The following is a 101,497-nucleotide window of genomic DNA, read 5'->3' on the forward strand; positions in this document are numbered from 1 at the left end:
GTGCTGAGCACGACCTTGCCGCCGGTGGCCTCGGCGATCCGGATGTCGCCGCTTGCGGTGGTGATCTCGGCGGGGCCGCCCAGCCGGCCGACCTCGACGTCGCCGTCGGTCGCGGTGAGGCGGAGGCTTGCGGTCTCCTCCAGCTTGATCTGGCTGTACGCGCCGTCGAAGACGACGTCGCCGAGGCGGCCGACGGTCCGCAGCTCGGCGCTGGCCGTCTTCGCCTCGACGCGGGAGCCGGCGGGCAGCTGGACCGTCACCTCGATGGATCCGGACGGGCCGAAGTACTGGTTCTTCTCCGCGAGAGTCTCGATCCGCAGGACGCCGTCGGCGTAGTCGACCGTGGTCTGCTCCGCCGCCTTCACGTCACGGCTCTTTGCGGCGTTGGCCGGCCGGACCTCGACGGTGGTGTCGGCCCGGTCGGCGGCGATGAACTGAACGCGCCCGGCGGGGATGTCCAGGATGGTGGCGATCGGGGCGAGGGTGTCGAAGTTCTGCATGATGTGCTCCTTGTGCGGCGTTGTTCGCTCTATGGCCTCCACGATCGCCGACCGCTCTGATACCGGGCTGTCGCCGTCCTGACACCGCCACTGACATACGGCGGGAAGTAGCCAGCCGAGCCCCCCTCCGTTCCAGCCCTTTGCTTAGCCTATCGAATTTCGATAGATTCCCATCGTAACTCGATGGAAGGATGGACCATGGGAAAGCTGACAGTGCATGCGCTGCGCGCCGTGCTCGCGGTGGTGCTCGCCGGCACCGTGTTCGTACAGGCATTGATGGTGTGGACGTTGGTCAGCGGGAACGACCCGGAGGACGGGTCGCTCCCGCTGGCCCCGCTGCGCCTGATCACGATCCTGGGCATGGTGTCGGTCCAGGTCACCCTGGTCTGCGTATGGCGGCTGGTGACGATGGTGCGACGCGGAACCGTGTTCTCCCACGCCGCCTTCCGGTACGTGGACGGTGTGATCGGCGCGATCGTGGCGGCTGCCCTCGTGTGGTTCGCGGTCACGATCCTCAACGCGCCGGGCCAGCGGGACGACCCGGGCGTCACCGTCATCATGGGCGGGATTGGCGTGGCCATCCTGGGGGTCGCGCTCATCGTGCTCGTGCTGCGGGCGCTGCTCGCCCAGGCCGTCGCGCGCGACGCCGAAGCGGCGCAGATGCAGGCCGAGTTGGACGAGATGATCTGATGCCGATCGTCGTCGACATCGACGTGATGCTCGCCAAGCGGAAGATGGCCGTGGGCGACCTCGCAGACCGCATAGGGATCACGCCCGCCAACCTGGCGGTACTCAAGAACGGCCGCGCCAAGGCGGTGCGCTTCACGACGCTCGCCGCCCTCTGCGAGGTGCTCGAGTGCCAGCCGGGCGACCTGCTGCGCTGGGAGGCCGAGGACCCCGCGGGCGGATGACGTGCCCCAGGGCGGGCGTGAAAACGCCTGGATGCGCTACCCCTGCTCGCCCAGGCCCGCGCCGTCCTGGCCGCAGCCGTCACCGCCGACCGGGCGGCTGGAGCCACCTGGGATGAGATCGCCGCAGTTCTGGATGTCAGCGCTGACACCGCTGCACGCCGCTATCGCGCCTGAACAAGGCGACCTGATCGAGACGCGATCCTGGGTGACTGGTTCCTGACCGCTGCCTGGCACGCGCTGTCGTCGCTCGCCGCCACCAACCCCGTGGGTCCGCCTCCTGCCCCTCAGCGGAGGGTATGCGCACGTCCCGGTGCGCCTGGTCGATGTCGCCACCGCCGACATCCTGGTCATGAAGGCCACCGCCCGGATGCTCAGTTGAAGTAGAAGTTGGTTTGCGTCGGGCGGTCCGGACAGGAACGGCACTCGAAGACGTACAGGTCGCCTCCGTATCCCAACTCCAAGCCATGCGGCCTCTGCACAGCTTCGCCCCCTTCGGAGTACCAGGACGGGACGCTGTTGTCGTCGAGCCGGTCCTCCACCGGAAGCCAGGTCCGCGCGGACTCCCCGTCGTACTCATCGCTGTGCACGCTCAGGAGATGCTCGACGGGTCCTCCGCACCTCTCGCAGGAATGGTCGCTTGTCGCGGCGATCAGGTTGTAAGGGTAGCCGCCGACCTTGGTCCCAGGAGCCACACTGAGGTGGTAGTGGTACTTCCACCCGGTGGTCTCCTCCAGCCTGTCCAGCCGGCCATCGATCACGCGGCCCACGTCCTTCGGCAGCTCGAATCCGTGGGGGTACTCCGTCACCTGCTCCGGATGCACCACACAAGGCACGGGAACCTGACCCTCCGGAGCGTCGGCGCACTCGGGGGGTGTGGCGAGTACGTGGCGGACGTCGGCCGCATTTCTCCAGAACACCCGGACCAGGGGATAGCGCTCCTCGCCTCCCGGTCCATGGTAGAACGGGCACCACAGCACCTGGAACAGGTCGCTGCCCGGCGGGAACGGCACACCGGGCGCGTCTGATGCGTAGAGCTGCACGATCGGCACCATGGGCACCACGGCCGCGTGGCGATATTTTTCGAGGTCCTTGTTCTTTAAGTAGTCCTCGGTGTAATGCTCCTCGGCGCACGACGGCCAGGGCTCATCGGCCGGCCACCGTAACGGTCCCCCGAAGGAACTGCCCTCGTAGACGGGTACTCCCGTACGCGGATGCAGCCGAAGCGCCCGCCTGCCGAGCGGCTTCAGCTCGGGAAACAGCTCCTCTACCGCAACCGGCCGGGGCGGGGTATGACGAGCCATCCACATCTCCAATCACGCTGCCTACAAGACGCATGGACTCTACTGTCCAGGTCCGACAACGCCCGCCCAGCCAGCCCGTTCACGCGGATCGATCAAGCCTTGCACCACCGGCGCCTCGTGAGTGGATAGGTTGTCGCCGACGAGATGTGGACCGCCAGGCCCGGTTCGGCCTGACGATCCATCTCGCCCAGAGATTCCTCAAGATCAAAAGTTCAGCAACACCCTCTGAGCTTGTTCTTTATCCTCCGGATTGTTGTGCTGAGCAGGGGTTTGATCGTTTCGCGGACAGCGAGACGGCCTTGAGTGATCATGTGCGGTGTCGAGTCGCTACTGATCACTACAAGGCCGTGAGGGTGATTCTGCTGAACGATGCCGTCTGTGTCGAGTCCTCCAGGCAGTTGTCCCGGTTCCGGAACGACGTCCACGCCTGCCTCAAAGCGCGAGCCGATGCGTTGTTCGAGCTGGCTGATGCGCTGTTGTGCGAGCCGGGACCGGTGCGCTCGCCGGTAGATCTGACCTTGTCGCCGGAGTACCGGCGCGGGCATGGCGCCTTATACGGCGCGCTCAACCGCGGCCGGATTGACGTGGCACAGCTCCGTGAGGTGCTGGCCGGGCTGCCGTTGCCGCGCTGGCCGGACGGGCGGATCGTGCTGGCGGTGGATGTGTCGCCGTGGCTGCGCTCGGACGCGCCTTGCTCGGCCGAGCGGCTGTTCTGTCACGTGTACGGCCGGGCCAAGAGCGCCTCGCAGTTCATCCCGGGCTGGCCCTACTCCTTCGTCGCGGCGCTTGGAGATGGGCCGCACCTCGTGGACGTCCCCGCTGGACGTGGTGCGGCTGGGGCCAGCCGACGACGCCACCGCCGTCACCGCCAACCAGCTCCGCGGCGTCATTGAGCGACTGATCACCGCCGGTCAATGGCGCACCGGGGACCCGGACGTGCTGATCGTGACCGATGCCGGCTACGACATCCCACGCCTGGCCTACGTCCTGCGCGACCTGCCCGTCGAACTGCTGGGCCGGATCCGCTCCGATCGGGTGATGCGCCGCCCGGCACCCTCACGCGAGGAGTTCCTGCGAGCCCACCCCCGCGGTGGACGCCCGCCCAAGCACGGCGGGGAGTTCGCCCTGGCCGACCAGGCCACCTGGCCCGAGCCCGCGGTGAGCACGCTCACCGACACCACCCACTACGGCAAGGCCGAAACCCGCGCCTGGGACCGGATCCACCCCCGGCTCACCCACCGCGCCGCCTGGCTCGACCACGAGGGTGCGCTGCCGCTCATCGAGGGCACCCTGATCCGCCTGAAGGTCGAGCACCTGCCCGGCAACCGTGACGCTCCGCCAGTCTGGCTCTGGTCCTCCAAGACCGGAGCCACCAGCACCGACGTGGATCGATGCTGGCAGGCGTTCCTGCGCAGATTCGACCTGGAACACACCTATCGCTTCTGGAAGCAAACCCTCGGCTGGACCCGGCCCAAGCTTCGCGCCACCCAGGCAGCCGACCGCTGGACCTGGCTGCTCGTCATTGCCCACACTCAGCTACGCCTCGGCCGCTACCTGATCGAGGACCTGCGCCACCCCTGGGAGAGACCCGTCCCGCGCGGCCAGCTCACACCCGCCCGCGTCCGGCGCGGGTTTCGGAACCTCCGCCCGCTCCTCGCCCAACCGGCCAGCGCACCCAAACCCTCCAGACCCGGCCCGGGGCGCCCACCCGGCATCCCCAACCGCCGGCCCGCGCCCCACTACGACGTCGGCAAGACCGTCAAACGCGGCCGCACCCTCGCAGCACTCCAACAATCCGGACGATGAAGCACAAGTTGGGCGTGTGAACATCCCGGCGCAGCCGAGGCGATCTCGTGCTCGGCCGCGCCGACGTGCCTGTGAGGTAGCGATCAGTCGGTCCGGCCGTCGGGATCGGACCTCGTTCCCGTGTCGAACCTCGCCGTCACAGGAGCCGCGCTCCAGTCGCTCACCTCATCGCCCCTGTCGACGCGCAGCAGCCGCGCCTGCATGGATTCCATCAACTGGTCGGCGCCGGGCAGGAACTCCGGACCGTTGACGAAGTGCATGACGGCCCCGACGACGTCCTGTCTGTCGTCCTCGTCGAGGTCCTCGGCGTCGAACGGCCTCCAGCCCGTCGCGGTGGCCGCCGCGAGAAGGCGAGCCGGGTCGTGGACGTGCACCTCCAGCAGGCTGATCGTGCGTACGACCGGCCCTGGGAAGGCGTCGAGGCGGGCATCACCCGGTGTGCGGCTCTCAAGGTCGCCACCGAGGCCGGCCGAGTCGCCGCGACCCCGCCTCAGGGACTCCCACGTGGCGGCCAGCTCGGGGGCGTCGGCCCAGGTCCCGTTCACGACATCGACCAGCGTACGACGGAAGGAGGCGGCGGGCGCGTCGGGCAGAGCCGCTGCGATCCGCTCCGACTCAGCGCCGGCGGCGGGGCCCAGGCCGTGCTCCAGTACCGAGGAGAGAAGGTAGGCGGCGTGCTGAGCGAGGGCGGGATCGGTGCAGGTCAGTACGGCATGCAGGGTCGCGGGCTGGCCGGAGCGCTCAACGAGGGCGTACACCCTGCTCTTGGCGCGGGTGTGCTCGCAGTGGAAGGCGCGAGGGACGGCAGAGCTCATGACGGGTTCTCCATCAACGTGAGGTACGTGGAAAACCGCTGGTGGGCGCGGTACGACCATGCCCCCTGACGGAAAAGTCCTGCCCGCTGGTGCTGCTGGTACGGCCAACTGCCCGGTTCGGTGTTCGCATCGTACCGCCTGGGTGTTGTTTCGGGTGACTACGCGTTGACTGGACCACCCGGGGCCGAATCGGTCGCGAGGGTGGGCTCGTGCGGGTGAGCGCGTCGCTCAAACGAGTCGAACCACATGACCTCGCAACGGGGAGTTGAGCAGGTCGACCACCCCAAGGCGTTGTTCGTTGTCCAGACGAGCGCAACGGTCTGGTGGATAAAGAACAAGCTGAGGCGGAAGGACGATCCGGTCTGGGCGCTAGGCGCTGGGGGCTGAGCCGCGGGCCGGCGAGGTCAGAACCCCTGTTGGAGGGCTGGGTACTCGTCGCGGGCCTGTTCGACGGCGTCGGGGTGGCGCTGTGTTCTGCGAGGGAACGGTAGACGCCGGCGAGGGAACAGCCCCGGCAGCGCCCCCGAGGAAACCCTCATGATGCTCCACCGGATCTCGGCACTCGTGGCCCGCTGAGGAACTGATCCGCACGCTCGTGCTGCGATTCGGGGTCGAAGGCCCTCCTGGGTGCCGTGCCGAGCACTGGTGGTGGCGCGTCCATACCGCTTGTGCCACACTCACTGTTCTAGAACTCATTACATAGTTATAGAACGATTGGAGCATGGCATGCGACACGTGCTGCCGTGGCGTGAGCCAGTCCCGCCGGACGGGACGATGGGCGAGCCCCGAGCGCGGGGCCGATTCGGCGAGTACGGCGGACGGTACGCGCCAGAATCCCTGGTGGAGGCGTGCCGCGAGGTGGACGAGGCGTTCCGGGAGGCCTGGGCGGATCCGGGGTTCCGTGGCGCCCTGGCGCGGCTGCTCGCCGTGTACGCCGGGCGGCCGACCCCGCTCACACCGGCCGGGCGGCTGTCGGAGGCGCTGGGCGTGCAGCTGTACCTCAAGCGCGAGGATCTCACCCACACCGGATCCCACAAGATCAACAACGTGCTGGGCCAGGCCCTGCTGGCCACCCGGATGGGACGGCGCAGGCTGATCGCCGAGACGGGAGCGGGCCAGCACGGGGTGGCCACCGCGACCGCCGCCGCGCTGCTCGGGCTGGAGGCCACGGTGTTCATGGGCGAGCGCGACATCGAGCGGCAGGCGCTGAACGTCTTCCGGATGCGCATGCTGGGCGCCGAGGTGGTACCGGTGACCACGGGCAGCCGTACCCTCAAGGACGCGACCAGCGAGGCCATGCGGCACTGGGTGGGCGCGACCGGCGACTCCCACTACTGCATCGGCTCGGTCGTCGGGCCGGATCCGTACCCATGGATGGTCAGGGAGTTCCAGCGGGTCATCGGCGACGAGGCCCGCGGGCAGTGCGCCGCCGAGCTGCGGACCGGCGTTCCGGACTACGTGGTCGCGTGCGTCGGCGGCGGCTCCAACGCGGCCGGCACGTTCGCCGGATTCGCCGACACCCCGGCGCGCCTGGTCGGTGTCGAGGCGGAGGGCGGCGCCGGGGCGGCCCGCGGCCGGCTCGGCGTCCTGCACGGCTGCCGCTCGCTGTTCCTGCAGGACGACGACGGGCAGATCACCCAGGCGCACTCCCTCGCCGCCGGGCTCGACTACCCGGGAGTCGGCCCGGAGCACGCCCACCTCCGCGACCTGGGCCGGGCCCGCTACGTCACGGTGACCGACGACGAGGCGGTCGACGCGGCGGTACGGCTGGCGCGTACCGAAGGCATCCTCCCGGCGCTCGAATCGGCGCACGCCCTCGCCTGGGTGATCCGCGCGGCGGCCGGCGGCGATCTGCCCGCGGGATCGACGGTGCTGATGACGTTGTCCGGCCGGGGCGACAAGGACGTCTCAACCCTGAAGGAGCTGCTGTGACGAACCCCACCCTGGCCGCGGGCGCGGTCGAACGCCACCTGCGTGCCCGCCGGGACACCGGCCGCGGCCTGCTCATGCCGTACGTCACCGGGGGGATCACGCCCGGCTGGACGGACTACCTGCGGGCGTTCGCCGCCGCCGGGGCGGACGCGATCGAGGTCGGCCTGCCCTTCTCCGACCCCACACTGGACGGCGTCACCATCCAGCAGGCCAGCGGCACGGCACTGGCCCGGGGAACGACCACCCGCCGGATCCTCGCCGACCTGTCCGGCATGCCGGACGTGGGCGTGCCGCTGGTCGTCAGCACCTACTACAACCTGGTGCTGCACGACGGCCCAGAGGCGTTCTGCGCCGCGCTGCGCCTGGCCGGCGTCGGCGGCCTGATCGTGCCCGACCTGCCGGTGCACGAGGCGGACGAGCTGACGGACGTGGCCGCCGCCGCCGGGATCGAGGTGGCCCTGCTGGCGTCGCCGGCGACGCCGCAGCCGCGGCTGGCGGAGATCTCGTGTCGCAGCCGCGGATTCGTCTACGCGGTCTCGGTGATGGGCACCACCGGCGAGCGGGCCGCCCTCGCCGCTTCGGCGGCGGAGCTCACCGAGCGGGTCAGGCGCGTCACCGACCGGCCGGTCTTGCTAGGATTTGGCATTTCCACCCCGGACCAGGCACGCGAAGCCCGCCGGCACGCCGACGGCGTGGTGGTCGGCGCCGCGGTCATGCGGCGGGTGCTCGACGGGGCTGGGCCGGACGACCTGCGGGTCTTCCTCGCGACCCTGCGGCAAGCCCTCGACCAGGAGTGTGACCGACCACGATGACCTCCGACGCCGGGCACGAGGCGAGATACCGCGCCATCGCCGCCGACCTCGCCGCGAAGATCCGGTCAGGGCACTACGCCCCCGGTGCGGCCCTGCCGCCGCAACGAGAGCTGAGCGCCTCCTACGGGGTGACCCTCATGACGCTGCGCCAGGCGTTGCGGGAGCTCAGCGACCAGAGGCTGATCGTGCAGCAGCCCGGCAGGGGCACGTTCGTCGCCCCGCCCCACCTGGCGTACCAGCTCGACTCGCTCCGCAGCCTGGTCGACGACCTGCGCAAACAGGGCCACGACGTGCGCACCGTGGTGGCCGGGCGGGCGGTGCGCCGGGCTCCCGCCCGGATCGCCGCGGAGTTGCGGCTGCGTCCCGGCGACACCGCCCTGCGGCTGGAGCGGGTCCGCGAGTTCGCGGGACGTCCCGCCGTACACCAGGTGTCCTGGGTCCGCCGGCCGGTGGCCGACCAGATCCGCGACCGCGACTTCACCGCCGTCTCCCTCTACACGGCCCTCGCCGACGCGGGAGTGACGGTCGCGCGGGCGTCCGAGGTGGTCCGGCCCGGTCTGCTCGACCCCGCCGCGGCCCGCCACCTCCACGAGCCGCAGGGCAGCCCGGTGCTCGTCAGCAGCCGGATCACCTACACGCTCGACGCCACGCCCGTGGTGTCCGACCATGCCACCATCCTCGGCAGCATGATGGAGATCCGCACCGAACGCGCCGCGACCGGCCTCTCTCTCACCTGGGGTGCCACCAGCTGAGAGCCTGGGGGGCGCGGTCTGTCCCAGCGTGGCCACGCTGAGCACCTGATCAGCGGTGGCAACCCCAGCAGCGGCTGCCGGCCCTCGGCATCGTTCGCGGCCCGCCAGAGATTTTCTGCTCGGCGGACTGCTCACACATCTCCACCAACTCGCTGCGGCGGCCCATCAGCGCCAGGCCGAGCACGAGCGGCAGCCGGTCGCGCCGCCCGAGCGGGGTGGCCAGGTCGCAGGCGGCGACCATGGCGCGCAGGGCGTCGATGGTGATGGGCGGGGGCCTCGCGCCGGCTTCGGCTGCCGGCTTCGGCTGCCGGCTTCCGAGCGTCGGCGCTTGCAGGCGCGCGGCGCGAGGCGGGCGGACTCAGTGACGGGCCCCGTCAGGCGCCGCCTCCGGGAAGGGCGGCGCCTGAAGGAGCTCAGACCGAGTACCTACAGGTCAGCGCCTGACTGGCACCCTGGGCATAACCAAGGTAGGTGTAGGTGGGGTTGAAGTACGCGCACGCGGCGGAGGCGCTTCCGCTGCCGGTGTAGGTCATGCCGGAGCCGCCGGTGCTCCAGCGGTAGCAGCTCAGGCCGCCGTTGTAGAAGCCGATGGTGGAGGAGGCGTTGACCTTGGCGGAGCAGTAATCGCCGAGTGAGGTCGGACCGTAGGTCACCTCCACGACTGCCGCCTGCGCTGGTGCGGCGGAGATGGACAGCGCGCCGAGACAGGCGAGCAGGGCGGTGAGGAGGGCAGGGAGACGACGAGTCACGGGGACCTCCGGTAGTAAGGCGCCGAGCCGATGAGGTAGGGCGTCACGCGCAGCAGGAACCTGATGGAGCGGCGCGCACCGCGATAAGCAGCATTGATCGCAGTATTAAATAGGAAAGCTTCCTATGCAATAGTGGAGATCCGTGCGGCGTCCCTCACCACCCCCAGGTGCCGAGCCGCAGCACCACCCGCGTCCGCTCAGCGCTCGTCGACATGAGCTCGGCACCCTGGCCTTGGCGGAAGGCTCCGCGTCAGGCCGGGCCGAGGACGCAGAACTCGTTGCCCTCCGGGTCGGCGAGGACGACCCACGGAACGTCGCCCTGGCCCACATCGGCGGGCGTCGCGCCGAGCGCCTGCAGCCGGGCCACCTCCGCCGCTTGATCGTCACCGGGGTACGGCAGCAGGTCGAGATGGACGCGGTTCCACACGCCCTTCACGGGCGTGCGGAGGAACTCCAGGTACGGCCCGACACCCTTGGCGGAGCGCAGCCGCGCATGATCGTCGGTCACCTCGTGCAGGGTCCAGTCCGTGGCCTCGCCCCAGAACCGGGCCATGGCCCGCGGATCCGTACAGTCGACCACCACCGCGGCGATCGGCCCGGTGTCCTGGTAGATCTCCCGGGGCTCCAGGACACAGAACACGTTGCCCTCCGGGTCGGCAAGGACGACCCATGGGACGTCGCCCTGGCCCACATCGGCGGGCGTCGCACCGCGCGCCTGCAGGCGCGCGACCAGCTCCGCCTGATGGGCGGCAGAGGTGGTGGCGAGGTCGAGGTGCACGCGGTACTTCACCGTTTCGGGGTCCGGGACGGTGACGAGATCGACGTAGAAGGCGGCGGGGTCCGGCCAGGCGAAGCCCTCGGGTTGGAGGTTGGTCACGCCGGGTCCCTCGCTGGAGACCTCCCAGCCGAGCGCGTCCGCCCAGAACCGGCCAAGCGCCGAGTCGTCCCGAGCTTTGAAATTCACCTGAACAAGTCCCAGCGCCATGCCGCCCACCCTATGCCCGACGGATGAGCCGGGATGAACCATGCACCTTCGGCTCAACTGGCGGTGATGGGCAGCTCGGGGACTTCGCCGAGCTGCCCAATGCCTCCGGCGGACGCGGAGGCGGTGATTGGGAGCGGCCCAGGAAGGTGCCGTCCCCGGCCGTTGCTAGATCGCCGCCTTGTCCAGAATGGCGGCCACCTCATCGGCCCTGAACAGGAACCCCACGTGTGACGTGTCCAGGGTGTGCACGTCGTACGGGTTGCCGGGCGTCAGGGCGTCCGCTTCGGCGATCAGCCTGTCCTGCATGGCGACCGGGAGGGTTCGGTCGCCGGTGAGGCGGATGTAGGTGCGGGCGATCGTGCCCCAGGTGTCGGCGTAGACGCGGGCGTCGGCCGTCATCACCGCGATCGATTCGTCCGGCTGCAGGATGTTGAGGAAGGCCCGGAACTGTTCGTCGGTGACGTCCGCCAGGGTCGCGGCCTTCAGCGCGTTGAGCAGTTCCACGTCCGCAGTGCGGTAGTTGGCCCGGCCGACACCGAGCTGAGCGGGGTCGCCGACGTTGAACGCGTACAGCGGGCCCAACAGGTTGTCGGCGAACTCGGGCTCCTGCATGTACTCGATCGGGTTGGCGCGCTGCACGCACGACCAGGCGGAGATGTAGACGAGCCGATCCACCAGTTCGGGGACGGCGTTGCCCACACCGCTGATGGTCAAGCCGCCGAGACTGGCCGCCACCAGCACCACGGGCCCGTGCTCCGCAACGCGTTCGACCACGTCGACGACGGTGTCGACGTTGTGCTGCAGGGTGACCCCGGCCAGCGTGGACGGCTCGACTGCCCACGTGTCGAGGTCCTGGGGGGCCTGGTAGGCGACCGGGTACTGCGCGTCGAGGCCATGGCCCGGCAGATCGACGGCGAAGCTGCGGTGACCGAGCAACGCCAGCTCGCGTTGGACGGGAGCCCACATGAAAGAACTGGTGCCGGAGCCGTGGACCAGCACGAACGTAGGCGACGACGAGCGGTTGGAGTTGGATCTCATGAAGAACAGTCCGTTTCGATGGAAGGCATGGCGAACATGCCTGCGTTGCCGGAGACGGCGTGCGGCTGCCGGGTGAGAACGCGGCAGGACAACGCCGTGGAAATGAAGCCGGCGGTCGGCTGCGGGCGGAACCCGTGTGGTGCGCTGCTTGTGTCTACGGCACCTGGCTGCGGGATCGCCTCAACTGGCGCCGGTCGCTGGACGACCGGCGGGCAGACCGCTTCAGCTGTTGCGAAGACGGATGAACTTCTGGATCACGGCTGAGAGCGTATCAGGGTTCGGTACCAGCCGAAACAGGGAATCCATTGACCGCCAAGATCAAAAAGAGGTGGTGCGTGGTTGGGCTGTGCGGGGACGCATGATCAGCGCTGCCACGTAGTACGTGCACGGCCCGGAGCCCGCGTTGGCGTAGGCATGGGTGACGTCAGCGGCGAAGTAGGCCGAGTCTCCGGCGTTCAGGGTGACGGTTTCGTCGGCGATGGTCAGTCGCAGGGTGCCGGATTCGACGACGATGTACTCGTGGGAGCCCGGGGCGTAGGCCGGGAATCGGCCCGCGTCACAGTCGGTCGGCAGGGTGGTGCGGATCCATTCGAAGTTCACGCCGGGCACGACCGGTGTGAGGATCGTCCGTCGCCACCCTGCGGGCTCGTCGACGGTGTCCTGGTCGGCGGCGCGGCGCACGATGACGCGCCCGTTGTCCGGTTGGGCGACGACCTCGGCGAGTGGCACGCCGAGGCCGTCGGCGATGCGGGCGAGGACCACGATCGTGGGCGCCTTCTGTCCGCGCTCCACTGAGGACAGCATGCTCAGGCTCACGTCGGCTGCTTCGGCCAGTTGCTGAAGGGTCAGGCCCCGGTCGTGCCGCAGTGCCTGGATGTGTTGGCCCAATACCGCCAGATCCACCATTCCTCTATAATAGCAATAATTTTCGCTATAGAGAAATGGGCTCACGCATGGCAGTCCCCGACGCCGTCATTCGCCCTGCCGTTCCCGCAGATCTGCAGGCCGTGGCCGAGATCTTCGCGTACTACGTCTCGCACACGACGATCACCTTCGAACAGACCCCACCGGCGGTCGCCGAGTGGCAGCGACGGCTCGACGACCTGGCCGGCCAGGGCCTGCCCTTCCTGGTCGCCGAGCTCGACGGCGACGTGGCCGGGTACGCCTACGCCGGTCCATGGCGTCCCAAGCCGGCCTACCGGCACACCGTGGAGGACTCGATCTATCTCGCCCCGGACCAGAGGGGCCGAGGTCTGGGCGGCGCGCTGCTCGACGCGTTGTTGACCCGGTGCGCGCGGGCAGGCATGCGTCAGATGATCGCGGTCATCGCGGACACCGGAAGCCCCGCCTCCACCGCTCTGCACAAGCGTTTCGGCTTCGCCCATGCCGGCCGGCTGAACAGTGTCGGGTACAAGCACGGCCGCTGGATCGACACCACGCTCATGCAGCGGGCCCTGACCACAGACCACAACGGATGAGCCTGAAAGCGGGCAGTGATCAGGCACCCGGGCCCGCCTCCATCGGGCACGGTGAGCATCGCCTACGGTTCGCCCTCGTGGCCCTGTGCGTCACCGAGCTCACCAGTTCGGGGACCCTGTACTACGCGTTCCCCCTCGTATTGACCCGGCCGGTTCACGACACCGGTTGGCCGATGACGGCGGCCGCCACGTACCTGGTGCCAGCCGCGGAATCAGCACGACCACTGCCGCCGCCGCGCTGGGCCTGTGCGGCGCCGGGCCACTGCTCGGGCGTCTCGGTTATCCCACCCTGACCCGTAAGACGAGCGCCCTGACCCGTAAGACGAGCGCCCGTACCCGCACGACGGCCGTCCTCATCGCGGCGGCCGCCAGCATCGCCGCGCTCGCCGCGATCCCCGGGCCGGCACCGCTGCTTATCGCCGCGAGCACCACCGCGGGCGCCGTTCGCGGCACCTACACCCTGCTTCAGGCCACCGCCGTCAGTGACCGTTGGGGCATCCACCACTTCGCCACGCTCAACGCTCTCGCGACCGCCCCGGCCGCCCTCGCCGCCGCTGTCGCCCCAGCGGCCGGAGCTCTGCTCGCCGGCCAGATCGGCTATCCCGCCGCGTTCTCACTTCTGGCCGCCCGTAACTCTCGCCGGTGCCGCGCTGGCCGCCGGCGCCACAGCCAAGCTTCCGCGGCAGTAAGCAGGCGTCAGGTGCCGCGTCATGCAGGGGCGTTCTTGCTGGTGAGGCGGCGGGCGCCCTCCGCGCGGGCGCCGGGCGGTAGGTGGCCGGGGTGCCCGGCACACCAGGCGGGCCTTCACTGTCAGGCGGCGCCGGGCTGGTGCTGGGAGTGCTGAGCGGACCGTCCGTCGACCGCGTGGAGCGGCAGCGCCGTGAGCTGATGACGGGCGGTCCAAAAGAGCGTTTTGACACCTCTCATGGGTAACCGCTATCTATTGGCTAACCGTTAGGGGGTGGAATGCAGGACGCAGTGCTGGCGATGCTCGCCAAGGAGCCGTCGCACGGGTACGACTTGCACGCTCGGCTGCGGCGCAGCCTCGGCCCACTGGGCGAGTCGATGAACCGCGGTCAGATCTATGTGACGTTGGCCCGGTTGGAGCGGGCGGGGCTCGTCGTCTGTGAGCGGGCCGACGGCCTGCCCGAGCGGCCGGAGCGCAAGGTCTACGCGCTGACGCCGGCCGGGCAGGAACGGGTGACCGCCTGGCTGGCCGAGGTGGGCTGGCCGAAACCGGACCTGGCGGAGTTCCATCTCAAGCTCGCCGCTGCCGCCGCGGCCCGGCTGGCCGACCCGGTGGAGCTGGTGGCGGCGCAGCGCCGTGAGCTGCTGCGCCGCTTGCGTGAGGCGCAGCAGGCGGCGCTGGCCGAGCCGGCGGGGTCGGGCGCCGGCCTGCTGCTGGAAGGGGTCGTGCTGCGGTTGCAGGCGGACCTGCGCTGGCTGGATGCCTGTGAGCGGGCCTGGTCGAAGGCCGATGACGAAGTTGAGGGTGGATGAACGTGTCAAGCGCCGCGGTCCGGGCCTGCGGCCTGGTGAAGACGCACGGTCAGGGGCAGAGCCGGGTCCGCGCGGTGGACGAGGTCGACCTGGAGGTGCCTGAGGGGCAGACGCTGGCCGTCATGGGGCCCAGCGGCTGCGGGAAATCGACCCTGCTGCACCTGCTGGGCGGCCTGGAGCGGCCCACCGATGGAGAGGTGTGGGTGGCCGGGCGGCGTGTCGACACGCTGAGCGAGCGGGCTCTGGCGCGCATGCGGCGCCGATCGGTGGGGTTCATCTTCCAGGGCTTCCATCTGGTGGAGGAGCTGTCGGCGGCCGAGAACGTGGAGCTGCCCGCGCTGCTGGCCGGGCACTCGCCCCGCCAGGCCAGACGGCGCACGAGCCTGCTGCTGGAACGGGTCGGCCTCGCCGACCGTGCCCGGCACCTGCCGTCACAGCTGTCGGGCGGGCAGCGTCAGCGGGTCGCCGTCGCCCGCGCGCTGGTCAACGAACCGCTGGTCGTCCTGGCCGACGAGCCGACCGGCAACCTCGACACCACGGCGACCCTCGAGGTGCTGCGGATCTTCCAAGAGCTGCGTACGGCGGGACAGACGCTGGTGATCGTCACGCACGACGAGCGGGTCGCGGCCACCGCGGACCGGCTGGTCTCGATGCGCGACGGGATGTTCGTCGACGACACCCAGCTGGCCGGCTCCCCCACGCGCGGGCTCGGCGGGCTGATCGGGCTGGAGGGCTGAACGTCATGGGCTCCATCGTGCTCGTCGTCCGCCTCGTCCTGGCTGACGTCCGCCGGCACACGGCGCAGGCCGCGATGCTCCTGCTCGCGGTGACCGTGGCCACCGCCACGATGGCGCTGGGCCTGTCCCTGCGCGGCGTGAGCGACGCGCTGTACGAGCAGACCCGCGCGGCCACCGCCGGGCCGGACGTGGTGGCACTCTCCGGCGGCACGGACCCCGCCGTGACCTCGGCCCTGGCCTCGCTGGCGAAAGAGCCCGAAGTCATCGCCCACCATGGCCCCTATCGCATCGTCTACGCCGTCCTCACCACGCGCGATTCCACCTCGTCCCCGGTGGTGGTGCAAGGTTTCGGCGAGACGCCCGGCGCGGTCAACCGGCCGCTGCTGACCTCGGGCCAGTGGGTACGCTCCGGCGGCACGGTCCTCGAACGCGGCTTCGCCACCGCGCTGAACGTCAACGTCGGCGACCGCGTCACCATCGCCGGCCGATCGTACCCCGTCGTCGGGATCGCCGTGACCGCGGCCACTTCCATCTACCCCTGGGCGGAGCAGATCGGGCCGGGCGGCGGCCCCAGCGACTACAGCGGCCTGGCCTGGATGACCCGATCAGATGCCCGGGCCCTGGCGTCATCCCAAAAACTCCCGGCGACCATGGCCGTGGACCTCAAGCTGCGCGACCCAGCCACGGCGCAGGCCTTCCTGGACGCCCACCGCATCCCCACCCTCAGGGCGAACTTCCATACCTGGCAGTTCACGGCCGAGCAGGACATGGTCATCCTCAGGGACACCCAGCCGATCCTGGTCGTCGGCAGCTGGCTGCTCAGCTTCCTGGCCATCACCGGAGTGGCGGCACTGGCCGCGGGACGCGCCGTCGAGCAGACGCGCCGGGCCGGGCTGCTCAAGGCCGTCGGCGCCACCCCGGGGCTGATCGCCGCCGTCCTGCTCACCGAGTACCTGGCGTTGGCGCTGGCCGGTGACGCGCTGGGGCTGGTGATCGCCCACCTGACCGTGCCCGCCATCGCCAGCCCCACGGCCAGCCGGATCGGCGACGCGGTCGGACTGTCCGGCGCCACCGTTGCCGCGGCGACCGTCCTCGCCGTGGCGGTGGCGGTGCTGTCCACGCTGCGTCCCACGCTGCGGGCCATGCGTACGGCGACCGTCACGGCGCTGACCACCACCGCGCACCGGCCCCGTCACCGGCCCTGGCTCACCGCGCTGTCCGCGCTGCTGCCCACGCCGCTGCTGCTCGGGCTGCGGCTGACCGCCCGCCGGCCGGGCCGCGCCGTGCTGCAGGCGTGCTCCACCGCCACCACGGTGATCGCGATCGTCGCCCTGCTGACCCTCTACGCCCAGCCGGAGAGGGGCTACGGCCTGGACGGCTCCTCCGCCCTGCCCAACCTGCGCGGCGAGCACGACCGCCGGCTGATGCTCGCCGTCACCATCCTGCTGATCGCACTCGCCGTCGTGAACACCATCACGTTCACCTGGACCACTGCCATGGAGGCCCGGGCGAACATGGCCGTCGCACGTACGCTCGGCGCCACCCCCGGACAGATCACCGCGGGACTGTCCACCGCCCAGCTCCTGCCCAGCCTGCCCGGCGCCATCATCGGCGTCCCTCTCGGCAACGGCCTGCTCTCGCTCTTCGCCGCCAGGAATGCGGCGGAACCCCCCTCCTCCTGGATGCTCGGCGCCGTACTCGCGACCCTCCTGGTGACAGCGGCACTCACCGCCCTGCCCGCACGTCTGGCGGCCCGCCGGCCGGTGGCGCAGACCCTCAGCGCCGAAACAGCGTGACCGGCCCCGCTCAGCAGGCGCAGGCAGCAGCGGCGTTCAGCGGACCGGGTCCGCTGCAACCCCGCAGAGACCTCGATTCGATCGACGGAAAGGACCTGACGAAGTGGCATCTGACGCTGCCCGGCGATTCATGGCGGACACGGGGCAGCCCCGCGGGTGGGTGTCCCCCAGGACGGACCTGGTGACGGCGCTGCTCGGGATCTGGTTCGGGGTCGGACTGATGATCGATGCCTGGGCGCACAGCAACCTTGCGGAGCTGGAGACCTTCTTCACTCCCTGGCACGCGGTGTTCTACTCCGGGTTCGTCGTGGTCTCCGGCTGGATCATCCGGCAGGTGTGGCGCAACGTGCGCACCGGCCGGCTGGGGCCGGCGGCCGTCCCCACCGGTTACCTCGCCGGGCTGGTGGCGATCCCCGCGTTCGCCGCCTTCGGCTTCGCCGACATGATGTGGCACACCGTCCTCGGCATCGAGACGACCATCAACATCTTCTTCAGCCCGTCACACCTCGGCCTCGTCGTGACGATGATGCTCATCATCACGACTCCGCTGCGCTCGGCGTGGACCTCCCCCCATGTCGGCGCCCGGCCGTCGCTCGGCCGCCTGCTGCCTGCGCTGATCGGGCTCGCGTTCGCCACCACGCTGGTGTCGCTGTTCCTGTCGTACGGCGGCGCCTTGCAGTACCGGCCCCAGGCCATCGTCCAGGCGTTCTCCATGGCGCAGGACTCGGGCGCCGCGCCAGGGGGCGCCGGCCCGAGGCCTGTCGCCGTGGGCGCCGATCGGGTGGCCGTCGCGATGGTCGTCACCAACGTCGTCATGCTCGGTCCGGTGCTGCTCCTGGTGCGCCGCTGGCTGTTGCCGTTCGGTTCGGTGACCGTCATGTACACGGTCATGACGCTGATGCCGGGTGCCCAGACGGCGTTCCGCAACCTGCCGATCCTGCTGTCGTTCGTGGCCGCCGGGGTCGCGAGCGACCTGTTGATCCGCCGGCTGCGGCCGTCGGGTGAGCGGCGCGCCGCCTACTGGGCCTTCGCCGGGCTGTCCGCCTTCGCCACCTGGTCGCTGTACATCGGGGTCGCCTCGGCCACCGGCGGCGGCCTGCCCGCCGTGCCCGAGCTGTGGACCGGCGCGCCGGTCGTCGCCGGGCTGATCGGCCTGGCGCTCGGGGTGCTGTTCCTGCCCAACGCAGCCGCTGCCGAGCCGGTCGGCTGTGCTGGATGAGGCTACGCAACCTCATGCGCCGGCAGTCAGGACGCGAGGCGGTGGCAGTCCTGCTGGCGGGCGATGAGGTGGCGGTTGTGGACTACCGCGGTGCAGGTTCTTGCGGGTGCCGCGGTAGCGGGCGCGCCGGTCCCATGGGTGGACCCGGACCTGGCTATATCTGGTCCCCGTTCTCCGTCGCGTAGCCCACGCCGGGGTGGGGTCGTCGTCGTGGTGGCGTGCCGCCGCTGTCCGGGCGGTACTCGAAGTGCCACCACTCGTTGTCGTAGAGGCGGTAGAGGTCGTAGCGGGCGCCGTGTTCCTCGAGCCAGCGCGCGCCTTCGTGGGGGCGTACGTCCAGCGCGATGCCCTTGACGTGGCTGGATTCCGCCGCCGGTAGCACCAGCATGCGTGCCGAGGCCGGGGAGCCGGAGCGGCGCACCTCCTCGTCGAACATCCGTTGTTGGACGACGGGATCCCGGTATCCCGAGGTGAGGCCGATGAGCTGGCCGTGACGCCAGAACGCCTCGGTGCGCGCCGCGGTGAACGCCGCTCTGGCGCCGTCGGTGAGTCCGGTGAGGTCCTCGGCGGGGAATCGCATCTGTAACGCCCAGCGGCAGGCCAGTTCGCGGGCGCGGCCGGGATGGCGGACGAGCGCCGCGGGCAGGAGGAGAACGGCGAGCACCAGCGTGATCGCGGCGTACAGCCGGTCTCGGGGCCGAGGTGGGATGGTGCGTGGTTCGTTCATGACGAATACGATTGGCACCAGAATGTGCGCGCGTTGTCCGCCGCATGTCATGGTTCCTCGACAGCGGCCACCGTCGGTGCGACCGTGACACAACCATGACACGGCGCGAACGAGGCGGGGACACGGCTGGCCGACAGTGGATGGGGTTGGCCGACAGGCGAGTAACGGAGCGTGCTGTGATACGCGGCGGGTCGCGAGTGTTGTTGATCGAGGATGACCCGGCAGTGCGGGAGGGCCTTGAGCTGGCCCTGACCCGGCATGGGCACCGGGTGAGCGCGGTGGACTCCGGCGAGGAGGGGCTGGACCGGCTGCGTGCGAACCTTCCCGACGTCGTCGTGCTCGATCTGATGTTGCCTGGCATGGACGGGTTCGAGGTCTGCCGCCGCATCCGGGCCACCGGGGAAGTACCGATCATCATGCTGACCGCGCGCAGTGACGACATGGACGTGGTGGCCGGGTTGGAGGCCGGCGCCGACGACTACGTGGTCAAGCCGGTGCAGCCCAGGGTGCTCGAGGCACGCATTCGCGCGGTGCTCCGGCGGATCGGCCGGGACCAGGCGGAGCTGGAACGACACGGGGACCTGACCATCGATCGGGCCGGGCTGGTGGTTTCCCACCGCGGCGAGCCGGTCAGCCTCGCCCCGACCGAGCTGCGCCTGCTGCTCGAGCTCTCCGGCACGCCGGGCCGCGTGCACAGCCGCCAGCAGCTGCTGGAGTCTGTGTGGGAACACGGGTACTTCGGCGACTCGCGTCTCGTGGACGCGTGCGTGCAGCGGTTGCGCGCGAAGATCGAGGACGACTCGGCGGCGCCCGTCTACGTGCAGACGGTGCGTGGATTCGGGTACCGGTTCGGGCCGGTGTGAGCCGCCGGTGACACCTCGGCCGAGCCTGGGGCTGCGTGCCCGGCTGTTGTTCGCGTTCGCGCTGCTGTGTGTGGTCACCGCGACGGCGGTGTCCGGCGCGATGTACGTTCAGGCCCGCAACGAGATCCTGCAGCGGGCCCAGGATGGCGCGGTGCAGGCGCTGAAAAGCCGCGTGCAGACGACGCTCTTCCCGTTGCGGAGTGCGGCGCCGGGCCCGGATGAGCTCGGCGATATCGCCCGCGCCGTGGTCGACCAGTACAGCCTCGTGGTCGCCGTCTACCACGAGGAGTACTCGGTGGCCGGCGCGCTGGGGCGCCCGCCGGGGGGCAGGAGGCCGGGCGAGAACGCGCCGGCCCCGCCCGTCGCGCCGACCCCGACTGTCGCGGCGATTCCGCCGGAGCTGCGGCAGATGGTGGCCGACGGCGAGATCGGGTGGCAACGCATGGTGTGGCGGGGCGCGCCCTACCTGATCATCGGCACGCCGTTGCTGATCGACGGGCAGAACCGGACGACGCGGGTGTCCGGCATCGAGGTCTACGTCGCGCGCAGCCTGCTTCCCGAACAGCGCAGTATCGACGGGCTCGCCGCATCCGCCTGGCTCACCAGCGGGGCGGCCCTGGCGTTCGCGGTCGTCCTCGCGTTGCTGGCCACCCGTGGCGTGCTGGGCCCGGTGCGCGAGCTCGGCCGGGCGGCGCGCCTGCTGGGCGAGGGCGAGCTGCGGACCAGGATCGCGGTCACCGGCTCCGACGAGCTGGCCGACGTGGCACGCACGTTCAACAACACCGCCGCGGAGCTGGAACGGCACGTCGAGCAGCTGCGCGAGATGGAGGCCGACGCCCGCCGGTTCGTCGCCGACGTGTCCCACGAGCTGCGCACCCCGCTGGCCGCGCTCGCCGCGGTCGCCGACGTCCTCGACGAGGAGGCGGCCCAGCTGCCCGAGCCCGCCGGCAGGGCCGCCAGGCTGGTCAGCCAGGAGACGCTCAACCTCACCGGGCTGGTGAACGACCTCATCGAGATCAGCAGGTTCGACTCCGGCGTCGCGGCCCTCGCGCTGAACGAGGTCGACGTGGCCGAGCTGGTACGCGCGACCCTGCGCACCCGCGGCTGGTCGGACTCGGTCGACGTCGAGCTTCCCGCCGGGGTGACGGCCCGGCTGGACCCGCGCCGCGTGGACGTCATCCTCGCGAACCTGGTCGGCAACGCGCTGCGACACGGCGAGCCTCCCGTGTCGGTACGGCTTTCCGCCGATCCGCACGGGGTCACCCTCGAGGTCCGCGACCGCGGAACGGGATTGGACGACGCGGTGCTGCCGCGCGTGTTCGACCGGTTCTACAAGGCCAGCGCGGCCAGGGCCAGGTCCGAGGGCAGCGGCCTCGGCCTCGCGATCGCGCTGGAGAACGCCCGCCTGCACCGCGGCGACCTCACCGTCAGCAACGTCCCGGACGGCGGCGCCAGGTTCACACTGCGCCTGCCGCGCGATGCGGACGGAGGCCACGAGTGAGGGCCCGGCTCGCCCGGCCGGCGCTGGTCGCAGGCCTCGTCGCGCTGGTCGGCGTGGCCGGCTGCGGTGTGCAACCCAGCGGCGCCGTTTCCGCCGGCGTGCCGCCGAGCGGACTCGTCGCACCCACCTGGAAGATCACCCTCTATCTGGTGAAGGACGGCCGGCTCAGCACGGTGACGCGGCGGGCCGCTGGTGGACCGTCCCCGGCGAACGCGCTCATGCTGCTGGCGGCGGGACCCACGCCGAGCGAACAGGCGCAAGGCCTCACCACCGACGTCTCTCGCGATGCCGGCCCGTTCTCGGTCAGTACCCAACGGGTGGGCCGCCTGTCGGTGACCGTGTCCACTCCGGCCGGCGAGCTGTCGGCACTGGCCGTCGAGCAGATCGTCTGTACGGTCGACGCCGCGACGCCGGGACGCTCCGCCCAGGTCACCGTCGTCGGGGCCGGGCAGAGCGTCGGCCCCCGCACCTGCTCGCGGTAGCGACAGGCCGCCGGGTTGCGGCCGTGACACGACCATGACACGGCGCGTACGAGGTGAGGACACCGCTGGCCGACAGTGGAGGGCGTTCCAGCGATGTGATCACGAAAGGGAGAAGGCGTTGGCTGACGACGAAGGATGGGACAGGCGTTCGGTGTTGCGGGGTGCCGCGGTGCTGGCAGGCGCGGCCGCGACGGCGCCGCTGCTGGGCGGGGCGGGCACGGCGCTGGCCGCCGACGGTGACGCGGACGCGCTGTTCAAGGCCGGCAAGTTCGAGCAGGCCGCCCGCGCGTACGAGGAGATTCTGAAAGCGGACCCCAAGAACCTGCACGCGGCCCGACGGCGCGGCTACGTGGCGCTGCTGTCCAACCGGTTCCCCGACGCGGAGAAGTATCTCAAGCTTGCCCTCGCGCTGGCCCCCGACGACAAGGAGACCAACTCCTACCTGGGGGACTGCTACATCCGGCAGGACAAGCTCACCCAGTCCGCGCCGCACTGGAAGGCGGCCGGCGAGGACAGCTACGCCAAGTGGTTCGCGGCGGTCAGCGGCGAGGCGTACCAGGTCCACGGCGACTCCGCGCGGCTGCCGATCCAGCAGATGGACCCGATCCCGCTGGTGGAGGCCTCGGTCAACGGCGGGCCGGCCAAGCGCTTCATGTTCTACACCGGCGCCCCGAATCTGAGCCTGCGGGCGTCGGTGGCCAAGGAGGCCGGGCTGAACCCCGTCGCCAGCCAGGAGGTCGAATACGAGAACGGCACCATCTGGGCGTACTACGGCGTGCTGGACTCCCTCAAGCTGGGCGGCATCGAGCTGCGCAACGTCCCCGTGGGCTGGTCGTCGACGGAGTCGGGCGAGGACGTCGGCACCGACAGTGACGGCCTGATCGGCACGTGGGTCTTCTACCACCTGCTGACTACCTTCGACTACGCGGGCCGGTCGCTGATCCTGCGCCGCAGGACCGCCGAAGCGGCCAGGAAGGCGCGCGCGGGCGCCAAGGCCCTGCCGCTGTGGCTGGCCCGCGAGCAGTACCTGCACAGCGTGGGCAGCTTCACCGGCAGCGCCGGCTCCCGCACCGGGGTGGTGGGCGTGAACTTCGGCGGGACCAGCGAGATCGCCGCCGGCCTGCGCGGGAAGACAGGCGAGGAGCTGGGGATCCGCGCCGACTACGACCGCGAGATCGGCACCTTCGGCAGCAGCCACCCGGCCGTCGTCTACCCCTGCTACCCGAAGGAGATCCGCCTCGGCGACGCCGTCGCCAAGGAGGTCTACTGCTACACGAACCCGAACTCGGCGATCAACGTGGGCTGGCCCTTCGGGCCGGGGTTCGACACGATGGGCTGGTTCTCCCACTGCTTCTGGAAGCCCTACAACATCACTGTCGACTTCACCGACATGAAGCTCTACCTCGCCCGCGGCAAGGCCACCTGATCACCGCCCCGGGCCGAGCCAGGTCGTGAGGGCCGCCCGGAGCGCGTCCAGATCCGTCCGACCGCTCCGGGCCACCCAGGCGACGTACCCGTCGGGGCGGATGAGGACGGCCCCCTCGCCGGAGCGGGCACGGAGGAGGTCGATCGAACAACTGCGGCAGGGGCTGCGGCAGATCCTCTCCTATGGTCGCGCGTCGACGCTCGGCCCCTCGTTCTCGATCTTTAAGTCGGCCGGGACCGATGTGCTTGGCCTCCGGTATAGGACAAGATCGCCCGATGCGCCTTGCTCGCAAACGCCTCGCCCCGCTTTTCACCGGCGCTATCGGACTCGCCTCGCTTCTGACGCTCTTCGAGGTGAGCGCTCCCGGCCTGTCCTACTGGGCATTGCTGCTGGCGCTGTACTGGCTGGCGCCCGCCATCACCTGGTCCGCGCTGTTGGGTGAAGGCGCGCGGGGGCGGGCGCCCTGGATGTTCGTCCCACTCGTACTGGTGCTGGGCACCGTGCTGCTGGTCACGGTCGACGCGCCCCTGCGCATGCGCTTCGCCTGTTCGAGAACACCCCAGGATGTTGTTGATCACTCCGGCGGCGAACGAAAGAGCCCTGTCGTGACCGATATTTTCATCGTGTCCGTCAACGAGGTTGAAGGCCCGACCCTCCGCGGAAGAGTCCACCTCATCAATCCCGACATCCCGTTCGTCTCCCTGGAGGCCGGGTTTCCCTTGGCCCTGCTCGTGGACGCCTGGTTCCTCCTGGCCAACGGCTATCTGCGCAACGAAAGCCTCTGGGAAAGCCGAGGCCCCTTCTCTGTTGTGCGGGGCAAGGAAATCGTCACAAGCATGCGGCTGAAGGACGATTTCCAAGAGCTTTACGATCTCATGCACCGCAAGCGGGTATGGGGCAGCGATGCCGGCCCGGCGGAGTTCTATCGACGAGCCGCCGACATCATGATCTCCAATGACGCCAGCCCCATCCACAACGTGCCTGACTGGAGCGAGGTCGTGTCATTTGACGACCCGGACGAGCCCTGGGAGCCGGTACTGAGAGCTTGTAGGGATCCAGCCGGGATGGCCGAGGCCGCAGCGGCTTGCGCGGAGCCGGCCAGACCGAGGCCAGCGCCTTTCTCCACGGTGCGAAAGCCGACGCCGTGCTTGCTCTCAGTACAACGACTGGAGGGGGCGCCATGCTCGCGGTCATTGGCCAGACCACAGGAGCAAGGCTGATCAGCGAGTGGCTGGAACAGGCGCATCCCTACATACCGACCAGGGCCGCGAGCCGGGGGAGACCTGGTCGCTGCGCACTCGGCGCGCCATACTGATAGCCGAGGACGAGGATCTTCGAGGCCGTGCCCGCGCGAGCTACTACGAGCTGGAACGCCTGATCGCCGCCGCCATCGGCAAGGATGCCGGCCTGCCGCCCGACGCGCTGGCCCCGCGGCTGACCGCGTACACGGTGGTGGGCGGCCTGCGCGAGCTGTACATGACCCATGAGGCCGCCACCGAAGACCTGCTTCTCCTGGTCGACCGGGTGCTCTCCTTCGCCCGTGCGGGCCTGGCCGAGCTGGTGGCCGGTTGAGCCGGCCGCGTCCTGCGGCTGTCGCTCGCGGCCCTGCCCGGGAGCGAGGATGACTACGCCGGATAGGAGCAAGCGATGCGGACCCGACAAGGTGCCCGGACTGTGCTGCTGGATCAGGACGATCGGATTCTGATGATCCGGCACAGGTACGACGGCGTCATCGTCGTTCCCGGGTCTCCGGTCCGGGAGTTCTTCTGGGTGCCCCCAGGCGGGGGATTGAAGGAGGACGAAGACTTCCTTCAGGCCGCTCGTAGGGAGCTGCTGGAGGAGACCGGACTGACGGAGGTCGAGTGGGGGCCGTGCCTGTGGACTCTCGATGCGGACGTCCGGTGGGGTGGCGAACCCCTGCACATGCACGAGCGGTACTTCTTGGCGCGGGTGCGCGGCACGCAGACCATCACCCGCGCCTACCTGGAGCCGGGCGAGGAGCAGGGAGTCGTTGACCACCGATGGTGGTCCTTGGCTGAGCTTGTCGCAGCCGAGACCACAGAGACGCTGCGGCCTGTGGGGCTTTCGGAGCTGTTGGCCGATGTGCTGGCCGCAGGGGGACGTCCGCCAGGCGAGCCGCGTGCCCTGCGCATATAGGAGTCCTGTCCCCTGAACTACCCAGGATGAAGGCCGCTCCCGGATCGTGGAAGCGGCCTTTCTGGTTGCTGCATGACCCACCGAGCCGGCCAGATCCGTGATCATCGGCGCCGTGGAGACCGGCGGCCCCCATATCTCGGCCGGCTGCGGCTCCCACAAGGCGTTTGATGACGGGCCCGGCCCGCTCAATACCCGCTGCGGCGAGGGGCGGCGGTCGGGCGGCGGGAGAGGTTGGTCCGGCCCGTGGGCTTGAGGTCGCGCGCCGGGTGTTCGTGCCGGTGCGGCGATCGGGCCCGGTGGTCGGTGCCGGCCTGGTTGATCGAGGCGGGGAGCTTGATATGCATGCTTTCTCCTTGCGGTTCTAAGCCCTGGTGAGCCAGGTGACCTGGGCGCCGTTGTCGAAGGACTCGCGCCGGGCGGGGGTGAACAGGGTGGGGCGGAACTGTCCGGAGAACATGGGGATGCCCGTACCCGCCACCACGGGGTAGCTCTTGAGGATGATCTCGTCGATCTCCGGGAGCAGGGAGGCGGCGAGCTTGCCGCCGCCGCAGAGGTAGATGTCCATGCCGGTGTCCTCGGCCTTCAGCCGTCGGATGAGCTCGATCGGATCGCCCGTCTCCACCTGCACCGTCGGGTCGTCGATCGTCAGCGTGCTGGAGACGACGTACTGGCGCAGGTGGGAGTACGGGCTGGTGGTGGGGACGTCCAGGGCAGGCTCGTACGTGCCACGGCCCATCACCAGCGTGTCGAAGACCTTGTTGGGCACGCCCTCGAGGCCGACAAGCTTGCGGACGTGGGTGGGGAGCGTCTCGGGGTAGCGGGCGTTGATCCAGGCGGCCATCTGGTCCGACACGGGGTAGAAGTCGAACTCGGCGTTGGGGCCTGCGATGTAGCCGTCGAGTGAGACGCCGACGTAGTAGACAAGCTTCCGCATATCGATCAACTCCGTATGTAGTACTCTGGTTGGAGTGGTTTGAACGTAGTACTACAAATGGAGTGGTGTCAAGTGCGCAAGAATCCCGAGCGGCGGCAGGCGCTGATCGACGCGGCCATCGAGGTGCTGGCCAGAGAGGGGGCGCGGGGGCTGACCTTCCGGGCCGTCGATGCCGAGGCGGCCGTGCCCACGGGCACGGCCTCCAACTACTTCGCCAACCGCGACGACCTGTTCACCCAGGTCGGCGGACGCATCTATGAGCGGTTGCTGCCCGACGAGGCCACGATCGCCCGCAACCGGGAGGGCGTGCAGGACGAAACCCGCTATGCCGAGCTCATGCACGAACTGGTGGATCGGGTCTCCGCCTTCAACTCCGGCTACCTTGCCCTGCTCGAGCTCCGGCTGGAGTCCACCCGGCGCCCTGAACTGCGAGCCGTGCTGACCAAGCGCATCCGCGAGGACATCGACGCCAACATCGGCTACCACGCCACTTCAGGTCTGCCCGGCGACTCGACCTCGGTGGTGCTCCTCTACCTCGCGCTGAACTGGCTCATCGTGGAGCGGCTGACCCTGCCCGACATCTTCACCGAGCAAGAGATCCACGAGCTGGTGGACGCCGTCGTGCGAAGGTCGCTGAACACCTGACGCCGGGATCATTTTAAACAATGTGTTTAAAACGGGAAGTTGACATCGAATCGAGTGCTGCGGCATCGTGAGCCCCATGCCTGCGAATGTCGATCATCACCCCGATCCCTTCACTCCTCCGCATCCGGAGCAGGCGCGCGCGCAACGCGTGCACGCGTCCCTGTTCCGGATCGCCGAGCGGCACGCGGCCACCGATGAGCAGCGCGGCCGGCAGGCCCATGCGTCCGCCATCGGCCCGCACGAAGCCGTCAGGCTCGTGGCGTTCCTGCTCAGCGGAGCCGCACGGCTGGATGACGGCGAGCCGGAGGTCGATCACGCCGACATCACCGCGGCGTTGAGCCTCCTTCCGCTGGTACGCGGGGAGCTGGACGCGCTGGAGGTCGGCCTGCTTCAGATGGCGCGGGGCCGCGGCATGACCTGGCAGGAGATCGCGTTCGGGCTCGGGCTCGGCACCGCACAAGCTGCCAGGCAACGCCACGAACGCCTCGCGGACCGCGTCGAAGACCCGGAGTAGCACGCGCCAATGCGCTTGTTTCGCCAATGAAACTTTTGGAGTCCTACGTCGTGATTTCTGAGCTGATCTTCCGCCCCATCACCGGGCCAGAGGAGATGAACCTCTTCAACGCACTGCCGGGTCCCTACAACGACAGCCTCGCGGAAGATCTCCGGAACGGGCACTGCAGAGCCGACTGGATGTGGATGGCCCTGCGTAACGGTCGACCGGTGGCACGGGTCGGCTGGTGGTCTCGCAGCGGCACCAAGCCGGAAGTCCTGGAAACCCTCGACATCGACGACACCTGCGACGACCCGCTTCGGATCGATATCGGCGAGCATCTTCTGCGCACCGCCCTGGGCGAGCTCTTCCCGGCGGGCGCCCGTCCGCCCCAATACGTCCTCCAACCCGTCCCCGTGGACTGGAGAGACGACTCCAAGACCGGCCGCCGGACAAGGGACCGGATCGAGGTGGTGCGGCGTACCGGCGGCAAGGTGTTTGTCGAGAGGCTCCGCTATCGCTGGACGTCCGACGCACCGTTGCCCGCACCCAGAGGGCGACTCTCCTTCCGTCCGGTCAGGGACGAGGAGGAGGCCATCGTCCTTCTGACCGGCATCCTTCCAGGCACGCTCGATGCCTACAGCCAGGCCGACGTGGCCCGCTCCTCCATCCAGGACTACGCCCGTGTGCAGTACCACGAGGAGTTGCTGAGCTATCCCAGCCCGCGCGAATGGTGGCGGGTCGGCGTCCGCCCGGACGGCGAACCGGTGGGGATGGTCGTTCCGGCGCAGAGCCCGAACGGCTTCGTGATCGCCTATCTCGGGGTCACCGAGGGCCATCGTGGCCAGGGCTTTGTCCATGACCTGCTCGGCGAAGGAACCCGCCTGCTGGCCGCCCAGGGCGCCGAACGCGTCACCGCGGACACCGACCTGGGGAACGAGCCGATGGCCCGGGCCTTCGAGCATGCCGGGTACGACAACTTCGCCCGGCGCATCGACATGTGCTGGGACTGAAATGGCCCGCCGATGTCACTATCAGCGTAGATCCCAGTCATGACCGCGAAGCGTCACTGGAGTGCCAGGGATCAACTGATCAGGTCTCTGATCGCCTCGGTGACGGCATCGGGTTGACTCTCCGGCAGAAAGTGCCCACCCGGCAGCATCAGGGTGCGGACATCCGGCGCCCAGCCCTGCCAGACCGCCGAGGGGTCAAACGGCAGCACCATGTCGCCGGGGTCCTGCCAGATCGCCAGGGTAGGAGCCTTGATGCGCCGGCCGGCCTGCCGATCCTCGCTGTCGTGGGCCGCATCGACGAAGGCGCTGGCCCGGTAGTCCTGGCAAATGGCGTGGATCGTTTCCGGATCGCGCGTCGCGGCCAGGTATGCCTCACGGACCTCGGCGTCGAACGTGCCGGCCTCGGCCCAGGCATCGAGGAAGTAGCCGAAGAACGTGTCAGGGTCGGCGCCGATCATCCGTTCGGGCAGGTCGTTGAGCTGCGCGAGGAAATACAGGTGGAAGCCGAAGACGCCACCCACGCCCGCCAGCGACTCCCACATGTCGACGGTGGGAATGACGTCGATCACGCCGAGGTGATCGACGGTGTCCGGGTGATCCAACGCGGCGCGGAAGGCGACCAGCGCTCCACGGTCATGGCCGACCAGGCTGAAACGTTCGTGGCCAAGCTGTCGCATCAGCGCCACCATGGTCGCCGCAGTCACACGCTTGCCATATTGCTCGTGGCCACCCACCGGCTTGGCGCTGGCCCCGTAACCGGGCAGGTCGGGGCATATGACGCGGAAGCGGTCCGCCAGCGCCGGAGCGACATGCCGCCAGGCCAGATGAGTCTGTGGGAAGCCGTGAAGCAGCAGCAACGGCGGTCCCTCGCCGCCTGAAGCCACATGGAGGTCAAGATCGTTCACCCGGACCGTGCGTTCGTCGAAACCTGAGATCGTTGACGCCATCGGCCCAGACTGTCATGAGCAACCGACACTTTTCCGCCGGCCATGGCCGGCTGGTGGATCAATCACGTGGTTGGAGGTCTACCGGCGACTCTCGGTGGTTCCGAGTCCGGTTTCTCTACGGTCAGTCATCAATCCAGGGAAAGCCGTCGGGGTCAGCAGTGGAGCGGGCCTGAATCACCGCGTCGTCGTGTCCACGCACGTCACTGAGGGATGGGAATTTCTCGGGAAGCACCCGGAGCTTGGCCACCGGCTGGGCCGACGTCAGTTTGACCACCTGGCGCTGGCGGATTCCTCGTATCGGAGGTTGATGCTCGAACCCCTCGGCGGACAGGAGATAGACCGTTCCTTCGTGCCATGGGTCGAGGTCGAGTACGGGCCGGCTGATGGAGAAGTAGTAGCAGGTCTTGCCTGCCAAGTCGCTACATGAGTTCACCATCGACAGCGGATGATCGCGGTTGAGTATCGCGTAGAACATCGGCCAGATGCCGTCCGACGCGGCATAGACGGCTGTGCGATTGCCGAAGGCGTCGCTGTCGTAGGACCGGCGTGGATCGAAGCGCTCGATCGAGGGATTGTTCGAGCCGTGGAGAACGTATCCGGCTTGCTCGGCGACGTAGCAGAGGAACTGCCACTTCGGTGCGGCCAAGGTATAGGGAATGGGCTTGTCAGGCCCTTGGGCAACCGCATCGGCGAGTAACGAGGCGAATTCTGCCAGGGTCTTGTCGTCCGGGCTGAAGGGCGGCCGGGGCAGCCAATAGGAAGGAAGATCCACGACCTCAACCTATATACCGTCCTGCCCATATGAGTCCTTCGACCGAACCCTGCCGGAGATGCAATGAACAGAGCGGCAAGGCGAAAGCAGGAGAGAAGCGATGGTGACCGCGGCGGTGTAGGACGTTGCGGTCTTGTCGTAGCGGGTCGCCAGGCCGCGGAACTGCTTGAGCAGGTTGAAACAACGCTCCACCACGTTGCGGTTCCGGTAGATGTCGCGGTCGAAGACGGGCGGCCGTCCGCCGCGGCTGCCGCGCCGTAAGCGGCCGGCGATCTGGTCTGCCCGCTCGGAATGGTGTGGCCGATACCGCGTCGTCGCAAGTAGGCGCGGATGGCGCGGGAGCTGTAGCCCTTGCCGGCCACCACGTGGTCCGGGCGGGTGCGTGCCCGTCCAGGCCCCATGCGAGGGACCTGGACGGCGGCCAGCACCTCGGGCAGCCGGGTGCAGTCGTTGACGTTGCCGCCCGTGACGACAAAGACCAGCGGCCGGCCCTGCCCGTCGCACGCCAGGTGGATCTTGCTGGTCAGTCCACCTCGGGATCGTCCGAGGGCGTGATCCGCAGCCGTCCGGCCCCCCTTTTCGGGCCCCGGCCGCGTGCTGGCGCGATGCCGTTCAGCACCCGCCGGTCATCCTCTCGCGGACGGCCCATCCGCCCGGCCGGGAGTAACTCCCTGAGGATCTCCCACTCTTGGTCGGTCAGCTCATGACGGCGAATCACCAGGCCATGCTGCCGAACCCAAGATCTCTTTGAAGACAGTTCCTAGCGGAGAACGGCGAGGTCTCCCCGCTGGACGGTGCCGCCGCGCACGACGCCGGCTTGCAGGCCGAACCGTACCTGGTGCGCGTGTCCGAGCAGCTTGAGGAGCTGCGCATCGGGTCCCAGCCCGTGGTGGGGCTGAGGTATGCCGACCATGACGCAGCGGGGCATTCCCGGCCCGAGACACAGTTCTACCTGGTCGCCGATGGTGAGATGGCGGCCCTGCCAGTCGTCCTCGATGAAGTCGGCGCCTTCCGCCTCCAGCACGATGTTCGCGCGGAAGCGGGCGACATCGACGGGTTCGCCGAGCAACCGTTCCAGCTTGCGCACGGCGGCGGTGGTGACGAGATGAACAGGGGCCTCGTCGTGGTGCGGCACGGAGGACTGCCGGCGCAGGTGCAGTGGCCGGTCCAGAAGCGTGCTGAGCACCTGAGCGGCTGCCGGGTCGTCGGTACGATGCTCCCGCCCGTCCGGGAGGACCACCAGCGGCACTTCGCCGTCTTCTGAAGTCTCCAGGCGGGCGCGCAGGGTGAGCAGACCGTCGATACGGCGGAAGCGACGGGTGGTCTTGCCGCTGCCGATCCCGCCGTCGTCGGTGTAGACGGCCCAGCCTCGGTCCCCGGAAACGCCGTCGGCGGTGAAGCGTGCATGGGTCAGCCGCTCACCCCCCATGGACTTCACCGGATACCGCGCCAGCTCGACGACCTGGCCCACCGGCAGGGGCGACGGCGCCGCTCGGCCCGGTGTGTCCGCGCAGAGGCAGGAGTACAGGCGCCGGTTCGCGCTCATCTGCCCTCCATCGCCGGCCGCAGCCCGGAGCCGTGCAGCACCAGGTACACCGCGCCCGCGGTTCGGTCGCCGCTCGGTGCGCTGCTGCTCGGCACTGTCATACCCGGCCCTGGGACCACGGTCAGCCAAGCGCGGACCGCCACGGCCGCCAGGAGAGATCGCACCACGGGGACTGCCTTCCCTTCGTCAGACCTGATGCTCCGCCAGCCATCGCATGACCTGTTCGGCGTGGCCGGCCGGCTCTTCGACGGGAAAGAACACGTGCTCGACCCGGCCGTCGACCACGATGAGGGTCAGCCGGCGATACAGCGTCATCTCGCCGGCATCGAACGTGGGCAGGCCGAGAGCGGCGGCCAGGGTCAGGCGCGGGTCGGCCAACAGCGGGTACGGCAACCGGAGCCGGTGCACCACCTCCCGCTGATACCCGCTCGACTGTGCCGACAGCCCGTAGATCCGCGCCGCCCCGGCCTTCAGCAGGTCGGCGTGATGGTCGCGGAACCCGCACGCCTGCTCGGTGCAGCCCCGCGCGCCCGGTATCGTCTCCCATCCCTGCGGCAGGTCCACGCCCGGCCGTCCGGTCAGCGGATACCCGAACAGCACGCTGCGCCCCTGGCCGAGCGCCTGGACGTGGACCCGGCTCCCATCGGTGGCCACGAGCTCCAGATCCGGCAGCTCGGCTCCGAGCAGCCTGGCCGGGTCCACTGCCGCGATGGCCCGCCGCCGACCGGACTGCGGCCGCATCATGAGCTGTGCGGCCGTGTCGAGCTGGGCGCGTAGCGCGTCTCGTTGGTCGGCGAGCTGCCTGATGCGCTGCTCCAACTGGTCGATGGCCCGCTGGTACGTGGCCAGCGACGCCGGACACAGATCACCAGCGTCGGCGCCGCTGATCAGGCACTCGACGAACGGCCGCGTCTCCTCCACCGGAAGGCCCAACGCCATCAGCGACCGGATCTGCTCCACCAGCCGCACCGCGATCGGGTCGTAGTCGCGGTAGCCGTTGGCGCAGCGGCGCGGGACGACCAGGCCGACCTCCTCGTAGTAGCGCAACGCCCGCACTGTGACACCGGTACGCCGCGCCAACTCCCCCACTCGCATGACCGGAACCCTAAACCCGCGCTTCGAGGTACAGGTCAACGAGTCCGTCCTCGCCGACCTGCGTCCACGAGGGGGCCAGCGTTCCGAAACGGGCCACCGATGCGGCGACGGCCGGGCGGTGGTCAGGCCAGATCGAGCAGTTGCTCGTAGAAGCCGCCGAAGCCGCGAGCCCGGTCCACGAAGTGCAGCTCCAGAATCCAGTGACAGGCCCGCCCCGCCCGGTCGGTGCGCCGCAGCGGGGTGTCGTTCTCCAGGGTGATGTAGGACTCCGCCTTCGCGCCGTCGTTCACCTCGTGCGGAAACTCCCCCACGAGATGCCCGGCGTGCCAGATGCCGATCTCCCAGCCGGCTTCGCCCGCCAGCCGTGCCACCTCGGCGTACAGTTGCCGGCCGGTGATATCCGGATCGGCCGCGAACGCAGCGCGTCCGGCGTCGAAGACACGCGGCAGGTCGTGCAGCAGGCGGTGCTTGTCCGGGTCGTCGCCGAAGACGTACGTGCGGCCGAAGTCGGCTTCGTACTCCTCGAAGATCGGGCCGAAGTCGGCGAAGGCGACGTCGTCCTCGCCGATGATGCGGTCGGGTGGGTTGTCCCGGTACGGGAGCAGAGTGTTGGGCCCGGAGCGAATGATCCGCTTGTGCCAGTGCTTGGTCGTGCCGAACATGTCGTTGGCCAGGTCCCGGATGCGATCGCTCGCCTCCCGCTCCCCCACTCCAGGGGCGACCAGCCCGCGCGCCTCCACCTCGGCGAACAGGGCGATGGCCTTCTCCTGCGCCGCCACCAGACCCGCGACCCGCCGAGCCTCGTCCGGTCCGGAAGATGTCGTCGTCCCATCGTGACCAGCCGCGTACACCCAGCCGTGCAGACCCGACGCCAGCGGTACGAGAGCACGCTGGTAGTCGTCGACCTCGTAGTCGTCGGCAGCGGCGAGTTCGTCCACACTCAGCCGGAGCGCGGTGCCCTCCACGACATCGGCGGCGTTTCCCGTGGCCTGCAAAATCGGATGATGCTTGGCGCCACTGATCGCGATGACCTGCGGATCGGTGATCTCCACCATGGACAGCCGGTAGCCGGGCAACCGGTCCGGAGTGCCGCTGACCTCGCGGCCGAACACCGACAGCTGCACCTCGCGCCGACGCAGCGTGCCATAGGAGAACAGAACGACAGCGTTATCAGACATGACCGAAACCCTAAACCCGCCCCCTGAGGTACAGGTCAACGTCGTCGCCCTTGGTGGCCGCCACCGCGGCCGCTCGTTGACGACAGAGCGAGCTGACCGAAATTCCCGGCCTCGCGCGAAGCGCGCTCCTCGTGAGGACCATGCTTGTGGAGCCCCGGCCTGATTATGGCTCCTCGCTAGCTAGCTCGTGGCTGTATCACCGTGCTCGATCGGGGCGCTCAACAGATCGCTCGCCGACCGGTAGATCTTCGCCAGAGCGGTCATCAGGTGCCGGCGCTCGGTCTCGGTGAGATTTTCGGTGACCTTGTCCTCGATCAAGCGTCGTTCGGTTTCGATCGGCTCCTGCAGCGCGCGTCCCGCATCGGTCAGCCACAGCCGGACCAGGCGGTTGTCCCGGTCGTCGCGGCGACGGGTGATCAGCCCGGCTTCGGCCATCCTCCCGGCCATCTTCACCACGGCAGGCGTCGTCACGTTCACCGCGGCGGCAATCTCTCCCGGTGTGCTGCCATCGCGTTCCCATAGCACCGCGAGCAGGTGGTTCTGCCCGAGGTGCAGGCCATGACGCTGCATCGCGGCCTCGGCCGCGGCCCGCAACGCCTTCGACGTCTTGCTGTGCAGGTCGAGGAACTCGGGCACCTGACAGCCTCCGATGCTGTGGGGGATCGGCCGATGGGCCGCTGTTGACAGGTAGATCGTTAACCGGTTAGCGTTTCGCCTCGAAAGTCGTTAACCCGTAAACGATCTGGGGCTTCCTATGCTACTCATCACCGGTGCCACCGGAAACGTCGGCCGCGAACTCGTCCACACACTCGACGCGATGGGCGCCGCATTCCGGATCTTGGTCCGTGACCCGGCTCGCGCCGCCGACCTGCCCGAACGCGCGGAACGCGTGCTCGGCAACCTGGACAAGGCTGAAACGCTCACACCCGCATTCGACGGCGTCGACAAGCTGTTCCTGCTCACGCCGGGCATCGGGCTCGACCACACGGCCCACGCTCTGACCGCCGCCAAGGCCGTAGGCGTGCAGCACATCGTGCACCTGTCCTCGTTCAACGTCCTCGGCGACCCGATGCCCGCCATGGGGCGTTGGCACCACGAACGGGAGGAAATCATCCGCGCCACGGGCATTCCCGCCACGTTCCTACGACCCGGCGGCTTCATGACCAATGCCTTCGACTGGCTGCCCACCATCCGCGAAGGAGGCTTCGTCCTCGACCCGGTCGGGCCTGGCCGGTACGCGCCGATCGACCCCGCGGACATCGCCGCCGTCGCCGCCCTCGCCCTCACCGAGGACGGCCATCAGGGAGAGGAGTACGTCATCACCGGAGAAGAGGCGCTCACCATCGCCGAGCAGGTCCGGATCCTCGCCGCCGCAGCCGGCCGGGACATCGAGGTGCGTACGGTGGCCACACCAGCCGAGGCCGTCCGCTCCCGCTTCCCCAACGGAGCGCCTCCTGCGCTCGCTGACGCCATCATCGAGGGATTCACCCTCATGCGTGCAGACACCGTCGGGTTCCGTACGGACACCGTGCACCGACTGCTCGGGCGCAGACCGAAGACCTTCGCCGACTGGTGTGCTCGCAACGCCCATGCATTCCGACTCCCCGCCACCGCCTGACCGGCGGGAACGTGCTGGTGGTTCAGCGGCTCAGCCGGCCGGCCGCTTCGCCGCAGCCGGGTCGCCGGCATCGGCCCGAGCCTGCAGCTCCGCGATCGCAGCCTCATCGCCTCGCTCGGCCAGCAGCCCGGCCAACTGCTCCGCCTCCATGAAGGCCCAGTCCTCAGGGTCGTCCTGCCGTTCCAACCGTTCGCAGCCATCGAGGGTGTCCAGGAACTCCGTCTGGAGACCGGCCGGGTTCTGCCACACCTGGTCCGAGAACCTCCACACCCGCACCGCGCCTTCCAGATCGCCACGCTCGGCCAGCAGCTGAGCCAACCGCCTGGTCGTGGGCGAGTCGTCGCCATAGGCCTGGCCCCATACCCGCACGGCGTCTTCCAGATCGCCCTGCTTGACCAGCAGTTCCCCCAACCGCCCTGCCGCGCGCCGATCGCCGGCATCAGCCCGAGCCCGCAGCTCCGCGAGCTCATCTAGGTTGGGCACATCGCTGCCTGATCGATGTTCCACTGGCAGTCACCTCATCCGCGAGCCCGAGGGGCGCCGGCAAGCGCCCGTCGACTCCATGAACGTAACCAATCCACGGAGCTGAGACGAGCGCCCACAGCGATACCTCCTGGTCACATCGTCAAGCGCCTGGTTCCGGGTCGGTCGACTCTTCGAAGCCCTGGTCGGCAAGGATCTTGTTGATGCGAGTGCGATGTGCCTCCTCCCAAACGTCGAGGGACTCGCCGGCCTCCTTGGCCAGCTTCGCCCTGGCGGCGGCGAGCACCTCGTCCCGACGCGCCCTCGGCGTGACCACGATGCCCTCCTCGTCGGCCACCACGATGTCGCCGGCATTCACCTGCACGCCGCCGCACCGCACCTGAACGTTGAGCGGCTCGACGGCCGACTTGGTCCCGGGGATGGGAATGATCCCTCTGGCGAAGACAGGAAAGCGCATCTGGCGCACTTCACCCAGGTCACGGATCACTCCGTCGGTGACGATGGCGGCGATTCCGCGACGTTGCGCGACAGCGCACACGTTTCCTCCGGCGAGCGCGTAATCAACGTCGCCCGATTGGACAACGATGATCGAACCAGGTTCCGCACGATGAATGGCGGCGTGCAGCATGAGGTTGTCTCCGGCCGGGCACCGGACGGTGAACGCCGGCCCGGCCACGCGCGGAATGTCGGACCACAGCGGGCGAACACCGTAGTCCATGACCTGCTCGCGTCCGAGGATGTCGGCGAGCGTGGTGGAGGGTACGTTCCCGAACTCAGCGAAGTCGCTCATCTCTTCTTCCTGGCTTCTCGACGTGGAGCCGTCATCGTTCACTGGGCAGTCGTGGCGTTGTGGCGCTGGTAGTGGCGTGCAGCCCGGGCGCGGTTGCCGCATGACGGTTTGCACCATTCCTGCCGCCCGTGGCTCTTGACGAAATAGCGTACGCAGCGCGGTGCGTTGCAGGCCCGCAGCTGCTCACGCTGCGGACCGCTCAGGAAATCGATGGCGGCCCGCGCCAGGGCTGCGATCAGTCGGATGCCTGCGTCGCGTTCGTTCGACAACAATCCCGTACGGGGTGTCCCGCCCGCGGGCCAGGCAAGTTGCGGAACGATGGCTTCACGGGCGGCCGCCGCATTGAGGTGCGCCAGCGCCTGCTCCACAGGCATCAGCCGGTGGGCGTCGGCCCGGCTCGGCGGTGCCGGGCTGACCGCTTGCGCGAACAGCGCCCGTACGGCCCGGCGCAGCTCGACGATCTCGCTCCTCAGCCTCTCGTCCATCGAGAGCCCTGCGACGTCGACGTGGGTGCCCAGCAGGTCGGCCTGCTGGTGGATCCAGCGGGCCATGCTCTGCGCCGTCGCCAGATCGTCGGCGACGCCGCCGTCGCCGTCGTGGCGAATCGTGCTCGCCAGTTCCAGGGCCGGCCAGCGCTCCACTTGAACCTCGTCCTCTCCGTGCCCTATGGTCCCTAACGCTAAATCTCATTTAACCATTAGAAGCCTGGTGGAGGACCACACAATGACGTTGCTGCTGGCCCAGATCAGCGACCTGCACCTCGATGGCACCGACAAGGCGACCCGGCGCGCCACCCAGGTCATGGACTACCTGCGGGCCCTGCCCCGCCCAGTCGACGCCCTGCTCGTCACCGGGGACATCGCCGATCACGGAGAGGAGGCCGAGTACGAGCAGGCCGCCCAGATCCTGGCCGCACCCTTCCCCGTGCTCACCTGCCCTGGCAATCACGACGTCCGCCCCGCGTACCGCAAGGCACTGCTGCGGCAGCCACCCGGCCCCGGCCCCGTCAACCAGGTGCACCACATCGCCGGCACCGCCATCCTGATGTGCGACGCCACCATCCCCGGCCGCGACGAGGGCCGCCTCGACTCCGAAACCCTCGACTGGATGCGCGCCACTCTGGACGGGCTCGCCCCGGACACGCCCGCGCTGATCGCTTTCCACCAGCCGCCCGTCGAACTCCACCACCCGTTGCCCGACTCCGGGCGGCTGGAGTCGCCCGGCGACCTGGCCGCGCTGCTCGACGCTCACCCGCAGGTCGTCGCCGTACTCACCGGCCACGCTCACACCGCGGCCGCGTCCACCTTCGCCGGCCGCCCCTTGATCGTCGGACCGGCCGTCACGTGGACCCTGCGCCTGCCGTGGGAGGGCGACCAGCCCGCCGACCGCGAACAACCGCCCGGCCTCGCCTTCCACATCCTGGACGACGACCGCCGCCTGACCACCCACTACCGCGTCGTGCTCCAGGCATGATCCACCCGTACGCGGTCGCCGCGTTCCTGCTGGCGGTCCTGCCCATCATCGCCACCCCGGGCGCCAGTCTGACCCTGCTGATCCAGCACGTCACAGCCGGCGGTCGCCGCCAGGCTCTCCCCGTCATCCTCGGTACGGTCAGCGGCCTGTACGCCCACGCGGCCCTGGCCATCGCCGGCCTGTCGGCGCTGGTCATGCGCTCCAGCCAGGCCTTCACCGCCGTCAAGCTCATCGGCGCGGCCTACCTCGTCGGCCTGGGCCTGTGGACCTGGCGCTCCACCACCCTGATCCCTCCTCCCGCGCCGGCGGACCAGCCGAACCCGACCGGTTCCGTCTACGCCCAAGCGGTGCTCGCGAACGTACTCAACCCGAAGGCGGCCTCCATCTATCTGACCCTGGTACCGCAGTTCATCCTGCCCGGCCGTCCCTTCGGCGGGCAGATCCTCACTCTGGCCACCGCCCATGCCCTGCTGATGGCGGTGTGGCTGCTGACCTGGACGGTCCTGATTCACCAAGGCGCGCACATCGTGCACAAGGCCCGCTTCAAGCGAGCGGTGGGCAAGGTGACGGCGGTGGTGCTCGTCGTCCTCGGCGTCCGGGCCGCCACGACGTAGGCGACGTCGCGATCGGCGGCATCGGCGGCGCACCCGCGGACCCTGCTAGTGCGTGGTTCGGCGTGCCTGTCTTACCTCGCGGTCGATTGCCCAGGCGTCTGCCACCGGGCCCATGTGCCCCAGCTTGTCGGGGTTGATCACCGCGCGGACGGTCTGGATCTGCCCGTCGAGTACGTCGAGCGTCAGGGTGTGGAGCACCTTGCCGTCCCGGTCGCGGAAGATCGCGCCCGGCTGGCCATTGACCTCGTGCGGCTCACCCGTCACGCCGATCAGGGCCATCCGGGGGAAGACGGAGGCGAGCAGCCGGGCCACGTTCTGGGCGCCGATGACGGCCTTGGCCAGGCGCGGGGCCTTGCCGCCGCTGTCGCTGACCATCGATACGTCGGCAGCCAGCAGAGTCTGCAGGCCGGCGACGTCGCCTTCGCGGAGGGCGTCGAAGAACCGCGACGCCAGTTCTTCCCGCTCTTTGCGGTCCGCCTCGAAGCGGGGCCTGCCTGCGGCCATATGGCGCCGCGCCCGTACCACCAGCTGGCGGCACGCCGCCTCCGAGCGCCCCACGGCCGACGCGACCTCGGGAAAGCCGAAGTCGAACACCTCCCGCAGCACGAAGACCGCCCGTTCGAGCGGGGACAGCCGCTCCAGCAGCACCAAGGCCGCCATCGACAGCGAGTCGGCCAGCTCCGCCGACCGCTCCGGGTCCTGGTAAGGGTCGGCGAGCAGCGGCTCGGGGAGCCACGGCCCGACGTACTCCTCCCGCCGGACGCGGGCCGAGCGCAGCACGTCGATCGAGATCCGGGTCACCGTGGCCGACAGGAACGCCTTGGCCGACCTGGGCTCCGTCGCGGTGGCCTCGAAGCGCAGCCAGGTCTCCTGGACCGCGTCCTCGGCCTCGCTCACGCTGCCCAGGATCCGGTAGGCGATCGAGAACAGCAGCGACCGCAGCTCCTGAAACTGCTCAGCCCTGCTCATGCCAGCTCCTCCTTGAAACCCTGCCGCCACGAGGGGTAGCGCAGCTGCCAGCCGAGCTCCCGCTTGGCCTTGGCGTTGGAGAAGCCGCGGCCCTCGGTCATCATCGTCACCGCCACCTGTCCGGCCAGCAGCCGGGCCAGCCAGGTGGGCACCCGCCTCGGCCGCTTCGCGCCCGCGCACTCCGCCAGATACGGCAGCCATTGGCCGGCTGGGGCCGGTTCGTCGTCCACGATGTTGAACACCCCTCTGGCCTTCCGCTCCACCGCCAGGACCGTAGCACTCGCCGCGTCGTCCAGATGCACCCAGGAGGAGTAGCCGGTACCGCCTCCCACCAGCGGGAACTGCCGCTTGCGGATGAGCTCGACCTGGTCGTCGACGGCCCCAGGCCCGTACAGCGCGCCATAGCGCAAGGCCGCACCGCCGGCCTCGACGACCACCTCCTCGACATGGCGGATCGCCGCCGCCCCTGCGTGCGCCGCTGTTCCCTCCTCCGGGTCCAGCGGGTCCTCCTCGGTCTTCACCCATCCGCCCTGCCGGATGCCGTTCCATGAGGCATGGCTCTGCGCGACGACGTGGGAGACCCCAGCGGCCTCGGCGGCGGCCAGCAGATGGTCCGTCCCCTCCGTGCGCAGCCGGTTGGTCCTGGCGAACCAGCGGTCGATGTGCTTCATGTCGGGCTTGCCCGCATGAGCCGGCGAAATCGCGGTCATCTGATGCACGATCGCGTCCGGCCGAGCCGTGGCCACCGCCTCACCGACCGACATCGCATCCAACCCGTCCATCACCACCCCCTCCGCGCCCAATCCCGCCAGCAACCCCACCTTGGCCGCGCTCGTCGTCGTGGCCGTCACCTGATGGCCTCGCGCCAGGAGCTGCGACACCAGCCGCTGCCCCAGAGCCCCGCTCCCGCCTGCCACGAACACCCGCATGATCAATCTCCTTGGCCGAGGACTGCCTGCACCCTCTGGACGAGACAGCAACCCCCGCCAGTGACATCTCCGAACGCCCGCGCCCGTACGGCCCTCTCGGGTACGCCCTCATCCCGCTACAGGCTCCCGGGTGTGAGAGCCCTCACACCGTGTCACAGCTCAGCGGGGTGTCTCGTCTTAGAGAGCATGACGAACTCGGAACAGACCTCGGTGCTGATCACCGGAGGCAACAAGGGGCTCGGTTTTGAGACGGCCCGGCGGCTCGGGGAGCAGGGCTGGACGATCTTCCTCGGCTCGCGTGACGAAGAGCGAGGACGGGCGGCTGCCGCCAAGCTGGCCGACGGTGGCGCGAACGTGGTCATGGTCCCGCTGGACGTGACCTCGGACGAGTCGGTGGCGGATGCCGTACGGCTCGTCCGCAAGCACACCGACCGGCTGGACGTTCTCATCAACAACGCCGGTGCGCCGGGAAGGGCCGTCCCGCCTGCGGACGCGACGGCCGGCGAACTTCACTCCGTCTACGACACCAACGTGTACGGACCGGTCAGGGTCACGCACGCCTTCCTTCCCCTGCTGCAGGCGGCGGACAATCCGCGGGTGGTGATGGTGTCCAGCGGCGGCGGTTCCTTCGCGGTCGTGACCGACCCGGACCAGCCCGTCTCGAAAATGCACGAGCTCGCCTACAGCTCGTCGAAGGCGGCGCTGAACATGATCACCGTCCGGTACGCCCAGGCGCTCCCGCAGATCAAATTCAACGTGATCACTCCTGGAGAAGTCGCCAACCGCAAGTTCACCGCCACCGACATGAACCATCACACCGGCCAGCTGACGGTCACCGAGGGTACCGACCCGATCGTCAAGCTCGCGATGATCGACGCAGACGGGCCGACGGGGATCTTCATCGATCGCCTTGGCCCCGTCGCCTGGTGACCGACGCGCGATCAACCTGCGGTCGAGGGGCGCCACGGGGTGGAGGACGCTTCGGAGTCAGAAGATCGTCTGCCTAGAATCGGAGGTCGATCGCTGATCCGAGGGGCAGGAGGCCGAGGATGGAGCTGGTCGGCGCGTTGACGGAGGCCAACTGGGAGTCGCATCGCCCGGCGGTCTTCGGGGCGGCCTACCGCATCCTCGGCACCGTGGCCGAGGCCGAGGACGTGACGCAGGAGGTCTGGTTGCGCGCCGCCGCCGCCGACCTGTCCGCGGTGCGGGATCTGCGGGCCTGGCTGGTGACCCTGGCCGCCCGGACGTCCTACAACGTGCTGAAGTCGGCGCGCGTCCGCCGCGAGTCCTATGTCGGACCCTGGCTGCCCGAACCGCTGCTGACCGGGCCCGACGCCGCGGCTCAGGTGCTCATGGACGAGTCGGTGACCATCGCGATGCTGGTGGTCATGGAGCGGCTCACTCCTGCTGAACGCGTCGCGCTGGTGCTGCACGACGTCTTCGACTTCCCGTTCGGCCGGATCGCCGAGGTGCTCGGCGGCACGCCCGCTGCCGGCCGCAAGCTCGCCTCCCGCGCGCGGGCGCGGGTCGCCGAGGTCAAGGAGCGGCCCCGGGCGTCCAGGGCCGAGACCGAACGCGTGCTCAAGGCGTTCAAGGCGGCCGCCGACGCGGGGGACATGGCCGCGCTCGTCGGGCTGCTGCACCCCGAGGCCGTCTATGTCGCCGACGGCGGCGGAAAGGTGACCGCCGCGCGCAGGCCGGTCCAGGGCGCCGAGACGATCGCCCTGCTGGCGGTCAGGCAGATCGAGATCAGGCGCCCCGACGCGTTCCAGCTCATCGAGGTGAACGGTCATCCGGCCCTGGCGACCTACCGCGGCGGCGAGCTGGTCTGGCTCGACACCGTGGAGGTCGCCGACGGGCGGATCACGGCGTTCAGGAGACTGGTGAATCCGGAGAAGCTCGCCCACCTCGGTCACATCTGAACCCGCCATCTTGTCTCCCTGCCGAACCATCCCCGGGTGAGAGAAGGACGAGACAGTGGCACACGTTGTGATCATCGGAGGCGGTTTCGCGGGCGTGTGGAGCGCGGCGGGAGCGGCGCTGGCACGCGGGGACGCGGACCTGCGCATCACGCTCATCGCGCCGAACGAGCACCTGGTGCTGCGGCCGCGCCTGTACGAGCCGGAGCCGGACCTGGCCAAGGTGGAGCTACGCAGGATCCTCGAGCCGATCGGCGTCGAGCACCTGCGGGCCTCGGTGAGCACGATCGACACCGGCCGCCGCGTGGTGGTGGCCGACGGCGAGGAGATCGGCTACGACCGCCTGGTGCTGGCGGCGGGCAGCAAGCTCGTTCAGCCTGAGGGCCTGCCCGGCGCTGAACGGCTCTTCGACATCGACACCCTGGACGGGGCCCGGCGGCTCGCCGAGCACCTGCGCGACCGGGAGGATTTCTCCGCCGTGGTCGTCGGCGCCGGGTTCGTCGGCCTGGAGGCCGCGACCGCGCTGGCCGCCCGGGGCAGGGTGCTGCTGGTGGACCGGTCGGAGGTGGTCGCAGAGCCACTCGGGCCCGGCCCGCGTGCGGAGATCGAGGCGGCGCTGGACGAACTGGGCGTCGAACGCCGCCTCGGGACCACGGTGACGGAGGTCGGCGACGGATACGCCGTCCTCTCCGACGGCACCAGGGCCGAGGCGGACGCGGTGGTCTGGTCCGTCGGGATCAGGGCCAGCGAGCTCACCCGGCAGATCTCCGACGAGCTCGACCACCTCGGCCGGGTCCCGGTGGACCAGCGGCTGCGCGCCCTTCCCGAGGTGTTCGTCGCCGGGGACACGGCCGCGGCGGCGTTCGACGCCGAGCACACGGTCATGCAGGCATGCCAGCACGCCACCCCGCTCGGCAAGGTCGCCGGGTACAACGCGGCGGCCGACCTGCTCGACCTGCCGCTGCGCGACTTCACCCCCGGTCCGTACGTCACCTGTCTGGACCTGGGCGGCGCCGGTGCCGTCTTCACCCGGGGCTGGGACCGCAGGGTGATGGCCTCGGGCGCCGACGGCGCGGACGTCAAGAAGCGGATCAACCAGCACATCCACCCGCCCGTGGACGACGCCGCGAGGATCCTCGCCGCCGCCGACCGGGTCTACCTGGAGCTGCCCTTCTTCCCCCGCGACGAGGAGAAGACCGCCCCCGCCGCATGATCCCTTGATAGGTACTAGCGACACGGCCACCGGCAGCGTGCACATCGTGGACCTGCCGGATGTCGCCACCGCGCGTGCGTTCGTCTTCGACGAGCCCAACTACCAGGCCGGTGTGTACCGGGACGTGATGCTGCGCCGATGGCGCAACGTGCTCGGGCGCACCATGTGGGATTTCCCCGGCGGCCGAGAAGGCGGCCACCGGTATCTGGTGCTGGGCCTCGGCTCCGGGCAGGCTGCCGACCTTGTCCCGCCGCCCGACCGGGACGAGCTGATCGCGTACGGGCCGCTGCTGTCCGACGACGGCGCCACCTGGCTGGGTACGGCGGTGCTGCTCCGGGCGACGGACCCGGACGCGGCACGCGCCGTCCTGACCCGGGAGCGGTACGCCGACATCGAGGTCCACGACTGGGAGTTCGGCGGGCGGCGGTGATGAACGGGCTGTAGGGGGTGAGCGGTCGACCGGGGGCTACCGCGTGAACAGGTAGTTGTGCCGCCGTGTGCTCACCTTCTCCGTCCGGCTCCAGCGTGCGTGATGCCAGACGTGCATGTGATAGCCGCGCTCGATCAGCGAGCTCGCCACATCGGCGGCGCTCTGGCCGTACTTGCCGAGATGGCGCTCCTCGATCTCCAGCAGCAAGGTGGGCCGGTGCTGCGCGATCGTCCACTCGGCGCCCTTGAGCACCTCCGGCTCGAACCCCTCCACGTCCATCTTCATGAAGTCCACCCGGGAGATCTCGCGCAGCTCGCACACGCGATCGACGGTGTAGATGGGCACCTCCAGCGTCCTGGTGGCGGTGAACCGTCCGGGGTGCTTCAGCCCCTCCTGAACGTGCGCCCGGCCGTGGATCGGCAGGCCGAAGCGGTAGGGCAGCGTCAGCCGCCGCCAGCCGGTGGATGAGCCGATCGCCGCGTTGGTGACCTGTATGTTCCGCGCGCCGGCCGCGCGCCGTCCCGTTTCCAGGATCCGGTACGGCACCGGCAGCGGCTCGAAGCTGTGCACCCGCCCGGCCGGACCGGCGAGCCTGGCCAGCGGATAGGTGTACATCCCGTACGCGGCCCCGATGTCGAAGCAGACCGCCCCTGGCCGTACGAACTCTGCCAGCCCGAGCAGCTCCGGCTCGCTGAGCGACACCGTCGCCGCCGCTCTGAGCAGCGCGGCCGCGGCTCCCAATCTCTTCATGCCGGCGACCGTAGGCGGAGTGCGGGCGGCGGCGGATCCCCCTCAGGAGCGCAGTCGGGGGCTGCGCCGTACCCCTGCGGAGTGAGAGCCGGGCACGACGAGCCCGCTCTCATAGGCGAGCACCACCGCCTGCGCCCGGTCGCGCAGGTGCAGCTTGGTGAAGATCCGCCCCACGTGCGACTTCACGGTCTCCTCCGCGATGGTCAGCTCTTCGGCGATCTCGGCGTTGGCCAGCCCGGCCGCCACGAGCCTGAGCACGTCCAGCTCGCGCGCGGTCAGCGCGTTGAGCCGCAGCGCCTCCCGTTCGTCGATGGGCTGCCGGGCCGTGAACTCCTCGATGAGCCTGCGGGTGACCGAGGGCGCGAGCAGCGCCTCGCCGCCGGCGACGACGCGGACGGCGGTGATGAGGTCGGCCGGGGGAGCGTCCTTGAGCAGGAAACCGCCGGCGCCGCCGCGCAGGGCGGCGTAGACGTAGTCGTCGATGTCGAACGTGGTCAGGATCAGCACCTTCGTCCCACGCCCGATCCCGGTGATGCGCCGGGTGGCCTCGAGACCGTCGAGGTTCGGCATGCGTACATCCATGAGCACGACGTCGGGCCGCAGCTCGCGGGCCGCCGCCACCGCTTCCAGGCCGTCCGCGGCCTCGCCGACCACTTGGAGGTCGGGCTGCGCGGAGAGCAGTGCCGCGAACCCGGCCCTGATCATCGCCTGGTCGTCGGCGACCAGCACCGTGATCATTCGCCGTCTCCCTTCGGCAGGCTCGCGCGTACGGTGAAGCCGCCTCCTTCCGCTGCGGACGCCGTGAGCCGCCCGCCCAGCGCCGTCACTCGCTCGCGCATGCCGACCAGCCCGAGCCCCGACCCGGCCGGGGGCGTGGTCGTGCCGGTGGGCCGCTCGTTCTCGACCTCCACGGTCAGCTCGTCGCCGGCGTCGTCGATGGTGACGGTCGTCGCGGCGCCGGGGGCGTGCCGTACGACGTTGCTCAGCGCCTCCTGGACGATCCGGTACGCGGTGAGGGACACCACCGGCGACGGCGCCGGGGGCGGATCGCCGATCACCAGCTTCACGGGCACGCCCGCCCGCCGTACCGACTCCACGAGCGCATCGAGATCGCGCAGCCCCGGTTGCGGCGCGGTGGTGGGCGCCTCGTCGGAGCCGCGCAGCGCGCCGAGCAGGTGCCGCATGTCACGCAGCGACGCGCGGGCGGCCGCGTTGATGGCCGCGAATTCCTTCGCGGCCGCCTCGCTCACGCCCCCTTCGATCCGGTACGGGGCGCTGGCCGCCTGCACGGCGATCACCGACATGTGGTGGGCCACGACGTCGTGCAACTCCCGCGCGATGCGCGAACGCTCCTCCAGGACCTTCAACCGGCCGAGTTCCTCGGCGACCCGTAGGGTGTCCAGCAGCCGCATACGCCTGGCGTGACCGAGCACCGTGGCGACCAGGAGGGCCAGCACCCAGCTCAGCAGGCCTCGCGCCAACCGGTCCGGCTCCATGCCCTGCGAAGCTGTCACGGCGCTCCCGGCCGCGAACGTCACGCCAAAGGTGATCGTGGTCACGCGCCGGGGTGAGGACAGCGCCAGCACGTACATCACCGGGAGCTGAGCCAGGGTCTGGTTGAGCAACCACGGCTGGGGCACGAACGGGAACGGGCTGTCCAGCGCCACTCCAAGCCCGGTGAGCGCGACCTGCGCCACGACCATGGCGCACCACGCGGCCACCGGCCGGTACCACGCCCACAGCACCGGCCCGGCAAGCAGGGCTGCGGCCGGTACGGCGAGCGCCCCGAACCCGGCGCTGCCCGCCAGCAGCATCGAGTTGTAGACCAGGAGCGCGCCGGCTGTCGCGGCGAACGGCCAGCGGCGCAGCATCGGCCGCTCCGTGCCGGGCGAGACGGGTAACCGGATCGCGTGCGCCTCCCCGAACACCCCCACGGATCACACCCTATGCGGCCCCCGTACGCCGGCTGTCTTCACTGTCGAGAAGTCGTAGGGCCGCCTGGCTTCTGGCGATCAGCTCAGGGTCGTCCTCGGCCATGCGCAGAGCCAGGGCTTCCTCCAGCACTTCGCGCGCCTCCTGGGTGCGACCCAGGTCGGCGAGGGTCTTGCCGAGATGCTGGAGCGGGAAGTACACCATCTCGGGTACTTCGTTCCTCGCGAGGGCGAGCATCGCGCGGCAGAGAGTCTCCGAGGTCGCCGCGTCACCTGAGTAGCGGTACGTGTCGGCCAGATTGATCGACGCCGCGATCCGCCTGCCGCTTGTGTCCGCCAGGTCGAGCGCACGGTTGAGGTGGTCGATCGCGGCGGCGTACTCGCCCAGAACCAGCAGCCCGACCCCGAGCGCGCGCAGCGAGGTGTAGTCGCTGGGTTCCTGGGCGCGGGCCGCGTCGACGAGCGCGGTGAGCTGGTCGCGGTCGCTGGGGACCATCCGCTGCCGGTCGTCGTACGTGATGAGCTGGTTGATGGCTTGTAAGAGCACGGCCCAACAGTAGGCGCGTCAAGGGCTTGGTCGGATGACGAGCAGGTCAGGGCCTGTGGACCGCTTGACTATCCGGGGCCGTTCTTGAGGTGGCTGGGCTGACGCCGACGGGATCGCGTCCGCGGATCAGGTGCGCGACGGCGGTGACGGCCGCGAACAGCACCGGCAGCGCGACGATCGCGGGCCATGGCAGGTCCAACACGACGTCCGGAATGACGGTCCCGCCCTGCCAGGCGCGTACGAGCCAGGGTACGGCGGCGTAGCAGAGCCCCAGCCCGAGCACCGTGCCCGCGGCGGCGTACCACACGGCCCGCCGGCGGGCCGTGGCGGCGGTGCCGAGCAGGAGGCCGAGGGCGGCCACCAGGCCCAGCAAGAGCGCTTCGGGCAGCAGGCCTGGCGGCGGAGCCACCAGGTCCACCGGGTCGATCACCGTGACGTCCCAGCCGGATCCGGCCACCGCCGCGCGGACCTGTTTCCCGTCGGCGGCGAGCCACCAGTCGGGGGTGGGCAGCGGCGGACGTGCCGCGGCGAGGTTCCACGCCTGCAGGGACGGCAGGTCCACGAGGGCGCCGGCCTCGTGGACGGGGATGCCGGGCATGCGCTCGACGACGCCGACGAGCTGGACCTGGACCCGCTGGCGGCCCAGCGCGATGGAGCCGGTCCGGCCCGTGGTGAGCTTCGCGGACGCGGCCAGCTCGGGCGTGAGCACGATGGGCAGCGGCCGGTCAGGGGCGGCGCTCACCGGTACGGGCCGCACGACGGCCGCGGCGGCGTTCACCTTGAGCGAGAACAGTCCCGTGCCGCCCTCCGTGCCTTCCGACCAGCGCTGATCCGCCGGCAGGGCCACTTCCTGGCCATCGGCGCGCAGCGCGGTCACGGTGACCACATGGGGGGAATCGTCGATCGAGTCCCCGAGGAAACCACGGACGGAGAGCGGGTAGGCGATCTTCCCGTCCCGGCCCGCCATGCTGGCGAGGTCCACGTTCACCTTCGTGGCGCCCTGGCGCAGCGGTGCGACGGGCAGGTCGTGCCAGGCCCCGAGGGCGTCGGAGACCACCACGCGCAGGCGCGGAGGGTCGGCGGGCGCCTGCACCTCGACGGTGAGCGTTCGAGGGGCGCCGGGAAGCGGCAGGGCGCCGATCTTCGGCCGGCCGGCGGACATCGCGGCCGCCATCTGCGTAACCGTCCGGTCCGACAGATCGGGGCGCAGGCGGAACACCTGGGCGAGACGGGTGGCGTCGATGCCGAGCAGGGTGCTGTACCGAAGGTCGATCTCGATGCGGTCGCGGTGGCCGGGCACGGCGGCGGCGACGCCCGGCAACGCGGCGAAGGCGGTGCCGCGGCCGAGGGCGTCCGGTGCGCCTCCTGCCGGAGGGCCGGTCAGCCGCAGGTCGGCGCCCGCCTGGTGGATGGCCTGATCCGCCTGCGACGTTCGCCAGGTCGCGGCAGCGCAGACCGCGACCACGGCCACTGCGGCGGCGACCGCCATGGAGAGCAGCCGGATGCCTGGCCTCGGCACCTCGACGAGCAGCAGTACGGCAGCGAGCAGCGCCATCGGGATCGCCGCCAGGAGCGCTCCCATGTCGAAGGCGGCCGGCGGCCGTAGCCCCGAGGCCGGCCACCACGGCACCGCGCCGGCCAGGGAGAACAGCAGCCGGGCCGCGAAAGGCGCCACGACTGCGCAACCTGCGGTCACCGCTGCCGTGCCCGGCCCCCACCTCGTCCCCTTGGGGCGGGGTACGAGCAGCAGCGCCAGTGCCAGGACCGCCGCCAGGCCGAGGACCGTCCAGCGGGCCGCCGACGAGGCGGCCTCCAGCCGCGCCAGCGTGCCGGGCAGGGCGCTGAGCGGCGCGCAGTCGGGGCATCCGTTCGCCTTGAACCGCTCCCGCAGGCCCGCCAGCCGGGCGACCGTCTCGTGCAACCGCTCGACCGACATGTCACGCAGGTCCGGCATGACGGTCCAGGTGGCGTTGACCGTCGTGGCGAAGTGCTCGAGGAAGGTGGCCTGATCCACCATCAGTGGGCCGTAGGTCGTGTAGCCGTCCCGCTCGACGCCACGGCCGAACAGCAGGTCGCCGGCCCAGCGCGGGCTGAGCGGGTCGTCCGGCAGGAACACTCCGGTGATCTTGACCTGCACCGCTTCGGCGTCGATGCGGCCGATCGTGGTGAACGTCTCCCCGGCCTCGAGGCCGCTCAACGAGGCGGCGGCCTGTGAGATCGCCGCCTCGACCGGCTCGGTACGCGCCCGTGGCCAGGAACCCGAGATCAGCCTGGCATGCTGCTTGAATCCGTCGAAACTGTCGAACCTGAGCCGCTCCGGCGGCCGGAGCCGTACCTTCTCCTGGCCCGGCATCGCGTAGCCGTCCGAGCGGAGCAAGGTGGTCACCTCGCTGGGCGCGCCGCCGAACGCCAGGGCCGTCTGCTCCCGCACGATCCGGTCGTACGTGGGGAAGTTCCCCGCGTTGATGAACCCGGCCACCTTGACACCGACGGCCTGCGGTGGAGCGGTCTCCACGGCGTGGCGCACTCCCGCATCGCCCAGGGAGAAGGCGCATATGCCGAGCCCGGCGAAGACCGTGGTGACGAGCAGGAATAACAGGCCCAGTCTGAACGCGGACGGCTTGCCCCCGCTGCCCTCCTGGACCTTCCTGGCCGGTCCTTTGATTGGCGAGCCCCCGTTGATCACGTCGGCAATCATGCTGAGGGCTTCGAGCCGGAGTCAAGCGAGATGCCGTCTGCCCTGTCGGCCGTGTTTTCCCTGGGTACGCAGCCTCCGTTGAGAAATCTCCGTAAGATCAACAATGCGTGCGCCACTGCCGTCAAAGTCCGTAGGCCGCGTGTCCCGTTCACCGCAAATACGGAGGTGCCCATCGTGTCCACGCCGTTATGGCCGGAAGAACTGGTCAGCACCGGCACCGAACGCGAGGTTCTGGAGGCGTTCCTCGACTGCCATCGCCGGCAGATCAAGGCCAAGGTCGCTGGCCTCTCCGAAGCGGACGCGCGACGACGGATCGTGCCGTCCATGACGACGCTGGCAGGGCTGATCAAGCATTTGACCGCAGTGGAAAGGAACTGGTTCCAACGCCAGCTGGCGCAGCGCGACCCCGCCGACATCCCCGGCAATTCCCGAGGAGACGATCAGAGCTGGGAACTGAGCCCCGACGACACCCTCGACAGCCTCATCGCGGAGTACGACAAAGTCTGCGCGGAGAGCCGGCATATCGCGGCTGAATTCGCGCTCGACGACACGGTGCCGTCAAAGCGACTCGGCCGTATGTCACTGAGATGGATTTACACCCACATGATCGAGGAGACCGCCCAGCACGAGGGACATGCTGACATCCTCCGTGAACTCATCGACGGCGCCACTGGCCTGTGAACATCGACCTACGGATACTGGGCTCATGGCCAAATGTGACGCGGACCGATCGGCTCTGTTCACGCGGTCCGATGAACCCTTGACGCACGGAAAGCCCGGCCGCCGAATCGCCCTGGCCGGCGTGGTCGGGATCATCCTCCCTGTCGGTCTTCTGGCGTGGGCGGCCTCAATGGCCATCCTCTTTCCTGACTCGCCGCAGTGCGGGGAGTACACCGGATGTTTCGGCTATGTCGTCCAGGCGTGGGAGATCGGGCGTTGGGTTGCGATCGTGCTCGCCTGGCCGATCCTGTATCTCCTACGAGTACGGCCATCGTGGCCCGTGGCAGTCTTGGCGGCCCTCTTCCTGGTGGTGATCTGGCAGTTCGCCGAGGCCTTGCTGCCCGTGTCGCTCAGCGGCGCTTTCATCCTCATCGTGTTCAGCGGGATGATCGCATATCCGGCCGCAGCCTGGTTGGCCCGGCCGCGCGTCCCTTCCCGCTCCACCGTCGAGGCCACAGCGCAGCTCAAGCTGCCCGACGACTCATGATGAGATCTGCGGGAATGCGTACCGGCAGGCACAAGGTTTGCCCGTGTCTGCGGAACAGGTCGTCGCGGGAGTCGAAATAGCCCAGGTCTGCCAGCACCTGGCCTGACAGATCACATGAGGAGCAGGTGCTGCCGTCCCAGTCCACGGCCGTGCGCGCGATCGCGTCGAAGAGTGTCTCACCGCCGGTGTTGGTGAATCGGCCTCCCGCCCGCAACGTGCCCAGATCGCCATAGAGCTCGGAGACGGCCACCCACTGATTGTCGAAGAAGAACTCCGGCCAGGCGAGCACCACCCGTCGGGGAATCAACGCACGCAGCCGCGGGAACCGCGAATGCCAAAAGCGTCCATCGAGCAGTAATCCTCTGACCCGAGTGGTGATCCCGTGGCTACGTGCCACGGCCTCCAGCAGCGCCAGTCGCTGGCTGCACGAGCCGCGTCCCAGACGCAGGGTCGTGGAGACAGGCTGCCTTTCGTTCATGGCGTATACCGGGCGCACGCGCGCTGCGATGAGCTGGTGAGCCTTGATCAGGAATGCTCGCTCTGCCTCGGCACCAACCTCCCGGGCCTCGGCCGCCAACCGCAGCACCCGAGGATGCCTCCAGTCGAGGATGGGTGTGGGCGCCGAACTCCCCATGGCCGCTACCTTCCGTGTACTGACCCCTTATGCGCCAGGTCGATCCAATGCCGATGTCGTTATCATTTGATCACTGCGTAATCCTTGGATGCCTCCATGGCCACCAAGAACCGGTATCTACGCTGATTTCGCAGCCAGGCATCGAGCCAGGGCGTTCCTTCCGGCGCCCAGTGGTACGGCTCGTACATGCCGCCGTCCGGATCCCATACCTTGGCGCCCGGCAGGACGTCGAGGTCGTCATCGTGCGCGTGAGTAGTGAAGCTCATCGTCACGCCGGCGCAGTCGAGATCGGGAAGATCGCCGACGTCGTAGACATGGTTGTCGTACCGCTTGCCGCCGAACTCGCGCCAGTAGTCCCTGACCTCGGCCGTTCCTGGACAGTCGGGCAACCGCTCAAGAAGGGCTTCGATGTCTCCGTTCCAGGCGTAGGCGCGATAGAGGCTGAGCATGCACTTGGATGAGAAGTCCTCCATGTTCTTGTCATCGTCATTGCCCTTCCTGCACCGGTCGAGCCCGCTGCGGCTGATGTCCTTGGTCAGGGCCGCGGCTTTGACCGTCTGATCGAGGCGGTCGTTCAGCGCCTGCCTGGCCGTGATCCGTAGCTTCTTCACCTCCGGGTCCGAAGGCGAGACAAGGGGCGGCTCCACCACCGAGGAGCACGCTGCGAGGGCGATCGACACGATGAACGCCAGCGTGGCAAGGAATGGACGCTTGGGCATGATCCCTTTGATGTTAGTGAGACAGGCGCGGTTTTCGAGAAGGCTTCACTGGCGGGGTTCAGGGTGACGCCATGCTCTCGCGGCCCCAGTGATCCAGCCTTACCTGAGACAGACACTGTTCTCGCAGGTGGTGGCGGTGTTTCGGGGTGAGCCCAATTCCGGTCGCGGCCGGGACCGGGGTTCTGTGATGATCAGATCATGGATTCGGATGTACGGGCCGATGAAGATGGATCACGGAGGTCGCTCTACCGCCGCGTCGCGGGCAGCAACCTCGGCCGGCTCGCCGCCCTGGACGACGGCGTGTTCGCCATTGTGCTGACGCTGTTGGTGCTGGACCTGCGCGTGCCGGTAGAAGAACTGGCACACCATGAGCAACCGCTGTGGCAGCCCGGAGCGTTCGCCGCGGAAAGCGAATTGTGGCATGCGCTCGGTGAGGTCGGGCCGAGCTTGCTGGCGTACCTGATGAGCTTTCTGACGCTGGGGATGTTCTACGTCGGGGCGCAGGGCCTGCTCGATCAGCTCGACCGCTGCGACCGGCACTTCACCTGGCTGAACCTGACCTTCCTCCTCGGCGTGTCGCTGCTGCCGTTCTCCACCGCGCTCTTGGCGAAGTTCATGACGTTCCGGCTCGCCATCGCCGTCTACTGGATCAACCTGCTCCTGCTCGGGCTGTTGCTGCTGGCCTGCTTGCGCTACGCCCGCAAGGCCAGACTGTTCGACGCCGAACGAACCGATGCGTTCCAGCGAGCGTTCGAACGCCGGATCATCATCCCGCAGTGCCTCTACGTCGTCGCCTTCGCGGTGAGTGCGATCAACACGTATGTCAGCATCGCCCTGTTCGTACTACTCCAGCTCAACTCCGCGATCGCGCCGAACATCCGGCCGCTGAACCGTTTCTGAACGCACCGCACGACTGAGGAGACATGGCGATGGCCGATGCGGCCGTACTGATCACCGGAGGCGCCGGCGGTATCGGCGCGGCGACCACCCGCAAACTGCTCGAAATGGGTTACCGGGTCGCGGTGACCGGCCGGGACGCGGGCAAACTGGCCCGGTTGGCCGATCAGGCGATGGCCGGGGACGCCCTGGTCACCGTATCCGGCGACGCGGCCGACTATGCCGACGTCCAGCGGGCGGTGCAGGCGGTGCTCGACCGGTTCGGGCGGCTCGACGTGGTGATCGCGAACGCGGGCTTCAACACCTTCGACACACTGCCCGACGGTGACCCCGAAGGCTGGCGAGACATGGTCCTGACCAACGTGCTCGGGCCCGCGCTGCTGGTCAAGGCGGCGCTCCCGGCGCTGCGGGAAAGCCAGGGCAAGATCGTGTTGATCGGCAGCGAGGCCGGCATCATGCACCGTCCGGGAAACATGTACTCGGTGACCAAGTGGGCGCTGACCGCGTTCGCCGAGAACACCCGTCTGCTGGTCGCGGCCGACGGTGTCGGCGTCACCATGGTCGCACCGGGGCCGGTCGACACGCCGTTCTACGCCGCCAGGGAAGGTGGTGCGCCGGGTGGCTCCATCCTGACCGCCGACACGATCGCCGACGCGGTCGTCTGGGCTCTCACGCAGCCGGCCGGCGTGGATGTGAACACGATCGTCGTGCGCCCGACCGGCCGGGTGTGATCAGCGACACTCCGTCGTCTGACGCACGACTGTGCGTACGGCAGACCGATAGGGTCAGAATGCGCAAAAAGATCAAAGGGGTTCAAACGGAACCGTGCTCCGACCCCTGATCGGCCGGCTCGCACGACAGGAGAGACGATGATGTATCCCCCGCCCAACTCCGGGCCGGGGCTCCATCCCCCACAGCCGCCCTCTGGGCATCCCCACCCGTACGCACCCGGACAGCTGCCCCCGCCACACCCACAGGGTGAGCCCTACCCCCAGCCACAGCCGATGCGGCCCCGACGTAAGGGCTGGCGGATCGCCGTGGGCCTCGTCGTCGCGGGGTTCGGCCTGCTGGCCGTGCTCGGCGGCGGCGCGCTCATCGCGCACGCCTACTCCAACAGCCAGCAGGTCATCCACAACTCGGCGTACTCCAACGAACTGTGGCGCAACGTGCCCGTCGAGAAGCTGTTCCCGCCGTACCTCGGCCGGGAGCACCCCGACAAGGGATACTCCTCCCCGAACAACGAGCGCGGCTGGACCAGAGCCGCGATCTCCACCGACACCTCCTGCCGGACGGCGCTCTCCGGCGAAGTGGCCAAGACCGCCGCCGAGCGGGGCTGCGTCGCGGCCATGCGCGCCACGTACGTGGACGACACCGGAGGGACGGCCGCCACCGTGGCCCTGGTCGCCTTCCGCGACTCCAAGGCCGGCCTGGATCTGGAGGACATCATCCGCGAGGCGCAGGAGAAGCCGGACCACGCGGTGCGCGCCCTGGCCGCGCCTGGCACCCAGTGGAAGGACTCCGCGCGCACCGGGAACGGCGGCCGGCTCGTCGGGGAGGCGCCCATGTTCGTGGCGGTCACCACGGGACCGGCGGACGGCCGCAGGCCCGGACAGCTGCCCGAACCGTGGGGCAAGCGGTCCTACCCGCAGCAGGAGGACCGTGAGGCGTGGGCGTACACCGCCCAAGGGCTCGCGGAGAGCCTCGCCACCCGGCTGCGCGCCGAGTCCAGGAAGGTGGGGGCATGATCCGCACGCTGGCAGCGTTCGCGCTGGTCACCGGCCTGGTCGCGGCCACCGCCGCGCCGGCCGTGGCAGAGGCGCCGCAGGGCTGGGAGCTGGGGGCCATGAAGGTCCCCGCCGCGCAGCGGCTCGGACAGGGCAAAGGGATCACCGTAGCCGTCCTGGACACCGGGGTCGTGAAGAACCATCCGGAGTTCCGGGGACGGGTGACGAGCGGCCCCGACTTCATCGGCGGGGGTGCCCGGCCCGGGCAGTCGTACTGGGGCGCGCACGGCACCGCCATGGCTTCCAGCGTGCTGCGGGTCGCGCCCCAGGCCCGGGTGCTCTCGGTACGGGTGCTCTGGGACCGGGAGGACCCGGCACGCAAACGCGCGGAGGCCGCCGCCAAGTCCGGCCGTGTCGCCGCCGACAAGGAGAGCCTCAAAGCGGCCACCGCCCTGGCCAAGGGCATCCGGTACGCCGTGGACAAGGGCGCCCAGGTGATCTCCATGTCCCTCGGCACCGACGAGTGGGGCTTCGGCAGCGGCTACGGTGAGGACACGGCCGCGGCCGTCGACTACGCCCTCGGCAAGGGTGCCATCCTGCTGGCGAGCGCGGGAAACGGCGGATCCACCGACCCCCTGGAGGTCGACGCGAACAACGTCGTCTCCTATCCGGCCGCGTACCCCGGAGTGATCGCGGTGGCGGCGATGGCGCCCAACGGGGTGCGGGCGGACTTCTCCCAGGTGCACACGTACAACACGATCGCCGCGCCCGGCGTGGACATCTACGCCGCCGACAACCGCGGCGGCTACCGGTCGGGGGACGGCACCTCTCCTGCCTGTGCGCTCGCGGCGGGCACCGCGGCGCTGATGCTGTCCCGAAAGCCTGACCTGACGCCGCGGCAGGTACGCGACATCCTGGTGCGTACCGCCAAGAAGCCGCCGGCCGGCTACACCGTGTTCCTCGGCTTCGGGCTGATCGACGCGGCGGCGGCGGTGCAGGCGGCGGGCGCCGCCGAGGACGCCAAGATCGCGGCTGCTCCGTACAAGGGGAAGGAGTACCTGGGGGGCGGGCCGGTCGCCGCGCCGACCACCCACCCGCCGATCGACATGACGTACGTGGCCGTGGGCGGCACGGCAGCCGGGGTGGGGCTGTTGTTCCTGGTGGGCGCGGCGCTGCTGATGCGCCGGCCCCGCGCGCGCCCCGCGCCCGGCCGCCCGCCGATCCCTCCTCGGTGAGGTACCCCTGCTACGGCCGTGCGCACCGGATCCGGTTCCGCCCAAGAAATTCGCGTGCGCCGGTTCGTCGCGGGCCGCCACTCTTGCCGTATGAACGGACCTGCTCGAGAGCCTGCCGCGCCATCGGTCTCCTCAAGTGAGCTGCTGGGCTTTCCGCCGGATGCTCGGGTGCTCATCGTCAACTGCGACGACCTCGGCATGGACGACGCCATCAACACCGCCGTGATCGACTCGATCGAACAGGGCATCGCAGGCTCGTGCAGCCTGATGGCGCCCTGTCCGGCCGCGCGGCACGCCATGCGGCTGCTCCGCCGGCGGCCGGAGATCCCCTTCGGCATCCACCTCACCCTGGTCTGCGAGATGACCGCCAAGCCGTGGGGGCCGCTGGCGGCGAGGGAGCGGGTGCGTTCACTGCTCGACGACGAGGGTCACCTGCTCGCGCCCACAGCCGCCGGGCGTTCCGCTCTCCTCGCCCGTGCCCGCCTCGACGAGGTCGAACTCGAGTTCCGCGCACAGATCGACACCGTGCTCGACGCCGGCCTCGCGCCGACGCATCTGGACTTCCACTGCCTGGCCGACGGCGGTCGTGACGACATCCTTGACCTGACAGTGGCGCTGGCCGCGGAGTACGGCCTGGCCGTACGGGTCTGGCTCCAGCCGGGACGGGAAAAGGCGCGCGGCCAGGGCCTGCCGGTGGTCGACCACCCTTTCCTGGACAGCTTCTCCCTGGACACCCGGAACAAGGAGCTCACCTACTCCCGTCTGCTGCGGGAACTGCCGGCGGGACTCAGCGAATGGGCCGTGCATCCCAGCCTGGGCACCGAGGAGACACACGCGATGGACAGCGGCTGGCTCGTCCGCCGGACCGACTACGAATTCCTCATCTCGGCCGCCGCTCGCGAGCTCCTCCGCCAAGAGGGCGTCACCGTCATCGACTACCGGATGCTCCAGCAGGCATGGATCGCCACCAATCGCACCCTGTAGGGGTCCGAAATCTGCCGGTGCCTGTCACTGCATCATTGCTTGGCTGGTTTCCCATTGATCACGCGCTCTTGCGGAAACGGGAACCATGTCAACCACCACGCTCGCTCCATCACGCCCGCCACTGATCAGCTGGCTCGCGGTCGCCTCGCTCATGCTGGGCATCTTCGCCATCGTCACCAGCGAGATCCTGCCCATCGGCCTGCTGACCGCCATCGGAGCCGACTTCGGCATCTCCGACGGCACCACGGGGCTGACCATGGCGCTGCCCGGCGTCGTCGCGGCGATCGCCGCACCCGCCGTCACGCTGAGCACCGCGCGCCTGGACCGCCGCCTGATGCTCTGCGTCCTCATGGCGGTGCTCGCCGTGGCCGACGTGCTGGCGGCCGTGGCGACCGCCTACTGGGTGATGCTGATCTCCAGGGTGCTCGTCGGCCTCACGATCGGCGGGTTCTGGTCGATCGGGGCGGGGCTGGCCGGTCGCCTGGTGCCGCCCAGGGCCGTCGGCACGGCCACCGCCGTGATCTTCTCCGCCGTGCCGCTCGGCTCCGTGCTCGGCGTGCCGGCCGGGACGCTCATCGGCCAGCTCGCCGGCTGGCGAACCGCCTTCCTGGTCCTGGCCGCGCTGGCCCTTCTGGTCCTGGCGGCCCTGCTGATGCTGCTGCCGCGGCTGCCCGCCCACCAGGTCACCAGCCCGCGCGCCCTGCTCGATCTGGTGCGCAGTCGCGGCGGCGCCGTCGCCCTGCTGGCCACCTTTCTCATCGTCCTGGCCCACTTCGGTACGTACACCTACGTCACGCCCTTCCTCCAGGACGTCACCGGGCTGCATCCCGCGGTCGTCAGCGCCGTCCTGCTGGCGTACGGAGTGGCCGGGATCGCCGGCAACTTCCTGGCCGGAAAGGCCACCGCCACACATCTGCGAGGCGCTTTCGTGACCTGCGGCGGCCTGATCGCGGCCGCCACCCTGCTGCTGCCCTCGGCCGGCGGCACGGCCGTCGGCGCCGTGGCGCTGCTCGTGGTCTGGGGGCTGGCCTACGGAGGCGTGCCTGTCTGCTCGCAGGCGTCGTTCATCGCCGCGGCCCCCCACGCGCCGGAAGCCGCCACAGTCGTCTTCACCTCCTCGTTCCAGGCGACTTTCGCGCTCGGCGCGTTCGTCGGCGGCCGCGTCGTCGACGCCTTCTCGGTCTCGACCGTGATGATCTGGGGCGGTGTGGCCGCTCTGCTCATGGCGGCATCCCTGGGGTCGCTCCCCAGAACCCCCTGATACAGGGGGTTCTGGGGAGAGGCCTGTTACGGCGTCACCGGGCTGCCGCCGAAGGTCACGACCAGGCGGCCGTCCGAGGCGAAGGACCAGTTCAGGGCGCCGGCGTAGGAGGAGCACCGGGACCCGTTCGAGCCGGACCAGAACTGGTTGGAGCTGTCGGCGTCACCGACGATCCGGTCGTTGGTCCCGCTGCCGCTGCGGCAGGAGGTGTTGTTGCGGAACACCGAGGTGCCGGCGTCGAACGAGAAATTCCGCTCGGTGTTGTCGATGCTGACGTTGTTCGAGATCGACATCGTGCCGGGGTTGCGGTTGTAGGTGAACCCGTGCTTGCCGTTGTGGTAGGCGATGTTGCGCCGGATGGTGTGGTTGACCGCGATGTCCTCGCCACCGAGCTTGTAGCCGTTGCGGTCGCCGTTGCCGGCCTGGCTGCCGTCGCTGAGGGTGCCGTTGTTGTACGACAGGGAGTCCTCGATGGTCACCGGGCCGATGGCTCCCGTGTCCGTCTTGGTGTAGAGGTCCCAGCCGTCGTCGATGTTGTTGCGGGACACGCAGTAGCGGAAGACGTTGCCGGAGCCGACGGTGAGCTTCGCGGCGAAGCCGTCGGCGTCCTCGCCGTCGGAGTCGGCGTTGTCGTGCGACAACGCGCTCAGGATGAGGTTGTTGGACGGCCACTGGTCGCGGGGCGTGTCGGAGGCGATCCGCGAGAGCTGCAGCCCCGTGTCGCGGTTGAAGCGCGTCTCCGTGCGTTCGATGATGTTGTTGCTGCCACCGACGAAGATCCCGTTGTCGCCGGCGCGCTCGACGATGATGCCGTAGACGTGCCAGTACGACCCGTTCACGGCGAGCCCGCGGGCGGCCGAGTCCTCGCTCTGGGCCGAGAAGTTCAGGATCGGAGTCTCACCCGGGTAGGCGGAGAGCTTCTTGCGGGCGCTCGAGGTGCCGTTGTTGCCCGGCGCGATGGTGACCGTCTGCGAGTAGTTGTACGTCCCGCCGCGCATGTAGATCGTCCCGCCGGAGGTGACGCGGGTGATCGCCGAGGTGAGCGTCGTCGGGTCCGCCTGCGTTCCGGCCGCGCTGTCCTTGCCGTTCGGCGCCACGTAGAGCGTGCCGCTCGTCGGCGGAGGCGTCGTGCCGCCCGCTTCGACGTCGATGTAGTCGATGTTGGGCAGGCCGTTCGAGGTGGTCGGGTTGAACCGGATGGTGTTGCTGCCCGAGTTCAGGGAGACGGTGAGCGTCTTGGTGACCCAGGTGTTCCACGCGCCGGTGCCCTCGTACGAGACGCTCTGCGCGGTCGAGCCGTTGACGATCAGATCGGACGACCGGGCACCCGTGGTCCCGTTGGCGAACCGCACGCTCACCGTCGCCGTCCCGGCCGTGCCGGCGTTCACCGTGAACTGGGCGTAGGCGCCGGTGGCGTTGGTGCCGTTGCAGAACCCGCTGCCCGAGTACCCGGACCAGTTGCTGTCGATGGTGCCGCTGCAGACAGCGGGCGAGCTCTCCGCCTCGTACCGCGTCGGCGCCGCATGCGCGGCGGTCTGTGACAGTGTGACGAATGCTCCGGCTAACAGGCCGGCGCACGCGAGGACGGCTTTCAGGCGCATCATCCTTCTCCAATGGTGTCGGTACGGCGGCGCGAGCGCATGGTCGAGCCGCGCCGGGACGCCGCGTACGAGATCGCCTTCTGTGTCCTTGCCCGGGCAAAGCATGGAACATCGATGAAACCTCCGCCACAGTAGGAAAGCGCTTTCCCCGCGTCAACTGCCGGTGAAACTTTCATCCACCGCCTGCGACCGGAATGCCGCCGGCCGCAGCGCGGGCTGATGAGGAGCATGAGCAGGATTCTTGTGACCGGTGGGACCGGCAATGTCGGCAGGGAAGTGCTGGCCCGGCTTGTGCCCGCCGGCGTCCCCGTACGCGCGCTGGTGAGGGAGCCCCGTCGTCTTGCGACCGGGGTGGAGACGGCGGAGGGCGACCTGTCCAGGCCGGACACGCTCGAGCCGGCCCTGGCGGACGTCGAGACCGTCTTCCTGGTCTGGCCCTTTCTCACCGCCGACGGCGCCCCGGCCGTCCTGGACGTGATCCGGCGCCAGGCCCGCCGGGTCGTCTACCTCTCGTCCTCGGGAGTGAACGACGGAGCCGAGCGGCAGAGCGACCCGATCAACCAGCTCCATGCCGACATGGAGGGCCTGATCGAGAAGTCCGGTCTGCAATGGACCTTCCTGCGGGCGAACACCATCGCCTCCAACACCCGCGGGTGGGCCGCGCAGATCCGCGAGACCGGGGTCGTACGGGGGCCCGGCATCGCGGCCACCGCCGTGGTCGATCCGCGGGACGTCGCGGCCGTGGCGGTGCGCGTGCTGGTCGACGACGGGCACGCGGGCGCGACGTACGTGCTGACCGGGCCGGAGGTGGTGAGCAGAGCCGAGCAGGTACGCGCGATCGGGGAGGCTGTAGGACGCCCGCTGCGCTTCGAGGAGGTGCCCGTGGAGACGGCACGCGCACAGATGCTCGCGGACGGGAGGCCGCTGGCCCTGGTGGAGGCCCTGCTGGCGAGTGCGGAGACGCGACCCCACTCCGGACTGATCACCTCTGCGCTGGAGGAGATCACCGGGACGCCGGCACGCACCTTCCGCCAGTGGGCGGCCGACCACGCCGCCGACTTCCGGTGAAACAGCGGCCAGGGTGTGGCGCGGTCGGCAGGGATTGACGGCCTCACGGTGACAGCTGATCCGTCTTGGCCGGTAGCGGGGCATAGCGGACATTGGGGAGGACGCTCGCGCATCGGAGGTCTCTCATGGCCACCCCTCCCCAGCAGCTCCCGGTCCCCGGAGAGCGGGCATCCCGGACGATCTCGGCCGGGACCCCGATCGTCGTCGGGCTGGCCGGCGCGGGGACGGATCCGGCCAGGTTCGGCGGGGAGGCGGGGAGGTTCGACATCTCACGCGGCCAGGAGACGCACCTGGGTTCGGCCGCGGGCCGCACTTCTGCCTGGGGGCGCCCCTGGCCAGGCTGGAGGCCCGCATCGCGCTGAGCTCGCTGTTCGGCCGCTTCCCCGAGCTGCGGCTGGCGGCAGGGGAGGACGAGATCGTCTACAACTCGTCGATCATCACCGAGGGACCGGCCGCGTTGCCCGTGGTACCGGGGCCTGCCGAGATCAGTGGATGACGATATCCGGGAGCGGTCGGAGCTGCGCCTGGACGAGCGCCTCCGGCTGCTCGACGACATCCTGACTACCGGTTCTGGACCGCTCTCGCGTACGTGAGCTCGAAGTCGAGGTCCCAGGTCCGGCCGTCCTTCGACATCTCCCACCGGGCGTTCACCGTGTCGCCATCGGCGCTGAACGTGCCGTGGAAGCGCTGGTTGAAGCCCGGCGCGTGCCGCCAGATCCGCCACTCGCCGTCCGACAGCGTCATCCGGTAGACCCGGTGCACGCCGCGCGCGTCGGCGTACAGCATGGTGAACTCTTCCGTGGTGTCGTCGAGCCCGATCAGGGCGACGGTCGGGAACGGCGCGTTGTCCCGCCACGCCTGCGGGGCGGCGGCCGGCAGCGGCTCGGCGTCGGTGAACTGGCGGAGGAACTGGCCGTCGTCCTGCCAGGCGAACTCGCTCCACGCGCGCCCGACGCCGTCCACCTTCGGCTGCACCGTCCACCGGCCGACCAGGACGTCGAGCCGGGCGAGCGCGAGATGTCTGCCATGCATGTCGAAGCCCCTTCCGGCGTTCTCACGAACGAGCCTATCGGCGGCCGCCCGCACGCTAAGTGCCGACTGAATTACTTTTCATCTGGAGCTGGCTCTCGTCAGCGCGAGGCCATATTCTCACGCCTCGTGAAACTTCTCATGACCGCGGCGCTGACGTGCGCCCTCATGGTGCCTTTAGCCGGAACGGCCACCGCCGAGGCCGCCGCATATCCCGTCAAGCACCCCAAGCTCATCGCCAACCCGCTTTATGACGCGGGCCCGCTGCCCACGACGACCTGCACGGAGCCGAAGGTCAAGAAGGGCGACCGCAAGCTGGCCCGCGCCTACATCGACGCGGTCGTCGCCTGCCTGGAAACCACCTGGGAACAGCACCTCACCGGCGCCGGCCTGCCTTACTCCCCCATCAAGGTGCGGCACGTCGCCAAAATCCCCAAGACCTGCGGCTTCAAGCCGGATAAACAGGAGTCGCAGACGTGGTATTGCGCAAAGAACCACACGCTGTTCTTCCAGGTGGGGAAGGGATGGGTCAGTGATCCCGAGGACCTCTGGTTGTTCGAGACGACCGCCTACATGTACGGCTATCACGTTCAGAATTTGACCGGCATGGACGTCGCCTATGACGCCATGCCGTACCGCAACAAGGCCGAGTATTTCGAGCAGGAACGCCGCTACCGGCTCCAGAAGGATTGCCTCGCCGGCGCCTTCCTGAAGAGCGTCTGGCCGATGGAGGGGCGGACCTCGAAGGACTGGGATTACTTCGTGAGTCTGCTCTCAGGCGACGTCCGGGGCGAGGACCGCGACGAAGGCAAGGCGGCCACCAGGCGCGCCTGGTCCAAGCGCGGCTTCGCCACCGGCGACCCCGGCTCGTGCAACACCTGGACGGCCCCGTCGTCCAAGGTCGCTTAGCACGGCGGCAGCGGTGGTCCGCCGGGCCACCGCGGCCGTCTCGATAAGATCGTGCATGTATCCCCCCATCGAGCCGTACGACCACGGCATGCTCGACACCGGCGACGGCAACCTCGTCTACTGGGAGGTCTGCGGCAACCCGGAGGGAAAGCCATCTACAGCGACCGCCCGGCCGAGGCCCTGCACGCGTTGGTCCGCATCTGCGCCCACTACTTCTCCAACGCCGCGTGGCTGGAGGAGGGCGTGCTGCTGCGGGAGGCGGGGCGGCTGGCCGGGATCCCCGGCGTGCTGATCCACGGCCGCCTCGACCTGAGCTGCCCGCTCGACACTGCGTGGGAGCTGGCCAAGGCGTGGCCGGGCGCCAAGCTGGTCGTCGTGGACGACTCCGGGCACACCGGGAGCGAGACGCTCAAGAAGGAGCTCTTCGCGGCCGTCGACGGCTTCGCCGGCCGATGAGCAACCGGTGAGAGGCGGGACCCGCGGCTCGCGATCGTCTGGGGGCGTTAGGACGGCGCCAGTGGTGACCATCGCCTCGCCGTCGGTCGATTCCGTACGGTTGAGCCGCGGGCCCGTGGGGACAGCGCGCGTTCCTGCCCGCTGACCTGCAGTAACCGTAGCCCCGCTGGATGCCCACGCACCACCGGTTTATCTGCCGGCACCCGCGGACGCGGCGTCTCAAAAATGTCTCACTGTGTCTCAATATTAAGGTGGCGGTAGAGGGTGGCGCGGGAGACGCCGAGGGCGCGGGCGATCTCGGCGGCGGTGTGCTCGCCCGACGCGTGCATGCGCCTGGCCCGCTCCACCGCCTCCGGCGTCATCGCCCCCGGCCTGCCGCGGCGACGGGCCTGCTGAGGCTCGGAACGCTCCTCCAGCAGGCGCTCCACCCCGGCCAGCACGGCGGGCCGCAGCATCTCCGTCGGCAGGTCCGCGAATATCACGACGGGGTCGCTGAGCATGGCGAACGCCTGCACCGCGCGGATGCGGTCGCCGTGGTCGGCGAGCGGGCCGGCGATGATGTGCTCGGCCAGATGCGCGGCGTCCCGAAAACGCTCGAAGACCGACCCGTCCGCGGCCAGCGCGAGGTCGCGCATCTGCAGCCGCAGCAGATGGCGGTGCGCCAGCCAGACGTCGAGCAGGCCTTCGATCACCGCCCACCGCTTCTGGTGCTCATCGCCGGCCGGGGCGCGGTTGGCCGCGTCGATCGCGGCCTCCATGTCCGCCAGCAGCGGCTCGGCCAGGGCCGCGACGATCCTGCTCTTGCTGGGGAAGTGGTAGAGGACCGCGGTCTTGGTGAGCCCGAGCCGCTCCGCGATCTCGCGTACCGAGGTGTCGTGATAGCCCTGCGCGGCGAACAGGTCGAGTGCCACCTCGAGGATCCGCGAGCGAGTGTCGTCCGTCACCCCGCCGATTCTAGACCTTGCCTGACCGGTGGTCGGGAGCCTATAGTCTCGTCCTGACCGATGGTCAGGGAGGCAGAACTGATGGCCGAGATTCTGGTGGTAGGGGCGAGCATCGCCGGGCAGACGCTGGCGTACTGGCTGGCCAGGCATGGGATGCGGGCCACGCTGGTCGAGCGGGCGCCGGGGCTGCGCACCGGCGGCAACGGGGTGGACCTGCGGGACCAGGCGACCGAGGTGGCCGAGCAGATGGGGATCATGCCGCGGGTCAGGGCCGCGGCGGCGGACGTGCGCGGCATCAAGTTCGTGGACGCGGCGGACCGGGCCGTGGCGCGGATGAACATGAGCCGGAACGGCGAGATCGAGATCATGCGCGGCGACCTGGTGGCGCTGCTGCACGAGGTGACCGCGCCGGAGGTGGAGTACCTCTTCGGCGACTCCGTCGGGTCGATGGAGGAGGACGCCGGCGGCGTGACGGTGTCGTTCGAGGCAGGCACGACGCGCCGGTTCGACCTGGTCGTCGGGGCCGACGGGCTGCACTCTTCGGTGCGGCGGATGGCCTTCGGGCCCGAGGACGGGTTACTGCGGCACATGGGGCACTATTTCGCCTTCGCGAACGCCGACTCCGCGCTGGGGGAGGACCGGTGGGTGACGATGTACAACCAGCCGGGCAAGATGGCGGGCCTCTACCGGTCGGGGAACCACGCCCAGGCGAAGGCGTACTTCATCTTCAGGTCGGAGCCGCTGGCGTACGACCACCGCGACGTCGAGCAGCAGAGGACGCTGCTGAAGGAGGCGTTCGGGCACGATACATCCTGGCGGGTGAGCGAGCTGCTCGAAGGCGCGCTGGCCGACCCCGACTTCTACTTCGACGCGCTGAGCCAGGCGCGGCTGCCGTCGTGGTCGAAGGGGCGGGTGGCGCTCGTGGGGGACGCCGCCTACTGCGCCTCCCCGGCCTCGGGGGCCGGCGCGGAGCTGGCCGTGGTGGGGGCGTACCGGCTCGCGGAGGAGCTCGCGGGCGCCTCCGACCACCGGGTCGCCTTCCGCAGGTACGAGGAGAGCCACAGGGAGCTGGTCGACCGCAAGCAGCGGATCGGGCCGAACGTTCGCATGATGGTGCCGAAGAACCACCTGGGCATGTGGGCGCGGAACGCGTTCGCCACGTCGATGGGGCTCCTCAGCCGGGGCTCATAGGAGGCGGGCGGCGAGGAGTGCCGCGAAGACCAGCAGCGCCGCCCCGCACGCCGCCTCCAGGAGCCGTACGGCGAGCGGCGGCAGGGCCCTGCGCAGCAGTGCGATGAGCCCCGCGCAGATGAAGCATCGGGACGCGGGAAGGCCGCATCACGCAGCCCCGTCACCCCGAGCCAGGCGAGGAGCAGGCAGCCGGCGACCGTCAGCGGCACGCGCAGGGCCGGAACGGTGAACAGCGCCCCGACCCCGGCCAGCCCGAGCAGCGCCTACACGGCGTCGCCCGCCAGCGACCCGACCTGCACCGCGAACGCGGGCCCGAACCCGCCCCGCACACCTCGCCGCAGCGACTCGCTGAACACCGCACCCGGCGCCGCGTTGAACAGCAACCCGATCCACAGGGCCAGCATGAAGACCTCGGACACGGCGCTCACTGTGACGGCCGGGGGAGCTCACCGGACGCTCCCCGGCCACGTGGCGCTGACTTCATGCCGGTCAGATTAGGTCATACGGGAGGTACGAGGGCGAAGTAGCGGTCGAGCCTGCCCTTGTCGCCGCGCACGTCGAGACCGTCGGCCGGGATGCGATGCCAGAGGAACAGCATCAGGTCCGACGCGCTCCCGGCCACCTCGACGTCGAACGCGCCGCCGGCGGCCTCCGAAGAGATCTCGGAGAAGAGCCGTACGTCAGGGCCGTCGAAGTGGACCGCCCAGTCGCCCTCGCCGTCCGTGCGCCGGAAGCGGAACCGCTCGCCCGCTCCGGCGGGCGCCCGCGTCCACTCCCGCCGCGCGGGCGCCATGACCTCGAACGTCTGCGTGACGGCGTCGGCCGCCACGTCCTCGGGGATCGGGCGCGGGACGCCGTCGGCGTTCTCGGCGTCCCAGCGGTGTACGGCGGCCTCGATGGTCTGCATCCGCACCCAGAACCCGACGGTCTGCTCCTTCGACCACGTCCACGCGGGATCGCCGGCCGGGCGCGAGTCGAAGAGGGACCCCAGCCTGGCCGCCCCCTCCTCGAACCAGTCGAGCACCTCGTCCGGGATCGGCTCGAGGTTGGGCGCGTGCTCCGGGTCGGGCCACCCTGTGAGGTCCGGCGGCAGCCCGGCGAAGGAGAGGTCGGAGGCGTCCGGCGGCCCGTCGAGCCGGTCCTCGATGATGCTGAACACGCCCCGGTGCACGGCGCCCAGGTGGATCACCAGATCGGCGACCGACCAGCCGGGACAGGACGGCACGGCCGGCGCGGCTCCGGTCCTGGCCGCCTGCCGGACGGCGTCCTGGAATGCCCGGACCTCGCGGTGGAAGCGTGACGCGGGTTCCATGGCACTCACTCTGCCTCAGCCGGATGGTCCTGCTCCACCGACTTCGCGGATGACGGACGCCCGACGACGTGGGCGACGGCGGTGGCCAGGGCGGCGGCCACCAGCAGGGCGCTCACCCACAGGGGCGAGCGCAGCCCGAGGCCGGCCCCGATGGTCACGCCGCCCAGCCACGGGCCGAGCGTCGCGCCCACGTTGAGCGCGGCCGTGGCGAACCCGCCGGCCAGCGTGGGAGCGCCGGTGGCCGCGTACATGACCTGGGAGATCAGCGTGGACCCCACGGCGAACGACAGCGTCCCCTGGACGAACACGAGCGCGATCGCCGGCACGGGCGCCCCGGCCGTCATCGCGAAGAGGACCCACCCGGCGGCCAGCGCCGTCCCGCCGCCCACCAGGAGCCGGACCGGCCGCGTGTCGGCGACCCGCCCGCTGATGGTCACCCCCGCGAACGACCCCAGCCCGAAAAGGGCCAGCATCAGCGGCATCCAGGTGGACCCGATCCCCGTCTCGCCGGTGAGCAGCGGCGCGAGGTACGTGAACGTGCAGAACGTGGCGCCGTTCACCAGTCCGCCCAGCGCGAGGAGCACCAGCAGCCGTGGCCGCCGCAGCGCCCGCAACTCGCCACGCGCTCCCGTGGCCGCGGAATCGGGGGTGCCGGAGGGCACGGAGCGGAGCACGGCGACGAGGGCCGGGACCAGCGCGGCGGCCACCGCCCAGAACGCCGAGCGCCACCCCCACACCTCGCCCAGCAGCGCGCCGCCCGGCACGCCCGCGACGCAGGCGATCGTGACGCCGCCGAGCAGGACGGAGGTGGCGCGCGCCTTGGCGTTCGGGGGCGCGAGCGCGACGGCGGTCGCCATGGCAACCGCCAGGAACCCGGCGTTGGCCAGCGCCGCGACGAACCGCGTGCCGAGCAGCACGCCGTAGCTGGTGGTGACCGCGCCCACCACGTGCGCGGCCAGGAATGTGACCAGGAAGCCCAGCAGGGCGGCCCGCCGGGACCAGCGCAGGCTGAGCACCGCCATGAGTGGCGCGCCCACCACCATCCCGACGGCGAAGGCCGAGGTCAGCAGCCCCGCGTCGGGGATGGACACATGCAGGTCCCGCGCGATGCCCGGCACGAGGCCGGACAGCATGAACTCGGACGTCCCTTGGGCGAAGACCGCCAGTCCGAGCAGGTAAACAGCGAATGGCATGAGAGAACTCCGCGACCGCATCGAAGATCGATTGGGAAGCGGGCAGGCCGGGAGACGGTCCTGCCCCGTAGAGGAACCGGCCGCATCACGATGATCCGCACGGCTCGCGGAGAGCCCGGCGTCAACGCGAAACAGCCACCGGATGACCGGTGGCTAGCGTCTTGACGCCTCGGGGCTGGACATGCCCGCGAACGTAGCAAGCTTCCTGGGACGTACGCAACCGACTTTGGCTGCGCCACGTTGTCGCCTTCCAGTCACCTGGCAAGAAAGTCGCCACCTCTGCTACGCCGGCGCCGGCCAGGCAGTGGGTCTTGAAATATACCGGCCAGCCGGTACAGTAACGGGCGTGCCAAGAGCCAGTTCCAAGGAACGTCTGCTCGACGCCGCGGCCGAGGTGCTGCTCTCCGAGGGGGCCGAGTCGCTCACCCTGGAGGCCGTCGCCAAGAGGGCCGGGGTTTCCAAAGGCGGGCTGTTTTATCACTTCCCCACCAAGCAGGCGCTGGTCGGGGCGATGGTCGAGCGGCTGACCGACGCGTTCGACGCCGCCCTGGCCCAGGCGGGCAGCCGCCCCGGCGACTTCCTGCGGGCCTACGTCGAGGCCACGATCCCCGAGCGCCACACCGCCTCGGCCCCGGCCGACCGGGTCACCGTCGGGCTGCTGGCCGGGGTGCTGGTCGATCCGGCCGGGCTGGAGCCGCTGCGCGAGAGGTTCGCGGCCTGGCAGGCCCGGCTGGCGGACGACGGCATCGACCCGGCCGTCGCGACGGCCGTGCGCCTGGCCGTGGACGGCTGGTGGGCCGCCCGGCTGTTCGGGCTCGGCGAGCCCGGCCCCGGCCTGCACGAGCGGACCCGCCGGCATCTCATGGAGATGATCGACCGTGCTGCCCGTGACTAAGCGGTTGATGCTGGTCACCGACCTGGGCTTCGTGGCCTACTTCACCATCACCGGGCTCGGGCTCATCCCGCCCGAGTGGGCGTTCGCGGACTACGCCAACCCGCTGATGGCCGACTGGAACTGGTCGTTCCTCTGGATCGACCTGCTGGCCAGCACGACCGGTCTGGCCGGCCTCTGGGTCTTCAGGAGCGACCAGCTCATGCTGGTGTCGCTGGTGCTCACCATGGCGTCGGGGCTGATGGCGATCGCCTTCTGGACCCTGCGCGGCGACTACTCCCTGGTCTGGTGGGCCCCGAACCTCTACCTGATGCTCTTCCCCGTCCCGGCGATCGTCCGTCTCATCTCCCGGGAAAGAAGTCCGCACTCTGGACGTACTCCATCGCCTTCGTGAACACCGGGTCGCCCATGCGGCCCTCCATCTCCTCCGGTGAGACCTGCTCGACGCGGGACTGGATCCACCACAGGTTGCCGAACGGGTCGCGTACCCGTCCGACCCGGTCGCCCCAGAAAAGGTGCGTGACCTCGGTCACCGACGTCCCGCCCGCCTCGACGGCGCGGCGGTGGGTGGCGTCGGCGTCAGGGACGTACAGGCGCAGGAAGGCCGGGGTGGGCGGCCAATGGGAGGCCCCGTCGAACATCATCACCACCGCGTCCCCGATCCGCACCTCCGCGTGCCCGATGCGGCCCTCGTCGTCCAGCACCCTGGCCAGCTCGACGGCGTCGAACGCCTTCTGGAGGTAGTCGATGAGCCCGGCGGTGTCCTGGCCGATGATCCACGGCGTGACGGTGGTGTAGCCCTCAGGAATGTTCATGCCTGGAGGCTATGTACGAAGTAGGTCAGATCCTGTCCCACATCTCCATTTACGCTGAGATCCATGACCGAGTCCCGCCTGCTGGCCCTGCTGTCGCTGCTCCAGACCTCGCGCGAGTGGCCGGGCAGCGGGCTGGCCGAGCGGCTGGAGGTCAGCCGCCGTACGGTGCGGCGCGACGTCGAGCGCCTGCGCGACCTCGGCTACCCGGTCGAGGCCACCATGGGCGCGGCCGGGGGATACCGGCTGGTCGCGGGCGCGGCCATGCCGCCGCTGCTGCTGGACGACGAGGAGGCGGTGGCCATCGCGGTCGGCCTGTCCACCGCCGCCAGGAACCCGGTCCAGGGCATCGAGGAGGCGTCGGTACGCGCCCTGGCCAAGCTGGAGCAGGTGCTGCCGTCCCGCCTGCGCTACCGGGTCAGGTCACTGGGCGGCGCCACCGTCCCGCTGCCCGCGGAGGACGGGACGCAGGTCGATCCCGGGCGGCTCACCACGCTGGCGGCGGCCGTGGCGAACCGGGAGCGGGTGCGGTTCGGGTACCGGGCCAACGACGGCACGATCAGCGAGCGGCTGGTCGACCCGCATCGCCTGGTCGCGACCGGACGGCGCTGGTACCTGCTCGGGCACGACCGTGACCGCGACGACTGGCGGATCTTCCGCATCGACCGCATCGGCGATCCGCGGGCTACCGGCGCCAGGATCACGCCGCGCGAGCCGCCCGCCGGCGACGCCGCCGCGTACGTCGCCGAGCAGCTCTACTCGCTCGCCCCCACGTACGAGGCCGTCGTCACGCTGCACGCCCGCCCCTCGGAGCCGATCAGGGCCTTGGGCGAGGTCACCCCGGCCGAAGGGGAACGCTGCCGATTGCGCATGCGCGGTGACACCCTGGACTGGCTCGCCTTCCACCTGCTGGCGCTGGGCTGCGAGTTCGAGGTGCACGAGCCGCCCGAGCTCGCCGCGCACCTGCACGCGCTGGCCGCCCGCCTCACCCGCGCCGCAGGAACTCCAGCACCAGAGGGCTCGCGATCTCCCTGAACTCCTCGAAGTACGCGTGCCGCGCCCCCTCGATCATCCGCAGCTCCGCCCCCGGGATGCGCCCGGCCAGCAGCGGGGCGTTGGCCGCCGGGTTGAACACGTCGTCGGTGCCGTGCACGACCAGGGTGGGCGCGGCGATGGAGGGCAGCGCGTCCCAGCTGTCGTGCCCGGCGCTGGCCGACAGGTGGAGGCGGCGGGCGTACGCGGGCATGGCCGGATCGCCGGTCGTGTGGTGCGGGCCCGGATGGGTGGCCAGCCAGGCAGGCGTGTACATGAGCTCCAGCAGCGCGCGCTCGGCGGCCGCGCGGTCCGGCTGGGCCAGCGACCTGCGTACGTCGTTGTCCCGCTCGATCCCGTGGGCGCCGCCCGGCGAGCTGCAGCCGAGCACCAGCGAGCCGACACGCTCCGGATGGTCGGCCGCCAGCCACTGGGCCACCCGTCCGCCCATCGACGTCCCGTACACGTGCGCCCGCTCCACCCCCAGCGCGTCGAGCACGGCCAGCACGTCGGCGGCGAAGCCACGCGTGGTGTACGGCTCTTCGGGCTTGTCGCTCTCGCCCGTTCCGCGGTAGTCGAAGGTGATGGTGCGGAAAGACTCCTCGAAGTCGGCGCGTACGGGGTCCCACCACCGGTGGTTGTTGGCCTGTCCTTGCAGGAGCACCAGGGGTTGCCCGCCGCCGCGGACCTGGTAGGACAGCTTGACGCCGTCCACGGCTGTCGCAAAAGGCATGCTTGGCATCGTAGAGGTGTCCGGTGAACGGGCTTGGCTCCGACGTACCTGGTGAGAGGCACACGAGAGAGGACTCATCACCATGAAGTACATGATCCTGTCCTACGGTTCCCAGCAGGACTACGACGCCATGGCCGGCAAGGACACCGGCCGATCCGGTTGGTCGGGGGAGGCTGTGGCGGACATGCACCAGTTCATGGAGGCGTTCAACAAGGAACTGGAGGAGTCGGGAGAGCTGGTGGAGACGCGCGCGCTCGCCGCTCCGGTGCACACCCGCAGGCTCGGCTCGCGCGGCGGCGAGGCGTTCGTGACAGACGGCCCGTACGCCGAGACCCAGGAGGTGCTGGCCGGCTACTGGATCGTGGAGTGCGAGAGCTTCGACCGGGCCACCGCGATCGCCGCCCGCCTGGGGCAGTGCCCCTACCCCGGCGACCCCGGCGACACCATGTATGCCGACATCCGGCCCATCATGGACTCCAGCGCGGACCTGGGGTTCTGATCGACGGCGTCGAGGTGGAGGACCTGCTGCGCGAGCTGGCGCCGCAGGTCCTCGGCGCGGTTGTCCGGCGTTTCGGGCATTTCGCCGCTGCCGAGGACGCCACGCAGGAAGCGCTGCTGGCGGCCGCCGTGCAGTGGCCGGGGGAGGGCGTACCGGACAACCCGCGGGCCTGGCTGATCACGGTGGCCGCACGCCGCCTGACCGACCTGCTCCGGAGCGAGCAGGCGCGCCGTCGCCGTGAGGACGCCGTGGCGGCGTGGACGCTGCCTGACGAATGGCTGGCCCCGGCCGCCGACCAGCCGGTCTCCGGCGCGGACGACACGCTCGTCCTGCTGTTCATGTGCTGCCACCCGTCGCTGTCGCCGTCCTCGCAGATCGCGCTCACCCTGCGCGCGGTGGGCGGCCTGACCACCGCTGAGATCGCCCGCGCGTTCCTGGTGCCCGAGGGCACCATGACGCGCCGCATCACCCGGGCCAAGCAGCGCGTCAAGGACAGCGGCCTGCCCTTCCGCCTGCCCAGGGCCGAGGAGCGCGCGGAACGGCTCGGCGCGGTGCTGCACGTGCTGTACCTGATCTTCAACGAGGGGTACGCCAGCACGTCGGGGCCCGACCTGCAGCGCGCGGAGCTGGCGGCGGAGGCGATCAGGCTGGCCCGCATGGTGCACCGGCTGCTGCCCGGCGATCCCGAGGTGGCGGGCCTGCTCGCGCTCATGCTCCTCACCGACGCGCGGCGACCGGCGCGCACGGGCCCCGACGGCGCGCTGATCCCGATGGCCGAGCAGGACCGCGGCCTCTGGGACGCCGACGCCGTCAAGGAGGGCGTCGAACTCGTCACCGGCGCGCTCAAGCGGGGCTCGCCCGGCCCGTACCAGCTCCAGGCGGCCATCGCGGCGGTGCACGACGAGGCGCCGAGCGCGGAGGAGACCGATTGGCCCCAGATCGTGGCGCTGTACGAGCTGCTGATGCGCATCTCCGACAACCCCATGGTGGCGCTCAACCATGCCGTCGCCGTGGCCATGGCCCGTGGCCCCCTCGCGGGGCTCCACCTGCTGGAACGGCTCCAGGAATCCCTCATGGGCGACCACCGGCTGCACGCGGTGCGCGGGCACCTGCTGGAGATGGCCGGCGACCACGCGGCCGCCCGCGACTCCTACGAGGAGGCCGCCAGGCGTACGACGAGCTTCCCGCAGCAGCGCTACCTGCACGGCAAGGCCGCGAGGCTCTCAGCCGAACAGGACGCGCCGCAGGCCGAGCCCCATCCGCCGCGGCCTACGGCGTAGCGGGCCGTCAGCGGCTCTGTGTCTTGGACTCGACGTACCACTCACGGCCGAGCAGCCGGCCGAACACGGGCGCGGGGAGCCGTACGAGAGCCCTCATGACGGGGGCCATCCGGCCGTTCCCCGCCACTTGGGAGCGGTGGGCGGCCAGGGCCCGCCGCTTCTGCCCGGCATAGCGGCGCACGTCGATCCGGTGGGTGATGGCCGCGCTCGGGCTGTACGCGTTCGCCAGCGCCCGGTCGTCGTAGCGGAACGGGATGCGGAGCAGGCGGACCAGGCGCACCATGCGGACGACGACGTCACGCGGGATCGTCGCCTCCAGCACCCTGGGCACTCCGGCCAGCTCGGCGGCCCGCCTGCCCACCTCGTGCACCTTGACGTGGTCGCGGTGGCCGTAGCCGCCGTTGGGGTCGTAGCTGAGCAGCAGGTCCACTTTCTCCTCGCGCAGGATCTCGGCGAGCCTGGCCGCAGCCTCCTCCGTGCCGGCGCGCACGAACCGCATCCGGTCCGGCGGGTCCGGGTACAGCTCCTTGCCGTGGCCGCTGTCGGCGTAGCCCAGGTGCACGACGCGTGACACGCCCAGCTCGGCGGCGGCGGCTCGCAGCTCCTCCATGCGGGCCGTGCCGTCTTCCGCCACGGACTTCATGACGCCGTCCGTCGCGACCACGATGATCGCGCGGTGGCCCTCGGCCGCGGCGCGGGCCAGCGTGCCGCCGGTCAGGAACACCTCGTCATCCGGATGCGCGTGGAACGCCAGGACTGTCGCCATGGGCGATCACCTTAGCCGACTTTGAAGTCGTTGACGGAGTGAGTACTCACTCCGTACTCTCGAAGGCATGATGACCAACCCGACAGGCCGGCGTCGTGCGCCGGCGATGAGCCCGGAGCAGCGCCGCGAGATGATCGTCAGGGCTGCCCTTCCGTTGGTGGTGGAGTACGGCACCTCGGTGACCACCGCCCAGGTCGCCCGCGCGGCGGGCATCGGCGAGGGCACGATCTTCCGTGCCTTCGGCGACAAGGACGCGCTGCTGGCCGCGTGCATGGCGGAGGCGGTGCGCCCCGACGACACGCTCGCGCATGTGGCGGCGATCTCGCTGGACCTGCCGCTGGAGGAGCGGCTGGTCGAGGCGTCGGAGGCGCTGTGCGGCTACCTGGCCAGGATGGGCGCCGTCGCGGGCGCCATGGCCGCCTCCGGAGGGCTCCGCCGCGACCCCCGCCTCCTGGGCGGCAGGCTCTCCGGCGAGGAACGCGCCCCCACGAACGACACACGCGGCGCCGCCACGGACGCACGCGACGCGGCCACGGACGCACGTCGCTCCGGTGGCCGCGCGCCTTCCGCCGTGCACTCGGCTGAGGGCGAGGCCGCCGAAGGGCGTGCCGCCGGATCCGAAGGCGCGCGCACCGGCGCCGGGGAGTCCGGCGGGGGAGAGGGGCGGAGGTTCTCCGGGCGGGAGGAGTCGATGGCGGCGACCCGCGAGGCGCTGGTCCCGCTGTTCGAGCCCGAGCGCGACCGTCTCAGGCTCTCCCCCGAGCGCCTGGCCAGGGCGTTCGGGCTCCTGGTCATGGCGGTCGGCCGGGGGCCGTCCCCGCTCACCTCGGCCGAGCTGGTGGACCTCTTCCTGCACGGCGCGCTGGAGGGCGGCGAGACCGGGTGATGGACGTCTACGAGGACCTCGCCCCAGGCCACCGCACGGCGGTCACCTACGCCCTGCTCGGCTGCGCCTTCCTGGGCATGCTGGACGGCACCGTGGTCGGCACCGCCCTGCCGCGCATCGTCGAGCAGGTGGGCGGGACCGGCTCCTGGTACGTGTGGCTGGTCACCGCCTACCTGCTCACCTCCTCGGTCAGCGTCCCCATCTACGGCCGTTTCTCGGACTTATACGGCCGCCGCCGACTCCTCCTCGCCGGTGTGGCGATCTTCCTGGCCGGCTCGCTGGCCTGCGGCCTGGCGGGCTCGATGCCGTTCCTGATCGTCAGCCGGGCGTTCCAGGGCCTCGGCGCGGGCGCCCTGCTCACGCTGGGCATGGCCGTGATCCGCGACCTGTACCCGCCTTCCCGTACGGAGGGCATGATCCGGATGCAGACCCTGATGGCCGCCATGATGATCGTCGGCATGGTGGGCGGCCCGCTGGTCGGCGGCCTGCTGACCGATCACGCGAGCTGGCGCTGGGCGTTCCTGGTCAATCTGCCCCTCGGCGCGGTCGCCGCCGCCGTGATCGCCGTGCTGCTCCCCGAGCGTCGCCCGCCCGGCGCCGCGCCCGGCAGGTTCGACGCGGCCGGGATCGCCCTCCTCGTCACCGGCCTCTCCCTGGTCCTGGTCGGGCTCAGCATCAAGGGCAACACGACGCGAGGCTGGGCCGATCCCGCCGTGCTCGGCACCCTCCTCGCCGGTCTCGCCCTGCTCGCCGCGCTCGTGGCCGTCGAGCGCCGGGCCGCCACGCCGGTGCTCCCGCTCCATCTGCTGCGCCGCCGCACGTACGTGGCCCTGCTCGCCGGAGGGTTCTTCTTCCAGCTCGCGGCCCTGCCCATGGGCCTGCTGCTGCCGCTCTACCTTCAGCACGTACGCGGCCACTCGGCCACCGTGTCAGGCCTCCTCCTGCTCCCGCTCCTGATCGGGATGACCGTGGGCAACCGGATGACGGCCGTGCTCGTCCTCCGCTCGGGACACACCAGGCCGGCGCTGCTGACCGGGGCCGCGCTGCTCACCGCCGGCACGGCCGCGTTCTTCGCCCTCGGGCCCGCGACCTCCCCTGTCCTGACCGGCACCTGGCTCCTGCTCGCCGGCCTCGGCACCGGCCCCGCCATGGGCGGCCTCTCGATCGCCACCCAGAACAGCGTCCCCCGCGCCGACATGGGCACGGCCACCGCCGGATCGGCGCTCACCAAGCAGCTCGGGGGCCTGTTCGGCCTGGCCTGCGTGCAATCCCTGCTGGCCGGTCCCAGGATCACCGCCGCAGGGGTGGGCTCCATCGTCGGCGGGATCGGCGGCGTGGCGGGGCTGCTGGCGTTCGCCGCCGTCTACCTCGCCCGGGACGTCGCCGCCGCGAACCCTGCCGGGGTGCCCACACGATCCGGCTGAATTCGTGTCGCGTCGGGGAATGTTCTGCGGGCAGGTGTGGTTACATAGATCGTGGCCGGTGTGTCCAGTGTCCCCGGGCCTCACCTATTGCCTTCGCGGACTACCGTTCGGCTGGAGCCGCGTTGTGCCTTTCGCCGAGAGGCGACCTGCACACCGGTACTCACGCGTTGAGCGCCCGTCCCCCTCGGGGGGCGGGCGCTCAGTGTTTCGCGTAGTAGGGGTCCGTGACGCCCCCAGGAGAGGCCACCGCCTCCATGTCCAGTCCGGTCAGCTTGGCGCCCGCCTGGTAGGCGCTCTCCAGGAACTCCAGCACGCCCGCGACCGGATTGCCCATCGCGCGGACGTCGTCGTAGCGCAGGACCGCCAGGTGGCCGCCGTGTGCCGGCAGCCACTCGGCCGCGCTGGGCCGCAGCGGCTCGCGCTCCAGGCCCGCGGGCTCGGGCGCGGTGTAGGAGTAGAACGCGGGCCACGGCCGCTCTTTGTCGCCGAACCAGAAGCCCGAACTGATGACCTCCCGGCTGTACGCCTCCCGGGTCACGGGGTCGGTGTCCGGCGAGACCCGCCCCACCCGCCCGGTGAACCGCGTGACCGCGATGTCGAACGTGTGCCAGTAGTGGTTCACCGGCGAGATCTTCCCGGCGAAGCCCGCGGCGAACCGGTCGAGCAGCTGCACCACCTGCGACAGGATCCGCCAGTAGCGGTTGATCAGCACCGGGTCGTACTGGGCGTGCCGGGTGTCCTGGTCGAACGGTGTGTCGTCGCCGAGGTCGAACGGCACCGCCCAGATCTCCGGCCGGATCCCCAGCCCTGCCAGCGTCTCGAAGAGCCGCTCGTAGAACGACGCCACCGACCGCCCGATCAGGCTGAACTCGGCGCTGCGCCCGTCGAGCACGTCCACCACCAGCCGATGGCGTACGAGGTCGAAGTCGATGCTGAACAGCGGCTGCTCGCCCAGCCCGCCCATCGGCCGCGTGGTGAGCCCGCGCCCGGTCGGGTGGAAGGGCACGTGCCACCAGTGGTTGCGACGGTTGCTCGACGTCAGCCGGATCTTCCCCACGATCTGCGCGAACCTGTGGAAGGTCTCCTTGGCCTCGGCCCATTCGGCCAGCGGCATGGCCGGGAACAGCTCCATGCCCTCAATGGTAACTACTTGTTGTAATCGGACAGTTCCCAGGGGTCATGGGCGGAGAAGACGGCGACCCCGTGGTCGTGCGCGAGCGAGCGCAGGCGCTCCTGGCTCGACACCCGGCGCTCCGGATCGACCTGGGCGCTGACCTGCACGAGGTCCATCAGCGGGTGCGGCTGGGGCTGCCGGTCCAGCTCGCCGTGGTAGAAGTAGGCGTCCCCGGCGTGCAGCAGCCAGCGGCCGCCGTCGTCGACCGCCACCCCCGCGTGCCCGCGCGTGTGCCCCTCCAGCGGCACGAGCAGGATGTTCTCGGACAGCCCTTCCAGCGGCCGCACGCCGTCCACGCCCAGCCACCGGGTGCCCGTGCCCGGATAGGTCACCCATTTCGGCGAGTGCGCCCAGTGGCCCGGACGGTAGCGGCGGTTGGGGGCCTGGTCGATGGCGTCCTCCAGTTCGGCCTCCATGACGTGCACCTGGGCATCGGGGAAGTCGGGCAGGCCGCCGCTGTGGTCCACGTCCAGGTGGGTCAGCACGATGTGCCGCACGTCGCGCGGGTCGTGCCCGAGCGCCGCGACCTGCCGTACGGCCGTCTCGGCGGGGGAGAGCAGCGGCTGGACGAGCTCCGTCCACTCGCGCTCCAGCATCTCGTCGGGCTCGGCCACGTCGTCGAGGCCCAGCCCGGCCTCGACCAGGACGAGCCCGGAGGCGGGCGTCTCGATCAGCAGCGCGTGGCACACGGCGGGCGCCGCCGGCCGGCCGTCGAGGGACTCGATCTCGCGCATGGACCCGAGGTTCAGGTGGTGAATTCGCATGCGACTAGGCTGCTACTTGAAGCGCGGTTCAAGTCAAGGAGCCAGGTCGTGGGCGACACGTTGATCGACATAGGTGATGTGGCCAGGCAGAGCGGGCTGGCCCCGTCGGCGCTGCGGTTCTATGAGCGCAAGGGGCTCATCCAGGCGGAGGGACGCAACGGCCTGCGCCGCGCCTACCGCCCGGAGACGCTGGAGCGCCTGGCGCTGATCACGTGCGCCCGTGACGCGGGGTTCACGCTGTCGGAGATCGCCGAGTTCCTGCGGGCCAGGCCGTCCGACGCCAGGCTGCGCGAGCGCATGGCCGCCAAGGAGCGCGAGGTCTCCGAGCGGGTCGCGCAGCTCACCCGGCTGCGTGACAGCCTGCGTCACGCGGTGAGCTGCGATCACGACCCGCTCATCGAGTGTCCCGAGTTCAAGCAGGCAGTGAGCCGGGTGTCAGCCTGAGCTGACGTACTTTCTCGGCCGCAGGGCGTGGGCGCGAAGAGCCGCCAGGGCCGCCAGCTGGCCCGGGCGGTCCATCCGTACCGCCAGATCGTCGCTGAACGCCAGCCCCAGGGCGGTGAGCTGCGAGATGAGGTCGGCCACCGGCGCGGCCACGTCCTCCACGCTCGTGGTGGGATGCCAGCCCTCGCCGCCGATCACCTCCGCCACCCGCTCGCGCAGCGCGGTGGGCGACATCAGCGTGCCGTCGGCGAGCAGCATCAGCGCGGCCTCGCGCGCCGACACCTCGAACTCGTGCTCGCCGCGCGCCAGCAGCAGCCTGGTCACCGCCGACCACATCGCCGAGCGGGACTTGAGCAGCCGCCTGCCGTAGTCGGTGATGGCCAGCCTGGCGCCGTCGCGGCTGATCGCGCCCAGCTCGCGCTCGGCCAGATCGCGCAGCCTGAGCGCCTCGGGCGAGGGCGCCAGCCGCAGCGGCAGGCTCCCCTCCGAGGCGGCCAGCGAGAGCAGCCGGTGCAGGGCCGGCAGGGGTTGCGGGGTCACGGGCGCGTGCAGGCGCACCTCGAACGGCTGGGCCAGCTCCCGCCTGGCCGGGCCCCGCCCCAGCACCCAGCGGTTGAGCCGCTCGCCGTGCACCCGGTTGAGCCAGCTGTCGCCGCCCAGCTCGGCGCGGGGCTCGGTGAGCCAGCGCCGGGTCAGCGCGGTGCGGTCGACGCTCTCGCCGGAAAGGATCGCCAGCTCGAGGGCGGCGGAGCAGGCGAGGTGCGCGCCCAGCTCCTCTGGCCCCATGATCATGCTCCACTGCAGTTCGGGGACGTCGGGCGGGAGCACGCCCGTGGCGTCGAGCGCCTGCTGGTAGGCGCTGGTGCCCGCGTCCTCGCCCTCGCGGGCGTACGTGCGCAGAATGTGGACAGTCGTAGGTGACACGCACAGAGCGGCGTAACGCTCCAAACCACCGAGCTGGAGCAGCTGCCCGAGGGAACGTGCCAAGCGCTCGTGGTCGCCGCCCACCTTGAGCGGCAACGTGTACCAGAGGAACTCGCAGACATCGAGCTGGGTCACCGCTTCCAGCGGCTCCCCGCCCGTAAGCCATTCGACGGCGGTCCTGGCCTCCTCGGCCAGCTCCGGCTGCGAGCGCTCCAACTCGGCGAGCAGGGCGGCGACATCCGGTGCACTCATGCCCCGAAGTTTGCCGTATCGACCCCTGGCCTGACGATGACCGAAACCGGTGCGTATTGGGTCTTGCACTGCTACTACCCTATGAACCCACTAATGTACGGACGGTAACTCGGTCATATCCACCGTTTTTCAAACAACATACGTGCCTTCCACTCGGTGTACGGAATGAGCTCGGCGGACAGGATCGGGTGCAGCCACCAGAAGTTGATCAGCGCGAGCAGCGCGAAGGCGCCGACGGCGGCGGCTCCGATGGTACGCCGCATCGGCATGGCGCCCGTGGCCGTCGGCGTCGACGTCCCTATCAGCAGCCCGGCGCACAACGTGATGGCCAGCACCATGAACGGCACCATCGGGATGGCGTAGAACAGGAACATCGTGCGGTTGTCGGCGATCGCGAAGTAGATCCACGGCACCAGGCCCATCGCGTACGCCAGCAGCACGGCCCCCGCCCGCCAGTCGCGCGAGGAGACGTACCAGCCGATCAGGGTCACCAGCGCGGCCACCGCCCCGAACCAGATCACCGGCGTGCCCACGCCCAGCACCGCCTCGGAGCAGTCCTTGACGCCGCAGGTGTTCTGCTTGCCCTCGTAGAAGAAGGCCACGGGACGCAGCAGCAGCGGCCACTGCCAGGGCTCGGACATGTACGGGTGGGAGGACTCCAGCCCGCTGTGGAACGTGTAGACCTGCCACTGGTACTTGATCCACGACCGCATCGAGTCGAAGATGAAGAACCCCGGCCCCGACGAGGTCGCCTGGACCCAGTTGCGCCCGTAGCCGGTCGCGTTGACGAACCAGCCCGTCCAGGTCGCCATGTACGTGACGAACGGCACCACCGCGAACGCCAGGACCCCCTGCGGCAGGTCCTTGTTGAACGCGCCCACGTAGGGATGCCGCAGCCCCACGGCCCGTCGCGCGCCGAAGTCCCACAGTAGCGACATGATCGCGAACGCCACCGCGAACGCCAGCCCCGACCACTTGACCGACATCGAGAAGGCCAGGCAGACCCCGGCCGCGATGCGCCACCACCGGATGCCCAGCGACGGCCCGTGCTGCGAGATCGGCGAGGTCTCGTACCAGGTCACGAGCCGCTCTCTGGCCTGGTCGCGATCGACCACCAGGCAGGCGAACGCGGCCAGCACCCAGAACATCAGGAAGATGTCCAGCAGCGCCGTGCGCGACAGCACGTAGTGCAGGCCGTCAAGGGCCAGCAGCAGGCCGGCGAAGCAGCCGAGCAGCGTCGAACGCGTCATCCTGCGGGCCACCCTGGCCAGGACGAGGATCGACAGCGACCCGATCAGCGCCGCGACGAAGCGCCAGCCGAACGGGTTGAGCCCGAACATCCACTCGCCCAGGCCGATCATCCACTTGCCCAGCGGCGGGTGCACGACGTAGGAGGCGCACTTGTCGAGGGTCTCGGGGGTGCACGACTGCCAGATGTGGGTGTTGCCGGCGATGATCGCCTTGTCGGCGTCCTTGATCGTGGTCCGCTCGACACCCCAGGTGATCAGCGAGAACGCGTCTTTCATGTAGTACGTCTCGTCGAAGACCACGGACCCGGGATGGCTCAGGTTCATGAAGCGCAGGACGGCGCCGAAGAGGGTGACCAGCAAGGGACCCACCCAGCCCCACAGGACGCTGCCGCGCATGGGAGGCACGAGCCGATCCCGTACGGACCGCGTCTGGGGAAGGCTTTCGCCGACCTCCGAGTTCTCGTAGGCCTGGTACGGGGAATCGGTCACCGCCATTCGGACATCGTACGGGCCCCAACGCGATAGCAATTGCAGAAACACGCTGAATTCGGATGCCCTGTCACAATGGTCAGGTGACTGTAGACGGCAAATTGGTGCTGGCAGGAGCTCCCATCGGCCAGGCGGGCGACGTCTCGCCCCGGCTGCGGGAGGCGCTCCAGAGCGCCGACGTGGTGGCCGCCGAGGACACCAGGCGCCTGCGCAGGCTCGCGGCCGACCTGGGCGTGGAGATCGCCGGACGGGTGGTGTCCTACTACGACCAGAACGAGGCGGGCAGGGCCCGTGAGCTCCTCGAGAGCCTCAAGGAGGGCCGCACGGTCGTGGTCATCACCGACGCCGGCATGCCGGGCGTCTCCGACCCCGGCTACCGGCTGACGCGCCTCGCGGTCGACGAGGGCATCACGGTCACCGCGCTGCCGGGGCCGAGCGCGGTCACCACCGCGCTGGCCGTGTCAGGGCTGGCCAGCGACCGGTTCTGCTTCGAGGGCTTCCCGCCGCGCAAGCCGGGCGACCGGGCCCGCCGCCTGTCCGCCCTGGCGGGCGAGGAGCGCACGATGGTCTTCTTCGAGGCGCCGCACCGGCTGGCGAGCTCCCTGGAGGCCATGGCCGAGGCGTTCGGCCCCGACCGGCAGGCCGCCGTGTGCCGCGAGCTGACCAAGACGTACGAGGAGGTGCGCCGGGGCGGGCTCGGCGAACTGGCCGAGTGGGCCGCCAAGGGCGTCAAGGGCGAGATCACCGTCGTGGTCGCCGGACACGTGGCGGGCGAGGACGAGCCGGACCTCGACGAGCTGGTCGCCGAGGTGGACCGCAGGGTCGCCGAGGGCACGCAACGCAAGATCGCCGTCGCCGAGGTGGCCAAGCAGGCGGGGATCCCCAAACGAGAGCTGTACGACCTGGTTCACAGGAGATCTCTTACGCCATAGGGTGCGCATGGTGAGGAACTGGGGGGTTTCCGCGCAGCGCCTGGTCCCGCCGATGCAGGGGACCACTCTGGTGGGCTGGGCCGGGCCGCTCCTGGTCGCGCTCTTCGGCGGCCTCCTGCGCTTCATCAGGCTCGGCGAGCCCAACGCGGTCGTCTTCGACGAGACGTTCTACGCCAAGGACGCGTACTCGCTGCTCAGGTACGGTGTCGAGCGGACCATGCTCGGCGACTCCAAGAATCCGGTCGCCGACCAGCGCCTCATCGCCGGCAACCTGGACATCTTCAAGCACTGCCCGCAGCCGGACGACTGCGCCTCGTTCGTGGCGCATCCGCCGCTGGGCAAGTGGATGATCGCCGTGGGGGAGTGGCTGTTCGGGATGAACCCGTTCGGCTGGCGCTTCGCCGCCGCCCTGGTCGGCACGCTCTCCATCCTGATCATGGCCAGGGTGGCGCGCAGGATGACGCGTTCGACGCTGCTGGGGTGCCTGGGCGGGCTGCTGCTCTCGCTCGACGGGCTCCACCTGGTGCTGTCGCGTACGGCGGTGCTGGACATCTTCCTGATGTTCTGGGTGCTGGCCGGGTTCGCCTGCCTGGTGGCCGACCGCGACTGGGCGCGGAAACGGCTGGCCGACCTGCAGGAGAGCGGGGCGGTCACCCGGCTGGGGCTCAGGCCGTGGCGGCTGGCCGCCGGGTTCTGCCTGGGGGCCGCGTGCGCGGTGAAGTGGTCGGGGATCTTCTTCCTCATCGCGTTCGCGATCATGAGCCTGATGTGGGACGCGGGGGCCAGGCGGGCGCTCGGCCTGCGCGGGCCGTACCGGGGGACACTCTCGTACGACCTGCCGGGCGCGGTCGCCGCGATGGCGGTCGTGCCGGTGGTGACGTACCTGGTGTCGTGGACCGGCTGGTTCGCCAGTGCGGGCGGCTGGGGGCGCAACTGGGGCCAGGCCACCTCGTCCGGGCCGGTGTTCTTCGTGACCGACTCGTTGCGGTCATGGGCGCAGTACCACCTGGACGTGCTCGGCTACCACAGCAACCTGCACGAATACCACCCGTACATGTCGGAGCCCTGGACGTGGCCGCTGCTGATCCGGCCGGTCTCCTTCTACTATCCGCCGGACGTGCCGCCGTCGGCGTGCGGGGCCGCCGCGTGCTCACAGGCCGTGGACGGCGTCGGCACCCCGGCCCTGTGGTACGCCGCCCTGCTGGCGCTCGTCGGCCTCGTCGCCTGGTACGTGGCCACGCGCGACTGGCGGGCCGGGGCGACGCTGCTGGGATACGCGGCCGGCTGGCTGCCGTGGTTCTACTACGCCATCGCCGACAACCGGACGATGTACCTGTTCTACATGATCCCCGTCGTGCCGTTCATGGTGCTGGCGCTCGTGCTGATGGCGGGGCTGGCGCTGGGCAGGCAGGACGCCCCCGCTCCCCGGCGGGCGGTCGGGGCGGCGACGGTGGGGGCGTTCGCGCTCATCGTGCTGGTCAACTTCTGGTGGCTCTATCCGGTGCTGACCGCCGAGACGATCACACACGCAGAGTGGTGGTCTCGGATGCTGATGTCCTCCTGGGTGACCACCGCACCCAAGTGACGCCCTTGCGCAGTGTGATCGCCGCCGCGACGCACGCCAGGGGGACGGCAGGAAGCACGTACCGGTAGTCGAACTCCGCCGTCGCCGCCGGGGCGAGCAGCAGCCCGACCGAGCCCAGCCACGGCAGCACCACCGGGCCGCCGAACTTCCGCCACCTGACCACGACGCCGTACAGGCCGATCAGCAGGATCCCGCCGAGCATGATGCCGCGCAGGTAGAACACCTTCTGGTAGCCGCTCATGATCTCGGCCCACGGGGACACGATCCGCGTCTCCGGCGGGCCCTGCTCGTAGCTGAACGCGTCGGTGTCGGTCCTGCCGCCCTGGTACGAGGGCCACTTCGGCAGCCGCTTGGGCTGGCCGTTCTCGTCGGGGTCGTAGTAGGGCTTGAACTGGTACATGTTGTACGTCGACTCGTCCGGGAAGCGCGGCCGCGACCAGTGGAACGAGCGGAAGAAGTCACGGGCGACCACCTTCAGGTAGTCGCCGGGCTGCGACAGGATCGCCCGGGTGGCGAACGCGCTGGCGGCGTCGTTGGTGATCTCGGTGAACTTCTTGTTGGCGCCCCACCGGTGCAGCACCTCGCCCGTGCCCGTGCCGTCGCCGTTGCCCTGACCCCACAGGTACCACTGCGCGTAGTCCTTGCGCTGGTTGACCGGGTCGTTGATGCACAGCAGCAGGAGCTGGACCTCCTTGTACTTGTCGATGTGCATCTTGTTGCAGTCGGCGAAGATGGCCGTGCGCATGTAGAGGATGAGGCCGTCGCTGTTGGTCATCGCGAGCTTCCCGTACGCGGAGGCGAACCAGCCCATGTAAGCGATCACCGGGATCATGGAGGCCGTGATGACGGCGGTGATCGGGCGCCAGCCGGTCCGCTTGACCAGCAGGTAGAGCACCACCAGCGCCAGGATCGGCAGGCCGATCGAGCGTGTCAGCCACGTCAGCGCCAGCAGCAGGCCGACCACCGCGCCCGCCTGCCACGACAGCCGCCGCTTCCACAGCACCAGCGTGATCACGCCCACCACGAGCAGCGTGAACATGGTGTCGGACATCACCATCTGCTCGAGCTGGATCTGGTACGCGTCGAACAGCATCGGCGCCGCCGCCAGCGTGGCGCCCCACTTCGGCAGCCTGAACTTGATCCGCAGCAGCGCGTAGATCAGGCAGGCCGTGGCCAGGCCCATCAGGTGCTGGGTGAAGATCGCCAGTGCGAAGCTGTGGAACGGCTTGAGCAGCAGCAGCCAGAAGCTGTAGCCGTCGGGCCTGATCGGGTGCGGCCTCGGGTGCAGCGCCACCGAGACGTACTCGTACGAGTCGTTGAACCACATGGCCGGGCCGTAGCCGAGCATGGTGATGAGCCGCAGCACGGCGCCTACGCCGAAAGCCGCGGCGAACACCCGATGCCGGCGCACCATGGACAGCGCGCGAGCTGCCCGGCCAGGGGCGGAGTGGTCCACAGGGGTAATCTCCGCGACGCTCACCATGGTGTAAAGAATGCCAGTCGTTTTTGGGTCTTGACCCGAACACCATGGGGCAGAGGGCATGATGGTTCACTGGAACAGCCTTAACTGAAGGGTAGACACGTGGAACTGACGGTGGTCATGCCCTGCCTCAATGAGGCGGAGACCGTGGAAGTCTGTGTACGCAAGGCACTGGCGTGCATGGCGGAGCACGGCATCGAGGGCGAAGTGCTGATCGCCGACAACGGCAGCACGGACGGCTCGCAACAGCTCGCCCGCGACGCCGGCGCCCGCGTGGTCCACGTCGACGAGAAGGGCTACGGCAACGCCCTCATGGGCGGGATCAGGGCGGCGCGCGGCAAATACGTCATCATGGGCGACGCCGACGACTCCTATGACTTCACCTCGCTGCTGCCGTTCGTCGAGCAACTACGCGACGGCGCCGACCTGGTGATGGGAAACCGCTTCAAGGGCGGCATCTCCCCCGGTGCCATGCCGCCGCTCCACCGCTACCTCGGCAACCCGGTGCTGTCGTTCATCGGCCGGCTGTTCTTCCCGTCGGCGATCGGCGACTTCCACTGCGGGCTGCGCGGCTTCCGGCGCGACTCGATCCTGCGGCTGCAGCTGCAGACGGGCGGCATGGAGTTCGCCTCCGAGATGGTGGTGCGCTCCACGCTCTCCGGGCTGGACGTGCGCGAGGTCCCCACGACGCTCTCGCCCGACGGCCGCTCCCGCCCGCCGCACCTGCGCTCCTGGCGCGACGGCTGGCGCCACCTGCGCTTCCTGCTCCTCTACAGCCCGAAGTGGCTGTTCTTCTACCCCGGCGTCCTCATGATGCTCCTCGGCCTCGCCGCCGGGACGGCTCTGACGTTCGGGCCGGTGGAGATCGGCGAGCTGGCCTTCGACGTCGACACCCTGGTCGGGTCGTCCGCTCTGGTGGTGATCGGCTTCCAGGCGGCGCTGTTCGCGGTGTTCACCAAGGTGTACGCGGCCGAGGAGGGCTTCCTGCCGGAGTCGCCGCGCATCCGCAAGCTGATCGACGTGGTGAGCCTGGAGAAGGGGCTCGTGGTCGGCGGCCTGCTGGCGCTCGCCGGTCTGGTCGGCCTGGTGATGTCGCTGGTCCACTGGCAGGTGCGCAGCTTCGGTGAGCTGGACCCGCGGGAGTCGCTGCGCATCGTGGTGCCCTCCGCCACGGCGCTGATCATGAGCTTCCAGACGATCTTCGCCTCGCTCTTCGTCAGCATCCTGGGCATCCGGCGCACCCGGGAGAGCTCCATCGACGTCGCAGCCAAGGCCGCCGAGGAGGCCGCGGAAGCGGTCTCCCTGGAGGACTCCAAGCGCTGATCCCCTGCCCCCTACCGACCTCGCGGCGCCCACGGTGTGGGCGCCGTTCCCATTGGGCCACAGGGCCGCCGGAGAGTGACGTGTCGTGTGGGGGAAGTGGGTTCGAGGCGGGATGGGAGACCCGTAGGCTTAGGACTATGTCCCAGCACATCTTGACCGCCGTCGCGTGGCCGTACGCTAACGGCCCCCGCCACATCGGGCACGTCTCCGGGTTCGGCGTGCCGTCCGACGTCTTCAGCCGCTACCAGCGGATGGCGGGCAACAAGGTGCTGATGGTGTCAGGCACCGACGAGCACGGCACGCCCATCCAGGTGCAGGCCGACAAGGAGGGCGTGAGCGCCAGGGAGCTGGCCGACCGCTACAACCGCGTCATCGCCGAGGACCTCACCGGGCTGGGGCTCTCCTACGACCTGTTCACCAGGACCACGACGAAAAACCACTACGCCGTCACTCAAGAGATCTTCAAGGGCCTCTACGACAACGGCTATATCTTCCCCAGGACCACGATGGGGGCGATCTCGCCCTCGACCGGCCGCACGCTGCCCGACCGCTACATCGAGGGCACCTGCCCGATCTGCGGTTACGACGGCGCGCGCGGCGACCAGTGCGACAACTGCGGCAACCAGCTCGACCCGATCCAGCTGATCAACCCCAAGAGCCGCATCAACGGCGAGACGCCCACGTTCGTCGAGACCGAGCACTTCATGCTCGACCTGCCCGCCTTCGCCGGGGTGCTCGGCTCCTACCTGCAGTCCAAGCAGGGCGAGTGGCGGCCCAACGTGCTGAAGTTCGCGCTCAACCTGCTCGGCGACCTGCAGCCGCGCGCGATCAGCCGCGACCTCGACTGGGGCGTGCCGATCCCGCTCGACGGCTGGCGCGACCAGCCCAACAAGCGGCTGTACGTCTGGTTCGACGCGGTGATCGGCTACCTGTCGGCCTCCATCGAGTGGGCCAGGCGCTCGGGCGACCCCGACGCGTGGCGCGAGTGGTGGCAGAATCCCGACGCCCGCGGCTACTACTTCATGGGCAAGGACAACATCGTCTTCCACGCCGAGATCTGGCCGGCGATGCTGTTCGGCTACAACGGGCAGGGCGCGCGCGACGGCTCGGCGGGCTCGCTCGGCGCGCTCAACGTGCCCTCTGAGGTGGTCTCGAGCGAGTTCCTGACCATGGAGGGCAAGAAGTTCTCCTCGTCCAGGCAAGTAGTAATTTACGTACGAGATTTCCTGGCGCGCTACGACGCCGACGCGCTGCGCTACTACATCGCGGTGGCAGGCCCGGAAAATCAGGACACCGACTTCACCTGGCAGGAGTTCGTCAACCGCAACAACGGCGAGTTGGTGGCAGCCTGGGGCAATCTGGTCAATCGGTCGATCTCGATGGCGGCGAAGAACTTCGGGGTCGTGCCGGAGCCGGGCGACCTGACCGACGCCGACCGGGCGCTGCTGGAGCGCTCGCGCAACGCGTTCGCGCCGGTGGGCGCGGAGCTGCAGAGGTCTCGCTTCAAGAACGCGATCACCGAGGCGTTCGACGTGGTCCGCGAGGCCAACAAATACCTGGCCGAGCAGGAGCCGTGGAAGCTCAAGGAGGACCCGGAGCGGCAGAAGTCGATCCTGCACGTCGCGCTCCAGGTCGTCGACGACGCCAAGACGATGCTCACGCCGTTCCTGCCCGGCTCGTCCAACAAGGTCTTCACCATGCTCGGCGGCGAGGGCGTGTGGGCCGGCATGCCGGAGATGCGCGACGTCGACGAGGACGGCGGCACCTCCTACCCGGTCATCACCGGCGACTACGACGGGGCGGCCCGCTGGGAGCACCGGCCGATCAAGCCGGGCACGCCGCTCGCGCCGCCCGTGCCGCTGTTCAAGAAGCTCGACCCCAAGGTCGTGGACGAGGAGCTGGCCCGGCTGGGCGAGTGATCGGGCGCTACCTTGGATGGCGTGACCAAGCTTCCTGCCGCTCCGGAGCCGCTCTCCGCCCCTGTGTTCGACAGCCACTGCCACCTCGACATCATGGTCGGCAACAGGCAGGCGTCGTCCGGTGACCCGGTGGCGCAGGCCGCACAGGCGGCGGAGGCCAGCGTGCGCGGCATCCTGGAGGAGGCCAGGGCGGTCGGCGTGATCCGGCTGGTCACGATCGGCTACGACCTGAAGTCGTCCCGGTGGAACGCCGAGGTCGCGGCCGAGCAGGAGGGCGTGTACGCCGGGGTGGCCATCCACCCGAACGAGGCCCACGAGGCCACCCCGGAGGTCCTGGCCGAGATCGAGAGGCTGGCGCGGCTGCCCGAGGTGCGCGCGGTGGGGGAGACCGGGCTCGACTACTTCCGCGACTGGGCGAGCAAGCAGGACCAGCACGCGAGCTTCCGCGCGCACATCGAGATCGCCAAGCGCACCGGCAAGGCCCTGGTCATCCACGACCGTGACGCGCACGACGACGTGCTCAAGGTGCTGAGCGACGAGGGCGCGCCGGACAAGGTCGTCTTCCACAGCTTCTCGGGCGACGCCGAAATGGCGAAAAAGTGCGCCGAAGCTGGATATTTCATGTCTTTCTCCGGGCCGGTCACGTACAAGAACGCCGGCTACCTCCGAGAGGCCGCCCACGTCGCGCCCCCGGAGCTCATGCTGGTCGAGACCGACGCCCCCTACCTGCCGCCGGTCCCGCACCGGGGCAAGCCGAACGCCCCCTACCTCATCCCTCTCACCATGCGCTGCCTGGCGGAGGTCAAAGGGGTCCATCCGGATCGGCTGTGTGAGGCGATCAGCGCCAACGGAGTCACAGTCTTCGGCGAGTGGTGACCATCTTTCGGTGAACCCGCCGAAGCGGCGGGTGACGCCTCGCTAACGTTCGGGCGGTCCTGACCGTTCCGGAGGTGGTTCGTGCGAGGAAAGAGGCGTGCGCCGCGTCCGCCGATCCCCTGGCGTTCACCGTGGACGCCGGTCGTGTGCCTGGCGGGCGCCGCGGCGCTCGGGGCACTTGTGGCGGTGTCGTACCTGGTCAAAGAGGTCGTCGTGATCGTCGACGGACAGCGCACGGAGGTCCGCGCGTTCGCGGGGACCGTGCGCGACGTGCTCGCCGAGGCCGGCGTCTCGGTGGGGTACGGCGACGCCGTGCGCCCGGCCGCGCAGGAGGACGTCGCCGACGGGTCCACCATCGAGGTACGCCACGCGCGCCCGATCACCCTGACCCTGGACGGCCGCACCAGCAGGCACCTGGTCACCGCCACGAACGTCGGCGACGCCCTGGCCGAGCTCGACCTCACCCCGGCAGCCGGTCAGGCGTCCGCGCCGCCGTACGACGCGGTGCCGCTGTCGGGGATGCGGCTCACCTTCTACACCAGGCGCAAGGTGTACGTGGTCGCGGGCACCGCCCCGATCACCACGCACACCACTGCCAGGACGGTACGCGACGTGCTCAGGCAGAACGGGGTCCCGCTGCGCCGCGGCTACGTGGTGACGCCTCCGCTCGACAGCTTCCCCAAGGACGGAACGGTCATCACGGTCGCGCCACCGCACACCATCCCGATCCGCCCGGACGTCATGGCGCTCGACTGGCAGGCGCTGGCCGCGTGCCTGGCCAACGGCGACCCCCAGGCGTACAACCCGGACGGGCCCTACTACGGGATGTACCAGTTCAGTCCGCCGGTGTGGGAGGCCGTGGGCGGGATGGGACTGCCCAGCAGCTGGCCGGTGGAGGAGCAGACGTACCGGGCCCAGGTGCTCTACCAGCAGATGGGCGACCGGTGGCAGACCCAGTGGCCGACCTGCGGCGACCGCCTGCTCAGCTGACCCCCGGCGCCCTGGGCCGGGCCGCCCGGCCTTTGCCGCACCAGCCCGGCCCTGGCCCGTCTGCCCTTGTGCACGTGGCCCGCTCCTGGGCCGCCCACCTCCTCCTTGCCTCCCCGAAGGACCCTGGCCCACGTCGGCGGCGTAGGACACTTACGGCGATACGCCCCACCAGACGAGGGGGCCTGTCAGCCGGACAGCGACGCGCCGAAGTCGGCGCCCTTGGCGGGCTGGATCGGCTGAAGGGTGTCGGCGTTGCGTCCGGCCACCGAGACCTTCCCGTACGGCTGCGCATCCGGCTGCCCCACGAAGAGCTTGTTGCCGCTGAAGGCCACCGACCAGCCGAACAGCCCGTCGCCGGCAGGCAGCCGCCTGTCCTCCGCGGCGTTCTTCCAGGAGATGACCCGGACGCCGCCTCCGTAGGGCGCCCCGATGGCCAGCCTGCCGTCCGCCGAGGCGGCCATCGAGAACCCGAAGGCCTGCTTGCCCTCCTGCGTCACCCTCCTCGTGGGCCTCCTGCCAGGGTCGAGCAGCTGCACGTAGCCGGCCCCCGGCGAGCTCACGGCGTACCCGGAGCCCTCGGCGTACGCCACCGCGTAGCCGTACCGGTCGCCGGAGACGTCGGTCGGCGAGTCGAGCTTCAGCGTCGAGAGCTTGGGCGCCAGCACGTCCTCGATGAAGACGACCGAGCCGGAGTCGATCTTTCCGGTCTCCACCTGGCGGCCCGCGCCGTCGTCGTTCTCGTACGGGACACCGACGACCAGCTCGTTCCCGGGCCCGAACGCCATGGACCAGCCGAACTGGTCGCCGACCTCGCCGTTGCCCCGCACGTCGTCGGACTCCTGGCTGATCCTGCTCAGCCGGCCCGCGCCCTTGCGTACGTAGACGGCGCCCGCGTCCGGCAGCTGGTTCTCGTCCTCGTACGGCGCGCTGATCGCCACCAGGTCGCCGTGCGCGGCCAGCGACCAGCCGAAGTGCGCGAACCGCTGCGGCTGGGGCGCGGTCAGACGCTGCGGCGGCGCGGCGCCGCCGCCGCCGTAGACGACGTACGCGGCCCCGGCGTCCTCGGTGCCGTCCACGTCCGCGTACGGCGCGCCGATCACCAGGTCGGCGCAGGCGTCGGCGTTGACCTTGGCCAGCCGTACGGACCAGCCGAAGGCGTCTCCTCTGGCCAGATCCGGGACGGTGACGGGGACGACCTTGTCGCCGGAGAGCACGTTCACCGAGCCCTTCTGGTCGTCGGCGAACGGGTCGCCCACGGCCACGTCGTCCACGCCGTCGCCGTCGAAGTCGGCCGCTCCGGTGCAGGCCGCCGCCGTGGTCGTGGACATCAGGGGCGCTCCGGCGGTCAGCATGAGCGCGATCACCGCAGATCGGATCATCATCACAACCCGACCTCGATCTGCTTGCCGTTCTCGAGCATGGTCGCCGTCATCTTCACGGGTGTGCGGTACATGGCCAGATCGAACACGAACGCGCTGTCCACGCGGCCGCCCGGCAGGATGGCGGGGGGCAGCGTGACGGCGGCCGGGTCGTGCTCGCCGCCCCGATCGTCGATCATGGTGACGACGGGCTGGATCAGCTGCCTGCGCTCGCCGCCCGGGTTGATCATCGTCCAGCGGACCACGCAGAGCTGCCCCTGGGTCGCTGTCTTGCCCTCGTACTCCTTCAGCCCGCACTCCGGCGCCGAGGCGACGATCGCGATGGGGTCATCGAAGTTGGCGCCCAGCGCGAACCGGCGGCCCACGTCGTTGGGGCGCGCCGAGGCGGCCGCCTGGGAGGAGGGGGGTCCGGAGGTCGTGGTGATGGCCGTGTTGCGGCCGGAGGTGACGATCAGGACGGCCACCGTCACCACGATGGCCAGCACTGCCGCCGCCGCGGCGATGAGCCACCTTGTGCCCTTTGTCCTCGAACCGCCCAGCGTGTCAGGCTCGTCGCCCAGCGGCACCGCCGTGGCGTCCTCTGCTGTACGGCCTTGGCCCGGCAGCGCCGCCGTGTGGCCCTCTGCCGTACGGCCGCCTTGGCCCGGCGGCAGGGCTGCCGTGGGGCCTTCGCCCGGCCCAGCCGCTGTATCGCCTTGGCCCGGCAGGGCACGGCCTTGGGCCGCAAGGGCACCGCCTTGGCTCGGCAGGGTGCCGCCTTGGCCAGGGAGGGCCGCCGTACGGCCCTGGCCCGGTAAGGCCTCCGTACGGCGCTCGCCGGGCTGGGTCTCGGTGCCGGGGAGCCCGCCCTGCCGCAGTTGCGCCTCCTGGCCGTGCGACCGTGCCTGCTCCTTCTTCCTCGCCAGCGCCTCGGCCTGGGCCTGCTCCTTCTCCCGAGCCTGGGCCTCCCAGCGCGCGAACTCCTCCTTGGCTGCCTCCTCCTCCCTCCTGGCCAGCTCCTCGATCGAGGCCTGACTCTGCTGAGGGGGCGGCGTGCCGGCCGTACCGACTTGGCCGCCGAACGCGCCCGGCGGACCGGACACGCCGGGGGCACCCGGAACGCTGGGACCCGGAACGCTGGGACCCGGAACGCCTGGAACGCTTGCAGCTCCCGGAGTGCTGCTGGGAGCGCCCGGTACGACAGAAGCCCGGCGGCCCGTGGCGTCGCTCGGCGGGGGAGTCGTGAACGTGGCCGTGATGTCCGGCTCGTCCACGACGTTCTGCGGCGGCTGCCAGTCGCTGAGCATCTCGTTCGCGACCAGGGTGGGCGGATCGGCGGCCCGCGCCGGCGTGCTCCCTCCCACCAGGGCGATCAGCAGATCCTGCGCCGTCGGCCGCAGGATGGGGTCCATCGAGGTGGCCCGCCGTACCAGCTCGTTGAGTGGCGCGGGCAGCGCGCCCAGCTCGGGCGGGTTGTTCAGTACGCGCGTGGCCAGCGTGATGGCGTCGCCGCGGCCGAAAGGATGCCGCCCGTTGCCCGCGTACGCGACCAGGCAGCCCCAGGCGAAGATGTCGGCCGCCGGGGTGACGAGCTCGCCGCGTACCTGCTCCGGGGCCCACCATCCAGGGCTGCCTAATAATTCACCGGAGAGCGTGAATCCGGTCTCCCGGTCGAGCGCCCTCGCGATGCCGAAGTCGATCACCCTGGGCCCCGACAGCGAGAGGATCACGTTCGCCGGTTTCAGGTCCCTGTGCACCAGCCCCGCCACGTGGATGGCCGCCAGCGCCGCCGCCACCCCCAGCGCGACGCCGTGCAGCGGCCCCGGCTCCAGAGCCCCGTATGTCGTGATCTGGTCGGAGAGCGGGGTGCCCGCGATGTACTCGGTCACCATGTACGGACGGCCGTCCCCGGTGTTGCCGTTGTCCAGCACCTGAGCCGTGCAGAACGACGCCACCCGGCGAGCGTTCTCGACCTCGGCATGGAACCTGGCCGCGAACCCCTCCTGGTTGGCGAACTCCGCCTTGACGACCTTGAGCGCGACAAATCGCCCCGTCGGCGCCCGTGCGAGGAACACGGTCCCCATGCCGCCCTCGCCGAGCCGGCCCAGCAGCCGGTACGGCCCGATCTCCCGCAAGTCCGTCGGGCGGAGCGGCGCGGCGCCCGTTGGCTCCATGAGGGACGTCCCTTCCTGTTCCACGCCATCCTCTCCTTTGGTCTCCCCAAGCGCCATCGCTGGTTCTTCGATGCGAGAGACTGATTGGATGATGAGGCTGTTGGGCCCAGCGGAAATACGTATTTTGGCGGACAAGCTAGATCTTCGTCCGACAAAAAAGCTAGGCCAGAACTTCGTGATCGACGCAGGGACTGTCCGGCGCATCGTCCGCGTCGCCGATCTGTCGGAGAACGACGTGGTCATCGAGGTCGGGCCGGGTCTCGGCTCGCTCACGCTCGCGCTCCTGCCGTCGGCCGCGCACGTGGTGGCCGTCGAGATCGACCCGGTGCTCGCCCGCCAGCTCCCCATCACCGTCGCCGAGCGCGGGGGGTCCGAAAAGCTCACGGTCGTGAACGCGGACGCGATGAGGATCACCCCCGACGACCTGTCCGGCTTCACCCCCACGGCCCTGGTCGCCAACCTCCCCTACAACGTCGCCGTCCCGGTGCTGCTCCACCTGCTCCAGCTCTTGCCGTCCCTGCGCAAGGGCCTGGTCATGGTCCAGTCGGAGGTGGCCGACCGCCTCGCCGCCGGCCCCGGTTCCAAGGTGTACGGGGTGCCGTCGGTCAAGGCCGCCTGGTATGCGGACGTCCGCCGCGCAGGTCCGGTTGGCCGTACCGTCTTCTGGCCCATCCCCAACGTCGATTCCGGCCTCGTCTCATTGGTACGGCGGGAGCCGCCGGCCACGAAGGCGTCGCGCGAGGAGGTGTTCGCGGTGGTGGACGCCGCCTTCGCGCAACGAAGGAAGACCCTGCGAGCGGCCCTCTCCTCGTGGGCGGGCAGCGCGGCGCAGGCGGAGGAGGCGCTCCGCGCGGCCGGAGTGGACCCGTCCGCCCGGGGCGAGCAACTGGACGTCCACGCCTTCGCCCGCATCGCCGAGTCCAGACCGTAACCGCCGGGGCGGAGGGGGGCGATCCTGGCCTGCGCCCTGAAGATTTCCACAACCTCTCGCGCCTTCCCTCCCGCCATCCACAGAACCACGTTCGGCCTCAAGCCGCCGCACCCCGCCGCGTGATCCTGGCCTCCCGTCCCCACAGGAGGCCAACATGATCAAGCTACGACCGGCCATCGCCGGCGCACTCTTCGCAGCCCTCGCCATCTCCGCCGACCCGGCTCGAGCAGCCTCCCTCACTCCGCGTCCATGCGCACGAGTGGACCTCTGCCGTCCATGTGGACGGGTGGGCCTCTGCCGTCCATGCGGACGGGTGGGCCTCTGCCGTTCATGCGGACGAGCGGGCCTCTGCCGTTCATGCGCACGAGTGGATCGGTGCACCCGACAACCCTGGAGGCCGCCGGCGTCTCCGAAGCAGGCGGGGCGCTGCTGCGATCCGCGCCCCCACCCGCGCCCGGCAGGCAGACGCACCCGCGGCGAGATCGCCGCCGCCGCGGCTCTCGCCCAGCGGGGCGTGCCCTTCTCGTGGGGCGGAGGTTCGGCGGGCGGTCCCACCATCGGCATAGGCAGGGGAGCCGGGACGCGAGGCTTCGACTGCAGCGGCCTGACCCTCTACGCCTGGGCCCGGGCGGGCGTGGCCCTCGGCCACTACACGGGCACGCAGTTCCGCCAGGGCCGCCGCGTTCCGCTCAGCGCGCGCCGCACGGGCGACCTGATCTTCTTCGGCGGCGGCACAGGTGACCCCACCCACGTGGCCCTGTATCTAGGGGGCGGGTTGATGATCCACGCCCCCAAGACAGGCGACGTGGTGAAGACGACGGACTTCCTCGGCTCCCGTTACTACCGTGCCGTCTTCCGCGGCATGACCCGTCCCGGCTGAGCCGCTCAGCGCCGAGCGCAGACCTCCACCAGATCCTTGACCAGCCCGGAGAGCGTCGCCTGGTCCTCCTCCCTGGAGGGCTCGTACTCCATGAGCCCGAGCCCCACGACCTCGAACCGTTCAGCCACGGCGGAGACCAGTGAGAGCAGCCCATCGGGACGCAGTCCGCCAGGCGCGGGGCTCCCCACACTCGCGAAGATCTCCGGATCGAGCACATCGAAGTCGATGTGCACGTAGACGGCGGCCTCGTCATGGATCTCCGCGATCGCCTCGGCAAGGGCCGCACCGGAATCCGCCACGGTCAGCCGGCGGATCATGCGGTCCTCGACGAACGCCAGCTCCGCAGGATCAAGATCGCGCACCCCCGCCAGCACGATCCGCCCCGGATCCAGCCGGTCCCCCGGCACCAGCCCTGCGGGCCCGTCCCCGGTGAGCGCCCGCAGCACCATCCCATGAAAGGCCCCAGAAGGTGAGGAGTCCGGCGTGTTCAGGTCCCCATGCGCGTCGAACCACACGACGACCAGCCGATCCCCGTGCCTCTTCCTGGCCGCCGCCACCGGCTCCAGCTCGACCCCGCAATCCCCACCGGTGGTCACCACGAGGCCATCGGCGGCCAGTGCGACGGCCTCACGCACCCTGGAGGCGGTGAGGACCAGATCGTCATCGACCTCCACCCGCACGCGACGGTCGGCGTGCACCATGTCGGCCAGCAACCGCGCCCCTTCGCGCAACCGCTCCGCCGTACGCGCCCCCGACCCTCGCCACTGTGGCACCTCGACAACCGTCACCTCGGACAACGCGCCCTCCTCAACCCTCAACGCGAGCTACCACTCCAGGATGGCGAGCCCACGGCCACACCGTCCAACGAGGTCTGCCTCGGCAAGCCACCCTCGCGCCCCATCATGGCCGGCTGCTGCCCTGTGGACCGCCAATACCCGACGCAATAGTCGCCAGGTAACTGGTAGCCTGGCGACTATGAGTACATCGGGTCAGCGATCGACGCTGGGACTGGCGGTGCTCTCCCTCTTGCGGGAGGCCGAGTACCGGCAGGAAGGCGCGATGCATCCGTACAAGATGCAGCGCCTGATCAAGGACCGTGGCAAGGCCGAGGTGGTCAACGTCGGGCAGCGCGCCAGCCTCTACCGGACCATTGAGCGGCTGCACAAATCCGGATTGATCGAGGTACGGGAGAGTGGCCGGGAGGCCAACCGTCCTGAGCGGACCCTGTACGCCCTGACCGACAAGGGTCGCTCGGTCTGGCGCGAGTGGATGCTGGACGCGCTGGCCAACCCGACGCGGAAGTATCCGGAATTTCCGGCGGCAATCTCGTTCATCCCGCTGCTGGACGTCCGCGAGGTGCTGGAGCAGTTGGAGAAACGCGAAGAGAATCTCGCCGACGAGCTGGCGCGCCTCCAAGCTGTCGTGGCCGAAGGGGAGCAGTGGGGGCGGCTCTTCGTGCTGGAGATGGAGTACCTGCGCGCCACCACCGCCGCCGAGCTGGAGTGGGTCCGCTCTGTCGCCGCCGACCTACGCTCCAGCGAGATCGCGTGGACCACGGAGTCACTGGTCGCGGCCGCCTCCGAGCACCCCGACGAAGACGATCCCCGCTGACGCCCGACCTCCGGGCTCTTCATAGTGATCAGGAAGTGTCATCATGCTTGACGTTCTCATCATCGGCGCCGGAACCGGCGGTCTCTGTCTGGCCCAAGGGCTCAAGCGCGCCGGCATCAACGTCGCCGTCTACGAACGCGACCGGACCCGGCGCGACGGCCTGCAGGGCTATCGAGTCGGGATCGATGCCGACGGCAAGCGTGCCTTGAAGGACAACCTGCCGCCCGACTTGTACGACACATTCATCGCCACCTGCGCCCAGCGGCCGATCTACGGCAACCAGCTCACTCACGAGCTGAAGTTCCTCTTTTCGGCGGGCCCGGAGGTCCTCAAGTCAGAGGACCGCCCGTCGGAGGAGGAGCAGGACGAGTCGGTCAGCCGCATGACGCTACGACAGGTGCTGCTCACCGGCATCGAGGATCTCGTGCACTTCGACAAGGAGTTCTCACACTACGAGCAGCATCCCGACGGCAAGGTGACCGCGCACTTCACCGACGGCACCACGGCCACCGGCGACCTGCTGGTGGCCGCCGACGGCGCCCATTCGAAGGTGCGGGCACAGTACTTGCCGCACGCGAAACTCGCCGACACCGGCCTGATCGGGATCACCGGCAAGACTCCGCTCACCCCGCAGACCGCCGCGCTGCTGCCTCAGCGGATGACCGAAGGAGTCAGCATGGTGCACGGTCCCAAGGGATTCATGTGCGTCATCCATGTCATGCGCTTCAAATGGGACGCCGACGGCAGGCCCAGGACCGGCATCGGCACCACCGACGCCGAGGCCATCGCTGCCTGGCCCGGCATGCTCTACGACAACAGCCGCGACTACATCATGTGGGGCTTCGCCGCCTCCGAACGGTGGCTCCCCCGAGACATCTCCCGCATGCGTGGCGCCGACATCCAGCGCCTGGTGCTGGAGATGACCCAAGACTGGCACCCCAACCTGCGCACGATCTTCTCCCTCGGCGACCCCGGCAGCAGTTTCCCGCTCACCATCCGCACCTCCGAGCCGATCCCGCAGTGGCAGACCAGCAACGTCACCCTGATCGGCGACGCCATCCACACCATGACACCCGGCCGTGGCGTTGGCGCAAACACCGCCCTGCGCGACGCGCGGCTGCTGACCCGCAACCTGCTCAAGGTCCACCGCGGCGAGCTGCCTCTGCTGGAGGCCGTACACGACTATGAGACGCGGATGACCGCCTACGCCTGGGACGCGGTCGTCAAGTCCCGCGCCCAGATGGACGGGCACTCCATCCTGCACAAGGACGGCCTGGCGGCGGACCTGGTACGAGCCGGCATGCGCACCGCGATGCGGGTCATGGACCACCTTCCGCCGGTCAAGCGCAGAATGGTCGCCGCCGAGTCCACCTTCCGCGGCGCCGGCCGCGACGACGAGGCCTAGTTGTACTGACCCGGGAGGTTGATCAAGCGGGCGATGGGCGGCTTATTGCCGATCGCGGTGTGTGGTCGGTGGTGGTTGTAGGTGTGAAGCCACGCAGATAGAGCGGCGCGGCGCTCGCTTTCTGAGAGGTAGCAGCGGGCATATCCCCAGCCGTCGGCAAGGGTGCGGTGGAATCTCTCGATTTTTCCGTTGGTCTGCGGACGGCGGGGCCGCGTGCGGGAGTGTTTGATCCGAAGTTCGCTGCAGGTGTCCCGCCAGAGATGTGACACGTATGCGGCCCCGTTGTCAGACAGCACCCGCTCCACGGTGACGCCGCGGTCGGCGAACCAGGTCACGGCTCGGCGAAGTACCGCGGTGGCCGTGGTTGCTGTCTCGTCGTCGTGAACCTCGGCGTAGGCGACACGGGAGTGGTCGTCGATCACGGTGTGGACGAATGCGCAGCCCATCTTCGGGTTGTGGTGGCGGTTCTTCAGTTTTCCTTTCGTCCTGGCCCTGTTGCGTGCTCCTTGTTCGCGGCCGACGAATCGCCACCCGCCGCCGTCAGGGATGTTGCCGAGCTTCTTGACGTCGACGTGGATCATCGAACCCGGGTAGCGGTGTTCGTAGCGGCGCACCGGTTCGCCTGTCGCACGATCGAGATAGCTCAGGCGACTGATCTGGCAGCGCCGAAGCACCCGGTGTGCGGTTGATGGTGCGACCCCGGTCAATGCTGCGAGTTGGACCGGGCCGATGCGCTTACGAAGGCGGAGCGAGACGATTCGTCTGGTCGTCGCCACCGGTGTCTTCGAGGGGCTGGTGCATGGACGCGAGGATCTGTCGGTCATCGGCTGCCCGTTCGCGTACCGGGTGGCCCATCGTTTGACGGTGGGCCACGAGCACTGAAATCGCGCAGCGACCTCTCGGATCGGGACGCCGTGGTCGACGACCAGTTGCGCGACCTTGAGGCGGGCTCGCGGGGTCAGGGCGGCGTTCGCGTGGCTCACAGGCTCGGCTCCTTCACCCGGAGCGCCTCGGTGCGAGGCGTCTGTTGTTTGAGCGCTCGCAGCGATAGCCCGACCGCGAGCAAGAGGCTCGCGATGCAGACGCCGAGGGCGACGTGGTAGCCCATCTCGAATGCACTACGAGCGGTGTCCTGCATATGGGCGGGGATTCCTTGCAGGTTCCCGGTAGCGATGGAGGCGGAGCCAGAGCCCGTGTCCCCGAATCGCGAGTTGGTCCAGGTGTGCTGGGTTGTGGCTGCACCGATAGCGCCGACGAGCGCCAGTCCTACGGCGGTGCCGAGCTGGCGAGAGGAGTTCAGGACAGCCGAGGCAGCACCTGCGACGGGCCCGGCGATGTTGCGCATGGCCACGTGGGTGATCCCGGGGACCAGCAGGCCGAAACCGATCCCAGCAGCCACGTAGCCGACGGCCGCGACCACGAATGGGCTCGTCGATGACAGTGTGCTCAGAGCGGCGACGCCGATCGCTCCGGCCGCACTGAGGGGCCACGGTGATTCCGGACAGCCTTCTTATGGGCGTAGAGCCTATGCGGCTGTTTGGGTTGAGAGGGACTCGTTGAGTACTTCCAGGGGT

At 69.9% G+C, this 101,497-nt stretch carries 111 protein-coding genes and 3 pseudogenes; 60 read left to right on the top strand and 54 right to left on the bottom strand.

The window, feature by feature from the left end; genetic code table 11:
* On the bottom strand, nt 1-500 hold a 500-nt coding region (locus AB0J64_RS28280), incomplete at its 3' end, for a DUF4097 family beta strand repeat-containing protein (protein ID WP_364032988.1).
* Between the two features lie 198 nt (nt 501-698).
* Between AB0J64_RS28280 and AB0J64_RS28285 the strand changes: the two genes are divergently transcribed.
* Together AB0J64_RS28285 and AB0J64_RS28290 are read left to right on the top strand one after the other, a co-directional pair.
* Nucleotides 699-1,190 (top strand): DUF2975 domain-containing protein, encoded by a 492-nt coding sequence (locus tag AB0J64_RS28285; RefSeq protein WP_364032991.1) that lies wholly within the window; start codon nt 699-701, stop codon nt 1,188-1,190.
* Nucleotides 1,190-1,411 carry a helix-turn-helix transcriptional regulator gene (locus tag AB0J64_RS28290; protein WP_364032994.1) on the top strand — a complete coding sequence of 74 codons (222 nt, stop codon included), beginning with the start codon at nt 1,190-1,192 and terminating at the stop codon, nt 1,409-1,411. Before AB0J64_RS28285 ends, AB0J64_RS28290 begins: the two co-directional genes overlap by 1 nt.
* Nucleotides 1,412-1,782: 371 nt before the next feature.
* On the opposite strand, the gene AB0J64_RS28295 is transcribed toward AB0J64_RS28290, so the two are convergent.
* Entirely contained in the window at nt 1,783-2,712 is a 930-nt protein-coding gene (locus tag AB0J64_RS28295; RefSeq protein WP_364032997.1) for a DUF1963 domain-containing protein, read from the bottom strand.
* A 32-nt stretch (nt 2,713-2,744) separates the two neighbouring features.
* Between AB0J64_RS28295 and AB0J64_RS28300 the strand changes: the two are divergent.
* Nucleotides 2,745-4,518, top strand: a pseudogene (locus AB0J64_RS28300) (NF041680 family putative transposase).
* An 83-nt stretch (nt 4,519-4,601) separates the two neighbouring features.
* On the opposite strand, the gene AB0J64_RS28305 reads toward AB0J64_RS28300, so the two are convergent.
* Nucleotides 4,602-5,333 (bottom strand): hypothetical protein, encoded by a 732-nt coding sequence (locus AB0J64_RS28305; RefSeq protein WP_364033000.1) that lies wholly within the window; start codon nt 5,331-5,333, stop codon nt 4,602-4,604.
* Nucleotides 5,334-6,059: 726 nt separating this feature from the next.
* Between AB0J64_RS28305 and trpB the strand changes: the two genes are divergently transcribed.
* The 3 genes from trpB to AB0J64_RS28320 are packed head-to-tail and all read left to right on the top strand — an operon-like array spanning nt 6,060 to nt 8,829.
* Nucleotides 6,060-7,265, top strand: coding sequence for a tryptophan synthase subunit beta (gene trpB, locus AB0J64_RS28310; RefSeq protein ID WP_364033003.1), 1,206 nt, complete (start codon nt 6,060-6,062; stop codon nt 7,263-7,265).
* Entirely contained in the window at nt 7,262-8,077 is an 816-nt protein-coding gene (gene trpA / locus AB0J64_RS28315) for a tryptophan synthase subunit alpha (RefSeq protein WP_364033006.1), read from the top strand. Before trpB ends, trpA begins: the two co-directional genes overlap by 4 nt.
* On the top strand, nt 8,074-8,829 hold the full coding sequence (locus tag AB0J64_RS28320; RefSeq protein WP_364033009.1) for a GntR family transcriptional regulator: 756 nt from the start codon (nt 8,074-8,076) through the stop codon (nt 8,827-8,829). The genes trpA and AB0J64_RS28320 overlap by 4 nt, the downstream gene beginning before the upstream one ends.
* 49 nt (nt 8,830-8,878) lie before the next feature.
* Here AB0J64_RS28320 and AB0J64_RS28325 read toward each other — a convergent pair whose 3' ends face one another.
* The 5 genes from AB0J64_RS28325 to AB0J64_RS28345 form a co-directional block, all read right to left on the bottom strand.
* Nucleotides 8,879-9,070, bottom strand: a complete 192-nt coding sequence (locus AB0J64_RS28325) for a hypothetical protein (RefSeq protein WP_364033012.1) — start codon at nt 9,068-9,070, stop codon at nt 8,879-8,881.
* Nucleotides 9,071-9,242: 172 nt separating this feature from the next.
* Nucleotides 9,243-9,578, bottom strand: coding sequence for a hypothetical protein (locus tag AB0J64_RS28330; RefSeq protein WP_364033015.1), 336 nt, complete (start codon nt 9,576-9,578; stop codon nt 9,243-9,245).
* A gap of 250 nt (nt 9,579-9,828) precedes the next feature.
* On the bottom strand, nt 9,829-10,563 hold the full coding sequence (locus AB0J64_RS28335) for a VOC family protein (protein ID WP_364033018.1): 735 nt from the start codon (nt 10,561-10,563) through the stop codon (nt 9,829-9,831).
* Nucleotides 10,564-10,728: 165 nt separating this feature from the next.
* Complete coding sequence (locus AB0J64_RS28340) at nt 10,729-11,601, bottom strand: alpha/beta fold hydrolase (protein WP_364033021.1); 873 nt, start codon at nt 11,599-11,601, stop codon at nt 10,729-10,731.
* A 318-nt stretch (nt 11,602-11,919) separates the two neighbouring features.
* Nucleotides 11,920-12,552 carry an XRE family transcriptional regulator gene (locus AB0J64_RS28345; protein ID WP_364033024.1) on the bottom strand — a complete coding sequence of 211 codons (633 nt, stop codon included), beginning with the start codon at nt 12,550-12,552 and terminating at the stop codon, nt 11,920-11,922.
* 2 nt (nt 12,553-12,554) lie between these two features.
* Here AB0J64_RS28345 and AB0J64_RS28350 point away from each other — a divergent pair, with 2 nt between their 5' ends.
* On the top strand, nt 12,555-13,079 hold the full coding sequence (locus tag AB0J64_RS28350; RefSeq protein ID WP_364033027.1) for an N-acetyltransferase family protein: 525 nt from the start codon (nt 12,555-12,557) through the stop codon (nt 13,077-13,079).
* A gap of 279 nt (nt 13,080-13,358) precedes the next feature.
* On the opposite strand, the gene AB0J64_RS28355 is transcribed toward AB0J64_RS28350, so the two are convergent.
* Complete coding sequence (locus AB0J64_RS28355) at nt 13,359-13,532, bottom strand: hypothetical protein (protein WP_364033030.1); 174 nt, start codon at nt 13,530-13,532, stop codon at nt 13,359-13,361.
* A 513-nt stretch (nt 13,533-14,045) separates the two neighbouring features.
* Here AB0J64_RS28355 and AB0J64_RS28360 point away from each other — a divergent pair.
* The 4 genes from AB0J64_RS28360 to AB0J64_RS28375 all read left to right on the top strand — a co-directional run bounded on the left by AB0J64_RS28360 (nt 14,046) and on the right by AB0J64_RS28375 (nt 18,331).
* On the top strand, nt 14,046-14,579 hold the full coding sequence (locus AB0J64_RS28360; RefSeq protein WP_364033033.1) for a PadR family transcriptional regulator: 534 nt from the start codon (nt 14,046-14,048) through the stop codon (nt 14,577-14,579).
* Entirely contained in the window at nt 14,576-15,316 is a 741-nt protein-coding gene (locus AB0J64_RS28365; RefSeq protein ID WP_364033036.1) for an ABC transporter ATP-binding protein, read from the top strand. The genes AB0J64_RS28360 and AB0J64_RS28365 overlap by 4 nt, the downstream gene beginning before the upstream one ends.
* Before the next feature lie 5 nt (nt 15,317-15,321).
* A complete protein-coding gene (locus tag AB0J64_RS28370) occupies nt 15,322-17,112 on the top strand; it encodes an FtsX-like permease family protein (protein WP_364033039.1) in 1,791 nt (596 codons plus the stop codon).
* A gap of 103 nt (nt 17,113-17,215) precedes the next feature.
* Nucleotides 17,216-18,331, top strand: a complete 1,116-nt coding sequence (locus tag AB0J64_RS28375) for a hypothetical protein (protein WP_364033041.1) — start codon at nt 17,216-17,218, stop codon at nt 18,329-18,331.
* 154 nt (nt 18,332-18,485) lie between these two features.
* Here AB0J64_RS28375 and vanY-N read toward each other — a convergent pair whose 3' ends face one another.
* Nucleotides 18,486-19,058: a D,D-peptidase/D,D-carboxypeptidase VanY-N gene (vanY-N, locus tag AB0J64_RS28380; RefSeq protein ID WP_364033044.1), complete on the bottom strand. Its 573-nt coding sequence runs from the start codon at nt 19,056-19,058 to the stop codon at nt 18,486-18,488.
* Between the two features lie 140 nt (nt 19,059-19,198).
* Here vanY-N and AB0J64_RS28385 point away from each other — a divergent pair, with 140 nt between their 5' ends.
* From AB0J64_RS28385 to AB0J64_RS28400, 4 genes are all read left to right on the top strand, one after another.
* Nucleotides 19,199-19,921, top strand: coding sequence for a response regulator transcription factor (locus tag AB0J64_RS28385; protein ID WP_364033047.1), 723 nt, complete (start codon nt 19,199-19,201; stop codon nt 19,919-19,921).
* Nucleotides 19,922-19,928: 7 nt separating this feature from the next.
* Nucleotides 19,929-21,422: a HAMP domain-containing sensor histidine kinase gene (locus AB0J64_RS28390; RefSeq protein WP_364033050.1), complete on the top strand. Its 1,494-nt coding sequence runs from the start codon at nt 19,929-19,931 to the stop codon at nt 21,420-21,422.
* Entirely contained in the window at nt 21,419-21,904 is a 486-nt protein-coding gene (locus tag AB0J64_RS28395) for a hypothetical protein (RefSeq protein WP_364033053.1), read from the top strand. The genes AB0J64_RS28390 and AB0J64_RS28395 overlap by 4 nt, the downstream gene beginning before the upstream one ends.
* Nucleotides 21,905-22,022: 118 nt before the next feature.
* A complete protein-coding gene (locus AB0J64_RS28400; RefSeq protein ID WP_364033056.1) occupies nt 22,023-23,330 on the top strand; it encodes an aspartyl protease family protein in 1,308 nt (435 codons plus the stop codon).
* Here AB0J64_RS28400 and AB0J64_RS28405 read toward each other — a convergent pair whose 3' ends face one another.
* Nucleotides 23,331-23,504, bottom strand: coding sequence for a hypothetical protein (locus tag AB0J64_RS28405; RefSeq protein WP_364033295.1), 174 nt, complete (start codon nt 23,502-23,504; stop codon nt 23,331-23,333).
* Between the two features lie 101 nt (nt 23,505-23,605).
* On the opposite strand from AB0J64_RS28405, the gene AB0J64_RS28410 reads away from it, so the two are divergent.
* The 3 genes from AB0J64_RS28410 (at nt 23,606) to AB0J64_RS28420 (ending at nt 25,487) form a co-directional block, all read left to right on the top strand.
* Nucleotides 23,606-24,550, top strand: coding sequence for a hypothetical protein (locus AB0J64_RS28410; RefSeq protein ID WP_364033059.1), 945 nt, complete (start codon nt 23,606-23,608; stop codon nt 24,548-24,550).
* Between the two features lie 7 nt (nt 24,551-24,557).
* Nucleotides 24,558-24,902, top strand: a complete 345-nt coding sequence (locus AB0J64_RS28415; protein WP_364033062.1) for a hypothetical protein — start codon at nt 24,558-24,560, stop codon at nt 24,900-24,902.
* 75 nt (nt 24,903-24,977) lie between these two features.
* Nucleotides 24,978-25,487: an NUDIX domain-containing protein gene (locus AB0J64_RS28420; protein WP_364033065.1), complete on the top strand. Its 510-nt coding sequence runs from the start codon at nt 24,978-24,980 to the stop codon at nt 25,485-25,487.
* Nucleotides 25,488-25,672: 185 nt separating this feature from the next.
* Here AB0J64_RS28420 and AB0J64_RS28425 read toward each other — a convergent pair whose 3' ends face one another.
* Together AB0J64_RS28425 and AB0J64_RS28430 are read right to left on the bottom strand one after the other, a co-directional pair.
* Entirely contained in the window at nt 25,673-25,831 is a 159-nt protein-coding gene (locus AB0J64_RS28425) for a hypothetical protein (RefSeq protein WP_364033068.1), read from the bottom strand.
* Nucleotides 25,832-25,848: 17 nt separating this feature from the next.
* Nucleotides 25,849-26,421: a dihydrofolate reductase family protein gene (locus tag AB0J64_RS28430; RefSeq protein ID WP_364033071.1), complete on the bottom strand. Its 573-nt coding sequence runs from the start codon at nt 26,419-26,421 to the stop codon at nt 25,849-25,851.
* A gap of 72 nt (nt 26,422-26,493) precedes the next feature.
* Between AB0J64_RS28430 and AB0J64_RS28435 the strand changes: the two genes are divergently transcribed.
* The 3 genes from AB0J64_RS28435 to AB0J64_RS28445 all read left to right on the top strand — a co-directional run bounded on the left by AB0J64_RS28435 (nt 26,494) and on the right by AB0J64_RS28445 (nt 28,572).
* Entirely contained in the window at nt 26,494-27,066 is a 573-nt protein-coding gene (locus tag AB0J64_RS28435) for a TetR family transcriptional regulator (RefSeq protein ID WP_364033074.1), read from the top strand.
* 76 nt (nt 27,067-27,142) lie between these two features.
* Nucleotides 27,143-27,580, top strand: a complete 438-nt coding sequence (locus AB0J64_RS28440; protein WP_364033077.1) for a DNA-binding protein — start codon at nt 27,143-27,145, stop codon at nt 27,578-27,580.
* A 50-nt stretch (nt 27,581-27,630) separates the two neighbouring features.
* Complete coding sequence (locus AB0J64_RS28445; RefSeq protein ID WP_364033080.1) at nt 27,631-28,572, top strand: GNAT family N-acetyltransferase; 942 nt, start codon at nt 27,631-27,633, stop codon at nt 28,570-28,572.
* 71 nt (nt 28,573-28,643) lie between these two features.
* Here the strand turns inward: AB0J64_RS28445 and AB0J64_RS28450 are convergent, their stop codons facing one another.
* From AB0J64_RS28450 to AB0J64_RS28490, 9 genes and pseudogenes are all read right to left on the bottom strand, one after another.
* Nucleotides 28,644-29,519 carry an alpha/beta hydrolase gene (locus AB0J64_RS28450; RefSeq protein ID WP_364033083.1) on the bottom strand — a complete coding sequence of 292 codons (876 nt, stop codon included), beginning with the start codon at nt 29,517-29,519 and terminating at the stop codon, nt 28,644-28,646.
* 121 nt (nt 29,520-29,640) lie between these two features.
* Complete coding sequence (locus AB0J64_RS28455; protein ID WP_364033086.1) at nt 29,641-30,291, bottom strand: hypothetical protein; 651 nt, start codon at nt 30,289-30,291, stop codon at nt 29,641-29,643.
* 9 nt (nt 30,292-30,300) lie between these two features.
* Nucleotides 30,301-30,486 carry a hypothetical protein gene (locus AB0J64_RS28460; RefSeq protein WP_364033089.1) on the bottom strand — a complete coding sequence of 62 codons (186 nt, stop codon included), beginning with the start codon at nt 30,484-30,486 and terminating at the stop codon, nt 30,301-30,303.
* A 152-nt stretch (nt 30,487-30,638) separates the two neighbouring features.
* A pseudogene (locus tag AB0J64_RS28465) lies at nt 30,639-30,897 on the bottom strand (transposase); the annotation flags it as partial.
* 154 nt (nt 30,898-31,051) lie between these two features.
* A complete protein-coding gene (locus AB0J64_RS28470) occupies nt 31,052-31,837 on the bottom strand; it encodes an MOSC N-terminal beta barrel domain-containing protein (protein WP_364033092.1) in 786 nt (261 codons plus the stop codon).
* Nucleotides 31,834-32,004, bottom strand: a complete 171-nt coding sequence (locus AB0J64_RS28475) for a hypothetical protein (RefSeq protein ID WP_364033095.1) — start codon at nt 32,002-32,004, stop codon at nt 31,834-31,836. Before AB0J64_RS28475 ends, AB0J64_RS28470 begins: the two co-directional genes overlap by 4 nt.
* Before the next feature lie 19 nt (nt 32,005-32,023).
* Nucleotides 32,024-32,932, bottom strand: a complete 909-nt coding sequence (locus AB0J64_RS28480; protein ID WP_364033097.1) for a MerR family transcriptional regulator — start codon at nt 32,930-32,932, stop codon at nt 32,024-32,026.
* A gap of 122 nt (nt 32,933-33,054) precedes the next feature.
* Entirely contained in the window at nt 33,055-34,110 is a 1,056-nt protein-coding gene (locus AB0J64_RS28485; RefSeq protein ID WP_364033100.1) for a M24 family metallopeptidase, read from the bottom strand.
* Nucleotides 34,111-34,290: 180 nt separating this feature from the next.
* Complete coding sequence (locus tag AB0J64_RS28490; protein WP_364033103.1) at nt 34,291-34,746, bottom strand: MarR family winged helix-turn-helix transcriptional regulator; 456 nt, start codon at nt 34,744-34,746, stop codon at nt 34,291-34,293.
* Nucleotides 34,747-34,864: 118 nt separating this feature from the next.
* Between AB0J64_RS28490 and AB0J64_RS28495 the strand changes: the two genes are divergently transcribed.
* Nucleotides 34,865-35,728 carry an NAD(P)H-binding protein gene (locus tag AB0J64_RS28495; protein ID WP_364033106.1) on the top strand — a complete coding sequence of 288 codons (864 nt, stop codon included), beginning with the start codon at nt 34,865-34,867 and terminating at the stop codon, nt 35,726-35,728.
* A 30-nt stretch (nt 35,729-35,758) separates the two neighbouring features.
* Here the strand turns inward: AB0J64_RS28495 and AB0J64_RS28500 are convergent, their stop codons facing one another.
* The 3 genes from AB0J64_RS28500 to AB0J64_RS28510 form a co-directional block, all read right to left on the bottom strand.
* Nucleotides 35,759-36,235, bottom strand: a complete 477-nt coding sequence (locus AB0J64_RS28500) for a hypothetical protein (RefSeq protein ID WP_364033108.1) — start codon at nt 36,233-36,235, stop codon at nt 35,759-35,761.
* A 118-nt stretch (nt 36,236-36,353) separates the two neighbouring features.
* A complete protein-coding gene (locus tag AB0J64_RS28505; protein WP_364033110.1) occupies nt 36,354-37,043 on the bottom strand; it encodes an RraA family protein in 690 nt (229 codons plus the stop codon).
* Nucleotides 37,040-37,642 carry a CGNR zinc finger domain-containing protein gene (locus AB0J64_RS28510; protein WP_364033112.1) on the bottom strand — a complete coding sequence of 201 codons (603 nt, stop codon included), beginning with the start codon at nt 37,640-37,642 and terminating at the stop codon, nt 37,040-37,042. The genes AB0J64_RS28505 and AB0J64_RS28510 overlap by 4 nt, the downstream gene beginning before the upstream one ends.
* An 82-nt stretch (nt 37,643-37,724) precedes the next feature.
* Here AB0J64_RS28510 and AB0J64_RS28515 point away from each other — a divergent pair, with 82 nt between their 5' ends.
* Entirely contained in the window at nt 37,725-38,474 is a 750-nt protein-coding gene (locus AB0J64_RS28515; protein WP_364033115.1) for a metallophosphoesterase, read from the top strand.
* A complete protein-coding gene (locus tag AB0J64_RS28520) occupies nt 38,471-39,088 on the top strand; it encodes a LysE family translocator (protein ID WP_364033118.1) in 618 nt (205 codons plus the stop codon). Before AB0J64_RS28515 ends, AB0J64_RS28520 begins: the two co-directional genes overlap by 4 nt.
* 45 nt (nt 39,089-39,133) lie before the next feature.
* On the opposite strand, the gene AB0J64_RS28525 is transcribed toward AB0J64_RS28520, so the two are convergent.
* Both AB0J64_RS28525 and AB0J64_RS28530 read right to left on the bottom strand, forming a co-directional pair.
* The gene (locus AB0J64_RS28525; RefSeq protein ID WP_364033121.1) at nt 39,134-40,057 is read right to left on the bottom strand and encodes an RNA polymerase sigma-70 factor; all 924 of its coding nucleotides are present in this window, start codon (nt 40,055-40,057) and stop codon (nt 39,134-39,136) included.
* A complete protein-coding gene (locus AB0J64_RS28530) occupies nt 40,054-40,986 on the bottom strand; it encodes an NAD(P)-dependent oxidoreductase (RefSeq protein WP_364033124.1) in 933 nt (310 codons plus the stop codon). Before AB0J64_RS28530 ends, AB0J64_RS28525 begins: the two co-directional genes overlap by 4 nt.
* A 186-nt stretch (nt 40,987-41,172) precedes the next feature.
* On the opposite strand from AB0J64_RS28530, the gene AB0J64_RS28535 reads away from it, so the two are divergent.
* From AB0J64_RS28535 to AB0J64_RS28550, 4 genes are all read left to right on the top strand, one after another.
* Nucleotides 41,173-41,916 carry an SDR family NAD(P)-dependent oxidoreductase gene (locus AB0J64_RS28535; protein WP_364033127.1) on the top strand — a complete coding sequence of 248 codons (744 nt, stop codon included), beginning with the start codon at nt 41,173-41,175 and terminating at the stop codon, nt 41,914-41,916.
* 119 nt (nt 41,917-42,035) lie between these two features.
* Nucleotides 42,036-42,908 (top strand): RNA polymerase sigma factor SigJ, encoded by an 873-nt coding sequence (gene sigJ / locus AB0J64_RS28540; protein WP_364033130.1) that lies wholly within the window; start codon nt 42,036-42,038, stop codon nt 42,906-42,908.
* A 55-nt stretch (nt 42,909-42,963) separates the two neighbouring features.
* Complete coding sequence (locus AB0J64_RS28545) at nt 42,964-44,118, top strand: FAD-dependent oxidoreductase (protein ID WP_364033133.1); 1,155 nt, start codon at nt 42,964-42,966, stop codon at nt 44,116-44,118.
* 4 nt (nt 44,119-44,122) lie between these two features.
* Nucleotides 44,123-44,548, top strand: coding sequence for a YciI family protein (locus AB0J64_RS28550; protein WP_364033136.1), 426 nt, complete (start codon nt 44,123-44,125; stop codon nt 44,546-44,548).
* A 36-nt stretch (nt 44,549-44,584) separates the two neighbouring features.
* Here the strand turns inward: AB0J64_RS28550 and AB0J64_RS28555 are convergent, their stop codons facing one another.
* The 5 genes from AB0J64_RS28555 to AB0J64_RS28575 are packed head-to-tail and all read right to left on the bottom strand — an operon-like array spanning nt 44,585 to nt 50,462.
* The gene (locus AB0J64_RS28555) at nt 44,585-45,298 is read right to left on the bottom strand and encodes an FkbM family methyltransferase (protein WP_364033139.1); all 714 of its coding nucleotides are present in this window, start codon (nt 45,296-45,298) and stop codon (nt 44,585-44,587) included.
* 42 nt (nt 45,299-45,340) lie between these two features.
* A complete protein-coding gene (locus tag AB0J64_RS28560; protein ID WP_364033142.1) occupies nt 45,341-46,036 on the bottom strand; it encodes a response regulator transcription factor in 696 nt (231 codons plus the stop codon).
* Nucleotides 46,033-47,232: a histidine kinase gene (locus AB0J64_RS28565; protein ID WP_364033145.1), complete on the bottom strand. Its 1,200-nt coding sequence runs from the start codon at nt 47,230-47,232 to the stop codon at nt 46,033-46,035. Before AB0J64_RS28565 ends, AB0J64_RS28560 begins: the two co-directional genes overlap by 4 nt.
* A gap of 10 nt (nt 47,233-47,242) precedes the next feature.
* Entirely contained in the window at nt 47,243-47,776 is a 534-nt protein-coding gene (locus tag AB0J64_RS28570; RefSeq protein WP_364033148.1) for a tetratricopeptide repeat protein, read from the bottom strand.
* Nucleotides 47,777-47,822: 46 nt separating this feature from the next.
* Entirely contained in the window at nt 47,823-50,462 is a 2,640-nt protein-coding gene (locus AB0J64_RS28575) for a hypothetical protein (RefSeq protein WP_364033151.1), read from the bottom strand.
* A 186-nt stretch (nt 50,463-50,648) separates the two neighbouring features.
* Between AB0J64_RS28575 and AB0J64_RS28580 the strand changes: the two genes are divergently transcribed.
* Both AB0J64_RS28580 and AB0J64_RS28585 read left to right on the top strand, forming a co-directional pair.
* Nucleotides 50,649-51,155 (top strand): DinB family protein, encoded by a 507-nt coding sequence (locus AB0J64_RS28580; protein ID WP_364033154.1) that lies wholly within the window; start codon nt 50,649-50,651, stop codon nt 51,153-51,155.
* 121 nt (nt 51,156-51,276) lie between these two features.
* Nucleotides 51,277-51,681, top strand: a complete 405-nt coding sequence (locus tag AB0J64_RS28585; RefSeq protein ID WP_364033157.1) for a hypothetical protein — start codon at nt 51,277-51,279, stop codon at nt 51,679-51,681.
* Here AB0J64_RS28585 and AB0J64_RS28590 read toward each other — a convergent pair.
* Nucleotides 51,659-52,267 (bottom strand): transglutaminase domain-containing protein, encoded by a 609-nt coding sequence (locus tag AB0J64_RS28590; RefSeq protein ID WP_364033160.1) that lies wholly within the window; start codon nt 52,265-52,267, stop codon nt 51,659-51,661. The two genes, AB0J64_RS28585 and AB0J64_RS28590, sit on opposite strands and share 23 nt — an antisense overlap.
* Before the next feature lie 110 nt (nt 52,268-52,377).
* Nucleotides 52,378-53,034 (bottom strand): hypothetical protein, encoded by a 657-nt coding sequence (locus tag AB0J64_RS28595; protein ID WP_364033163.1) that lies wholly within the window; start codon nt 53,032-53,034, stop codon nt 52,378-52,380.
* Between the two features lie 198 nt (nt 53,035-53,232).
* On the opposite strand from AB0J64_RS28595, the gene AB0J64_RS28600 reads away from it, so the two are divergent.
* The 6 genes from AB0J64_RS28600 (at nt 53,233) to AB0J64_RS28625 (ending at nt 59,135) form a co-directional block, all read left to right on the top strand.
* Nucleotides 53,233-53,934, top strand: coding sequence for a TMEM175 family protein (locus AB0J64_RS28600; RefSeq protein ID WP_364033166.1), 702 nt, complete (start codon nt 53,233-53,235; stop codon nt 53,932-53,934).
* 23 nt (nt 53,935-53,957) lie between these two features.
* Entirely contained in the window at nt 53,958-54,662 is a 705-nt protein-coding gene (locus AB0J64_RS28605; protein ID WP_364033169.1) for an SDR family NAD(P)-dependent oxidoreductase, read from the top strand.
* A gap of 273 nt (nt 54,663-54,935) precedes the next feature.
* Nucleotides 54,936-55,676: a hypothetical protein gene (locus AB0J64_RS28610; RefSeq protein ID WP_364033172.1), complete on the top strand. Its 741-nt coding sequence runs from the start codon at nt 54,936-54,938 to the stop codon at nt 55,674-55,676.
* A complete protein-coding gene (locus tag AB0J64_RS28615; protein ID WP_364033175.1) occupies nt 55,673-56,890 on the top strand; it encodes a S8 family serine peptidase in 1,218 nt (405 codons plus the stop codon). The genes AB0J64_RS28610 and AB0J64_RS28615 overlap by 4 nt, the downstream gene beginning before the upstream one ends.
* 168 nt (nt 56,891-57,058) lie before the next feature.
* Nucleotides 57,059-57,874, top strand: a complete 816-nt coding sequence (locus AB0J64_RS28620) for a polysaccharide deacetylase family protein (protein ID WP_364033178.1) — start codon at nt 57,059-57,061, stop codon at nt 57,872-57,874.
* Between the two features lie 85 nt (nt 57,875-57,959).
* Nucleotides 57,960-59,135, top strand: coding sequence for an MFS transporter (locus AB0J64_RS28625; RefSeq protein WP_364033181.1), 1,176 nt, complete (start codon nt 57,960-57,962; stop codon nt 59,133-59,135).
* 26 nt (nt 59,136-59,161) lie between these two features.
* Here the strand turns inward: AB0J64_RS28625 and AB0J64_RS28630 are convergent, their stop codons facing one another.
* Nucleotides 59,162-60,736 (bottom strand): carbohydrate-binding protein, encoded by a 1,575-nt coding sequence (locus AB0J64_RS28630; RefSeq protein ID WP_364033298.1) that lies wholly within the window; start codon nt 60,734-60,736, stop codon nt 59,162-59,164.
* Between the two features lie 228 nt (nt 60,737-60,964).
* On the opposite strand from AB0J64_RS28630, the gene AB0J64_RS28635 reads away from it, so the two are divergent.
* The 3 genes from AB0J64_RS28635 (at nt 60,965) to AB0J64_RS28645 (ending at nt 62,300) form a co-directional block, all read left to right on the top strand.
* Nucleotides 60,965-61,804 (top strand): NAD(P)H-binding protein, encoded by an 840-nt coding sequence (locus AB0J64_RS28635; protein ID WP_364033184.1) that lies wholly within the window; start codon nt 60,965-60,967, stop codon nt 61,802-61,804.
* Between the two features lie 125 nt (nt 61,805-61,929).
* The gene (locus tag AB0J64_RS28640; protein ID WP_364033187.1) at nt 61,930-62,166 is read left to right on the top strand and encodes a hypothetical protein; all 237 of its coding nucleotides are present in this window, start codon (nt 61,930-61,932) and stop codon (nt 62,164-62,166) included.
* On the top strand, nt 62,136-62,300 hold the full coding sequence (locus AB0J64_RS28645) for a hypothetical protein (protein ID WP_364033301.1): 165 nt from the start codon (nt 62,136-62,138) through the stop codon (nt 62,298-62,300). The genes AB0J64_RS28640 and AB0J64_RS28645 overlap by 31 nt, the downstream gene beginning before the upstream one ends.
* Before the next feature lie 65 nt (nt 62,301-62,365).
* Here AB0J64_RS28645 and AB0J64_RS28650 read toward each other — a convergent pair whose 3' ends face one another.
* The gene (locus AB0J64_RS28650) at nt 62,366-62,836 is read right to left on the bottom strand and encodes a hypothetical protein (RefSeq protein WP_364033190.1); all 471 of its coding nucleotides are present in this window, start codon (nt 62,834-62,836) and stop codon (nt 62,366-62,368) included.
* A 138-nt stretch (nt 62,837-62,974) separates the two neighbouring features.
* Between AB0J64_RS28650 and AB0J64_RS28655 the strand changes: the two genes are divergently transcribed.
* Together AB0J64_RS28655 and AB0J64_RS28660 are read left to right on the top strand one after the other, a co-directional pair.
* The gene (locus AB0J64_RS28655) at nt 62,975-63,742 is read left to right on the top strand and encodes a neutral zinc metallopeptidase (protein WP_364033192.1); all 768 of its coding nucleotides are present in this window, start codon (nt 62,975-62,977) and stop codon (nt 63,740-63,742) included.
* 189 nt (nt 63,743-63,931) lie between these two features.
* Entirely contained in the window at nt 63,932-64,198 is a 267-nt protein-coding gene (locus AB0J64_RS28660) for an alpha/beta hydrolase (protein WP_364033195.1), read from the top strand.
* A 230-nt stretch (nt 64,199-64,428) separates the two neighbouring features.
* On the opposite strand, the gene AB0J64_RS28665 is transcribed toward AB0J64_RS28660, so the two are convergent.
* Nucleotides 64,429-65,142: a TetR family transcriptional regulator gene (locus tag AB0J64_RS28665; protein ID WP_364033198.1), complete on the bottom strand. Its 714-nt coding sequence runs from the start codon at nt 65,140-65,142 to the stop codon at nt 64,429-64,431.
* A gap of 81 nt (nt 65,143-65,223) precedes the next feature.
* Here AB0J64_RS28665 and AB0J64_RS28670 point away from each other — a divergent pair, with 81 nt between their 5' ends.
* Entirely contained in the window at nt 65,224-66,333 is a 1,110-nt protein-coding gene (locus AB0J64_RS28670; protein ID WP_364033201.1) for an FAD-dependent monooxygenase, read from the top strand.
* A gap of 143 nt (nt 66,334-66,476) precedes the next feature.
* Here the strand turns inward: AB0J64_RS28670 and AB0J64_RS28675 are convergent.
* The 4 genes and pseudogenes from AB0J64_RS28675 to AB0J64_RS28690 all read right to left on the bottom strand — a co-directional run.
* A pseudogene (locus AB0J64_RS28675) lies at nt 66,477-66,593 on the bottom strand (LysE family transporter); the annotation flags it as partial.
* Nucleotides 66,594-66,596: 3 nt separating this feature from the next.
* A complete protein-coding gene (locus AB0J64_RS28680) occupies nt 66,597-66,752 on the bottom strand; it encodes a hypothetical protein (RefSeq protein ID WP_364033204.1) in 156 nt (51 codons plus the stop codon).
* An 80-nt stretch (nt 66,753-66,832) separates the two neighbouring features.
* Nucleotides 66,833-67,645, bottom strand: a complete 813-nt coding sequence (locus AB0J64_RS28685) for a maleylpyruvate isomerase family mycothiol-dependent enzyme (RefSeq protein ID WP_364033207.1) — start codon at nt 67,643-67,645, stop codon at nt 66,833-66,835.
* Between the two features lie 5 nt (nt 67,646-67,650).
* The gene (locus tag AB0J64_RS28690; protein WP_364033210.1) at nt 67,651-68,838 is read right to left on the bottom strand and encodes a Cmx/CmrA family chloramphenicol efflux MFS transporter; all 1,188 of its coding nucleotides are present in this window, start codon (nt 68,836-68,838) and stop codon (nt 67,651-67,653) included.
* Nucleotides 68,839-69,184: 346 nt separating this feature from the next.
* On the opposite strand from AB0J64_RS28690, the gene AB0J64_RS28695 reads away from it, so the two are divergent.
* On the top strand, nt 69,185-69,733 hold the full coding sequence (locus AB0J64_RS28695) for a TetR/AcrR family transcriptional regulator (RefSeq protein ID WP_364033213.1): 549 nt from the start codon (nt 69,185-69,187) through the stop codon (nt 69,731-69,733).
* Nucleotides 69,726-70,124: a DUF5360 family protein gene (locus AB0J64_RS28700; protein ID WP_364033216.1), complete on the top strand. Its 399-nt coding sequence runs from the start codon at nt 69,726-69,728 to the stop codon at nt 70,122-70,124. The genes AB0J64_RS28695 and AB0J64_RS28700 overlap by 8 nt, the downstream gene beginning before the upstream one ends.
* On the opposite strand, the gene AB0J64_RS28705 is transcribed toward AB0J64_RS28700, so the two are convergent.
* Nucleotides 70,072-70,545, bottom strand: a complete 474-nt coding sequence (locus AB0J64_RS28705) for a VOC family protein (protein WP_364033219.1) — start codon at nt 70,543-70,545, stop codon at nt 70,072-70,074. The two genes, AB0J64_RS28700 and AB0J64_RS28705, sit on opposite strands and share 53 nt — an antisense overlap.
* A gap of 63 nt (nt 70,546-70,608) precedes the next feature.
* Here AB0J64_RS28705 and AB0J64_RS28710 point away from each other — a divergent pair, with 63 nt between their 5' ends.
* Nucleotides 70,609-71,577, top strand: a complete 969-nt coding sequence (locus AB0J64_RS28710) for a YafY family protein (RefSeq protein WP_364033222.1) — start codon at nt 70,609-70,611, stop codon at nt 71,575-71,577.
* Here the strand turns inward: AB0J64_RS28710 and AB0J64_RS28715 are convergent.
* On the bottom strand, nt 71,528-72,307 hold the full coding sequence (locus tag AB0J64_RS28715; protein WP_364033225.1) for an alpha/beta fold hydrolase: 780 nt from the start codon (nt 72,305-72,307) through the stop codon (nt 71,528-71,530). The two genes, AB0J64_RS28710 and AB0J64_RS28715, sit on opposite strands and share 50 nt — an antisense overlap.
* A gap of 82 nt (nt 72,308-72,389) precedes the next feature.
* On the opposite strand from AB0J64_RS28715, the gene AB0J64_RS28720 reads away from it, so the two are divergent.
* Together AB0J64_RS28720 and AB0J64_RS28725 are read left to right on the top strand one after the other, a co-directional pair.
* Entirely contained in the window at nt 72,390-72,806 is a 417-nt protein-coding gene (locus AB0J64_RS28720) for a YciI family protein (RefSeq protein ID WP_364033228.1), read from the top strand.
* Nucleotides 72,807-72,820: 14 nt separating this feature from the next.
* Entirely contained in the window at nt 72,821-74,086 is a 1,266-nt protein-coding gene (locus tag AB0J64_RS28725; RefSeq protein WP_364033231.1) for a sigma-70 family RNA polymerase sigma factor, read from the top strand.
* A gap of 7 nt (nt 74,087-74,093) precedes the next feature.
* Here AB0J64_RS28725 and AB0J64_RS28730 read toward each other — a convergent pair whose 3' ends face one another.
* Nucleotides 74,094-74,852 carry a PIG-L family deacetylase gene (locus tag AB0J64_RS28730; RefSeq protein ID WP_364033234.1) on the bottom strand — a complete coding sequence of 253 codons (759 nt, stop codon included), beginning with the start codon at nt 74,850-74,852 and terminating at the stop codon, nt 74,094-74,096.
* Nucleotides 74,853-74,919: 67 nt separating this feature from the next.
* Here AB0J64_RS28730 and AB0J64_RS28735 point away from each other — a divergent pair, with 67 nt between their 5' ends.
* Nucleotides 74,920-75,738: a TetR/AcrR family transcriptional regulator gene (locus AB0J64_RS28735; RefSeq protein WP_364033237.1), complete on the top strand. Its 819-nt coding sequence runs from the start codon at nt 74,920-74,922 to the stop codon at nt 75,736-75,738.
* Complete coding sequence (locus tag AB0J64_RS28740; protein ID WP_364033240.1) at nt 75,738-77,162, top strand: MFS transporter; 1,425 nt, start codon at nt 75,738-75,740, stop codon at nt 77,160-77,162. The genes AB0J64_RS28735 and AB0J64_RS28740 overlap by 1 nt, the downstream gene beginning before the upstream one ends.
* A gap of 199 nt (nt 77,163-77,361) precedes the next feature.
* Here the strand turns inward: AB0J64_RS28740 and AB0J64_RS28745 are convergent, their stop codons facing one another.
* Both AB0J64_RS28745 and AB0J64_RS28750 read right to left on the bottom strand, forming a co-directional pair.
* The gene (locus AB0J64_RS28745; RefSeq protein WP_364033243.1) at nt 77,362-78,294 is read right to left on the bottom strand and encodes a DUF5996 family protein; all 933 of its coding nucleotides are present in this window, start codon (nt 78,292-78,294) and stop codon (nt 77,362-77,364) included.
* A 14-nt stretch (nt 78,295-78,308) separates the two neighbouring features.
* Complete coding sequence (locus tag AB0J64_RS28750) at nt 78,309-79,100, bottom strand: MBL fold metallo-hydrolase (protein ID WP_364033246.1); 792 nt, start codon at nt 79,098-79,100, stop codon at nt 78,309-78,311.
* A 48-nt stretch (nt 79,101-79,148) separates the two neighbouring features.
* On the opposite strand from AB0J64_RS28750, the gene AB0J64_RS28755 reads away from it, so the two are divergent.
* On the top strand, nt 79,149-79,544 hold the full coding sequence (locus AB0J64_RS28755; protein ID WP_364033249.1) for a MerR family transcriptional regulator: 396 nt from the start codon (nt 79,149-79,151) through the stop codon (nt 79,542-79,544).
* Here AB0J64_RS28755 and AB0J64_RS28760 read toward each other — a convergent pair.
* Together AB0J64_RS28760 and AB0J64_RS28765 are read right to left on the bottom strand one after the other, a co-directional pair.
* Nucleotides 79,536-80,720, bottom strand: a complete 1,185-nt coding sequence (locus AB0J64_RS28760; protein ID WP_364033252.1) for a hypothetical protein — start codon at nt 80,718-80,720, stop codon at nt 79,536-79,538. The two genes, AB0J64_RS28755 and AB0J64_RS28760, sit on opposite strands and share 9 nt — an antisense overlap.
* Before the next feature lie 113 nt (nt 80,721-80,833).
* Nucleotides 80,834-82,465 (bottom strand): phospholipid carrier-dependent glycosyltransferase, encoded by a 1,632-nt coding sequence (locus tag AB0J64_RS28765; protein ID WP_364033255.1) that lies wholly within the window; start codon nt 82,463-82,465, stop codon nt 80,834-80,836.
* A gap of 77 nt (nt 82,466-82,542) precedes the next feature.
* Here AB0J64_RS28765 and rsmI point away from each other — a divergent pair, with 77 nt between their 5' ends.
* Both rsmI and AB0J64_RS28775 read left to right on the top strand, forming a co-directional pair.
* Nucleotides 82,543-83,391 (top strand): 16S rRNA (cytidine(1402)-2'-O)-methyltransferase, encoded by an 849-nt coding sequence (gene rsmI, locus AB0J64_RS28770; protein WP_345002134.1) that lies wholly within the window; start codon nt 82,543-82,545, stop codon nt 83,389-83,391.
* A gap of 7 nt (nt 83,392-83,398) precedes the next feature.
* On the top strand, nt 83,399-84,976 hold the full coding sequence (locus tag AB0J64_RS28775) for a phospholipid carrier-dependent glycosyltransferase (protein WP_364033259.1): 1,578 nt from the start codon (nt 83,399-83,401) through the stop codon (nt 84,974-84,976).
* Here AB0J64_RS28775 and AB0J64_RS28780 read toward each other — a convergent pair.
* Nucleotides 84,912-86,459 carry a hypothetical protein gene (locus AB0J64_RS28780; RefSeq protein WP_364033262.1) on the bottom strand — a complete coding sequence of 516 codons (1,548 nt, stop codon included), beginning with the start codon at nt 86,457-86,459 and terminating at the stop codon, nt 84,912-84,914. The genes AB0J64_RS28775 and AB0J64_RS28780 overlap by 65 nt on opposite strands.
* A 99-nt stretch (nt 86,460-86,558) precedes the next feature.
* Between AB0J64_RS28780 and AB0J64_RS28785 the strand changes: the two genes are divergently transcribed.
* The 4 genes from AB0J64_RS28785 (at nt 86,559) to AB0J64_RS28800 (ending at nt 91,564) form a co-directional block, all read left to right on the top strand.
* The gene (locus AB0J64_RS28785; RefSeq protein WP_364033265.1) at nt 86,559-87,779 is read left to right on the top strand and encodes a glycosyltransferase family 2 protein; all 1,221 of its coding nucleotides are present in this window, start codon (nt 86,559-86,561) and stop codon (nt 87,777-87,779) included.
* A gap of 137 nt (nt 87,780-87,916) precedes the next feature.
* The gene (gene metG / locus AB0J64_RS28790) at nt 87,917-89,698 is read left to right on the top strand and encodes a methionine--tRNA ligase (RefSeq protein WP_364033268.1); all 1,782 of its coding nucleotides are present in this window, start codon (nt 87,917-87,919) and stop codon (nt 89,696-89,698) included.
* A 21-nt stretch (nt 89,699-89,719) separates the two neighbouring features.
* Complete coding sequence (locus AB0J64_RS28795; protein ID WP_364033271.1) at nt 89,720-90,574, top strand: TatD family hydrolase; 855 nt, start codon at nt 89,720-89,722, stop codon at nt 90,572-90,574.
* Between the two features lie 81 nt (nt 90,575-90,655).
* Nucleotides 90,656-91,564, top strand: a complete 909-nt coding sequence (locus AB0J64_RS28800) for a ubiquitin-like domain-containing protein (protein WP_364033274.1) — start codon at nt 90,656-90,658, stop codon at nt 91,562-91,564.
* A gap of 185 nt (nt 91,565-91,749) precedes the next feature.
* Here AB0J64_RS28800 and AB0J64_RS28805 read toward each other — a convergent pair whose 3' ends face one another.
* Nucleotides 91,750-92,946 carry a hypothetical protein gene (locus tag AB0J64_RS28805; protein WP_364033277.1) on the bottom strand — a complete coding sequence of 399 codons (1,197 nt, stop codon included), beginning with the start codon at nt 92,944-92,946 and terminating at the stop codon, nt 91,750-91,752.
* Nucleotides 92,946-95,096 (bottom strand): protein kinase, encoded by a 2,151-nt coding sequence (locus AB0J64_RS28810; RefSeq protein WP_364033304.1) that lies wholly within the window; start codon nt 95,094-95,096, stop codon nt 92,946-92,948. Before AB0J64_RS28810 ends, AB0J64_RS28805 begins: the two co-directional genes overlap by 1 nt.
* A 91-nt stretch (nt 95,097-95,187) precedes the next feature.
* On the opposite strand from AB0J64_RS28810, the gene rsmA reads away from it, so the two are divergent.
* Complete coding sequence (gene rsmA / locus AB0J64_RS28815) at nt 95,188-96,027, top strand: 16S rRNA (adenine(1518)-N(6)/adenine(1519)-N(6))-dimethyltransferase RsmA (protein ID WP_364033307.1); 840 nt, start codon at nt 95,188-95,190, stop codon at nt 96,025-96,027.
* Nucleotides 96,028-96,541: 514 nt separating this feature from the next.
* Complete coding sequence (locus AB0J64_RS28820) at nt 96,542-96,907, top strand: NlpC/P60 family protein (protein WP_364033280.1); 366 nt, start codon at nt 96,542-96,544, stop codon at nt 96,905-96,907.
* 5 nt (nt 96,908-96,912) lie between these two features.
* Here AB0J64_RS28820 and AB0J64_RS28825 read toward each other — a convergent pair whose 3' ends face one another.
* Complete coding sequence (locus AB0J64_RS28825) at nt 96,913-97,695, bottom strand: arginase family protein (protein ID WP_364033310.1); 783 nt, start codon at nt 97,693-97,695, stop codon at nt 96,913-96,915.
* Between the two features lie 187 nt (nt 97,696-97,882).
* Between AB0J64_RS28825 and AB0J64_RS28830 the strand changes: the two genes are divergently transcribed.
* Both AB0J64_RS28830 and AB0J64_RS28835 read left to right on the top strand, forming a co-directional pair.
* Nucleotides 97,883-98,518 carry a PadR family transcriptional regulator gene (locus AB0J64_RS28830; protein ID WP_364033283.1) on the top strand — a complete coding sequence of 212 codons (636 nt, stop codon included), beginning with the start codon at nt 97,883-97,885 and terminating at the stop codon, nt 98,516-98,518.
* A gap of 43 nt (nt 98,519-98,561) precedes the next feature.
* On the top strand, nt 98,562-99,923 hold the full coding sequence (locus tag AB0J64_RS28835; RefSeq protein ID WP_364033286.1) for an NAD(P)/FAD-dependent oxidoreductase: 1,362 nt from the start codon (nt 98,562-98,564) through the stop codon (nt 99,921-99,923).
* Here AB0J64_RS28835 and AB0J64_RS28840 read toward each other — a convergent pair.
* Both AB0J64_RS28840 and AB0J64_RS28845 read right to left on the bottom strand, forming a co-directional pair.
* Nucleotides 99,920-100,906: an IS481 family transposase gene (locus AB0J64_RS28840; protein WP_364033289.1), complete on the bottom strand. Its 987-nt coding sequence runs from the start codon at nt 100,904-100,906 to the stop codon at nt 99,920-99,922. The genes AB0J64_RS28835 and AB0J64_RS28840 overlap by 4 nt on opposite strands.
* Nucleotides 100,903-101,343, bottom strand: a complete 441-nt coding sequence (locus tag AB0J64_RS28845) for a hypothetical protein (protein ID WP_364033292.1) — start codon at nt 101,341-101,343, stop codon at nt 100,903-100,905. The genes AB0J64_RS28840 and AB0J64_RS28845 overlap by 4 nt, the downstream gene beginning before the upstream one ends.
* Nucleotides 101,344-101,497 lie beyond the last annotated feature (154 nt).

The organism is Nonomuraea sp. NPDC049695 (assembly GCF_040674955.1).
GTDB classification, from domain to species: Bacteria; Actinomycetota; Actinomycetes; order Streptosporangiales; family Streptosporangiaceae; genus Nonomuraea; species Nonomuraea helvata.

Coding starts and splice junctions, on each gene's coding strand:
- AB0J64_RS28440 (WP_364033077.1), top strand. CDS start 27,143: ATGCCTGCGAATGTCGATCATCACCCCGATCCCTTCACTCCTCCGCAT.
- AB0J64_RS28635 (WP_364033184.1), top strand. CDS start 60,965: ATGAGCAGGATTCTTGTGACCGGTGGGACCGGCAATGTCGGCAGGGAA.
- AB0J64_RS28470 (WP_364033092.1), bottom strand. CDS start 31,837: ATGAGCGCGAACCGGCGCCTGTACTCCTGCCTCTGCGCGGACACACCG.
- AB0J64_RS28760 (WP_364033252.1), bottom strand. CDS start 80,720: ATGAGTGCACCGGATGTCGCCGCCCTGCTCGCCGAGTTGGAGCGCTCG.
- AB0J64_RS28515 (WP_364033115.1), top strand. CDS start 37,725: ATGACGTTGCTGCTGGCCCAGATCAGCGACCTGCACCTCGATGGCACC.
- AB0J64_RS28535 (WP_364033127.1), top strand. CDS start 41,173: ATGACGAACTCGGAACAGACCTCGGTGCTGATCACCGGAGGCAACAAG.
- metG (WP_364033268.1), top strand. CDS start 87,917: ATGTCCCAGCACATCTTGACCGCCGTCGCGTGGCCGTACGCTAACGGC.
- AB0J64_RS28810 (WP_364033304.1), bottom strand. CDS start 95,096: ATGGAGCCAACGGGCGCCGCGCCGCTCCGCCCGACGGACTTGCGGGAG.
- AB0J64_RS28650 (WP_364033190.1), bottom strand. CDS start 62,836: ATGCATGGCAGACATCTCGCGCTCGCCCGGCTCGACGTCCTGGTCGGC.
- AB0J64_RS28610 (WP_364033172.1), top strand. CDS start 54,936: ATGCGGCCCCGACGTAAGGGCTGGCGGATCGCCGTGGGCCTCGTCGTC.
- AB0J64_RS28410 (WP_364033059.1), top strand. CDS start 23,606: ATGCGCCTTGCTCGCAAACGCCTCGCCCCGCTTTTCACCGGCGCTATC.
- AB0J64_RS28720 (WP_364033228.1), top strand. CDS start 72,390: ATGAAGTACATGATCCTGTCCTACGGTTCCCAGCAGGACTACGACGCC.
- trpB (WP_364033003.1), top strand. CDS start 6,060: ATGCGACACGTGCTGCCGTGGCGTGAGCCAGTCCCGCCGGACGGGACG.
- AB0J64_RS28450 (WP_364033083.1), bottom strand. CDS start 29,519: ATGGCGTCAACGATCTCAGGTTTCGACGAACGCACGGTCCGGGTGAAC.
- AB0J64_RS28830 (WP_364033283.1), top strand. CDS start 97,883: ATGAGTACATCGGGTCAGCGATCGACGCTGGGACTGGCGGTGCTCTCC.
- AB0J64_RS28420 (WP_364033065.1), top strand. CDS start 24,978: ATGCGGACCCGACAAGGTGCCCGGACTGTGCTGCTGGATCAGGACGAT.
- AB0J64_RS28750 (WP_364033246.1), bottom strand. CDS start 79,100: ATGCGAATTCACCACCTGAACCTCGGGTCCATGCGCGAGATCGAGTCC.
- AB0J64_RS28495 (WP_364033106.1), top strand. CDS start 34,865: ATGCTACTCATCACCGGTGCCACCGGAAACGTCGGCCGCGAACTCGTC.
- rsmA (WP_364033307.1), top strand. CDS start 95,188: ATGAGGCTGTTGGGCCCAGCGGAAATACGTATTTTGGCGGACAAGCTA.
- AB0J64_RS28595 (WP_364033163.1), bottom strand. CDS start 53,034: ATGCCCAAGCGTCCATTCCTTGCCACGCTGGCGTTCATCGTGTCGATC.
- vanY-N (WP_364033044.1), bottom strand. CDS start 19,058: ATGAACGAACCACGCACCATCCCACCTCGGCCCCGAGACCGGCTGTAC.
- AB0J64_RS28285 (WP_364032991.1), top strand. CDS start 699: ATGGGAAAGCTGACAGTGCATGCGCTGCGCGCCGTGCTCGCGGTGGTG.
- AB0J64_RS28685 (WP_364033207.1), bottom strand. CDS start 67,645: ATGGAACCCGCGTCACGCTTCCACCGCGAGGTCCGGGCATTCCAGGAC.
- AB0J64_RS28630 (WP_364033298.1), bottom strand. CDS start 60,736: ATGCGCCTGAAAGCCGTCCTCGCGTGCGCCGGCCTGTTAGCCGGAGCA.
- AB0J64_RS28290 (WP_364032994.1), top strand. CDS start 1,190: ATGCCGATCGTCGTCGACATCGACGTGATGCTCGCCAAGCGGAAGATG.
- AB0J64_RS28710 (WP_364033222.1), top strand. CDS start 70,609: ATGACCGAGTCCCGCCTGCTGGCCCTGCTGTCGCTGCTCCAGACCTCG.
- AB0J64_RS28605 (WP_364033169.1), top strand. CDS start 53,958: ATGGCGATGGCCGATGCGGCCGTACTGATCACCGGAGGCGCCGGCGGT.
- AB0J64_RS28480 (WP_364033097.1), bottom strand. CDS start 32,932: ATGCGAGTGGGGGAGTTGGCGCGGCGTACCGGTGTCACAGTGCGGGCG.
- AB0J64_RS28705 (WP_364033219.1), bottom strand. CDS start 70,545: ATGAACATTCCTGAGGGCTACACCACCGTCACGCCGTGGATCATCGGC.
- AB0J64_RS28385 (WP_364033047.1), top strand. CDS start 19,199: ATGGGGTTGGCCGACAGGCGAGTAACGGAGCGTGCTGTGATACGCGGC.
- AB0J64_RS28655 (WP_364033192.1), top strand. CDS start 62,975: ATGACCGCGGCGCTGACGTGCGCCCTCATGGTGCCTTTAGCCGGAACG.
- AB0J64_RS28745 (WP_364033243.1), bottom strand. CDS start 78,294: ATGGAGCTGTTCCCGGCCATGCCGCTGGCCGAATGGGCCGAGGCCAAG.
- AB0J64_RS28670 (WP_364033201.1), top strand. CDS start 65,224: ATGGCCGAGATTCTGGTGGTAGGGGCGAGCATCGCCGGGCAGACGCTG.
- AB0J64_RS28640 (WP_364033187.1), top strand. CDS start 61,930: ATGGCCACCCCTCCCCAGCAGCTCCCGGTCCCCGGAGAGCGGGCATCC.
- AB0J64_RS28370 (WP_364033039.1), top strand. CDS start 15,322: ATGGGCTCCATCGTGCTCGTCGTCCGCCTCGTCCTGGCTGACGTCCGC.
- AB0J64_RS28485 (WP_364033100.1), bottom strand. CDS start 34,110: ATGTCTGATAACGCTGTCGTTCTGTTCTCCTATGGCACGCTGCGTCGG.
- AB0J64_RS28560 (WP_364033142.1), bottom strand. CDS start 46,036: ATGATCACGGTGCTGGTCGCCGACGACCAGGCGATGATCAGGGCCGGG.
- AB0J64_RS28625 (WP_364033181.1), top strand. CDS start 57,960: ATGTCAACCACCACGCTCGCTCCATCACGCCCGCCACTGATCAGCTGG.
- AB0J64_RS28715 (WP_364033225.1), bottom strand. CDS start 72,307: ATGCCTTTTGCGACAGCCGTGGACGGCGTCAAGCTGTCCTACCAGGTC.
- AB0J64_RS28600 (WP_364033166.1), top strand. CDS start 53,233: ATGGATTCGGATGTACGGGCCGATGAAGATGGATCACGGAGGTCGCTC.
- AB0J64_RS28765 (WP_364033255.1), bottom strand. CDS start 82,465: ATGGCGGTGACCGATTCCCCGTACCAGGCCTACGAGAACTCGGAGGTC.
- AB0J64_RS28615 (WP_364033175.1), top strand. CDS start 55,673: ATGATCCGCACGCTGGCAGCGTTCGCGCTGGTCACCGGCCTGGTCGCG.
- AB0J64_RS28775 (WP_364033259.1), top strand. CDS start 83,399: ATGGTGAGGAACTGGGGGGTTTCCGCGCAGCGCCTGGTCCCGCCGATG.
- AB0J64_RS28520 (WP_364033118.1), top strand. CDS start 38,471: ATGATCCACCCGTACGCGGTCGCCGCGTTCCTGCTGGCGGTCCTGCCC.
- AB0J64_RS28555 (WP_364033139.1), bottom strand. CDS start 45,298: ATGAAGAGATTGGGAGCCGCGGCCGCGCTGCTCAGAGCGGCGGCGACG.
- AB0J64_RS28740 (WP_364033240.1), top strand. CDS start 75,738: ATGGACGTCTACGAGGACCTCGCCCCAGGCCACCGCACGGCGGTCACC.
- AB0J64_RS28735 (WP_364033237.1), top strand. CDS start 74,920: ATGATGACCAACCCGACAGGCCGGCGTCGTGCGCCGGCGATGAGCCCG.
- AB0J64_RS28780 (WP_364033262.1), bottom strand. CDS start 86,459: ATGGTGAGCGTCGCGGAGATTACCCCTGTGGACCACTCCGCCCCTGGC.
- AB0J64_RS28325 (WP_364033012.1), bottom strand. CDS start 9,070: ATGGTCGCCGCCTGCGACCTGGCCACCCCGCTCGGGCGGCGCGACCGG.
- AB0J64_RS28340 (WP_364033021.1), bottom strand. CDS start 11,601: ATGAGATCCAACTCCAACCGCTCGTCGTCGCCTACGTTCGTGCTGGTC.
- AB0J64_RS28350 (WP_364033027.1), top strand. CDS start 12,555: ATGGCAGTCCCCGACGCCGTCATTCGCCCTGCCGTTCCCGCAGATCTG.
- AB0J64_RS28360 (WP_364033033.1), top strand. CDS start 14,046: ATGCAGGACGCAGTGCTGGCGATGCTCGCCAAGGAGCCGTCGCACGGG.
- AB0J64_RS28835 (WP_364033286.1), top strand. CDS start 98,562: ATGCTTGACGTTCTCATCATCGGCGCCGGAACCGGCGGTCTCTGTCTG.
- AB0J64_RS28305 (WP_364033000.1), bottom strand. CDS start 5,333: ATGAGCTCTGCCGTCCCTCGCGCCTTCCACTGCGAGCACACCCGCGCC.
- AB0J64_RS28690 (WP_364033210.1), bottom strand. CDS start 68,838: ATGCCATTCGCTGTTTACCTGCTCGGACTGGCGGTCTTCGCCCAAGGG.
- sigJ (WP_364033130.1), top strand. CDS start 42,036: ATGGAGCTGGTCGGCGCGTTGACGGAGGCCAACTGGGAGTCGCATCGC.
- AB0J64_RS28425 (WP_364033068.1), bottom strand. CDS start 25,831: ATGCATATCAAGCTCCCCGCCTCGATCAACCAGGCCGGCACCGACCAC.
- AB0J64_RS28320 (WP_364033009.1), top strand. CDS start 8,074: ATGACCTCCGACGCCGGGCACGAGGCGAGATACCGCGCCATCGCCGCC.
- AB0J64_RS28365 (WP_364033036.1), top strand. CDS start 14,576: ATGAACGTGTCAAGCGCCGCGGTCCGGGCCTGCGGCCTGGTGAAGACG.
- AB0J64_RS28335 (WP_364033018.1), bottom strand. CDS start 10,563: ATGGCGCTGGGACTTGTTCAGGTGAATTTCAAAGCTCGGGACGACTCG.
- AB0J64_RS28525 (WP_364033121.1), bottom strand. CDS start 40,057: ATGAGCAGGGCTGAGCAGTTTCAGGAGCTGCGGTCGCTGCTGTTCTCG.
- AB0J64_RS28530 (WP_364033124.1), bottom strand. CDS start 40,986: ATGCGGGTGTTCGTGGCAGGCGGGAGCGGGGCTCTGGGGCAGCGGCTG.
- AB0J64_RS28430 (WP_364033071.1), bottom strand. CDS start 26,421: ATGCGGAAGCTTGTCTACTACGTCGGCGTCTCACTCGACGGCTACATC.
- AB0J64_RS28295 (WP_364032997.1), bottom strand. CDS start 2,712: ATGGCTCGTCATACCCCGCCCCGGCCGGTTGCGGTAGAGGAGCTGTTT.
- AB0J64_RS28730 (WP_364033234.1), bottom strand. CDS start 74,852: ATGGCGACAGTCCTGGCGTTCCACGCGCATCCGGATGACGAGGTGTTC.
- AB0J64_RS28805 (WP_364033277.1), bottom strand. CDS start 92,946: ATGATGATCCGATCTGCGGTGATCGCGCTCATGCTGACCGCCGGAGCG.